The organism is Mesorhizobium sp. Root554 (assembly GCF_001427025.1).
Taxonomy (GTDB): domain Bacteria; phylum Pseudomonadota; class Alphaproteobacteria; order Rhizobiales; family Rhizobiaceae; genus Mesorhizobium.
On the sequence record NZ_LMGA01000001.1, the window covers coordinates 1,956,573 to 2,066,577 of the forward strand.

At 63.6% G+C, this 110,005-nt stretch carries 122 protein-coding genes, 2 tRNA genes and 1 pseudogene (2 of these 125 only partly in view); 51 read left to right on the forward strand and 74 right to left on the reverse strand.

Annotation, left to right across the window (positions count from 1 at the left end):
- Both ASD44_RS09465 and ASD44_RS09470 read right to left on the reverse strand, forming a co-directional pair.
- Positions 1-1,867, reverse strand: partial view of an ABC transporter ATP-binding protein gene (locus ASD44_RS09465; RefSeq protein WP_056110974.1) — the 5' portion only. It extends 17 nt beyond the left edge of the window; only the first 1,867 of its 1,884 coding nucleotides appear in the window; its start codon is at positions 1,865-1,867; its stop codon lies beyond the left edge, outside the window.
- Positions 1,864-3,750 carry an ABC transporter ATP-binding protein gene (locus ASD44_RS09470; protein WP_056110975.1) on the reverse strand — a complete coding sequence of 629 codons (1,887 nt, stop codon included), beginning with the start codon at positions 3,748-3,750 and terminating at the stop codon, positions 1,864-1,866. Before ASD44_RS09470 ends, ASD44_RS09465 begins: the two co-directional genes overlap by 4 nt.
- A 386-nt stretch (positions 3,751-4,136) precedes the next feature.
- Here ASD44_RS09470 and ASD44_RS09475 point away from each other — a divergent pair, with 386 nt between their 5' ends.
- Positions 4,137-4,595, forward strand: coding sequence for a tRNA (cytidine(34)-2'-O)-methyltransferase (locus tag ASD44_RS09475; protein ID WP_056110979.1), 459 nt, complete (start codon positions 4,137-4,139; stop codon positions 4,593-4,595).
- Between the two features lie 156 nt (positions 4,596-4,751).
- On the forward strand, positions 4,752-5,195 hold the full coding sequence (gene soxR, locus ASD44_RS09480; protein ID WP_056110981.1) for a redox-sensitive transcriptional activator SoxR: 444 nt from the start codon (positions 4,752-4,754) through the stop codon (positions 5,193-5,195).
- On the opposite strand, the gene ASD44_RS09485 is transcribed toward soxR, so the two are convergent.
- Positions 5,192-5,449 (reverse strand): hypothetical protein, encoded by a 258-nt coding sequence (locus ASD44_RS09485; RefSeq protein ID WP_056110982.1) that lies wholly within the window; start codon positions 5,447-5,449, stop codon positions 5,192-5,194. The genes soxR and ASD44_RS09485 overlap by 4 nt on opposite strands.
- A gap of 99 nt (positions 5,450-5,548) precedes the next feature.
- Here ASD44_RS09485 and hemF point away from each other — a divergent pair, with 99 nt between their 5' ends.
- The 3 genes from hemF to ASD44_RS09500 all read left to right on the forward strand — a co-directional run bounded on the left by hemF (position 5,549) and on the right by ASD44_RS09500 (position 7,377).
- A complete protein-coding gene (gene hemF, locus ASD44_RS09490) occupies positions 5,549-6,463 on the forward strand; it encodes an oxygen-dependent coproporphyrinogen oxidase (protein WP_056110984.1) in 915 nt (304 codons plus the stop codon).
- A 241-nt stretch (positions 6,464-6,704) separates the two neighbouring features.
- Entirely contained in the window at positions 6,705-6,965 is a 261-nt protein-coding gene (locus ASD44_RS09495) for a DUF1344 domain-containing protein (RefSeq protein ID WP_056110986.1), read from the forward strand.
- A 226-nt stretch (positions 6,966-7,191) separates the two neighbouring features.
- Complete coding sequence (locus tag ASD44_RS09500) at positions 7,192-7,377, forward strand: DUF1059 domain-containing protein (protein ID WP_056110988.1); 186 nt, start codon at positions 7,192-7,194, stop codon at positions 7,375-7,377.
- Here the strand turns inward: ASD44_RS09500 and ASD44_RS09505 are convergent.
- Genes ASD44_RS09505 through ASD44_RS09515 form a run of 3 tightly spaced genes read right to left on the reverse strand, consistent with a single transcriptional unit; the run spans position 7,374 to position 9,894 of the window.
- Positions 7,374-8,630, reverse strand: coding sequence for a CCA tRNA nucleotidyltransferase (locus tag ASD44_RS09505; protein ID WP_056110990.1), 1,257 nt, complete (start codon positions 8,628-8,630; stop codon positions 7,374-7,376). The genes ASD44_RS09500 and ASD44_RS09505 overlap by 4 nt on opposite strands.
- Entirely contained in the window at positions 8,627-9,265 is a 639-nt protein-coding gene (locus tag ASD44_RS09510) for a CoA pyrophosphatase (RefSeq protein ID WP_056110992.1), read from the reverse strand. The genes ASD44_RS09505 and ASD44_RS09510 overlap by 4 nt, the downstream gene beginning before the upstream one ends.
- Positions 9,265-9,894 carry a DUF1285 domain-containing protein gene (locus ASD44_RS09515; protein WP_056110994.1) on the reverse strand — a complete coding sequence of 210 codons (630 nt, stop codon included), beginning with the start codon at positions 9,892-9,894 and terminating at the stop codon, positions 9,265-9,267. The genes ASD44_RS09510 and ASD44_RS09515 overlap by 1 nt, the downstream gene beginning before the upstream one ends.
- Before the next feature lie 133 nt (positions 9,895-10,027).
- On the opposite strand from ASD44_RS09515, the gene ASD44_RS09520 reads away from it, so the two are divergent.
- Genes ASD44_RS09520 through ASD44_RS09535 form a run of 4 tightly spaced genes read left to right on the forward strand, consistent with a single transcriptional unit; the run spans position 10,028 to position 16,851 of the window.
- On the forward strand, positions 10,028-11,032 hold the full coding sequence (locus ASD44_RS09520; RefSeq protein WP_056110996.1) for a MoxR family ATPase: 1,005 nt from the start codon (positions 10,028-10,030) through the stop codon (positions 11,030-11,032).
- Positions 11,032-11,949 carry a DUF58 domain-containing protein gene (locus ASD44_RS09525; protein ID WP_056110997.1) on the forward strand — a complete coding sequence of 306 codons (918 nt, stop codon included), beginning with the start codon at positions 11,032-11,034 and terminating at the stop codon, positions 11,947-11,949. Before ASD44_RS09520 ends, ASD44_RS09525 begins: the two co-directional genes overlap by 1 nt.
- Positions 11,946-14,765, forward strand: coding sequence for a DUF4159 domain-containing protein (locus ASD44_RS09530; protein WP_056110998.1), 2,820 nt, complete (start codon positions 11,946-11,948; stop codon positions 14,763-14,765). The genes ASD44_RS09525 and ASD44_RS09530 overlap by 4 nt, the downstream gene beginning before the upstream one ends.
- A 1-nt stretch (position 14,766) precedes the next feature.
- Positions 14,767-16,851 (forward strand): hypothetical protein, encoded by a 2,085-nt coding sequence (locus tag ASD44_RS09535; RefSeq protein ID WP_056110999.1) that lies wholly within the window; start codon positions 14,767-14,769, stop codon positions 16,849-16,851.
- A gap of 3 nt (positions 16,852-16,854) precedes the next feature.
- Here ASD44_RS09535 and clpS read toward each other — a convergent pair whose 3' ends face one another.
- The 9 genes from clpS to ASD44_RS18740 form a co-directional block, all read right to left on the reverse strand.
- On the reverse strand, positions 16,855-17,190 hold the full coding sequence (gene clpS / locus ASD44_RS09540) for an ATP-dependent Clp protease adapter ClpS (protein ID WP_244478744.1): 336 nt from the start codon (positions 17,188-17,190) through the stop codon (positions 16,855-16,857).
- Positions 17,191-17,246: 56 nt separating this feature from the next.
- Positions 17,247-17,915: an alpha/beta family hydrolase gene (locus ASD44_RS09545; protein ID WP_056111001.1), complete on the reverse strand. Its 669-nt coding sequence runs from the start codon at positions 17,913-17,915 to the stop codon at positions 17,247-17,249.
- Positions 17,916-17,947: 32 nt separating this feature from the next.
- Positions 17,948-19,132, reverse strand: a complete 1,185-nt coding sequence (gene choV, locus ASD44_RS09550; RefSeq protein ID WP_056111003.1) for a choline ABC transporter ATP-binding protein — start codon at positions 19,130-19,132, stop codon at positions 17,948-17,950.
- A complete protein-coding gene (gene choW, locus ASD44_RS09555; protein ID WP_056115830.1) occupies positions 19,129-19,983 on the reverse strand; it encodes a choline ABC transporter permease subunit in 855 nt (284 codons plus the stop codon). Before choW ends, choV begins: the two co-directional genes overlap by 4 nt.
- 96 nt (positions 19,984-20,079) lie before the next feature.
- Positions 20,080-21,015, reverse strand: coding sequence for a choline ABC transporter substrate-binding protein (locus ASD44_RS09560; protein ID WP_056111006.1), 936 nt, complete (start codon positions 21,013-21,015; stop codon positions 20,080-20,082).
- Between the two features lie 212 nt (positions 21,016-21,227).
- Positions 21,228-21,794 carry a hypothetical protein gene (locus tag ASD44_RS09565; protein ID WP_056111009.1) on the reverse strand — a complete coding sequence of 189 codons (567 nt, stop codon included), beginning with the start codon at positions 21,792-21,794 and terminating at the stop codon, positions 21,228-21,230.
- A complete protein-coding gene (locus ASD44_RS18140; protein ID WP_320409848.1) occupies positions 21,791-22,150 on the reverse strand; it encodes a thermonuclease family protein in 360 nt (119 codons plus the stop codon). Before ASD44_RS18140 ends, ASD44_RS09565 begins: the two co-directional genes overlap by 4 nt.
- A gap of 33 nt (positions 22,151-22,183) precedes the next feature.
- On the reverse strand, positions 22,184-22,969 hold the full coding sequence (locus tag ASD44_RS09570) for a hypothetical protein (RefSeq protein ID WP_056111010.1): 786 nt from the start codon (positions 22,967-22,969) through the stop codon (positions 22,184-22,186).
- Positions 22,970-22,991: 22 nt separating this feature from the next.
- Entirely contained in the window at positions 22,992-23,420 is a 429-nt protein-coding gene (locus tag ASD44_RS18740; RefSeq protein WP_244480484.1) for a hypothetical protein, read from the reverse strand.
- A 283-nt stretch (positions 23,421-23,703) separates the two neighbouring features.
- On the opposite strand from ASD44_RS18740, the gene ASD44_RS18745 reads away from it, so the two are divergent.
- Positions 23,704-23,901, forward strand: a complete 198-nt coding sequence (locus tag ASD44_RS18745; RefSeq protein WP_056111014.1) for a hypothetical protein — start codon at positions 23,704-23,706, stop codon at positions 23,899-23,901.
- Positions 23,902-24,261: 360 nt separating this feature from the next.
- Here the strand turns inward: ASD44_RS18745 and ASD44_RS18870 are convergent, their stop codons facing one another.
- The 21 genes from ASD44_RS18870 to ASD44_RS09675 form a co-directional block, all read right to left on the reverse strand.
- A complete protein-coding gene (locus ASD44_RS18870; protein WP_056111017.1) occupies positions 24,262-25,497 on the reverse strand; it encodes a DUF2793 domain-containing protein in 1,236 nt (411 codons plus the stop codon).
- A 12-nt stretch (positions 25,498-25,509) separates the two neighbouring features.
- Entirely contained in the window at positions 25,510-26,148 is a 639-nt protein-coding gene (locus ASD44_RS09590) for a hypothetical protein (protein WP_056111019.1), read from the reverse strand.
- A complete protein-coding gene (locus ASD44_RS09595) occupies positions 26,148-30,092 on the reverse strand; it encodes a glycoside hydrolase/phage tail family protein (RefSeq protein WP_056111021.1) in 3,945 nt (1,314 codons plus the stop codon). Before ASD44_RS09595 ends, ASD44_RS09590 begins: the two co-directional genes overlap by 1 nt.
- Positions 30,092-30,547 (reverse strand): NlpC/P60 family protein, encoded by a 456-nt coding sequence (locus tag ASD44_RS09600; RefSeq protein ID WP_056111024.1) that lies wholly within the window; start codon positions 30,545-30,547, stop codon positions 30,092-30,094. Before ASD44_RS09600 ends, ASD44_RS09595 begins: the two co-directional genes overlap by 1 nt.
- Positions 30,540-31,439: a DUF2163 domain-containing protein gene (locus tag ASD44_RS09605; protein ID WP_056111025.1), complete on the reverse strand. Its 900-nt coding sequence runs from the start codon at positions 31,437-31,439 to the stop codon at positions 30,540-30,542. Before ASD44_RS09605 ends, ASD44_RS09600 begins: the two co-directional genes overlap by 8 nt.
- Entirely contained in the window at positions 31,436-32,071 is a 636-nt protein-coding gene (locus ASD44_RS09610) for a DUF2460 domain-containing protein (protein ID WP_056111027.1), read from the reverse strand. The genes ASD44_RS09605 and ASD44_RS09610 overlap by 4 nt, the downstream gene beginning before the upstream one ends.
- Positions 32,071-33,951, reverse strand: coding sequence for a hypothetical protein (locus tag ASD44_RS09615; protein ID WP_056111029.1), 1,881 nt, complete (start codon positions 33,949-33,951; stop codon positions 32,071-32,073). Before ASD44_RS09615 ends, ASD44_RS09610 begins: the two co-directional genes overlap by 1 nt.
- Before the next feature lie 31 nt (positions 33,952-33,982).
- On the reverse strand, positions 33,983-34,309 hold the full coding sequence (locus ASD44_RS18490; RefSeq protein WP_056111032.1) for a DUF1799 domain-containing protein: 327 nt from the start codon (positions 34,307-34,309) through the stop codon (positions 33,983-33,985).
- Between the two features lie 71 nt (positions 34,310-34,380).
- A complete protein-coding gene (locus ASD44_RS18495; protein ID WP_056111034.1) occupies positions 34,381-34,707 on the reverse strand; it encodes a hypothetical protein in 327 nt (108 codons plus the stop codon).
- Between the two features lie 102 nt (positions 34,708-34,809).
- Positions 34,810-35,751, reverse strand: a complete 942-nt coding sequence (locus ASD44_RS09630) for a hypothetical protein (protein ID WP_056111036.1) — start codon at positions 35,749-35,751, stop codon at positions 34,810-34,812.
- Complete coding sequence (locus ASD44_RS18365) at positions 35,741-35,899, reverse strand: hypothetical protein (protein WP_156459820.1); 159 nt, start codon at positions 35,897-35,899, stop codon at positions 35,741-35,743. Before ASD44_RS18365 ends, ASD44_RS09630 begins: the two co-directional genes overlap by 11 nt.
- Positions 35,896-36,336, reverse strand: a complete 441-nt coding sequence (locus ASD44_RS09635; RefSeq protein ID WP_056111037.1) for a hypothetical protein — start codon at positions 36,334-36,336, stop codon at positions 35,896-35,898. The genes ASD44_RS18365 and ASD44_RS09635 overlap by 4 nt, the downstream gene beginning before the upstream one ends.
- A complete protein-coding gene (locus ASD44_RS09640; protein ID WP_056111039.1) occupies positions 36,323-36,841 on the reverse strand; it encodes a phage virion morphogenesis protein in 519 nt (172 codons plus the stop codon). Before ASD44_RS09640 ends, ASD44_RS09635 begins: the two co-directional genes overlap by 14 nt.
- A complete protein-coding gene (locus tag ASD44_RS18370) occupies positions 36,838-36,996 on the reverse strand; it encodes a hypothetical protein (protein WP_156459821.1) in 159 nt (52 codons plus the stop codon). The genes ASD44_RS09640 and ASD44_RS18370 overlap by 4 nt, the downstream gene beginning before the upstream one ends.
- On the reverse strand, positions 36,996-37,424 hold the full coding sequence (locus ASD44_RS09645) for a DUF1320 domain-containing protein (RefSeq protein WP_056111041.1): 429 nt from the start codon (positions 37,422-37,424) through the stop codon (positions 36,996-36,998). The genes ASD44_RS18370 and ASD44_RS09645 overlap by 1 nt, the downstream gene beginning before the upstream one ends.
- Positions 37,425-37,449: 25 nt before the next feature.
- Positions 37,450-37,523: transfer RNA gene (locus ASD44_RS09650), tRNA-Met, on the reverse strand.
- 7 nt (positions 37,524-37,530) lie between these two features.
- Complete coding sequence (locus ASD44_RS09655) at positions 37,531-38,178, reverse strand: hypothetical protein (RefSeq protein WP_056206775.1); 648 nt, start codon at positions 38,176-38,178, stop codon at positions 37,531-37,533.
- A gap of 94 nt (positions 38,179-38,272) precedes the next feature.
- Complete coding sequence (locus ASD44_RS09660; RefSeq protein WP_056111045.1) at positions 38,273-39,175, reverse strand: Mu-like prophage major head subunit gpT family protein; 903 nt, start codon at positions 39,173-39,175, stop codon at positions 38,273-38,275.
- A gap of 29 nt (positions 39,176-39,204) precedes the next feature.
- Positions 39,205-39,657, reverse strand: coding sequence for a hypothetical protein (locus tag ASD44_RS09665; RefSeq protein WP_056111047.1), 453 nt, complete (start codon positions 39,655-39,657; stop codon positions 39,205-39,207).
- A gap of 47 nt (positions 39,658-39,704) precedes the next feature.
- A complete protein-coding gene (locus ASD44_RS09670; RefSeq protein WP_056111049.1) occupies positions 39,705-40,814 on the reverse strand; it encodes a phage protease in 1,110 nt (369 codons plus the stop codon).
- Positions 40,815-41,002: 188 nt separating this feature from the next.
- Positions 41,003-44,803: a hypothetical protein gene (locus tag ASD44_RS09675; RefSeq protein WP_156459822.1), complete on the reverse strand. Its 3,801-nt coding sequence runs from the start codon at positions 44,801-44,803 to the stop codon at positions 41,003-41,005.
- 219 nt (positions 44,804-45,022) lie between these two features.
- On the opposite strand from ASD44_RS09675, the gene ASD44_RS09680 reads away from it, so the two are divergent.
- Positions 45,023-45,217: a hypothetical protein gene (locus ASD44_RS09680; protein ID WP_056111053.1), complete on the forward strand. Its 195-nt coding sequence runs from the start codon at positions 45,023-45,025 to the stop codon at positions 45,215-45,217.
- Positions 45,218-45,223: 6 nt separating this feature from the next.
- Here the strand turns inward: ASD44_RS09680 and ASD44_RS09685 are convergent, their stop codons facing one another.
- A complete protein-coding gene (locus ASD44_RS09685) occupies positions 45,224-45,556 on the reverse strand; it encodes a hypothetical protein (protein WP_056111055.1) in 333 nt (110 codons plus the stop codon).
- A 79-nt stretch (positions 45,557-45,635) separates the two neighbouring features.
- Here ASD44_RS09685 and ASD44_RS09690 point away from each other — a divergent pair, with 79 nt between their 5' ends.
- The 5 genes from ASD44_RS09690 (at position 45,636) to ASD44_RS09710 (ending at position 48,556) form a co-directional block, all read left to right on the forward strand.
- Positions 45,636-46,004 (forward strand): hypothetical protein, encoded by a 369-nt coding sequence (locus ASD44_RS09690; RefSeq protein ID WP_056111057.1) that lies wholly within the window; start codon positions 45,636-45,638, stop codon positions 46,002-46,004.
- A 2-nt stretch (positions 46,005-46,006) separates the two neighbouring features.
- On the forward strand, positions 46,007-46,387 hold the full coding sequence (locus tag ASD44_RS09695) for a hypothetical protein (RefSeq protein WP_056206777.1): 381 nt from the start codon (positions 46,007-46,009) through the stop codon (positions 46,385-46,387).
- 128 nt (positions 46,388-46,515) lie between these two features.
- Positions 46,516-47,223 (forward strand): SOS response-associated peptidase, encoded by a 708-nt coding sequence (locus ASD44_RS09700; RefSeq protein ID WP_056111062.1) that lies wholly within the window; start codon positions 46,516-46,518, stop codon positions 47,221-47,223.
- Positions 47,224-47,319: 96 nt separating this feature from the next.
- The gene (locus tag ASD44_RS09705) at positions 47,320-47,604 is read left to right on the forward strand and encodes a hypothetical protein (protein WP_056111064.1); all 285 of its coding nucleotides are present in this window, start codon (positions 47,320-47,322) and stop codon (positions 47,602-47,604) included.
- Positions 47,605-47,722: 118 nt separating this feature from the next.
- Entirely contained in the window at positions 47,723-48,556 is an 834-nt protein-coding gene (locus ASD44_RS09710; protein ID WP_056111066.1) for a Ku protein, read from the forward strand.
- Positions 48,557-48,671: 115 nt separating this feature from the next.
- Here the strand turns inward: ASD44_RS09710 and ASD44_RS09715 are convergent, their stop codons facing one another.
- From ASD44_RS09715 to ASD44_RS18500, 29 genes are all read right to left on the reverse strand, one after another.
- Positions 48,672-49,358, reverse strand: a complete 687-nt coding sequence (locus tag ASD44_RS09715) for a phage minor head protein (RefSeq protein ID WP_056111068.1) — start codon at positions 49,356-49,358, stop codon at positions 48,672-48,674.
- Positions 49,345-50,922 (reverse strand): DUF935 domain-containing protein, encoded by a 1,578-nt coding sequence (locus tag ASD44_RS09720; RefSeq protein WP_056111070.1) that lies wholly within the window; start codon positions 50,920-50,922, stop codon positions 49,345-49,347. Before ASD44_RS09720 ends, ASD44_RS09715 begins: the two co-directional genes overlap by 14 nt.
- Positions 50,922-52,631 carry a terminase family protein gene (locus ASD44_RS09725; protein ID WP_056111072.1) on the reverse strand — a complete coding sequence of 570 codons (1,710 nt, stop codon included), beginning with the start codon at positions 52,629-52,631 and terminating at the stop codon, positions 50,922-50,924. The genes ASD44_RS09720 and ASD44_RS09725 overlap by 1 nt, the downstream gene beginning before the upstream one ends.
- Positions 52,628-52,810 (reverse strand): hypothetical protein, encoded by a 183-nt coding sequence (locus tag ASD44_RS09730; RefSeq protein ID WP_056111074.1) that lies wholly within the window; start codon positions 52,808-52,810, stop codon positions 52,628-52,630. The genes ASD44_RS09725 and ASD44_RS09730 overlap by 4 nt, the downstream gene beginning before the upstream one ends.
- A complete protein-coding gene (locus ASD44_RS09735) occupies positions 52,807-53,403 on the reverse strand; it encodes a DUF3486 family protein (protein WP_056111076.1) in 597 nt (198 codons plus the stop codon). Before ASD44_RS09735 ends, ASD44_RS09730 begins: the two co-directional genes overlap by 4 nt.
- Positions 53,404-53,405: 2 nt before the next feature.
- Positions 53,406-53,708 (reverse strand): hypothetical protein, encoded by a 303-nt coding sequence (locus ASD44_RS09740; protein WP_056111078.1) that lies wholly within the window; start codon positions 53,706-53,708, stop codon positions 53,406-53,408.
- Positions 53,705-54,091 (reverse strand): DUF2730 family protein, encoded by a 387-nt coding sequence (locus ASD44_RS09745; RefSeq protein ID WP_056111080.1) that lies wholly within the window; start codon positions 54,089-54,091, stop codon positions 53,705-53,707. Before ASD44_RS09745 ends, ASD44_RS09740 begins: the two co-directional genes overlap by 4 nt.
- Positions 54,091-54,330 carry a TraR/DksA C4-type zinc finger protein gene (locus tag ASD44_RS09750; protein ID WP_082542565.1) on the reverse strand — a complete coding sequence of 80 codons (240 nt, stop codon included), beginning with the start codon at positions 54,328-54,330 and terminating at the stop codon, positions 54,091-54,093. The genes ASD44_RS09745 and ASD44_RS09750 overlap by 1 nt, the downstream gene beginning before the upstream one ends.
- Complete coding sequence (locus ASD44_RS09755) at positions 54,327-54,866, reverse strand: 3TM-type holin (protein ID WP_056111084.1); 540 nt, start codon at positions 54,864-54,866, stop codon at positions 54,327-54,329. The genes ASD44_RS09750 and ASD44_RS09755 overlap by 4 nt, the downstream gene beginning before the upstream one ends.
- Entirely contained in the window at positions 54,863-55,060 is a 198-nt protein-coding gene (locus tag ASD44_RS09760) for a hypothetical protein (protein ID WP_056111085.1), read from the reverse strand. The genes ASD44_RS09755 and ASD44_RS09760 overlap by 4 nt, the downstream gene beginning before the upstream one ends.
- Entirely contained in the window at positions 55,060-55,512 is a 453-nt protein-coding gene (locus ASD44_RS09765; RefSeq protein ID WP_244478746.1) for a hypothetical protein, read from the reverse strand. Before ASD44_RS09765 ends, ASD44_RS09760 begins: the two co-directional genes overlap by 1 nt.
- Positions 55,512-56,492, reverse strand: coding sequence for a peptidoglycan-binding protein (locus ASD44_RS09770; RefSeq protein ID WP_056111087.1), 981 nt, complete (start codon positions 56,490-56,492; stop codon positions 55,512-55,514). The genes ASD44_RS09765 and ASD44_RS09770 overlap by 1 nt, the downstream gene beginning before the upstream one ends.
- A gap of 111 nt (positions 56,493-56,603) precedes the next feature.
- Positions 56,604-56,978 carry a hypothetical protein gene (locus ASD44_RS09775; RefSeq protein ID WP_244478747.1) on the reverse strand — a complete coding sequence of 125 codons (375 nt, stop codon included), beginning with the start codon at positions 56,976-56,978 and terminating at the stop codon, positions 56,604-56,606.
- Positions 56,975-57,199, reverse strand: coding sequence for a hypothetical protein (locus ASD44_RS09780; RefSeq protein ID WP_056111089.1), 225 nt, complete (start codon positions 57,197-57,199; stop codon positions 56,975-56,977). Before ASD44_RS09780 ends, ASD44_RS09775 begins: the two co-directional genes overlap by 4 nt.
- A complete protein-coding gene (locus ASD44_RS18160) occupies positions 57,199-58,119 on the reverse strand; it encodes an MT-A70 family methyltransferase (protein ID WP_082542430.1) in 921 nt (306 codons plus the stop codon). The genes ASD44_RS09780 and ASD44_RS18160 overlap by 1 nt, the downstream gene beginning before the upstream one ends.
- Positions 58,116-58,367: a hypothetical protein gene (locus ASD44_RS18375; RefSeq protein WP_162246408.1), complete on the reverse strand. Its 252-nt coding sequence runs from the start codon at positions 58,365-58,367 to the stop codon at positions 58,116-58,118. The genes ASD44_RS18160 and ASD44_RS18375 overlap by 4 nt, the downstream gene beginning before the upstream one ends.
- Positions 58,364-58,966: a regulatory protein GemA gene (locus tag ASD44_RS09795; RefSeq protein ID WP_244478749.1), complete on the reverse strand. Its 603-nt coding sequence runs from the start codon at positions 58,964-58,966 to the stop codon at positions 58,364-58,366. The genes ASD44_RS18375 and ASD44_RS09795 overlap by 4 nt, the downstream gene beginning before the upstream one ends.
- Entirely contained in the window at positions 58,963-59,295 is a 333-nt protein-coding gene (locus ASD44_RS09800) for a hypothetical protein (RefSeq protein WP_056111093.1), read from the reverse strand. The genes ASD44_RS09795 and ASD44_RS09800 overlap by 4 nt, the downstream gene beginning before the upstream one ends.
- A gap of 10 nt (positions 59,296-59,305) precedes the next feature.
- Positions 59,306-59,959: a DUF3164 family protein gene (locus ASD44_RS09805; protein WP_056111094.1), complete on the reverse strand. Its 654-nt coding sequence runs from the start codon at positions 59,957-59,959 to the stop codon at positions 59,306-59,308.
- Positions 59,940-60,266: a hypothetical protein gene (locus ASD44_RS09810; RefSeq protein WP_056111096.1), complete on the reverse strand. Its 327-nt coding sequence runs from the start codon at positions 60,264-60,266 to the stop codon at positions 59,940-59,942. The genes ASD44_RS09805 and ASD44_RS09810 overlap by 20 nt, the downstream gene beginning before the upstream one ends.
- Positions 60,259-60,564 (reverse strand): hypothetical protein, encoded by a 306-nt coding sequence (locus ASD44_RS09815; RefSeq protein ID WP_056206780.1) that lies wholly within the window; start codon positions 60,562-60,564, stop codon positions 60,259-60,261. The genes ASD44_RS09810 and ASD44_RS09815 overlap by 8 nt, the downstream gene beginning before the upstream one ends.
- Positions 60,564-60,977, reverse strand: a complete 414-nt coding sequence (locus ASD44_RS09820) for a hypothetical protein (RefSeq protein WP_056111101.1) — start codon at positions 60,975-60,977, stop codon at positions 60,564-60,566. Before ASD44_RS09820 ends, ASD44_RS09815 begins: the two co-directional genes overlap by 1 nt.
- The gene (locus ASD44_RS09825) at positions 60,974-61,597 is read right to left on the reverse strand and encodes a hypothetical protein (protein WP_056111103.1); all 624 of its coding nucleotides are present in this window, start codon (positions 61,595-61,597) and stop codon (positions 60,974-60,976) included. Before ASD44_RS09825 ends, ASD44_RS09820 begins: the two co-directional genes overlap by 4 nt.
- Complete coding sequence (locus ASD44_RS09830; protein ID WP_056111105.1) at positions 61,597-62,358, reverse strand: ATP-binding protein; 762 nt, start codon at positions 62,356-62,358, stop codon at positions 61,597-61,599. The genes ASD44_RS09825 and ASD44_RS09830 overlap by 1 nt, the downstream gene beginning before the upstream one ends.
- A 63-nt stretch (positions 62,359-62,421) precedes the next feature.
- Positions 62,422-64,572: a DDE-type integrase/transposase/recombinase gene (locus ASD44_RS09835; RefSeq protein ID WP_056111107.1), complete on the reverse strand. Its 2,151-nt coding sequence runs from the start codon at positions 64,570-64,572 to the stop codon at positions 62,422-62,424.
- The gene (locus ASD44_RS09840; RefSeq protein WP_056115837.1) at positions 64,569-65,018 is read right to left on the reverse strand and encodes a hypothetical protein; all 450 of its coding nucleotides are present in this window, start codon (positions 65,016-65,018) and stop codon (positions 64,569-64,571) included. Before ASD44_RS09840 ends, ASD44_RS09835 begins: the two co-directional genes overlap by 4 nt.
- Entirely contained in the window at positions 65,018-65,257 is a 240-nt protein-coding gene (locus ASD44_RS09845; protein ID WP_156459825.1) for a hypothetical protein, read from the reverse strand. The genes ASD44_RS09840 and ASD44_RS09845 overlap by 1 nt, the downstream gene beginning before the upstream one ends.
- Positions 65,257-66,099: a ParB N-terminal domain-containing protein gene (locus ASD44_RS09850; protein ID WP_056111112.1), complete on the reverse strand. Its 843-nt coding sequence runs from the start codon at positions 66,097-66,099 to the stop codon at positions 65,257-65,259. The genes ASD44_RS09845 and ASD44_RS09850 overlap by 1 nt, the downstream gene beginning before the upstream one ends.
- Positions 66,096-66,380 (reverse strand): hypothetical protein, encoded by a 285-nt coding sequence (locus ASD44_RS18500; protein ID WP_056111113.1) that lies wholly within the window; start codon positions 66,378-66,380, stop codon positions 66,096-66,098. The genes ASD44_RS09850 and ASD44_RS18500 overlap by 4 nt, the downstream gene beginning before the upstream one ends.
- A gap of 423 nt (positions 66,381-66,803) precedes the next feature.
- Here ASD44_RS18500 and ASD44_RS09865 point away from each other — a divergent pair, with 423 nt between their 5' ends.
- From ASD44_RS09865 to ASD44_RS09930, 14 genes and pseudogenes are all read left to right on the forward strand, one after another.
- Complete coding sequence (locus tag ASD44_RS09865; protein WP_162246423.1) at positions 66,804-67,412, forward strand: helix-turn-helix transcriptional regulator; 609 nt, start codon at positions 66,804-66,806, stop codon at positions 67,410-67,412.
- Positions 67,413-67,871: 459 nt separating this feature from the next.
- Positions 67,872-69,296: a cation:proton antiporter gene (locus ASD44_RS09870; protein ID WP_056111119.1), complete on the forward strand. Its 1,425-nt coding sequence runs from the start codon at positions 67,872-67,874 to the stop codon at positions 69,294-69,296.
- 148 nt (positions 69,297-69,444) lie between these two features.
- Complete coding sequence (gene rpsU, locus ASD44_RS09875; RefSeq protein ID WP_056111121.1) at positions 69,445-69,717, forward strand: 30S ribosomal protein S21; 273 nt, start codon at positions 69,445-69,447, stop codon at positions 69,715-69,717.
- Between the two features lie 280 nt (positions 69,718-69,997).
- A complete protein-coding gene (locus ASD44_RS09880; RefSeq protein ID WP_056111123.1) occupies positions 69,998-71,089 on the forward strand; it encodes a hypothetical protein in 1,092 nt (363 codons plus the stop codon).
- Positions 71,090-71,130: 41 nt separating this feature from the next.
- A complete protein-coding gene (locus ASD44_RS09885; protein WP_056111125.1) occupies positions 71,131-72,279 on the forward strand; it encodes a hypothetical protein in 1,149 nt (382 codons plus the stop codon).
- An 18-nt stretch (positions 72,280-72,297) separates the two neighbouring features.
- Positions 72,298-74,205 (forward strand): ATP-binding protein, encoded by a 1,908-nt coding sequence (locus ASD44_RS09890; RefSeq protein ID WP_056111127.1) that lies wholly within the window; start codon positions 72,298-72,300, stop codon positions 74,203-74,205.
- 59 nt (positions 74,206-74,264) lie between these two features.
- Positions 74,265-74,675 (forward strand): annotated as a pseudogene (locus ASD44_RS09895) (DUF559 domain-containing protein).
- Between the two features lie 64 nt (positions 74,676-74,739).
- Entirely contained in the window at positions 74,740-76,047 is a 1,308-nt protein-coding gene (locus ASD44_RS09900) for a DUF6638 family protein (RefSeq protein WP_162246443.1), read from the forward strand.
- A 19-nt stretch (positions 76,048-76,066) separates the two neighbouring features.
- Positions 76,067-77,188: a DUF2333 family protein gene (locus ASD44_RS09905; protein WP_056111131.1), complete on the forward strand. Its 1,122-nt coding sequence runs from the start codon at positions 76,067-76,069 to the stop codon at positions 77,186-77,188.
- 127 nt (positions 77,189-77,315) lie between these two features.
- A complete protein-coding gene (locus ASD44_RS09910) occupies positions 77,316-78,995 on the forward strand; it encodes a formate--tetrahydrofolate ligase (RefSeq protein WP_056115840.1) in 1,680 nt (559 codons plus the stop codon).
- A gap of 170 nt (positions 78,996-79,165) precedes the next feature.
- A complete protein-coding gene (locus tag ASD44_RS09915; RefSeq protein WP_056111133.1) occupies positions 79,166-79,627 on the forward strand; it encodes a hypothetical protein in 462 nt (153 codons plus the stop codon).
- The gene (locus ASD44_RS09920) at positions 79,624-81,000 is read left to right on the forward strand and encodes an FAD-containing oxidoreductase (protein ID WP_056111135.1); all 1,377 of its coding nucleotides are present in this window, start codon (positions 79,624-79,626) and stop codon (positions 80,998-81,000) included. The genes ASD44_RS09915 and ASD44_RS09920 overlap by 4 nt, the downstream gene beginning before the upstream one ends.
- A 242-nt stretch (positions 81,001-81,242) precedes the next feature.
- The gene (locus ASD44_RS09925; RefSeq protein WP_056115844.1) at positions 81,243-83,432 is read left to right on the forward strand and encodes an anthranilate synthase; all 2,190 of its coding nucleotides are present in this window, start codon (positions 81,243-81,245) and stop codon (positions 83,430-83,432) included.
- A gap of 31 nt (positions 83,433-83,463) precedes the next feature.
- Positions 83,464-84,375: a cation diffusion facilitator family transporter gene (locus ASD44_RS09930; RefSeq protein ID WP_056115847.1), complete on the forward strand. Its 912-nt coding sequence runs from the start codon at positions 83,464-83,466 to the stop codon at positions 84,373-84,375.
- Between the two features lie 26 nt (positions 84,376-84,401).
- Here ASD44_RS09930 and ASD44_RS09935 read toward each other — a convergent pair whose 3' ends face one another.
- On the reverse strand, positions 84,402-85,466 hold the full coding sequence (locus ASD44_RS09935) for a hypothetical protein (protein ID WP_056111137.1): 1,065 nt from the start codon (positions 85,464-85,466) through the stop codon (positions 84,402-84,404).
- 97 nt (positions 85,467-85,563) lie between these two features.
- Between ASD44_RS09935 and ASD44_RS09940 the strand changes: the two genes are divergently transcribed.
- The 6 genes from ASD44_RS09940 to ASD44_RS09965 all read left to right on the forward strand — a co-directional run bounded on the left by ASD44_RS09940 (position 85,564) and on the right by ASD44_RS09965 (position 91,259).
- Positions 85,564-85,998, forward strand: a complete 435-nt coding sequence (locus ASD44_RS09940; protein ID WP_082542435.1) for a DsrE family protein — start codon at positions 85,564-85,566, stop codon at positions 85,996-85,998.
- 79 nt (positions 85,999-86,077) lie between these two features.
- Positions 86,078-86,377, forward strand: a complete 300-nt coding sequence (locus ASD44_RS09945; protein ID WP_056111140.1) for a putative quinol monooxygenase — start codon at positions 86,078-86,080, stop codon at positions 86,375-86,377.
- A gap of 94 nt (positions 86,378-86,471) precedes the next feature.
- Positions 86,472-87,560 (forward strand): AbrB family transcriptional regulator, encoded by a 1,089-nt coding sequence (locus tag ASD44_RS09950; RefSeq protein ID WP_056111142.1) that lies wholly within the window; start codon positions 86,472-86,474, stop codon positions 87,558-87,560.
- A gap of 358 nt (positions 87,561-87,918) precedes the next feature.
- The gene (leuA, locus tag ASD44_RS09955) at positions 87,919-89,637 is read left to right on the forward strand and encodes a 2-isopropylmalate synthase (RefSeq protein WP_056111144.1); all 1,719 of its coding nucleotides are present in this window, start codon (positions 87,919-87,921) and stop codon (positions 89,635-89,637) included.
- Positions 89,638-89,750: 113 nt separating this feature from the next.
- On the forward strand, positions 89,751-90,575 hold the full coding sequence (locus ASD44_RS09960) for an alpha/beta fold hydrolase (protein ID WP_082542436.1): 825 nt from the start codon (positions 89,751-89,753) through the stop codon (positions 90,573-90,575).
- Positions 90,576-90,641: 66 nt separating this feature from the next.
- Positions 90,642-91,259, forward strand: a complete 618-nt coding sequence (locus tag ASD44_RS09965; protein WP_056111146.1) for a hypothetical protein — start codon at positions 90,642-90,644, stop codon at positions 91,257-91,259.
- Here the strand turns inward: ASD44_RS09965 and ASD44_RS09970 are convergent.
- On the reverse strand, positions 91,249-92,178 hold the full coding sequence (locus ASD44_RS09970) for a metallophosphoesterase (RefSeq protein WP_056111148.1): 930 nt from the start codon (positions 92,176-92,178) through the stop codon (positions 91,249-91,251). The two genes, ASD44_RS09965 and ASD44_RS09970, sit on opposite strands and share 11 nt — an antisense overlap.
- A gap of 53 nt (positions 92,179-92,231) precedes the next feature.
- Between ASD44_RS09970 and ASD44_RS09975 the strand changes: the two genes are divergently transcribed.
- Positions 92,232-92,732 carry an NUDIX domain-containing protein gene (locus ASD44_RS09975; protein ID WP_056111150.1) on the forward strand — a complete coding sequence of 167 codons (501 nt, stop codon included), beginning with the start codon at positions 92,232-92,234 and terminating at the stop codon, positions 92,730-92,732.
- Here ASD44_RS09975 and ASD44_RS09980 read toward each other — a convergent pair whose 3' ends face one another.
- The gene (locus ASD44_RS09980) at positions 92,733-93,722 is read right to left on the reverse strand and encodes a glutathione S-transferase family protein (protein WP_056111152.1); all 990 of its coding nucleotides are present in this window, start codon (positions 93,720-93,722) and stop codon (positions 92,733-92,735) included. It lies immediately after the preceding gene.
- Between the two features lie 262 nt (positions 93,723-93,984).
- On the opposite strand from ASD44_RS09980, the gene ASD44_RS09985 reads away from it, so the two are divergent.
- The 5 genes from ASD44_RS09985 (at position 93,985) to ASD44_RS10005 (ending at position 97,583) form a co-directional block, all read left to right on the forward strand.
- Positions 93,985-94,524, forward strand: a complete 540-nt coding sequence (locus ASD44_RS09985; protein WP_056111154.1) for an N-acetyltransferase — start codon at positions 93,985-93,987, stop codon at positions 94,522-94,524.
- Between the two features lie 133 nt (positions 94,525-94,657).
- Positions 94,658-95,419, forward strand: coding sequence for a 3-hydroxyacyl-CoA dehydrogenase (locus tag ASD44_RS09990; protein ID WP_056111156.1), 762 nt, complete (start codon positions 94,658-94,660; stop codon positions 95,417-95,419).
- 22 nt (positions 95,420-95,441) lie between these two features.
- Positions 95,442-96,209 carry a HugZ family protein gene (locus ASD44_RS09995; protein ID WP_056111158.1) on the forward strand — a complete coding sequence of 256 codons (768 nt, stop codon included), beginning with the start codon at positions 95,442-95,444 and terminating at the stop codon, positions 96,207-96,209.
- A 116-nt stretch (positions 96,210-96,325) separates the two neighbouring features.
- Positions 96,326-96,733 carry a metalloregulator ArsR/SmtB family transcription factor gene (locus ASD44_RS10000; protein WP_056115853.1) on the forward strand — a complete coding sequence of 136 codons (408 nt, stop codon included), beginning with the start codon at positions 96,326-96,328 and terminating at the stop codon, positions 96,731-96,733.
- 46 nt (positions 96,734-96,779) lie between these two features.
- Positions 96,780-97,583 (forward strand): RNA methyltransferase, encoded by an 804-nt coding sequence (locus ASD44_RS10005; protein ID WP_056111160.1) that lies wholly within the window; start codon positions 96,780-96,782, stop codon positions 97,581-97,583.
- A 7-nt stretch (positions 97,584-97,590) separates the two neighbouring features.
- On the opposite strand, the gene ASD44_RS10010 is transcribed toward ASD44_RS10005, so the two are convergent.
- Both ASD44_RS10010 and ASD44_RS10015 read right to left on the reverse strand, forming a co-directional pair.
- Entirely contained in the window at positions 97,591-98,751 is a 1,161-nt protein-coding gene (locus tag ASD44_RS10010; RefSeq protein ID WP_056111162.1) for a hypothetical protein, read from the reverse strand.
- A 114-nt stretch (positions 98,752-98,865) separates the two neighbouring features.
- On the reverse strand, positions 98,866-99,399 hold the full coding sequence (locus tag ASD44_RS10015; RefSeq protein ID WP_244478833.1) for an EipA family protein: 534 nt from the start codon (positions 99,397-99,399) through the stop codon (positions 98,866-98,868).
- Positions 99,400-99,585: 186 nt separating this feature from the next.
- Between ASD44_RS10015 and ASD44_RS18380 the strand changes: the two genes are divergently transcribed.
- From ASD44_RS18380 to ASD44_RS10025, 3 genes are all read left to right on the forward strand, one after another.
- Complete coding sequence (locus ASD44_RS18380) at positions 99,586-99,780, forward strand: hypothetical protein (protein ID WP_156459826.1); 195 nt, start codon at positions 99,586-99,588, stop codon at positions 99,778-99,780.
- Positions 99,773-100,402, forward strand: a complete 630-nt coding sequence (locus ASD44_RS10020; RefSeq protein ID WP_056111165.1) for a histidine phosphotransferase family protein — start codon at positions 99,773-99,775, stop codon at positions 100,400-100,402. Before ASD44_RS18380 ends, ASD44_RS10020 begins: the two co-directional genes overlap by 8 nt.
- Positions 100,403-100,621: 219 nt before the next feature.
- Positions 100,622-100,990 (forward strand): response regulator, encoded by a 369-nt coding sequence (locus tag ASD44_RS10025; RefSeq protein WP_056111168.1) that lies wholly within the window; start codon positions 100,622-100,624, stop codon positions 100,988-100,990.
- Between the two features lie 76 nt (positions 100,991-101,066).
- Here the strand turns inward: ASD44_RS10025 and ctrA are convergent, their stop codons facing one another.
- A complete protein-coding gene (gene ctrA / locus ASD44_RS10030; protein WP_056111170.1) occupies positions 101,067-101,762 on the reverse strand; it encodes a cell cycle two-component system response regulator CtrA in 696 nt (231 codons plus the stop codon).
- Between the two features lie 449 nt (positions 101,763-102,211).
- Here ctrA and ASD44_RS10035 point away from each other — a divergent pair, with 449 nt between their 5' ends.
- Complete coding sequence (locus tag ASD44_RS10035) at positions 102,212-102,589, forward strand: hypothetical protein (RefSeq protein ID WP_056111173.1); 378 nt, start codon at positions 102,212-102,214, stop codon at positions 102,587-102,589.
- Positions 102,590-102,886: 297 nt separating this feature from the next.
- On the opposite strand, the gene ASD44_RS10040 is transcribed toward ASD44_RS10035, so the two are convergent.
- Positions 102,887-103,162, reverse strand: coding sequence for a DUF1153 domain-containing protein (locus ASD44_RS10040; RefSeq protein WP_006203587.1), 276 nt, complete (start codon positions 103,160-103,162; stop codon positions 102,887-102,889).
- Between the two features lie 264 nt (positions 103,163-103,426).
- On the opposite strand from ASD44_RS10040, the gene mnmA reads away from it, so the two are divergent.
- Complete coding sequence (gene mnmA / locus ASD44_RS10045) at positions 103,427-104,617, forward strand: tRNA 2-thiouridine(34) synthase MnmA (protein ID WP_056111175.1); 1,191 nt, start codon at positions 103,427-103,429, stop codon at positions 104,615-104,617.
- 16 nt (positions 104,618-104,633) lie between these two features.
- Here the strand turns inward: mnmA and ASD44_RS10050 are convergent, their stop codons facing one another.
- Positions 104,634-105,605 carry a Gfo/Idh/MocA family oxidoreductase gene (locus ASD44_RS10050; protein ID WP_056111178.1) on the reverse strand — a complete coding sequence of 324 codons (972 nt, stop codon included), beginning with the start codon at positions 105,603-105,605 and terminating at the stop codon, positions 104,634-104,636.
- A 267-nt stretch (positions 105,606-105,872) separates the two neighbouring features.
- Here ASD44_RS10050 and ASD44_RS10055 point away from each other — a divergent pair.
- The 4 genes from ASD44_RS10055 to kdpB all read left to right on the forward strand — a co-directional run.
- A tRNA-Met gene (locus tag ASD44_RS10055) sits at positions 105,873-105,949 on the forward strand.
- A gap of 184 nt (positions 105,950-106,133) precedes the next feature.
- Complete coding sequence (locus ASD44_RS18755; RefSeq protein ID WP_244478750.1) at positions 106,134-106,271, forward strand: hypothetical protein; 138 nt, start codon at positions 106,134-106,136, stop codon at positions 106,269-106,271.
- Between the two features lie 118 nt (positions 106,272-106,389).
- Positions 106,390-108,099 (forward strand): potassium-transporting ATPase subunit KdpA, encoded by a 1,710-nt coding sequence (kdpA, locus tag ASD44_RS10065; protein ID WP_056111183.1) that lies wholly within the window; start codon positions 106,390-106,392, stop codon positions 108,097-108,099.
- 9 nt (positions 108,100-108,108) lie between these two features.
- Positions 108,109-110,005, forward strand: the 5' portion of a protein-coding gene (kdpB, locus tag ASD44_RS10070; protein ID WP_056111186.1) for a potassium-transporting ATPase subunit KdpB. It continues 152 nt past the right edge of the window; the window shows 1,897 of its 2,049 coding nt (coding positions 1-1,897); it begins with the start codon at positions 108,109-108,111; its stop codon lies beyond the right edge, outside the window.

Here is a 110,005-nt window from a genome sequence, read left to right on the forward strand (position 1 = left end):
TTTCCTCGAGCGGGCTTTCCTCGTTGAACAGGAAGCCGCCGGATTGGCGCTTCCAGAGCCGCGCGTAGAGACCGTCGAGCGCGACCAGTTCGTCGTGCGTACCTTCCTCGACGATTCTGCCCTGGTCCAGCACCACGAGCCGATCGAGGGCTGCGATGGTGGAGAGCCGGTGCGCGATGGCGATGACGGTCTTGCCTTCCATCAATTTGTGCAAATTGTCCTGGATGGCCGCCTCGATGTCGGAATCCAGCGCCGAGGTCGCCTCGTCCAGCACCAGGATGGGCGCGTTCTTCAGGAAGACGCGGGCGATCGCCACCCGCTGCCGCTGCCCGCCGGAAAGCTTCACGCCGCGCTCACCGACATAGGCGTCATAGCCGGCGCGACCGTTGTTGTCGCGCAGCGACAGGATGAACTCATGCGCCTCCGCCCGGCGCGCGGCCGCCATGATCTCGGTTTCCGTGGCATCCTGCATGCCGAGCCTGATGTTGTCGCGCAGCGAGCGGTGGAACAACGCCGTTTCCTGGCTGACCACGCCGATATTGGCGCGCAGCGAATTCTGCGTCACCTGAGCAATATCCTGTCCGTCGATGACGATCTCGCCGCCTTCGAGGTCGTAGAGCCGCAGGATCAGATTGGCGAGCGTCGTCTTGCCGGCGCCGGAGGGGCCGACCAGCCCGACCTTCTCGCCGGGGCGGACGACCAGATCGATGCCGTCCAGCACGCCGAAGCCCTTGCCGTAGTGGAAGGTGACGTCCTTGAACTCGATGCGCCCGCCGGCGACGTCGAGTTCCTTCGCGTCGGGCTTGTCGACGAGGCCGAGCGGCTGCGAGATCAGCGCCTTGGAATTTTCCAGCACGCCAAGGTTCCGCAAGATGCTGTTCAGTTGCATCATCAAGCGTCCGAGCAGCATGTTCAGCCGCAGCACCAGCGACAGGGTGAAGGCGACGGCGCCGACGGTGATCAGCCCCTCCACCCAGAGATAGACCGAGAAACAGGCAATGGCCGTGATCATCACGCCAGACAGGATCGTCAGCGCCGTGCGCACGCCGGTCAGCCGGCGCGTGAAGGGAAGCAGCGCCCCGAGATAGATGTCGAAGCCGCTGCGGATATAGCGGTCGTCGCCGTCGGCTGCGAAGAGCTTCAGCGTTTGAACATTGGAGTAGGAATCGATGATGCGTCCGGTGATCATCGAACCCGCTTCGGCGGTCGCCTCCGCGTGCTTGCGGATCGCCGGCAGATAGATTTTGGCCAGCACGGCGAACGCGACGATCCACACGACCACCAGGATAGCCAGACGGATATCCAATCCACCCACCAGCGCCAGTGTGGTGACCGTGTAGACGATCATGAACCAGATGACCTCGATGAAGCTTTCCATCAGGTCGCCGGTTGCTTGCCCCGCCTGCCAGACCTTGGTGGCGATACGACCGGCGAAATCGTTCTGGAAGAAGGTGTAGGACTGGCGCGAGACATGCCGATGCGCCTGCCAACGCACAAGATTGGAAAATCCGGGCGTGATCGTCTGCTGGTCGACAAGGGCCGACAAGGTCACCACGATGGTGCGCAGGACCAGCACCACCACGATCATGAAGACGATTTCCCAGCCGGCGGCATCCCACAAGGCGTCCCAGCTGCGCTCGGCGGGAAGCTGGTCGAGTATATCGACCAGACGCCCGACGAAGTAGAAAAGCCCGGCCTCTATCAGCGGCGCGATCCCGCCAATGACCAGCATCAGGAAGAACGCGCCCTTGGCCTGGCCGACATAGTGCCAGATGAAGCCTGCAACCGGAAAAGGCGGCCTCAGATTCGCGGGTTCCCGGAACGGATAGACCCAGTTCTCGAACCAGCGATAGATGCCGTTCATCATTCCGCGGCTTCTTCCCTCACATCCGCCGCCATGCGGGCGGCAGGCTCGTGCGGCTCGTCATGCAGCAGGAAACCGCCGGACTGGCGTTGCCACAGCTGCGCATAAAGTCCGCCGCGCTGGATGAGCGCGTCGTGCGTTCCTTCCTCCAGAACACGGCCCTGATCCATGACGATCAGCCTGTCCATTGCCGCGATCGTCGAGAGCCGGTGCGCGATGGCGATCACGGTCTTGCCTTGCATGAGCTTGTAGAGATTTTCCTGGATGGCCGCTTCGACTTCTGAATCTAGGGCGGAGGTTGCTTCGTCAAGGATCAGAATCGGCGCGTCCTTCAACATAACGCGAGCGATGGCGATGCGCTGCCGCTGCCCGCCGGAGAGCTTCACACCCCGTTCGCCGACATGGGCGTCGAAGCCCTTGCGGCCCTTCGCATCCGCCAGCCCGGCGATGAAATCGGTCGCTTCCGCCCGTCGCGCCGCTTCCAGCATCATCTCCTCGCTGGCATCCGGCCGGCCGTAGAGAATGTTCTCCCGCACCGAGCGATGCAGAAGCGACGTGTCCTGCGTGACCATCCCTATCGCGCCGCGCAGCGAATCCTGCGTGACGGCGGCGATGTCCTGCCCGTCGATGACGATGCGGCCGGATTCGATGTCGTAGAAGCGCAGCAGCAGGTTCACCAGCGTCGACTTGCCGGCACCGGAACGCCCGACAATGCCGACCTTCTCGCCCGGGCGCACCGACAGCGACAAATCCTCGATGACGCCCTTCTGCTTGCCATAGTGAAATCGGACATTCTCGAAGGCGATGCCGCCCTGCGCCACTTCGATATCCGGCGCGCCGGGCATGTCCTCGACCACGCGCGGCAGTGAGATCGAACCGATGCCGTCCTGCACGGTGCCAATGTTCTCGAACAGGCCGGAAACTTCCCACATGATCCACTGCGACATGCCGTAAAGACGCAGCACCAGGCCGATCACCACGGCGACCGCGCCGACCGTCACCGTTCCGTTCAGCCACAGGCCAATGGCCAGCGCACCAACGCTCAGCAGCAGCGCCGAGTTCAGCGCGTAGACGACGATGTAGAACTTGCTGATCAGCCGTCCTTGCGCGTAGGCCGTCTGCATGAATTCGGCCATGCCCTGCCGCGCATAGTCCGACTCGCGCCGGCCATGCGAGAAAAGCTTGACGGTCTGGATGTTGGTATAGCTGTCGACGATGCGCCCGGTCATGATCGAGCGGGCGTCGGCTTGCGCTTCGGACACCTTGCCAAGACGCGGGATGAAATAGCGCAAAGCGAACAGATAACCGACAAGCCACAAGGCCATCGGAGCCGCCAGCCGCCAGTCGGACGAGCCGACGATGATCAGGATGCCGAGGAAATAGACCACGACATAGTTCAGCACCTCGGCGAACTTGATGACGGTCTCGCGCACGGCGAGCGCGGTCTGCATCAGCTTGGTTGCGATGCGGCCAGCAAATTCATCCTGGTAAAAGATCATCGACTGCTTGAGCAGGTAGCGGTGCACCTGCCAGCGGATGCGCATCGGGTAATTTCCGAACAGCGTCTGATAGGTGTTGAGCGATGAGAAAACCACCAGCGTTGGCAGGAGGATGGCAATCACCGCCACCATGCCGGCCAGCTTCCACCATTCCGTCTGCAGGAATGTCTCGCGATTCTGCACCGACAGCCAGTCGACGATATGGCCGAGGAAGCCGAACATCCAGACCTCGATCATGGCGATCATTGCCATCAGGACCGCAGCCAGCAGCACGAATGGCCATGCCGGCTTGGTGAAATGCCAGCAAAAGCCGAGCAGCGTATTCGGCGGCTCTACCGGCTCCTCGAGCGGAAACGGATCGAGCCTTTTTTCGAACCAGCGGAACATCGTCTAGAACCTTGTGTCGGATGACGCCGCAGGGGCGCCTGAAATCGGGATTGCGGCGGGCGATTGAAATCGCCCGGTTTTGCACGAGACAGCGGCCATGCACCTTCGAAAAGCAAAGGCTTGGCGACCTGCCCGAATATGCTTCGCAATATGCTTATTGTGTCAGTTGAAGCGTCGAACCGGTTGCCGCGTTCAGGCAGCAAGCCATGGCGTGGGGCGTGAAATGTCTACGGTCATCATGAAATCCATATCCGCCTCCGTGGGTTCGAGTTGACAATGCCGGCCCTATACACGCATTCGAAACCAATCGCCACCCGGATATCGAGGAACCGCTTGAGCCAGGAACGTCGTGTGACCGATCCGCCACGCACGAAAAGCACGTGGAAATGAACGACCGTCTCCGCGTCGCCCTCTACCAGCCGGATATCGCCGGCAATACCGGAACAATCCTGCGCTTCGCCGCCTGCATGGGTCTGGCCGTCGATATCGTCGAACCGGCCGGCTTCGACCTGTCCGACCGCAACCTCCGGCGCGCCGGCATGGACTACCTCGAAATGGCGGCGCTCACCCGCCACCTCGACTGGAACGCCTTCGAGCAGCACCGCCACGCGGCGGGGCGCCGGCTGGTGCTTCTGTCCACCAAGGCCGTCCAGCCCTATACGGACTTCGCCTTCCGCCCTGGAGACACGCTGTTGTTCGGCCGCGAATCGGCCGGCGTGCCGCAGCCGGTCCATGATGCCGCCGATGTCGGCCTCGTCATTCCGATGCAAGGTTCCGCGCGCAGCCTCAACGTCGCGCTGTCCGTGGCCATGGTCGCGGGTGAAGCCATCCGGCAACTCGCCTAGCCGCAACGCTGCCGCGCCGGCTGTCCACGGCGCCTCCACGGCGTCCTGCCAACGGGCGAATCTTTCAAACATGCACATCGTCTTGTCCTGCCATTGCAAGGTTCGGACGCCTTCGCTACAACCTCAATATAAGTTGAGGTCAAGCGAGAAAGTCTGATGGTCGCTTCAAGGGAACTGACGGTAGGCGACGTAGCGATGCGCGCCGGCGTTGCCGTGTCGGCGCTGCATTTCTACGAAACACGCGGATTGATCCGATCGCACCGCACCTCCGGCAACCAGCGCCGTTATGACCGCGAGGTGCTGCGGCGCGTTGCCATCATCAAGGTCGCCCAGGATGTCGGCATTTCGCTTGCCGATATTGGCGCGGCTCTTGATTCTTTACCTGAAGGCCGCACCCCCACCAGGGAAGATTGGAATCGTCTTTCAACGGCTTGGCGCAAAGACCTCGACAACAGGATCACCCGGTTGAAGAAGCTGCGGGACGGCCTGGACGACTGCATCGGCTGTGGCTGCATGTCGATCGACCGCTGCCCTTTGCGGAACCGCGAAGACAGGCTGGCTTGCGATGGACCGGGGGCACGCCGGCTTGCGGCGGGCTAATCCGCCGCCGGCAACCGCCTGATCGTGAACTCGATGACGTCGCCCGGGCGCTCGAACCAGCTTTCGATTGTCGTCCAGTAGGCCTGCTTCGGCCAACGGTCGAACCATTCCTTGGCCTTCAGCCGTGCATCGGTGCGTGGCAGCACGAAGGTCTCGCGCAAAAATCCATCGCGCGGCATGCGCTCGCGTTCGGCGCGGCTGCGGTCCAGCCTTTTCTTCAAGCCATCCAGCGGCGGTCTTGCCGGCGTGCGCAAGAAAGAACTCCTTGACCCTTGCGCTATTGAGATTAGGGATCGCGCCCGTAAAAGACGAGTCATTTATCGGGCCGACCGCGCCCGCGCGGAGACCGCATCTTGGAACGACCCGAAATACCGGCCGGCCTGCCCGCCGACATCGAAGACAGGAAGGCCGCGGCCAGGGCATGGTTCGAGGATTTGCGCGACCGCATCTGCGCCGGCCTCGAAAAGCTGGAGGACGATCTTTCCGGCCCCCAGGCTTCGTGGTCGCCCGGCCGGTTCGAGCGCACGCCCTGGCTTCGCGACGAGGGCAATGGCGGCGGCGGCATCATGTCGATGATGCATGGCCGCGTGTTCGAGAAGGTCGGCGTCCACACCTCGACGGTGCATGGCGAGTTCTCGCCCGAGTTCCGCAAGCAGATGCCCGGCGGCGAGGAAGACCCGCGCTTCTGGGCCAGCGGCATTTCGCTGATCGCCCATCCGTGGAACCCCAACGTGCCCGCCGTCCACATGAATACGCGCATGGTCGTCACCTCGCGGCAGTGGTTCGGCGGCGGCGCCGATTTGACGCCGGTTCTGGACCGGCGGCGCACGCAGGACGACCCCGACACGCTGGCCTTCCACCGCGCCATGCGCTTCGCCTGCGAGAAGAACGCCGGCGTCGCAGACCATCAGAAGCTGAAGGACTGGTGCGACGAGTACTTCTTCCTGCCGCATCGCAAGGAAGCCCGCGGCGTTGGCGGCATCTTCTTCGACTGGCTGCATTCGGACGCCGAAAAGGGCGGCTGGGCGGCCGACTTCAACTTCGTGCAGGATGTCGGACGCGCCTTCCTGGTCGTCTACCAGCATCTCGTGCGGGCCAACTTCAATGACAACTGGACCGAAGGCGACCGTGAGGAGCAATTGATTCGGCGCGGGCGCTACGTCGAGTTCAACCTCCTCTACGACCGTGGCACGATCTTCGGTCTGAAGACCGGCGGCAACATCGCCTCGATCCTGTCCAGCCTGCCGCCGGAGGTGAGATGGCCGTAAAATTTCGGTGAGCGGGATTTGAACCCCAATTCGGTCCCAATTGCAGAATTTTGGCAAGCTTTATGGCCGAAGAGCCGCAGAAAATTTTCTTTTTCGTCTAATATCTCGGGGTTAAAACAGGAATATTTCTTTGGCCGGGCTGGGAAGCGCCGGCGGTTTTGGACCGCGACCCGACGCGACCGGACGGCCCATGACGAAAGAGGCGTTTCCGATGAAACGCCTCCCATCAGGAGAGCCTGCCATGCGCAAGCTTGTTTTCTCGGCTGCGGCCATTGCCACCCTCGCCACCGTTTCCATCGCCAGCGCGGCGGTGCACCACACCACCGGCAAGGTCAAAACCTACGACGCGACGGCGATGAGCCTCATGCTCGAGGACGGAACAACCTTCACGCTGCCCAAGACCTTTAAGAACCCCGGCCTGAACGCCGGTGAGAAGGTCCGCGTCTCATGGGACATGAGCGGCAAGAACAAGGTTGCCGAGACCGTGAAGCTCCTGAAGTAGCAGCGGCGCTCGGCTTGCCGGTCAAAGGCGGAGCCAGGTCGGCTCCGCCTTTTTGCATGAGACAGTTCGATAAAAATGCGAGACGGTCCTCCGTCCAAAATTGCGCCAAAACAACGGGATGGAGCGGATTTGCATTTCGGTGGAACGATGAACCCCACGAACCGGCAACCGAATCCGCATATCTGTGTTATTCTTGACCTCAATCAGACGGAGGAAGGAGGAAAGCATGAAGGAATTTCACTGTGGATCGCTGGTCCCTGGCTGCGAGTGGCACACCCGCGCCGAGGACGAAGCTGAAGTCATGCGCCGTGCTGTCGAGCATATGCGCGAAACGCACGGCGAAACCATCATTCGCGAGACGATGATCGAAGCGATCCGCTCGCGAATCGAGAAGGTCCGTGACGCGGCCTAATCCCTGAATCTGGCGGCGCGCTCGATCAGCGCGCCGCGATCGAGCGCGAACCCCGACTCGACCCATTCCTGTTCCAGCGCCTTCAGCGCCTTCCCAAGCCTCGGTCCTGCTTCCATGCCGACATCGACAGCCTTGAGCGGGAATATCGGCTTCTCCCACGCTGATGCATAGGCCAGCAGCCGCGAATAGCCGCCGGCCTCCATCATCGCCGCATCGTTTTCAGCCGCTCGTGCGCGCGCACCGGCAAGTGACAGACGCAGCCGATCCAGCACGCCCCGCCGATCTCCCAGATATAGTGTTTTCGCCAAAGCCGTTTCGGTCGATTTCGCTTCGACCGCCGGCGTCATGGCCCAGCGCTGCAGCCGTTGCGTCTCGTCCGTCGATAGCTTGAGACGCTCTCCCAGCGCCTTCATCCGCGCCGGATCGGGCGGCACCATGGCCTCGAGCCTCAGCAAGGCTTCTGCCGACCAACCGAAATCCGCCTCGGCCCTGACCAGACCATGGATGGCGTCGATCCCCCATTTCTCGCTTTCTGGCAGGATGCTGGTCAGCACGCCGGCCTGTCGCATCCACAGCAGCGCCCGCGACGGGTCCGGCGCCGAAAGCAGTTTTTTCAACTCCGACCAGACCCGCTCGGCCGAAAGCCTTCCCAGGCCCTCCTTCAGCCGCGCGCAGGCCTTGAGGCCTTCCGCGTCCGGGCGTCCGTCGCCGAACCAGGCAAAGAAGCGGAAAAAGCGCAATATGCGCAGGTAGTCCTCGCGGATACGCGTCTCGGCATCGCCGATGAAGCGCAGCCGCCGGGTTTCGAGATCGGCGATGCCGCCAACCAGATCCACGACCGTGCCGTCAGCCTCGGCATAAAGCGCGTTGATGGTGAAATCGCGCCGCTCTGCATCGGCCTGCCAGTCGCGCCCGAAGGAAACCTTGGCCCGGCGGCCGTCGGTCTCGATATCGGCGCGCAGCGTCGTCACCTCATACCCCTTGCCGTGTGCGACGACGGTGACGGTGCCATGTTCGATGCCGGTCGGGATCGCCTTGAAGCCTGCGGCTTCGGCGCGCCGCATCGTCTCGTTGGGCAGCGCCGTGGTGGCGATGTCGACATCGGCGACCGGTTCGCCCAACAGCGCATTGCGCACCGCGCCGCCCGCCACGCGCGCCTGCTCGCCATCCGCCGACAGGATCGTCAGCAGTTTCTGCAGGTCCGGCCCGTTCAGCCAGTCCGCCTTGCCGGCAAGGGTCACGGGAGCGCTCAAGCATAGAGCCTTTCATAAACGGTGCGGATGATGCCCGCCGTGACGCCCCAGATGCGCCGCCCTTCATAGGGCATGTCGTAGAAAAACCATTCCAGATCGTGAAAGACCCGGCTGTCGCGGCTGTGGTTGGCCGGGTCCATGAGAAACCGTAGCGGCACCTCGAACACGGATTCTACTTCGTCGCCATTCAGTTTGAGCACGAAGCCGGGCCGTATCACCGCCAGCACCGGCGCGATCCGGTAGCCCGAACCGGTCACATAGTCGGGCATCCGGCCGGCTATGTCGATGAAATCGGCCTCAAGCCCGATCTCCTCATGCGCCTCGCGCAGCGCGGCCGCCTCGGGCGACGCATCGGTGGCGTCGATGTGCCCGCCCGGAAATGCGATCTGGCCGGTGTGGCTGCGCAAGGTTTCGGCCCGCTTGGTCAGGATCACGCTGGCTTCGTCGCCGCTGTCGACCACGGGGATGAGAACGGCCGCGTCGCGCAGCGCACCCTCGCGCAGGAAGAGACGCGGATGCCCCGGATTGAACCGATGATCGCCATAAGGCTCAATGTCGTCGCCGAAATCGGCCTGGGCGGCGGCGCGCGCCCGGAAATCGGCGGCGGAAAATGGAATGACGGTCTTCTGGTCCATCAGTTGGCAAGCTTTTCCAATCGATCCGCCGGCATGATCGGGTAGACCTCGTTGTTCGAGCGCACGGCGAACATGCGCCGCCCGTCGACATCGACCTCTTCGCCGTGCTCGACCAGTTCGTACATGACCGGCCGCGACAGCAGCGCCTCCAGCCGACCACGCACCAGCACGTAGGGCTTAAGGCCGCCAGTTTCCGGCTCGTCGACGAACCGCAGCGGATGCTCCGCCCCGGCCTCGACCACATCGCCGACATTGGTGCGAAAGGTGATGATCTGGCCTCCACCCCGGCCTGAAATGTCCATCTCGACAGCGATGAACGGCGCGTCCTCGACGCGGATGCCGACCCGCTCGACCGGCGTGACGAGATAGGTCTTTCCGTCCGCATCCTTGCGCAGCACGGTCGAAAAGAGCTGCACCAGCGGCATCCGGCTGATCGGCGTGCCCATATAGAACCAGGTTCCGTCCCGGCGGATTTCCATGTCGATGTCGCCGCAGAATTTCGGGTCCCAGCGCTCGACCGGCGGCAAGCCCTTGCCGGCGCGCGCCGCACGCGAAATCAGCGCCTCCAGTCCGCGCGCATCGCCGGCCCCGGTAAGGCTGTCTTTGCTATGTCCGATGTCTTCCGCCATGGTCACGAAATAGTCACTGTTGACGCGCTTGTCAGCCGCAGTCTGTGATTTAAGTTTCTACAAGGTGCCGCCAGGTGCGAATCGCGGCGCGTTCGGCGCGGCCGGTATTTTCCAACACAGAGGATCGACCTGCATGAGCGTGATCGTCAAGGAAAGCCCGATCGACGAAAAGCAGATGATCGCGCAGGCTGAAAAAGCGCTGGCCGACATCTCCCTGGTTCGCGACGGCGTTGGCCGGGTCATCTTCGGACAGGAAAGCGTCGTCGAACGTACACTGGTGGCACTGCTGGCCGGCGGCCATGCGTTGCTGGTCGGCGTGCCCGGCCTGGCGAAGACGAAGCTGGTCGAGACGCTCGGCATCGTGCTCGGCCTCGACACCAGCCGCGTCCAGTTCACGCCCGACCTGATGCCGTCCGACATCCTGGGTTCCGAGGTGATGGAGCAGGATGAAAACGGCAAGCGTTCCTTCCGCTTCATCTCCGGACCTATCTTCACGCAACTGCTGATGGCCGACGAGATCAACCGCGCTTCGCCGCGCACCCAGTCGGCGCTGCTGCAGTCGATGCAGGAATATCACGTCACTGTCGCCGGCGCGCGCCACGACCTGCCGGCGCCCTTCCATGTGCTGGCAACGCAGAACCCGCTGGAGCAGGAAGGCACCTATCCATTACCGGAAGCGCAGCTCGACCGTTTCCTGATGCAGATCGACATTCTCTATCCCGAGCTCGAAGCCGAACGGCGCATCCTGCTGGAAACCACGGGCGTCGATGAGGCGCGGGCCGCCAACGTTCTCGACCCAGCCCGGCTGAAGGACATCCAGAATCTGATCCGCCGCATGCCGGTGCCGGAAAGCGTTGTCGAAGCCATTCTCAACCTTGTCCGCTCGGCCCGTCCGGGCCAGGGCAATGCCGACACCGACAAGCACGTGTCATGGGGTCCCGGCCCGCGCGCCAGCCAGGCGCTGATGCTTTGCTCCCGCGCCCGCGCGCTTTATGACGGACGGCTGGCGCCCTCGGTCGATGACGTGCGTGCGCTGGCCGAGCCGGTTCTACAGCATCGCATGGCTTTGACCTTCGCCGCTCGCGCCGAAGGCATGAGCGTTCGCGACGTCGTGGGCAAGCTCGTGAAGGGTATTTGATGGCGCATATCGGCGAGGCGCAGGCACCGGTCGGCACACGCGACGCGCTTGCCCGCGGCCGGCTCCGGGCTTCGCTGGTGCCAGACCTGCTGGTCGAGGCGCGCCGCATCGTCAACACCGTCATGGCTGGCTGGCACGGCCGTCGCAAGCGCGGCATCGGCGAGAATTTCTGGCAGTTCCGGCCCTACGTCGAAGGCGAGGCCATTGCCAACATCGACTGGCGGCGTTCGGCGCGCGACGACCACACCTATGTGCGCGACCGCGAATGGGAAGCCGCCCATACGGTCTGGCTGTGGGCCGACCCTTCGCCTTCGATGCTCTACAAATCCACCGGCGCGACCGTGTCGAAGCAATCGCGCGCGCTGGTCATCGTGCTTGCCATGGCCGAACTGCTGTCGCGCAGCGGCGAACGCATCGCTTGGCCCGGCGTCACCGACCCGTTCAGCGCCCGCAACGGCGCCGAGCGGATCGCCTCGCATCTTGCCCATGCCACCGCGCTGCCGGCCAAGCCGGACCTTTCCGCGATAAGGCGGTTTTCCGATATCGTCATCGCCAGCGACTTCCTCGATCCCGTCGGGGAAACCATGCAATGGCTGGATGTTCTCGCCCGCCACGGCGTGCGCGCCCATCTGGTCGAGATCGCGGATCCAGCCGAGGAAAGCTTCCCCTATTCCGGGCGCACCGAGTTCACCGACCCTGAAACCGGCGAAAAGCTGACGGCAGGACGCGCCGAAATGCTGGGCGATGAATATCGCAATCTTTACAGCGCCCGCCGCGCCGAACTGGCCGCATGGTGCAAACAGCTTGGCTGGAGCTATACCGTCAATCATACAGATCGGCTCGCCTCCGAGGCGCTGGTGCGACTCCATCTGGCTTTGACCGCCGAAGGCCCCAGCGGCAGAAGGACCGCCGCGTGAGCTGGCTGCCGCTCTCCTTCGGCGCGCCGATGGTCCTGTGGGGCCTGCTGGCGCTGCCCGTCATCTGGTGGCTGCTCAGGCTGACGCCGCCGAAGCCGCAGACGGAAGTATTCCCGCCGCTCAGGATCCTGGCGCGCGTGCTGAAGCGCGAGGAAACGCCGCAGCAAAGCCCATGGTGGCTGACGCTGCTGCGGCTGCTGATGGCGGCGCTCATCGTCGCCGCCCTTGCCGAACCGGTCTTCAACCCACGCGAAAAACTGTCGACCGAGGGCGAGGCGCTGGCGCTGGTCATCGACAATGACTGGGCGAGCGCGGACGATTGGGAGCGCCGTGTCGCCACCGCGTCACGGCTGATCGCCGATGCGGAACGCAATTCCGTACCGGTGCTGCTCGCCTTCACCGCGGAAAAGCCCAACCAGCAGATCGGCCCGTTCAGCGCCGCCGAGGCGCGCGACCGGCTGAACGCGGTCAAGCCGCGGCCGGTGCCGGCGGATCGCCGCGAAATCTACGCCCGCGTCGGCGAGGCTTTGCGCGACCTGCCGCCGGCGACCGTCGCCGTGCTGACCGACGGGCTTGCGGCTGACGGCGACGAGGCCGCCTTTTCTGCGATGATGACGAAGCCGCCGGCCAACTTCATCTGGGGCACGCCACAAAGGCTGGATACGATAGGACTGACCGCCGCGGACAACGGGTTCGACCGGCTGACGATTTCCGCCGTGCGCGCATCGTCGAACGCTACCGGCCCCGCCAGCATGAGCGCCGGCGCCTTTGACGACAAGGGCCGCCGCATCGGCGACGCCGCGATTGCCTTCCGTCCGGGCCAGACCATAGCCACTGGCGATTTTGTCGTTCCGTTCGAACTGCGCAACGATTTCGCTTCGATCGCGCTCGATGGCGTCGCCAGCGCCGGCGCCGTCCGCGTGCTGGACGAAAGCGCCAAGCGCCGCCGCATCGGCCTGCTTTCGGAAACGCCGGTGGACGAGGCGCGGCTTCTGCTCTCGCCGCTCTACTACATCCGCCGCGCCATGGAGCCCTTCGCCGACATTGTCGAGCCGACAAGCCCGGCCATAAGCGAGGCCATCCCGCAATTGCTGCAGCAAAAGCCGGCGGTGATCGTCATGGCCGATGTCGGGACCGTGCCGGAACCCGCCCGGACAGCGCTGGTCGAATGGATGGAAAATGGCGGCACGCTTTTGCGCTTCGCAGGCTCCCACCTGCTGAGTGCCGGCGACGACAGCGAGTTGCTGCCAGTCATCCTGCGTCGAAGCGAGCGCAGCCTTGGCGGCGCGCTTTCCTGGACCGAGCCGCAGCCTGTCGGCGAATTCCCGGCCAATGGCCCGTTTTCCAGCCTGCCTGCCCCAACCGACGTGACGGTGACGCGGCAGCTTCTGGCCGAGCCGACGCCCGATCTCATCGACCATACATGGGCGACCCTGGCCGACGGCACGCCGCTGGTGACCGGCGACAGGCGCGGCAAGGGCATGGTGGTGCTGTTCCACGTACCGCCCGAGGCGACATGGTCGAACCTGCCCATATCGGGCTCTTTCGTGGAGATGCTGCGCCGCATCGTACAGCTTTCGCGCAACCAGGGCGCGGTTGCGGCAGCGCCGCAGAGCCAGACTGCCTCGCTGGCGCCCTACCGCATGATTGATGCCAGTGGCGCAATCGTTCCACCCGGCCCCGATGCTCGCCCGCTCATGGCGGGGCAAGCAGCGGTGACGGTGGACAATCCGCCCGGCCTCTATGGCAGCGAGGAAGGCGTCGTGGCGCACAATCTGCTGGCGGCCGAACAGGCGCTGACCCCTATTGTCCGGCCGCAACTGACCATTCCTGTGGCCGACCTGCATTACTCGCTCGACGAAGCCCGCGACCTGAAGGGGCCGCTGGTCGCCGCCGCCATCCTCCTGATGGTGCTGGACACCCTTGCCGTGTTCTGGATCGGCGGACTGTTCTCGCGCTGGAGACGCCGGCCGCGCATGGCGGGAACGACAGCCGCCCTGCTCGTCATGGCCGCCATCTCGTTCGGACATGTGGATACGGCGCGCGCCAACGACGCCAAGCCAGGCGACGCCGAAGCCATCGACGCCATCAACCAGACGCGCATCGCCTATGTCATCACCGGCGAGCCGGGCGTCGATTCCATCAGCCGCGCCGGCTTGGAAGGCCTGCGGCGCTTCCTGATCGAGAAGACAGCGCTTGAACCGGGCGAACCGGCAGGCGTCGATATTTCAAGGGATGAGCTGTCCTTCTATCCGCTCATCTACTGGCCGATCGATCCCGCCGCGCCGGAGCCTGATACCGCCGCCATGGCGCGGGTCGAGGCCTATATGCAGCAGGGCGGTACGGTGCTGTTCGACACCCGCGACCAGTTCTCCACCGGTTTCGGCTCTGATTCCGCCAGCCCGGCGACGCAGCGGCTGCGCTCTCTTTTGTCGACGTTGAGCGTACCGCCACTTGAGCCGGTCCCGTCGGACCATGTGCTGACGAAGTCCTTCTTCATCCTCAATGAGTTTCCCGGACGCTTCAACGGCAGCCCCCTCTGGATCGAGGCCTCTCTCGACGCCAGCAACACCGACAATCGCCCCGTCCGCACCGGCGACGGCGTCAGCCCGATCATGATCACCGCCAACGACATGGCGGGCGCCTGGGCCATCGACGCCAATGGCGAGCCGCTTCTGCCAACCGTGCCGTCCGATCCGATGCAGCGTGTCTACGCGATGCGCGCCGGCGTCAACATTGTCATCTACATGCTGACCGGCAACTACAAGTCCGACCAGGTTCACGTGCCGGCCCTGCTGGAAAGGCTGGGGCAATAGGATGACCTGGTCGCTTTCCTTCGAACCGCTGCTGTCCCTGCCCTGGCTCGTCGCCGTGCTGGCGCCCCTGACGCTGCTGGCGCTGGCCGGCTTGTGGCTGCGCCAACGCGGCTCGGTATTCAGGTTCGCCGCCCTTGTGGCGCTGGCGGCGGCGCTGGCAAATCCCGTTTTCCTCAGCGAAGAGCGCGACCCGCTGAAAAGCGTCGTCGCGGTCGTCGTCGACCGCAGCCAGAGCCAGGAGATCGGCGAGCGCACGAAACAGACCGACGCCGCGCTGGCCGAACTGAAACAGCGGCTCGAGCGCGTCAAACAGTTTGACGTTCGCGTCGTCGAGGCGGGCAAGGCCGGCGCGGCCGAGGAGCGTACCGAAACACGGCTGTTTTCGGCGCTGGACGGCGCCTTGCATGACGTGCCGCCGTCACGCGTCGCCGGCGGCATCCTCATCACCGACGGGCAGGTCCACGACGTTCCCTCCGGAACCGGCGAGTTCAATGCGCCGCTGCATGCCCTCATCACCGGCAACGACCAGGAAAAGGACCGGCGCATCCAGTTCGTCAAGGCGCCGCGCTTCGGCCTTGTCGACAAGCCGCTGGACATGACCTTCCGCGTCATCTCCACCGACAATTCAGCCGACCCTGTCGACGTGCGCGTTTCGGTCAATGGCGAGCAGGTCGCGGTGGAGCGCGCCACCATCGGCCGCGAAATGCCGCTGCAGGTGACGCTTCCGACAGCCGGACGCAACATCGTCGAGTTGGCCATCGACAAGCAGGAAGGCGAACTGACCGACACCAACAACCGGGCCGTGGCGCTGATCGACGGCATCCGCGAGAATTTGCGCGTGCTGCTGGTCTCGGGTGAGCCGCATGCCGGCGAGCGGACATGGCGCAACCTGCTCAAGTCGGATGCCTCAGTGGACCTTGTCCACTTCACCATCCTGCGTCCGCCGGAAAAGCAGGACGGCACGCCGATCAACGAATTGTCGCTGATCGCCTTTCCGACGCGCGAGCTGTTCGTCGAGAAGATCAAGGATTTCGACCTGATCATCTTCGACCGCTACCAGCACAGCGACGTGATGCCGATCCTCTACTACGACTACATCGCCGAATATGTCGAAAAGGGCGGCGCGGTTCTGGTCGCCGCCGGACCGGAATATGCCAGCGAAAGAACGATTGCCCGCACCCCGTTGATGTCGGCGCTGCCGGCGATGCCCGATGGGAATGTGATCGACAAGGCCTTCTATCCGCGACTCACCGAACTCGGCCAGCGCCACCCCGTGACGCGCGGACTGGAAGGGTCCGGCACGGAGCCGCCGCACTGGAGCCGCTGGTTCCGCACCATCGGCGTCGAAAACCCGGAGGGCGAAGTGGTCATGAAGGGCGCCGACGACCGCCCACTCCTGGTCCTCGACCGCAAGGGCGAAGGCCGCGTCGGCATGCTTTTGTCCGACCAAGGCTGGCTGTGGGCGCGCGGCTACGAGGGCGGCGGCCCTCATGTGCAACTCTACCGCCGTGTCGCCCACTGGCTGATGAAGGAGCCCGAACTGGAAGAGGAGCGGCTGACGGCAGACGGTCGCGGCATGACGCTCGAAATCCGCCGCCAGACGATGAGCGACGATCCAGGATCGGCGCAGGTCATCACCCCTTCCGGCAAGGCGCTGACCGTGAAGCTCGCCAGGTCCGAGCCCGGCGTTTTCACCGGAGCTGTCGAAACAAAGGAGATCGGCCTCTACCAGGTCGGCAACGGCAATCTGACCGCACTGGCCCACGTCGGTCCGGTCAATTCGCCGGAATTCGCCGACGTGGTCTCGACGCCGAACAAATTAAGACCAGCAGCCGCCGCCACCGGCGGCAGTGTGCGGCGAGTCGCAAGCTCGACATTGGGTGGCCTCGGCGACGGCGTCTCGGTGCCGTCCATCGTTCCCATACGCGCCGGCGGCGAAGCGTCCGGCAACGACTGGATCGGCCTGCGCACCACCAACGACAGCGTGCTCAAATCCGTCTCGCGCGTGCCCTTGTTCGGCGGCTTCCTCGGCCTCGGCCTGCTGCTGCTGGCGATGGGCTCGATGTGGTACCGCGAAGGCCGTTAAAGCCTATTCCTCCGGTTCCGTCGTGAACATCAGCGGATAGCCCTTCGCCTTGGCCGCATCGATGGCGCGCGTGGCTTTGGTTTCAGCGACGTCGCGCGTGAACACGGCCACCACGCAGACACCCCTTCGATGCGCCGTAATCATCACCCGATTGGCCTGATCCTCGCTGAGGCGGAACTCGCCTTTCAACACGGTGACGACGAACTCGCGCGGCGTGAAATCGTCATTGACGAGGATGACCTTGTAGAGCTTTGGCCGCTCGGTCTTCGGTTTGACCCTGGTTCTCGGCTTGACGACATTGTCGCCGTTTCCGGCCATTCGCGGACCGCTATCGTTCATGACCAAATTCCGATTGTTCAAAACCGCCAGCATTTTCGATCACCGGCGCTTCCGTGTCAGATAGATTTTTGTGCGGCGATTGCCAGAGGGTGGCCCACCGCCCCGACCTTCGACCACGCCGCCGTACAAGAGGCAGCGAGCGACAAATTCTCATCGAGCGTCACCGGGTCGCCTGCTCTCGGCTTCAAACCGTGATCCCCTTCCAGCCAGTGCAGAGTGATTGCGGTGGACAGCGGGTAGGCTCCCGCCTCAACGCGCGAACCGAATGGATCGCGCGTTCCCTGAAACACAAGCGCCGGACAGCGCAGCGTATCCAGATGCGCGGTCCGCAGCCTTTCCGGTTTCCCGGGCGGATGGAAAGGATAGCCGAAGCAGACCAGACCATGGATGGTCCCGGCATCGAAAGCCTCGTCCGCAATCATACTGGCGACGCGCCCACCCAATGATTTACCGCCGATGAGGAGACGTCCCGCCGGCTTCAGCATTTCCAGCGCCGTTCGATACTCGTCCATGAGGGCTTCGGTGCGGGACGGCGGTGGCTTGCGGCCGTCCAGACGGCGCTGCGCCATGTAGGCGAATTCGAACCGGGCGACACTCAGTCCCGCTTCGGCCAGCCTCGCCGCCAAAGCACTCATCCAGTCGGAATCCATCGGCGAACCGGCGCCATGGGCAAGAAGCAGCGTGGTGTCCGCATCGGGCGGGCCGGAAAACAGGAAATCGGGCATTGCCCGCTTTTCCCATGGACGGGATGAAAAGGCTACCGCCTCAACACCGCGCTCAGCACATCCCGCACGCCGATCGAGCCGACGAAGCGCGACTGCTCGTCGAAAAGCGCCACCGGCGCGGTTTGCGAACGGTGCATGGCAAGCATCACGGTCTTCAGCGGGGTTCCCGGATTGGCCCAGAACACCTGCCCGGTTTCATCCGGCTGCGACTCGACTTCGGCGCATGAAACCCACACCGCCGGTTTGCCATCGCGTTCGGCCGCGGAAACCAGCCCGTCCTTGTCTATCTTGAAGCGGGTGGTTTCGCGGCGGTCGAGCCAGATCCAGCCCCCTGCCCCGGCGGATTCGAGATCGCGCTTGTCGCGCATGACGTTCCAGGCGGTCAGCACCGACAGCGGATTCACATTGGCGATGAAGTCGCGCACATAGGCGTTGGCCGGCTTGAGCACGATGTCTTCCGGCGCGCCGGTCTGGACGATGCGCCCGCCCTCCATGATGGTGATATGGGTGCCGATCTTGAGCGCTTCCTCGAGGTCGTGCGAAACGAAGATGATCGTCTTCTTCAGTTCCGCCTGAAGCTGCAGCAACTCGTCCTGCAGCTTGGTGCGGATGAGCGGATCGAGCGCCGAGAACGGCTCGTCCATCAAAAGGATTGGCGCTTCGGTGGCGAAGGCCCGCGCCAGGCCGACGCGCTGCTGCATGCCGCCGGAAAGCTCATGCGCGTATTTCTTGCCCCACTGGTCCAGATTGACCAGCTTGAGCTGCCGCTGCACCCGTTCCCTGCGCTCGGCCTCCGGCACGCCGGCAAGCTCCAATCCGAGGCCGACATTCTCCTCGACAGTGCGCCAGGGCAGCAGGCCGAATTGTTGGAACACCATCGCCACCTGCTTCTGGCGCAGACGCCTCAACGTCGCGGCGTTACAGGTCACCACGTCGACGGATTTGTCGCCGTCGCGCACCAGCACTTGCCCCCGGGTGACCACGTTCAGCCGGTTCACGGCGCGCAGCAGCGTCGATTTGCCGGAGCCCGACAGTCCCATGAGGACAGAGATTTCGCCCTCGTGAACCGTCAGGTTGGCGCCGGCGCAGCCAAGCACGTTGCCCGTCTTTTCCAGGATTTCGGCGCGGCTTGCGCCCTTGTCCACCATGGCCAGCGCTTCGCGCGTGTCTTCGCCGAACAGGATGTCGACGTTCTTGAAATCGACAGCGACGCTCATTTTTTGCCTCCCGCGCTGATGCGCGTCATCCGGTCGAGCACGATGGCCAGAACCACGATCGCCAGCCCGGCTTCAAGACCGAGATCGATCTTGCGCGAGCCGAGGGCGCGGTTGATTTCCGTGCCGAGGCCGCCGGCGCCGATCAGGGCCGCGAACACAACCATCGACAGCGACAGCATGATCGATTGCGTCAGCCCCGCCATGATGGTCGGAAGCGCCGAGGGAAACTCCACCTTCCACAGCAACTGCCGCTTTGTCGCGCCAAAAGCTTCACCCGCCTCGATGATCGACTTCGGCACCGAGATGATGCCGAGATGGGTGAGCCGCACCGCCGTTGGAATGACGAAGATGATGGTGACGATCAGGCCCGGCGCGTTGCCGAGACCGAACAACGTCAGCACCGGGATCAGATAGACGAAGGTCGGCAGCGTCTGCATAAGGTCGAGGATCGGCTGCATGATGCGGTAGACCTTCGGCTTGTGGCCGGCCCAGATGCCGAGCGGCACGCCGATCAGCATGGAGAAGAAAGTCGCCGCCACAACCAGCACCAGCGTTTGCACCGTCTGTTTCCAGAGACCCTGGTTGAGGATGAACAACAGGCCGAGGAACACCCCGAACGCCAGGCCTCTGGATTTCTGCAACCACCAGGCAAACAACGCGATCAGGGCGATGAGGGCAATGGGCGGGATCACCAGCAGCAGATCGACAACCCCGTCAAGCAACCCGTTCAGGCCGCCCGACAGGCCGCGGAAAAAGGCGTTGAAATTGTCGGTCAGGAAGGTGAAGAACTCTTTTCCCCACGCTCCGATCGGAATCTTCCAGGACGTGAAGAATTTCGAAATCGGATCCATTTCACCCCTCTGCGCCGCTTGCGGCGTCTGGTTCGCGGAATGCAAAAGGGCAGCCGCTTGCGGGGCTGCCCTCTGAAATCAAACCAAGCTCACCGCTCAGCTTCCAAGTGCGGTTTTGATGGCCGCCGCCGCGTCGCCGCCGTCGAAAGTTGTCACCCCGGCGATCCATGGCGTGACGGCGTCGGGATTCTTCTTCAGCCAATCGGTCGCCGCTTTATTGGCGTCGGTGCCCTTGAGGATCGCGTCCATCATCTCGCCTTCCATGTCGAGATTGAACTTCAGATTGGTGATGAACTTGCCGACATTCGGGCATTCGGTCGTGTAGCCCTTGCGCACATTGGTGTGCACGGTCGCGGCGCCAAAGCCGGAATCGCCCATGCCGTCGAGATAGGCGATCTTCATGGCGCCCATGACCGGATGCGGGGTCCAGCCGAGGAAGACGATCCACTGCTTGTCCTTCATCGCCTGCTCGGCCTGCGTCAGCATGCCGGCCTCCGACGACTCGACCAGTTCGAAGCCGTCGAGTTTGTTCTCCGGCTTGGTGAGCATGTCGAGGATGATGCGGTTGCCGTCATTGCCCGCCTCGATCCCGTAAATCTTGGAATCGAACTTGTCCTTGAACTTGCCGATGTCGGTCAGCGTCTTGACGCCACCTTCGGCCACGTAATCCGGCACGACAAGACCATAGCCGGCGCCCGAAAGGTTCTCGCTTACGGTCTCGACCGACCCTTCGGCGGTATAGTCCTTGATGTCGTTGGTCATCGACGGCATCCAGTTGCCGAGGAAAACATCGAGGTCCTTGTTCTTCAGCGACGCATAAGTCACCGGTACGGAAAGCTGGATCACCTGCGGTTCGTAGCCCATCGCCGTCAGCAGGACCGACGCAACGCCGGTGGTCGCCTGGATATCGGTCCAACCGACATCGGACAGGCGAACGGTCTTGCAGCTTTCAGGATCGGCGGCAAAGGCCGCGCCGGTGGAGAGAACGCTCGCCAGCCCGATGCCGGCAGCGATGAGTTTCATACGCGACATAGACGATCTCCCATTTGAACTTTTGGCGGACGATGATGTTATTTTTGCTATTTGCCAGCCAAACACCATTTTGATGTTGTTTCAAGCGGCGGCGCTATGCGGACGGCGGCGTGCGTTGGCCGATCAGCGACACGATTTGCGTGAATTCCTGCAGGCAAATCTGTAGCGCGCAAAATCGGTTGGCATGATCGCGCAAGTTCGGATGGCATCAATTAGACGCTCGACTTTAGCGTCAGCACGCTGTCTTCATCGGTGTCCAGGCTTCTCAAAACAACGCCGATTCTCCCCTGAACTGCCGACCCGGCGTCCATGGCAAGTGAAAAGTGTTGCCCGCCGGCTTCTTGCTCTCGCGATATGAGAAAGCCTGCTGACGCCATGCAATATTGGTCCACAAGCCGACGCAGCTCGTCGTCCATGGCACGCTCCTTCAAAACCGCCATTTGGCGCATTAATGTCGCCAGGTCGGTGTCAAGATCTGCGCCGAGCATCGATCGGCCCCAGACGCCGGATTTCCTATTTTCCAGCGTATGATGGTGATGTGCCCTGCCGACCAGCCTTGCGTAGTTGGCGGCAGACTCCTGTAAGGACAGGAGCGTGGACCGCTGGAACTCGATCCGACGCAGCTTGGTGCTTTCCATCCGTTGTTCGTGTCTTGAGGCGCGTTCGCGCGCTGAGCTGCGCTGGTCAGCGAGATAGTCGAAGAGCCCTTTCAGACCTATTCCGAGGATCAAAGTGACAACGGGAAACCAGACCGATGCATCAAGGCCCAAGATGTTCATTGCGTTCTCCCGCTACACCAATGTTCCTTTCGGCCGATCCATTGCCTGGCTAGGCCTGCATCGACCAACGTGGCTCCTACATCGCGTCCGTTGACCCACACGAGCGCCAGGGTTCGGCCGAAGCGGTCTTTACCTGTTCTCGTGATCTTGAACGGCTGTTGAAGCAAACGGATCAAGCCTTCGGTCGCGTGCTGGGCAAGCCGGCGTTCGAAAGCGCAGGGCGCGTCTTTCTCCGGCGCGTCGATATCGGCGATCCTGATCTTTTCGCCTTTCCACCAGAATGTATCGCCATCAACGATGCAGCTTTTCCTTAGGCCTGACGCGCACAGGTCAATTGCCTTTGCTTCGCCCGCAATCGAGAATACGGCTAAAACACGGCTAAAACGGCCTTAGTCATCGTCGCTCGTCAGCGTCTCGCCGTGCCGCAATAGATCGAAAAAGAACTCAACGTCTGCCGCAAGGCTAAGAAAATGGCCTTGCTGCAGCTCGGCTCGTGTCGAGCTGGAGGCCAACTCCTTTATGGCTTGAATTCGTAAAACCATGTGTCGCAGTTCGATAAAGTCGTCAGCATTAGCGTAACTCGCGACCCTGTTCGGATAACTTTCAAGAGCACTCTCCGCCTGCCGCCTGCGCCGATTAAATACTTCAACGATGGCCCTCAGGGTCCGCATCCCTCTCATGTCATCGAAGGGGGCTCGAATTTGCATTACATTGCCTTGATCGTCCCCAAACGTCATCGGACCCTTAAGCTTGTTGTCGGAGAAATCGAACAACCATCGTAATCGCGTCTGAATTTCCTTATCAACCTCCTGCGCCTGCATCATGGCCGTCTGCTCGCCGATGAATTTTGCCTGGCTGCGGGCCTCCGCGGCCTGCTCGGCCGCCACCTCCCGGGTCGCCTTCAGCTCCTGGCGCGTCAGCTCCAGTTCCTGCCGCTGCAGCGCCAGCTCCTGCGATTGCACCATGGTGGCGACGAAGAGCCAGAGAAAGGCGAGCGGGGCGAAGATGCCAGCGAGGAAATCGCCGGCCTCGTTCGGCGACATGGGGTCTTCCCAATGGATCAGGCTGGCCGGACCGTGCAGAAGCCCGGAAATGCCGAGGACCAGCAGATAGAGAGCCGTGAGGACGAATCCGAACACGCCCCAGCTCCAGCGTTTGCCGGATTTATCTTCCATCCCCGAACCCTCATGCCCGGCGTCATCTAAGCAGTTTTGCCGAAGGCGCGCCACATGCCGATTCAACGGTGATCGGCGGCATGGGCAGCCTTGAGAGTTCGCCACGCATACGCCGCAGCCAGGCTGACCACTCCGTTGCCGGCAGCGAGGGCGCGGTCCATCCGATCGGCCATCCCATCAGCCAGTCCGAGAAGTTCGGGTTGAAGATCAGGTCGCCGGGCGAGTACCGCGTCCCAGCGGTCAAACTCAAATGGAGCGGGAGCGAACAAGGGTAGTGCATCGCCGTGAAGCGGATCGCTCCGCAGGCCTTCATCAGCAGAAACAGCATGCTCCAGGCCTTGGCCACCTTGCCAAGCGCCACCTGGCTGCCGATCTCGGCCGGATCGTCGCGAAAGCGCAGACCGGCCTGTGACAGCTCGATCTGGACTCGGTTCGAATAGAGGGTCCGCATCGGCGTGGGCCAATATGAAGAGCCGACGCCGTAGGTGGGACGCGCCAACTTCGAGCGCCGAGAACAGGCCTGCTTTGACCGCAAAGCCCATACACCGAAGATCTTCGCAAACCTCGGCGGCGCCCAGATCGAGATGTCCTTCGACGTTTTCGAAGAAGCACCATTCAGGTTCGACCTCGCCGACGATCCTACGGATGGACGGCCATAGGTGCCGTGGGTCGGCCGCGCCTTGCCTGCGGCCGGAAAACGAGAACGGCTGGCACGGATATCCGCCAGAGACGAGATGAACCTTGCCACGCCACGGGCGGCCGTCGAAGGCGACAAGGTCGTCCCAGACAGGCGCGCGATCCATGGCCTCGTCTTCCATCCGGGCCACGAGGGTGGCCGCAGCATAGGCTTCCCGCTCGACGAAACAGACAGTGCGGTAGCCGGGTTCTGCGATATGGAGGCCGAGCTCCAGGCCGCCAACGCCGGCGCATAGGGCGATGCCGGTGAGTTCGTCATTTCCGGGGGAATATAGAGCCACACGATTGATCCCTTTCCTGACGCTCCTGGCGTTCGGATTGGGGCTCGTTCGGCCTCAAATGATTGATCACGCCGCAACGGCGGCACTTGATCTCGATTGCGCTCGTAGCGCCGCTGGCGCGAAAGAGCAAGGCCCGGCATTTGCCACATCTGATATCCTTCATTCCGACTTAACCGCAGGTCAGCCACACTCAGCCCGCCCTGCAGGGCAACGGGTGCGGCGGTTATCTCTGGTCATCGTCGGGCGGGGTTGGTTTGGCGATCGACCCGCCGCCGGTGCTCCTCCTTGGCGGGAGGCGCACCGGCCATCCGTCAGCTAGAAATAGGTGATGACGACCACCTGGCCGGGGCCTCCCGCTCCACCGTTACCGCCATTGCCGGATTGGGACGCACCGCCGCCGCCGCCGCCCTGGCCGGGCGAGACGCCGGCGCCTCCAGCACCGCCATTGCCGGACACATTCGAGCCGCCGCCACCGCCATCCGTGCCGCTGCCGCCCGAGGCCGCGCCGCCGCCGCTGCCGCCCGTGGTGAAGTCGGTTAACGTACCACCGCCGACCAAAGCAGTGTTGACCGTAGAAAAGCCGCCGCCGGCGCCACCACCGGCACCACCTTCGAATGCTCCGCCGCCGAAGCCCGCAGCCCCTGTCGTAGGGTGACCGGAACCGCCGCTGCTACCGCCAATGTTGTTGTTCTGGTGACCCCCGGTCGATCCGCCGCTAGCACCGACAATGCCGCCGCCGACACCGGCTGCGCCGGCCGTTGCGCCGTTCGCGTTGCCGCCAAACTGGTTGCGCCCCGAACCGCCGCCGCCGCCGCTGGCGCGTCCGGCGCCGCCACCCCCGCCGCCGCCGCCGCCTCGACCGGCCGCCCAGGCCGCCGCCAGGCTCGATCCGAAGTAGCTGTCGCCTCCCGGCCCGCTGCCGTTGGCGCCGTCGCCAAGCGATGTCGCGCCGGCGCCTCCGGCACCGCCCGTGCCAATGACAACCGGGACCGTGGATGGCAGCGCCGCCGCCGGAACAGTCAATCTGGCGCACGATCCGCCACCGCCACCGCCGCCGCCTGAGGCAGCGGTCGATGCCGCCACTTTCGAGCCGCCGCCGCCGCCACCACCGCCGCCAATCGCCATGATCTCGACGACTTTTGCGCCGGCAGGCTTGTTCCAGGTGTCATTGGCGTTGAAGGTCTGGACATCGGCGCTCTTGGCGATGCCGGTCACGGCGGCGAACACCGCCCAGGCCGCGCCGTCCCAGCCGAGCAGCACCGCCTCATCGGCGACGAAAGCGACCATGCCCTTGAACGGCGGATAAAAGCGCCAGTCGCCATCGACACAGACTGCCACGCTGCCATCATGGCCGATCCAGTCGCCGGTCGCGCCTGAGGCGACGACATAGGCGTCGCCATCCGCAGGGCCGCCGGGCGGCGCGGTCAGGTCGCGATCCAGTATCCAGCAATTGAGCAGCGAATCGAGCTGCAAGAGGCCCTCATTGTGGGTCGCGTGCTTCTGCGCCTGGTCGGCGGCGATGTAAGGCAGGATCATGCGTGGCGTCGGCATCGAATTCCCTCGTCAGCTTGCGGAAATGGTGGCGCCGAGCGCGATGCGGCGCCAGGTCGAGCCGTCCGAGACGGCCAGGCATTTCGCCCCGGCGTCGCCATCCCAGACCAGCATCAGGAAGCCGTCACGGCCGGCGGCCGAAGGCATGTCGGCGACGTTGCGCGCCTGTGGCCGGACCGCGCCGGTGGCGGCGTCGATCACCAGCCCCTCATGGAAGGTCGAACCGTCCAGCGAGACCTTGAAATGGAAATCGTCGTCGCCGGTGAGGCCAATCTCGGCGCGGCCGGAAAAGCCGGTCTGGAACAGGAAGGACGCGGTGTTCCCGGCAGCCTGCTTGTTGACGATGGCGCGGATGTCGTCGGTCTCGCGGTTGAACAGCACCGCCGGCGTCGTCACCGCCAGCCGGTTGGTATCGTCGGCCGCGGCGCCGCCGACGCCGAGATTGCCGGTGATTGTCCCGCCGGCGACCGGCAGCTTGGCATCCAAAGCCTCGGGCAGACCGGACACCTCGTCGATCGCGTGGGTATGCTCGGCGGCGGCATAACCCGCGGCTTCCTGCAGCGGCCGGTACTTGACGCCGTCCCAGAAGGCGATTTTCTCGGTCGCCTGGTCATAGCCGAGCCAGGAGGTGGTGAGCTGGGTGACCGCCATCAGGGATACTCCGCCATGACGCCGCGGCCGAAGCTGGCGCTGACCTGGCAGACGCGGAAGGCGATGGCCGCAATGGGCGCGCCGAAATCGGCGGTCTGGTCGGCCAGCTGATAGAGCCAGGCTGGCGCGCCGAGGCCGGTGACGGTGCGCACCACCGTCGCGCCGTCGAGGATCTCGACCTCGTAGCGCTCCTCCGTCTCGCCGAGCGGCACCTCGACCTGTTCCCAGCTGTCGCCGCCGATGCGGCTGCGCCGTGTCCAAGAGAGATGGATGTCGCCATCCGGCTCGAAGGCGGCAGCGAGATGCACCGGCGCGAACGGCCGGCGCGCCTTGGCGGCCAGCGTGACGGTCTGGGCGATGTAGGCGCTCGAAGCGGCCAGGCGGTCGGCCGGGCCGCAGCGCCATGCGAGCGGCAGCCCCACCAGCGGCGCCGGCAGGCCGGTCTGCTGCACGGCCTCGTCCAGCAGCACGAAACGGGCGCCGGTAGCCAGTGGCGCGCGCATGGCGTGCTCGGTGCCGCGCAGGCCGCGCAGCAGGCCGGTCAGCGTGAAGGTGCGCGTGCCGGTCGGCGTCGCGGTGGCGAACTGCAGCACCTCCCATTCGCCGTCGGCATTCTGGACGGCGGCGGCGTTGGCGCCGTTGAGCACCGCCGTCTCCTCGGCCGAGGACAGGTCGCCGCGCGTCAACCGCACCGACAGTGCATTGACCCTGTCCCAGCGCCAGACCGGGCCGGAATAGAAGTCGGCCGTCGTCACGCCCATGGTTGCCGGCGACGCCAGCACGGAATCGGTGGTGAAGGCCGAAAGCTCGGCGCCGGCCGAGGCGTTGCGCAACAGCACGATGCCCTGGCCGAAGGGCAGCATGGTGCCGGCGGCATAGGCTGCGTGGTCGGAATCGTCATCCTGCAGCAGCGGCCCGTCGATGAAGGCGACATCGGCGTCGGCGTAGAGCCGGCGCGCTGTGCGGCCGCTGGCGGCGGACGGCAGCCGCACCGGCGCCAGCGCCAGCGGATCGACGCGGCCGGCCGAGACGGTGCGGGCGCCGCGCTCGGCAATGTCGTCAATGCCGAGCAGCTGGCCGGTCGGCCGGAATCGGATCACGTCGCCGGCGTCGAGCGCCAGCATCGAGGGCGGCAGAGCGAACTCGGCGCGCTCCCGCCCGGTCCAGGCGGCGTGGAGCGTGCGCTCGGCCGCAAGTGCTGCCATGTTGGACGAAACCAGAACCGGCACCGACAGCTCGGCGATGCGGCGGCTGCCGCCGGCCGAGCGCCGGGCTTCGACGGCGCCCGGCTGGTCGTCGCTGGCCGGGTCGCCGAAACTGAGCTTGACCGCGTCCGGCAGGTCGGTTTCCTGGGCGCGCGTCTGGCGCCATACCGGCCCGCCGCCGTCCGGCGCGACCAGATCGGCAGCTTCGATCGTCGCCACCGGCGCCCGGCCGGCGCGGGCGATGAACTTGATGACGCCGTCCGATTCCACCGCGTCGAACTGGTAGAGCGGCTGCAGCGCCTCCAGCATGGCGCGCGCCGAGGTCAGCGCGCCGGTGGTGACGCCGTCGACGATGGCCGGCAGCGGCTCGATGGCGAAATCGGCGAAGCCGGCCTCCTGGAGGATCGTTCGCACCGTCTCGGCCGCCGGCGCTCCACCCAGCCGGCCGGACAGCCAGTGACCCTGTTCCCAGGCGTCGGCGTCGCCCCAGCGGCGGTCTAGTGGGAAGGACGGCCACGGCCGCGCGTCCCAGCACCAGACGGTCGAGCGGCCGAGATCGACCATCGGCCCGCCATAAGCCGCCGAGACCGGGTTGTTGTCAGTCCAGTAGCCGAGCATCGCCTCCAGCCAGGCGCGCTGCATGGCGTCGTCACGGGCGCGGGTGGAATAATGCGGCCAGCCGCTCTCGGTGCTTTTCGGATCGACGAACAGATTGGGCTGGTTGGCGCCCTTGTCGACGGCGGCGCAGCCGAGCTCGACGAAGCGGATCGGCTTCGATTGCGGCGTCCAGGCCGTGGCAGCAACCGCCTCAACGCCGCCCGACCGGTTCTTGTGCGGCTGGCTCCACCAGCCGCGCAGATCCTTCTGCCGGTAGACCCATGGCTTGGCATAGGCGCCGTCGGTGATCGGCAGTCGCGCTTGCGCGTCGCGGCTGGCTTGGTCGGCATAGTACCAGTCGAAATATTCGCCGCCCTCGACGTTGGCCCGCAGATAGTCCTGGTCGTAGATCGAGGTCGGCCCGGCCGGATCGTAATCGAGGTGCTCGTCGCCGTCCCGCCAGTCGGCCAGCGGGAAATAATTGTCGATGCCGACGAAGTCGATCGCCGCGTCGCTCCACAGCGGATCGAGATGGAAATTGACATCGCCGCTGCCGTCGGCCGGACGGTGCGAATGGTATTCCGACCAGTCGGCCGCATAGCCGATTTCGACATTTGGGCCGACGATGCTGCGCACGTCGGCCGCCAGCGTCTTAAGCGCGGAAACGAACGGATAGGCCGAGGCCGATGAGCGAACGGCCGTCAGCGCCACCATTTCCGAGCCGATCAGGAAGGAATCGACGCCGCCGGCGATGGCCGCCAGCTTGGCGTAGTGCAGGAAAAAGCGGCGATAGCGCCATTCGGCCGGCCCGGAATAGGTGACCGTCTCACCCGACCCGCCGAAATCGCCGGGCGCTGCCGTGCCCATGAAGGCGGTGACCTGCGTCGCGGCGGTGGCCGTTTTATCGACTGTCCCGGCAAAGCCGGGCGCCGGCGAACAGGTGATGCGGCCGCGCCAGGGGTAGGCCGACTGGCCGGCTGTCGCCGCGTTGGCCGAATAGGGATTGGGCAGCACATTGTCGGCGGCGATGTCCATCATCATGAACGGCAGCAGCGTCACCTTCAGCCCGGCTTCCGTCAGGTAGCGGATGGCGCGGATGACGCTGGCGTCGTTGGGCGAGCCGCCGAACGCCGGCATGCCGTCGGACTGGCTGACCTCCTCGGCCGAGCCGCGCGAAAGCTCGCCTATCAGCCATGAGAAGGGCTGCGTCTGCTTCTCGGCGGAGTCCACTTTCGGCCGGATGGTGCAATTTCCGCAGCGCAGATCGTCGCCGAACCAGGGCAACACCAGCATGACCGTAGAGACGTTCGGGGCCAGCGCCTTCAGCCTGGCGATCGACAGCGTGAAATCGGTGTCCGGATCGCCGCTTTCGCCGCCGTCGCCGCCCTGCACCAGAAGCGACAACAGGGAGGAGACGTTGATCGTCTCGCCGCCGGTCTCGGCCCGCTCGCGCACCGACAGCGGATCGAAGCCGAATTCATTGCCGGAAATGATGGCGACACCTGGCAGCATCGCTTCGAGATCTCCGGTCGGCCGGAACACCTCGACGGCGATCTGCGGCAGCCGGTTGCCCCAACTCTCCAGCGCCAGGTTCTCGAAGACGATATAGGCGGTGCCGCGATAGGCCGGCGCGTTGTCGGTGCCCTCCTTGGCTTCGATGAGCGGGTCCGGCTCCTGGCTTTCCGTGCCCGGATGAAAGCGGATTTCGTGCTGGGTCTGGTCGAGCAGCGCACCGTCCGCCCAGATGCGACCGATGGCGGCGACCGGTCCTTCGCACAGGCCAACGGCGAAATTGCCATAATAGGAATAGGTCGTCGTCTCGACCTTCGGCCCTCCCAGGCCCTTGCCGCCGGACTTGTCCTTGCGCACCACCTCCTCGAACCGCGTCGTCCAGATGACCTGGCCGGAAATGCGCGCCCGGCCGTAGACGCGGTCGATCGGGGCGCCCTCGGTCGAAGCCTGGATGTTGGTGGTGGTCAGCCGCGGTCCGCGCTGGCGGATGGTCGGCGTCAGCGCATTGACGATGGCGCGGTCAGCCAGCGAACCGGCGATCGAGCCGACCGCCTGCCCGATGATGGCGGCGGTGGCCCCGAACGCCCCGCCGATCGCGCCGCCGACGACGCCGAGCAGAACGGTCGCCATTAGGGTCTGTCCTCGTTCGCGGTCGGTTCCGGGAAGGCGAAGACGCCGGCGATGCGGCGGCGCCATTGTGGCGCCAGGCTGCATTCGGCGACCTTGCCGGCGGCGTCGTAGGCATGCACCAAGCGGCCGGGCGCGACGAGGATGCCGCAATGCCGCGCTGGCAGGCCTCTGTCCCAGCGGAACACCAGAAGGTCGCCCGCCTGCATCTCGCCAGCCGGCACCGCCAGCATGTGCCTTGAAGCGGCGTTCAACAGCGTTTCAGCCGGATCGGCGATGCGCCAGGCTGCTGGATAGGCCGGCGGCGTCTCGGCCTCCGTGCTGTAAAGCGCGCGCCAGACGCCGCGCACCAGGCCGAGGCAATCGCAGCCGCTGGCACGGTCCGATCCCTGGTGGCGATAGACCGTGCCGATCCAGCCGCGCGTCTCGGCGACGATAGCCTGCCGAAACTCAATCATTAAACAGGCTCCCGCCATCATTCTCGCCACCCTTCTTGGCGACCGAGAGCGCGACATCGTTGCCGGGCATGTGCGGAAAGCCGCGAAAATTGACGCCGTTGGCGAACTTCTGCTGGCAGATGGCGAAGGTCTTGCCGCAGCCGGCGGTGATCGTGAAGGCGTCGCCGGTCTCCACTGGCCGCTCTGCGCGGCGCCAGAGCTGCAGCCGCACGGAATTGCTGGCCTGGACGAGGTGACCCGCGACCTCGACCCTGGCGCCGGAATTGTCGCCGGACGTCCAGGCAAGCAGCCCCTGCGCGAACCAGCCGTCCTCGAAGGCATCGAGACCGGAGACCAGCAGGATGCGGTCGTCGATCGCCGTCTCGACCGCGCCGGCGCCAGCGAAATCCGGATCGGCGAGCGATACGCCGCAACGCGCATCGCCGACGACCGCGTCGCACAGCTTCTGGAAGGTGCGGCCGCGCTCCTGGTTGAGCTCATGGGCAAGGCCGCGCATCTCGGCCTGGAAGGCGATCTCGCCGCGGCCGATCTCGCCGATCGACCCTTTGCGCAGGATGACCCGGTCCGCGACATCCGACCAGTCTACACGCCAGATCTCGATCCTGGCATTGTCCCACAGGCCAAGAGCAATATCCGCCTCTGTGATCGCCTCGGAAGACAGCGCCCCCTCGACCTCCATCGTATCGACGGCGAGGCCGAGCGAGACGGCCACGTCCGAGGCGGTGAAACCGCTCGCGGGCTCGTAGGTCAGACCGGCGAAGGTCAGCGGCCGGTCATGATCGGTGAAGCCGAACAGCGCGCCGTCGAGGCGCTCGACGCGCCAGCAGGTGCAGAGCGTGGTGACGCCGGAGGCGAGCGTCGCGCCCAGCGAAGGTGGCAGCGACTTCTTCATTCGCGCAGCTCCCTCAAAAGGATCGACGGAATGTCGCCGATCGCAGCGGTGCGCAGCGATATCTGGTCGAGCCGGCAATCGAAGCGCACCGGCACATGGAAGGTGCCGCCCCAGGTGAGCGTCGCACCGTTGGCCGGGGCGTTGGTGAAGGTGACGGTGCCGGTCGTTGCATCGAGCGTCCAGCCGGCCGGCGTCGCCACGCCGTTTACGCCGATGAGCAGTGTGCCGTAAGGCCGGGTGATGGTCCGGTCGAAGGTTTCGCCGCCACTGGCATAGCGTTTGACCAGCGGCCAGATCTTGCGCGCGCCGTCGCCGGTGCCGAGCGCCTGGTCGGTGGCGGTCGGCCCCGCATTGGGCGCGCCGGAACGGTAATCGGTCCAGTCGAGGAAGCGGAAGCCGCGCAGCCGGCCGCGGGCAACGTGATAGAGCGACAACACCTCGTAGAGCTCGGCCGGCGTGCGCACGCCATATTTGGCGTCGTAATAGCGCAATGGCGACGACCAGGCGGTGTTCCGCTCCTCGCGGCCTGAGGACAATTCGACGATTTCGGCCGGCCAGTCGGGCCCTCCCGGCGATCCAGCCGAAACGTGGATCGGGAAGACGATGGCGTCCATGAACGGGGTCAGCGCCATCAGCTGTATCGCCCCAATCGTCCAGTGAAGCGCGCCGCGGCCCGCGCCGCCGTCGCCTTCGATTCCGCGAAGGCGCGCGGCGTCGGCGTCGACACGTTGAAGTTGTTGTTGACGATCGTCGTCTGGCCGCCGCCATATTTGCGCGCCAGCTGATCGGGCCAGCCGATCTCCTCGCCGTCCATGGCGATCACCGGACGCTCGCCGGGTTTCAGCCAACCGCCGCCATGCAGCCGCGGAGCGCCGATAAAGACCGAGGACGGCACAGACCTGGTCATCGTCGGCATGGAGCCGACATCGCCACCGCCATGATAGAGCCCGACGCCGATGCCGGGCGCCGCCGGAAAGGCGTTCAGTCCGGAGCCCAGTCCGAACAGGTTTCCCAACCAGCCGAAACCGCCGCCGGCTCCGCCGCCGAACGCCAGCTGGTCAAGCTTGTTGAACACCGAGTTCAGGAAGCGGTCGGAGACCGTCTGGATGACACCGCCCAGTGCCTGGAGCAAGTCGCGGGAACGAACCAACTCACCGAGAAAACCTGACAGCGAACCGCGCAGCATGGCGAAGTCGCGGGCAAGGTCGCTGACCCCGTCCTCGACATTGGCCGATGCGGACACGAAGCGGCCGTCCGGCCCGCGCAGTCGTGTGCCGTAGCCGCCGACATAGCCGCCGGCGGCGTAGCCCGGCACACCGGCGTTGATGGCCTCCAGCAGCGGCCGGTGTCGCGCGGTGGCGCGGGCGTTGACAACGAACTCGCGGCCATGGACCACACCGGCGACCTGATCCGTGCCGACGTCTCCGGTCCAGCCGCCGGCGGCGAACCCGCCCTGAGTCGTCTGCGAAAGGCCGGGCGAGGCCGTCGCCGCGACGGCCGGGGTACCGGCGATCGATTTCAGCAGCGCATCATATTCGCGCAGCATCGGCAGCGCGCTGCCGGCGGCCTCGCCGTTGAGGGTGAATTTCTCGGCCGAGCCGCCCAATGCCGTCGCCGCGGCATCCGCATCGCCAGTCAGGCCCTTGTAGAGGTCGATGGAGCGCTGCAGCTCTTCCTGCAATGTCGCCGATTTCTCGGTGGCCTGAATCACCTGCTCGGCATAGGCGCGCCAGGGCGAATCCTCCTCCAGGCCAGCCGCCTGCTCCGAAATGCGGCGCCGGAACTCGATGATGTTGGCGAGTCCGTCCTTCAGATCATTGTTAAAGGACGCGATTGTGTCGCCGAAGGGCGAACTGCCGCGCAGCGGGTTCTCGGCCGAGCTGATGGGAGCTAGGCTGCCCTGGAAATCGCGTTGCAGGCGGGCGATGTCCTGCTGGGTGTTGAAGGTCAACACCTCGCGCGACTTGTTGCCATAGGAGGACGCGGCGCCCTCGGCCTCGGCATATGCACCCTTGATCTGCTTTATCAGGTCGCGGTGCGAGGCGATGTCGCGGTTGATGCGCGGTGTGTCATCGACGATTTCGCGCACATAGGAGACGAAGGAACCCAAAGCCGCTTCGATCAGCCCGCCGATCGCCGCCGTGGCCAGGCCGGCCGCGATGCCGCCGATGGCGCCCAGCGCCGCGGCCTTGAGGCTGCCGAACTTGCCGCCCGCCTCGCCGGCTGCGTTGCCGACATTGACGATCCCGGCGGCCGCGCCCGGAGCGGCCGCATTGACCTCGTCCAGCGCATCGGCGGCCGGGCCGGCCTTCTTGCCAAGTTCCTCCAGCTCCTTCGACAGCGGCGCGAAGGAATTGTCGCGCTTGTTCTCGCGGATGGTGATCTTGTTGAGCTTGTCGCCGGCGCCGTCGGCCTTCCTGCCGAGCTCCTCGACCGCGCGCGAGGTTTTCGCCAGCGCGTCGCCGGCGCCCTTGGCGTCGCCATCGATGACAAGGGCGAGGCGAAGCGTCACCGGCCCAGCTCCTTATGTATTTTCATGCATGTCATGCATCGGCCCCGTTCATCGCGTCCCGCGCCGCCATTTCCATCACCTGGATGCCCGCCATCAGGGCGGGCGTGAGAGATATCCCGCGCGCATCGAGCGCCACCTTGACCCCGGCATAGTCGAGCCCGATCCACAGCATCGCCAGCCGGCCGTCCGCCTCCGTCACCCCGGTGCGCCACTGGCTGGCGACGATGAGGAAGGCGTTGACCGAGGTCGCGTTCTGTGGCCAGACGCCGGCGAAGCCGCTCGCCCGACCGCCGCGCAGGAGCTGCGCCAGCGCCGCGATCTCTGCCTCCGGCAATCCCCACAGCCGGGCGTCGGTCACCGCTTCCGGCTCGACGCTCGGGGCGCTGTCTTGATCGAGACCGCCGGTCGCCCAGGCCCGCGCGGCCGCCCTCAGTTTCCCGATTGCGCCTCGCGGAACGCGCCGACATAGGCGCGCACCAGCCCCATGCGCACATGCGGCGTGCGGATCAGGCTGTCGCGCAGCGCCGTGTCGAAGGGCAACGGCCTGCCTGCCGAATCCGCGACATCGTCGGCGTCCTGCAGAACGTCCTCCAGGAAGGCGCGCGCCTCGTCCGGCGATGCCAGATCGTAAGCGCCGAATTCCTCGGTGCTGAGCGCCCGGAAGCGGGCGCGGAACGTCTCGGCGGCGCCATTCTCGCCAGGCGGGCGAACCTTGACGGTTTCCCAGAAGGACGGGTTCGGGTCGTGACTGTACATGGGTCTCTCCTTGTCTTGTTGGCCGCCGACTGGCGGCCGCGAACCGTTTCGCGCGCCCGCGCAGGGCCAGCCGCTTGGCGGCTGTGCGGCCCGTGAGCGAAATCAGGTGAGCGTGAGCGTCCACTGGTCGTTGCCCGAGGTCGGCAGCGGCACCAGGCGCAGCGGCCACTCCTTGATGTTCTGCTGGTTCTCCAGCCCCTGCAGGCGCTGCACCTGGGCGCCGGCGGCGGCGAGCGTTGCCTTGCGGCCAGCGACGGTGCCATGGATCAGATTGATCGCGACGGCGGTCTGCGCCGACGCCTTGGCGAACGGGTCCCAGGAGCCGCCGCCGGACAACGGCAGGGCCTCGACTTGCGTGGTCATCAGGTCGGCGCGATCGACGATCAGCACGTTCTCGGCGCCGACCAGGAAGCGCGGCTGCACATCGTTGCCGAGGTCGAGCGCGAAGGAGCGCATCACCATGGCGACGGCGTCGACGGTGAAGGTCGGCGTGTTGGCGCTGGTGACCAGATCGGGCTTGAGGAAGGCCGACAGCGTCGGCGTGGCCCGCGCCTGCTCGGTCGGCAGCGAGAAAAGGCCGGTGAAGGAGAATTCCAGATAGGCGATGCCCTGCGCGGTGAAGCGCAGCACGCAGCTGCCGCGCGTGCCCTTCATGACGTAGCGCGTCAGTCCGACCCAGAAATAGAAGGTCGCGCTTTCGTGGCTGTCGGTGACGGGATTGTAGACGACCGAGGTGGAGGCGTTGACGGTCTGGGCGACGCCGCAGGCGCGCAGCAGCGGTCCCCAGGCCGGCGCGGTGCCGGCGGCGCCGGACGGCACCAGCTCGACGCGGAACGTCATGCGCACATGCAGGCCGGCCGGGATGGTCGCCTGCGCCGCCAGCCAGGGCAGCTCCAGCTCGCGCGACACGTCCTGGCCTTCCATCGGCTGCAGCACGATGTTGGTGGCGAGGATGGCATTGGCCGCGCCTGTCGGCACCGGATCGACGCCATAAGTGGTCTCGATCTTGGCCAGCAGGATCTTCGACTTCCATTTAATCGGCATCGGATGCCTCCCCGGTAATCGGCTCGACTTCCCGCACGACGCTGCCATCCGGCTGGCGTATCCAGGAGCCGCCTTCCTGTGGCAGCGGCAACGCCGCCTCGGTTTCGGCCGTGGCAGCCGGTTCGGTCGCTGGCTTCGGCTTCTTCATGCGATGATCCTCACCTGTTGCTGGAGGGCGAAATCGAGCTGGTAGATGACGGCGCCGGCCTCGGCGGACAGGAGCTGGCCGCGGCGCAGCTGGAAGACGCCGATCGCCTCGTCCGGTCCCCAGCCGCAGACGGCGCCGATGACGGCCCAGACCAGCGCGTCGATCGCTGGCAGCGCCTTGCCGCCGGTGATGTCGCCCGAGGCGCGGACGAACAGGACGACAGCGAAGACTTCGTCCACCATCTGGGTGAAGACACCGGTGCCGGAATCGCCTTCGGCCCGGGCCACCAGGCCGGTCGGCAGCACGAAGGCGAAGGGCGAGGCCTGCGGCAGCGCCTTGCGCCGCACCAGCTCGGCGAGCTCGGCCGCGCCCTCGACGCGCCTGGCCAGCGACGGCACGGTTGCATCCAGGCGCTCGACCAGCTCAGCGACGAGCATCCGCGCCTCCCTTGTCGTCCGCCGCGCCCAGCCAGTCGGCGCACAGCGCGCGGATTTCGCTCTCGTCCTCGTCGTCCAGCCCAAGGAAGGCGCGCCGCGGCATCTCGACCGACTGCTTCGTCACCCAGCCGCCATTGCCCGGCCCGCGAAAGCGCAGGCCCTTCGAGGTCTTGGCCTTGATGACGCCGCCGGTCTGGTGGATGGCGGCGTAGATCACGTTGGTTCCGACAGCGACACCCTCGGCGGTCGCCTCGTGGGTGATCGACTGCACCAGGCGCGCCGTGTCGGTCAGCGTTCGGCCGCCCTCGGTCAGCGCCCTGAGCGATGCCGGCCAGGGATTGCCCTCCGGGTCAGTCTCGGTTTCGAAACGATGCTGGGTCGACACAGCGAGGCTGGCGCCGATCGCGTCGAACAGGCCGCGCTTGTCCTCGGTCTTGCCGATCGTCTCGGCGAGGTCAGCGAGCACCGCCTCCTTGCCCTTCAGCTCCATGCGGGCGCCGGTCATGGCCGGACGCCCCCCGGCCAGATCAGCCACAGCGTGCAGCACGGCAGGAGATTGACGCAGAGGCGGCGGTTGCGCCTGCTCCAGTGCAAGCCGATCCACAGGCTGCCCGGGCGGAACAGCACGCCGGCGGCGATGGGAAGAAGCGCGCGGGACATCAAATGTAGCCCTTCATCGTCGCGGCCGACAAAGGCCGCTCCGGCTCGTTGGTACGCACTTCCGAAGCGCCGGAGGCCGCTGGCTCGACGCCCTCGATGTCAAGGCGGATCATGCCGGTGGAGATGTCGCGCAGCGTCCTCAGCGCCGCCTCGTAGTCGGCCTTGATCTTGTCGGCCGCGACATGGGCGTGGGCGTAGTAGATGGAGATGCGCAGCGACAGGTCGGTGACCAGGCGCGGCACGCTGGCCAGCGGCAGGGCGTAGCGGACCTTCAGGTAACCGTCGATGAGCGCATCGGCGTCGGCGATGGCGCGATCGATGAGCGCCACATCGACCGCCTCGACCGGGGCATCGCCACGGTCGGAAATGTCGAGCAGCATGCGCTCCGAGTAGCGGTCGGTGAGCTGCGCCAGCGTGCAGTAAGCCACGTCGTCTCCAACATCCAATTTCCGGTTGCGGGGGAAGGATTTGAACCTCCGACATCGCGGTTATGAGCCGCCTGTTCTACCGGGCTGAACTACCCCGCCGAATTCCTCAGGCCGGCGAAACGGAAAGGTCCGCGTCGGCCAGGATCAATTCCAGTTCGTCCCTGGTCGGCTCGATCGTCACCGCCTGAGCGCCAAATTCGTAGCCCGCGCGCCGACGCCCTTTGGCCGGGCCGAGGACCTTGACCGGGCGCACATTGCCCTTGCCGTCCAGGAATGCCTCGACCGGCAGCCGCTCGGCCGGCGCGCCGGGTTCGAGCGCAACATCCATCAGCGCGCCCGGCGTCACCGCGAGATCCGCGTCGGCTTCGATCAGCCCCAGCTCCTCGGCCGTCACCGAGACGGTCACGGGTGCGGCGCCGAACTGGTAGCCGGCGCGCCGGCGGCCCTTGGCCGGCCCGATGACCGTGACGACGACGCGCTCGCCGGCCGGCGCTTGCCGCGCCATCACCTCGGCGATTGTGCCGCTGCCGGCGATCTCCGTCGCCAGCGCCAGTTGGCGGCCGACCTCAGCCGAGGCCGCATCGAACTCGGCCTGGGCGGCCTGCCGTTCCTCGTCGCTCGCCGCCGCGTCCGGCCGCACTCGTGCCGCGGCGACCACGGCGTTCCCCTGGTCGATCCTGTCCTGCGCGGCTGCCTGCAACTCGGCCTTCAGGCGCGAGCCGTTGGAGCGGGTCTTCTGTGTGGTCTTGGCCATCATCGTCTCCGGGTCTTGCGGCAGGGTCGGTCAGGCCGGCCCTCTCGAAAGACCCGCCGGCGCAACTGCCGGCGGGACGCACTCGCACGCGGACTTACGCCTCCGACGCCAGCCAGGGGCAGACGAGCAGTTCGGCGGAGTTCGCCCATTTGTTCGTCTCGCCGCCATTGATGAGCTGGCTTTGCAGGAGCGTTCGGCCGGCGCCTTCGAGCGTCGGCGGAACAAGCAACAGATTGGGCATCAGACCGAGCGGATTGCCGTGATCGCCGGTCATGCCGGTCAGCGCCGCGCGGGCCGTTTCGTAGTGCGCGGCGTCGAGGGTCTGTTTCGAGCCCCAGGCCTGCTGCCAGAAGCCGAAGCCGACATTCATGCGGGCGTCGGTGCCGTAGACGAATTCGTTGTTGTCGAAGACGTTGTCGTCGGTCAGCTTGTCCTTGGCGACGAACTGGAAATCCTTGCGCACCTGGAGGATCAGCGGCTTGAGCGGCCGGTTGGTGGAAAGGAGAAACCATGGCGTGCCGGAGCCGCCATCGGTGTTGGCCTTCGACTGGACGACGCCGTTCTTGTCGATCACCGGATGGTCGGTGTCGAAGAAATACTGGCCGTCGTAGCAGGTGGTCGTAAAGCCGGCGAGAAGCAGGGCGAAAATGAGCTGGTCGGGGAACGCACCGGCCTGCGAGCCGAGCGTCTCGAACAAGTTCGGATAGATGCCGAGGTTGTCGGTCTCGATGTCGTCGCGATCGACGCTGACCGTGTCTTCCCACTTCTTTTCCTTGATGGCGTAGTCGTGCTGCATCAGGTTCTGCACGGCGCGCGGGCCGATCCATTCCCGCACCCGCGGGAACTTGCCGAGCCAGCCATACTTCTGTTCCTTCAGCGTGGAAGCGACGCGGGTGGCGACCTTCTGCCACTGCGATGGAGCCTGGCCGAGGCCACCCTGGAAAGAGGTCTTGTAGCCGACGCGCAAGGCGTCGAGATTGGCGGAATTGATCAGCATGGATGCGGGTTCCTGTTGGCGGAAAACGGTTAGGCCGGGTTGGCGAGGCCGGCGAGATAGGCCTGCGCCGCGACCTCGTCGAAGCGCACCCAGACGCCGAGCGTATCGACGCCCTCGACGAAGCCGGCCAGCGAGCGGGTGCCGGTGCCGTCCGTTTTGGCGACGGTCTGGTCGTCGACCACGTAGCAGGGCTTGCCGATCTCGGTGATGCCGATGAGGTCGGTGGAGGCCGAGTTGGCGTAACGGTAAATGCCCGGCCGGTAGCCAAGGGTCACGTCGCCGGCGCCAGCGCCGCCTGTCTTGCGCTCCTCGGCGCGGCCGGCGCCGACGTTGCCGGTGGCGGTTGCCCCCTTGGTCAAATAGCCGGCGGCGTTGCGCATGACGAGCGCGCCGGCATAGACCAGCACGGAGGCGGCCATGCCGCCCTGGCGGAGTTCGCCCTCCAGGCGGACAGTGTTGCGGTCGGCGGTCAAGGCGGTCATCGGTCAGTCTCCGGTTGCAGGCTGCCGGCAGCGCCGGCGGTTTGATGTCAGAGCGCGGTCTCGCGCTCCGCCTTCAGCGTTTCGGCCATCGCCTTTTCATCGATGCCGAGCAGCTTGGCGGCCTGCCTCTGTTCGGCATTGAGCGAGACCTCGCCATTGGCGTTCGGCGCCACCGGCATGGTGATCTGGCCGCCGCCCAGGATCGGCATGGCGCCGATCAGCGCTTCGGCATTGGCGGCATCGGCCATGTGCATGGCGACATAGCGTTCCCGCTGCGGCTTGACGCCGACGCGGCCGGCCTTGATGGCGGCGTCGACGAAAGCCTCGGCCTTCTCGCGCTTGCCGGTCTCGACCAGCGTGTTGAGCCTGGTGGTGACGAGGGTCAGTTCCTGCTGCAGTCCATCGACCACCTGGCCGTCGGCGCTCTTGCCGGCAGCTGTCGCGGCGACCCCCTGGACGCCGAGCAGCACTGCGGCGGCATCGGCGCCGGCCTGCAGGCCGATGGTCTTGGCGATCGGGTCAAGCGCCGACTGCAGCGCGGTCGAACCCGCGGCCTTTTCGGCATGCAGCGTGGTGACCGCGGCGATCGCCGCCTCCTCGGTGGTCGCCGCGTCGAGGCCCAGCGCCTTCAACAGCTTTTCAAGCAGGTTCATTTCGTTCTCCTGGTGGTGAAGCGCGGCCAGGCCGCGCAGATTGGGACGGTTGACCAGCGAGGCGCGTAGCAGCGCGGTGACGGTGCCGTCCGCCAGATGCTGGATGACCGGCGAGACGCCGCGATAGGCCTTGCTGCGCACCAGGCGCGTGCCTTCCTCGGTCCATTCGACCCGACCCCAAACGCCATCGGCGCGGCCCTGCAGCTCGACGATCCAGCCGCGCGCCGGCGCTGCCTCGCCGCGCGGTGCGGCAAGATCGGTCGAGTGGTTCTCGTCGAGGACAAGCTTGTCGCCGGCGGCGAGGCTGGCGGCCATCAGCGCCGGCACGTCGGCGATGCGGTAGGGACCGCGCCCGTCGCCGGTCCGGATCGTTCCGGCCGGCAAGAGATGCACCCATTCAGGCGCGCCGTCGCTATCGGCGAGCGCCATCGCGGCGCACAGCGAAACCTCGCCGGTGGAGCCGGCGGCATGCAGGGAAACGGGTTCGGCGAGGTGACGAAACATGGCGGGCAGATTGGCTGCGCCGCCAATGCGAAACCATGCCCGCCAGCGCGGGCATCAGGTCAGGTGAGAGAGAGGAGCCGGCGGGCAGGCATGGCCGGCGCGGCGGGCGTCAGGCTGTCATGGGAAGGGGGGAAGGTCAACGGGAGCTGAGCACATGCGCTTAGAGCTTGTGTTGGAGGTCGGTTTGGCTATTCAAACCGCTCGTCTCGTTCTCTATCCCATTCGGTCTCCGTTTGACGCGCGATAGCAATGTCTTGCTGTAATCGCTTTTTCGCCTCGCGAATGTAGAGAACCAGCTCCTCTGGAGTCGGGCCTTCTAGATTGTCGAGTAGCCGGGCATTTTCCTCAAGGATCGCAGCGAACGACCCACTCCAACTGGTCGGCCGAAAACGCGCTACAAATACTTTCATCACGGCTACCGGGTCAGGCGCATATTCTAAGAGAAGGCGTGCTTGCTGGGACCATACAAGTGGTTCGCGCGAACTGGCCGAGTACTTATACGTGACGACCCAGGCAGCCGGAGCGAAACGCATGCCGGGGTCCGCGTTGCACCACGTCAACAGTATGTCGGAGGAGACCACGTCCATCGGGTTAGGGCGGTAGTTATCCAAGTGGTTAAAGACCTCGATGCCAGACCGCACCTGTTGTTCATCGCCATCGAACAGGGCGTCCAAAATTGCAATCGGCTGAGCGCGCAGGGCGGCTTTCAGCAAGTCGTCGTTGTCGAAAGCATAGGTCTTATGCTCGGCCACAGCCTGTCGCAATTGCGTTGCTACACTCGCGGCGGTCGACACTGCCTCCGGCCCCAGCAGACAATTACTGGCCACCGTAGCCAAATGGAAATCGTCGCTTTGACCTCCCTTGCGAAAAACTATGTTCTGTAAGAGCTCGCGTCCGGCCTCGATGAGATCAGGTTCATTTGGGGCCTTTTCTGAAGCTAGCGAGTAGAAGCGCATCGAGAGTATCTCCAAGGCTACCTCAAAGCCACCATGCTTCGACAAGATCAATCGTAGGAGGTCCCTTAGATCGCTTGCCTCCAATGAGGAGGCGGACCCGCCGACAGCAAGAAAACGGAACTGTTCGACGGGAACAATATCGGAATCCAATAGGCGTTTGAGGCGGATAAGACCTTTGTCGTCGATCGGCAGTGCCGATTGGAGAAACGGCAAAAACTGCGCCATCTGCTCGTGGTTTTGGGCGACCTCATCGAGCAGATCCTGAGCCACTTGTGGATCGGTTTCCCACAACGCGGACAAATACCCTTTCAAGACCACGAGACTGAATGTTCCGGGAGGTGTTTGCCTAATCGGGGCTACGAGTTTTGCCCAGGTTTCACGGCGGGCTCCAGTTGCTTCTGCAAGTCCGCGTCCGAATGAGAACACCCGACTGCCGCCACGAAGGAGATCAGGTATTAACTCCGACAGCAACGCGTCGTCACTAGCCACCTCTTGCCCTAGCTCTCTAGCGGTATTCTCGATCCTGCTTAGCTGCCCCACAACGTCGTCGTCGAAATTGCCTTCGGCGACGGCGTCGAGTGCATCAAGGCTGTCTAATCTCTCTCCAAGAACAATAGCCCTGATGCGGCTAGCAAGATCGTTTGGCCTTAACTCGGCTTCTAAAGCTATCAATCTGGAACGCCCGGTCGGCGATAGCTGAGTTCGGTCAAAGCGCAAAGTTTGACGGCAGGATGCCCATCCTTCTCGCCAAAAACCCCATGAGCTAAATGTCCGGCTAAGGCATTCCAACTCATTGAACATCTTCGCCACGCTCCACAAATCACGGAAGCACCTGGCCACCAGACTCTGTAGTTCCTGCTTCAGGATGCCTTGCCTAACAGCTAAGGTATCAACGAGGGAGAGGCCCGCCGAAAACCAGCGGCGCAACTCGCTGCTGGATTTCGGCTGATAGCCATAATCTCTCGACCTCGATCCAAAATCGAACTGATAGACTGAGCTAAAGTGCGACGCCTTGAGAACTTCCTCCAGAGCTGCCAAGCCTAGCTCAATTCGTTTCCGATTATCAGACCGGAGCAGCTTTTCAATGACTTTTAGACGCTGTTCGATGGTGGCTTGAGTTCCGGACAAATAGACGGGAAAGAGAGAAACAAAGACGTCTGACACGTCTTTGGCTACATGCTCCTCCGAAGCGTTTATGGCCGCATGGATGAGCAATCCGCTCGCTCTTTCGAACAACGCAGGATCGTATGCCAATGAACGCAGCAGGAAAGTGCTTCTTCGATAAACGAGTGTGGCGATGCCTGGGTCACTTACCCGTTCCAACACATCGAGTGCCTTGTCTGGCAATATTGACGCTGCATTCGCGAACATTGCTGCACCGGTCTCGCTAAGAGAAGCTGGGTCACCGAGTAGCCCGCCTTCCGCGAACCATTTAGTGGCAATCGAAACAGCTGTCGGGTGTGCAGGCAAAAATGCTAGGCGTCGCGAAAATGAACGTGCCGTTCGGTCTGTGCCTCCAGAAACAAGTTGCTGATCGATAAGGCTGTAAGGAATGTTTTCCAAGGCATGAGCCGCGAGACGGCTAGCTATTGCGTGCGGAAGGACAGCACGCCAGGCTCCCCGTTTCTGCACCATATCTCGTCGATATAACTCCCCGACATGCCGGTAAAGCTCTTGCCCGCTTTGCTCTGCCAACAATGCCAGACGCGGCAATTCGGCTTCGCTTCCATGTGTGTCTTCACCCTGAAAGGAATACAATAAGGAGCACACATGAGCTGCCCTGAGGAGAGCGCCGTCAGGATCATTCCGCTGCTTGAAAAGGCGTTGAAAAAGCTCCTCGTCTGAAAGACCAGCAACTGTTTCGGTTTGGCCGATGGTGCTAGCCAACGCGATTGCTATGCGGGCATTGCCACCGGCGGCCTCGGCAATCGTCCGCGCGTCAACTCCCGAAATCGTTGGAAAGCGACGAGTGATGAGTTTCTCGATGAGCTCCGGAGAGGACGTATCAAGACTTACGACCTGCGTTCCCTCTTTCTGATCGTCGCGGACATCATATTCGACAGTAAGTACGCTGACTTGGCTGTCGCTTGCCGAACAAAGTTCCGACAGCCGACCGTGAAGTTCCGGCGTACAGTTGTCGACGATCAAAATGGCACGGGTACGGTTTGCGATGAGGTCTGATGCCAAGCCTATGGGTTGCGGATCGGGATCGTCGTTCATATTGGTATATACAGCCAACGACGGAGCCAAAGGACGCGATCCGACGCGAGCATCGAACAATGCCTGGACCAGGCGGGTTTTGCCCACACCGGAAAGTCCAATCAGACGCACCATTCTAGCGGACTGCGCGAGTTCGTCTCGCAACAGATCGATTCCATCTGCAATCGACGTACTCGACACATCCCGACTTTTGAACTGCAGGCGCAACTTATCGTCCAGCAGATATTCCGATTCAGGTTGGTCTGCTGGTCCCGCCCATGGACCATAAGGGCGCCAACCAGTTTGAGCGCGTCCGATTTTTTCTTTGACGAATATACTAAGGCCGGCATGACGGCGAACCCACGTAGCCAGACGTGTGCGATCATAAAAGTCGACAATCAGTTGATCGGAATTTTTGGCTCCAGCCAGAGCGGACCGCATGGCATCTCGACGGTCCCTGAGTGCGGTGTCGGCAGTGGACCCGTGCGAACTCACGATGATGTAGGCGCCGTTTTCGTCGGCCAACGCCTGAATTACATCCCGTACGACGCCCTTTGGCCGCATTTCCCTGATGATCGCCGCCCTGCCCATATCCGGGGTCTTGACCTGAAATCCTGTAGAATTGCGAGGCACGAAACCGTCGACTGCAGTGCTGCTTGGCACCGCAACCCTAACATCGAGGCCTCCATCTGGTGCGGTCTGATTTCCTCCCCAGGTTACAGCCGCTGGAGAGATACCACGATCTGAAAGCTCGGCTTCGCAAAGGCGGCCAACGAGCTCCCTCAAATCACGGTCGTTCAGTAGGTTGATATCATCAGCGGTTACGTCAAACATGCTTGGTTAACGCCGGGATGCTGGGGTTGAAGACTCATTGAGCTAGCAGATATGTTGTGCCGCTTCAGCTTGCGCTCTTCAAGGCTGCTTTTTCCATTTTACGTCAGCCATTAAACGGGTTTTGAACGCCGCCAGCCATTCTCCCGCCCTTTGCCGCGCCGCTGGCCCATCCGAACCCCTCCAACGCCCTTCTGTGGCCTCTCTGGCGCTGCGCCGGCAATGGTTTATGCTGCCGGCATGGGCTGGCGATCGGAAAAGGCCTACGAAGACGCTGAGCGCGAGGAGTGGCGCCGCTTCCTGGCGGCTCAACCGCCGCTGCGCCGGCTCTATATTAGGTCCCGTCGAGTCGTCATGTTCGGGCTGTTGCTGGCCGGTCTGGTGGTCCTGCCGATCCTGCTGCTGGCCATCAATTAGGCGTCGCTACGGCACCGTCTCGTCGCTCCAGATCGGAATCTTCTTGTACCGGACCTCCACCAGGCGCCGGAACACCGTGTGCTGACGCTCGGCCGCCGAGATCGGGTTGAACCGGCATTCAATGTTGAGGTCGCCGCAATTGGTGCAGCGCCAGCGGTGCATGTCGGTCACGTCGTCGCATTCGATGTCGCCCAGCAGCCGGATCAGATCCTCGATCAGGTAAATCCGCTTCACCTTGCAGTAGCGGCAGCGGATATGCGCGAAGCAACGGTTCTCCAGCGCCTTGGAGAGCTTGTAGGGTTCGCCCTTTCGCTTTTTCGGCCAATACGGTTCCGGCATGAGAACGAACTAGGAACAAAATCCTTGACCGCGTCAAGGCGGATCGGCACAATGGCTTCATCAAAACATGGAGAGAGAAATGACGGCGCATGCCCATGCACCGGCCGGCGAAGCTTTTGCCGATGCCTCGATACCGCTTACGCTCAGATGGCAGGCAACCTGGGAAGGCCAGGAGGCTGATTATTCCGCGTTTGCCAATGTCTACCCCGGCGCCGTCGGCCGCATCTTCCGATACGAAGCCGGCACTTCCCAGGGCCAGTGGTTCTGGTCGATGACGGCCGATGGCTACGACATCTCGCGCAATTTCGGCGACTCGTCCGGCTATGAACCTTCGGCCCGCCGCGCCGCCAAATGCGTCGAGGACGCCTGGCGCGCCGCCATCAAGGGTTCGTCGTTGGACCGGGCCGAACAGCGCAACGCCTATGCGATGGCCAAGGCCGGGGAATAGCGATGCCCGGATCTCGCACAACGGTCTTCGGCCTCAGGAAGTTCAATCAGGCGAGACCACATCAAATCGCGCTTCCCGATGATCTGTGCTGTATGCACAACCTGACGCGGATCACGGCCTTTCTGCAGGAAATGCGTCTGGATTGCCTCACAACGCAGGTCCAGGCGATATGGCCCTGCGGGAAATATGAGCAGATGCGGCTGCACTGCTTTCCCGATGCGGAATCGGCCCGGGTGTTCCAAAAGCGTTTTGGCGGCGAGTTCTTCGATCCGAAGAAGGACCGAGAAGGCGGCCGGACTCAAGGTGCGTGGCGGCGGGAAGGCGAATATCGCCGCATTCTCGACCTGGGTGATTTGCATGTGCCAGAGCTTTTGAGGAACTGAGCGATGGATTATCGGAGCTTGTGGATGCCGAAGGGCCAGCCGGCGTCGGCGCAAGACCGTCGACAGATGACGGAGCAATTTTCGTAGTCTGGTGTTGTTCCAACGAACTGAGACTGTAGGATTGCGTCATGTGCGGACGCTACACCCGATATCTCTCCTGGTCCGAGATCCATCGGCTCTACCGGCTGACGGCGCCGGCGGAAGGCGAAGGGCGAAACACCGAAGCTCGCTACAACATCGCGCCAACTCAGTCGGTGGACTTCATAACCTGGGACGACGACGGCGACCACAAGCTCCGTGAAGGCCGATGGTGGCTGGTGCCATGGTGGGCGAAGGAGATGCCCAAGGCGGCGATGTTCAACGCCAGGATCGAAACGGTCGCAACGTCGGGCGCTTTCAAGGATGCCCTCAAGTCCAAGCGGTGCCTGATCCCCGCCGATGGCTTTTACGAGTGGACCATCAGCCCTGCCGACAAGGGCCGCGATCCCTGGCACATCTTCCGGCCCGGCCACGCGCCATTCTCATTCGCCGGCCTCTGGGCGTATAATGCCACGCTCGACGTCACCAGTTGCACCATCATCACCGAGCCGGCCGGCGCCACCATGAAGCAGCTGCACGACCGCCAGCCGGTCATCCTAGACCCGGCCTGTTACGATGCCTGGCTGAACCCGCAAACGCCGGCGGCCGAGCTCATGGACGTGCTGTCGCACGACATTGACGACGAGCTGCAATTTCACCGGGTTTCACGAGACGTGAATGCATCGGTGAAGGACAAGCAGCGCAACGATGCGCCGCACTTCATCGAGCCGGTCGAGCTGTTTTCGAACCCATTGTGACAGTACGGAGCGATCACTTTTTGCGTTCGTGACGTTTTCCTCGGAACAGACCGCAAGTCCGTGGGTTGGGCATATCTAACCCAAGAGGAGACCACGATGGACCACACCAACCATGTACGCCTTACGCCGGCTGAGCTGACTCCAGACCTCCTCGAAGGCGCGACCATCTACGGGCCGGACGACGAAAAAGTCGGCTCGGTTGACCATGTTCATGGCAGCCAGGTCGTCATCGATGTGGGCGGCTTCCTCGGGATCGGCGCGAAGCCTGTTGCCGTTGCGGCCAGCGAGCTCGATTTCATGCGCGACGAGGACGGCGATGTTCATGCCGTGACGACCTGGACGAAAGACCAGCTCAAGGACATGCCAGAACACACCGAATAAGGCAGCATCAACGCATCGATATTGGCCTGCTCCGCGCAAATACGGGCATGCCGAGTGCGTTTCGTTCCGGAACGATTCTCGTGATTGGCCGTTCGTTCGCTCAGAAGGAGCAACGATCATGGCGTCAGCACCGCGCGCAGCCTGGAAGGGCTTTCTCAGGATCGGGTCGGTCACCTGCGGAGTCAAAATCGTCGGCGTCGTCAGCGAAGCCGAAAAAATCCGATTTTCCATCCTCAACCGCAAGACCGGCAACAAGGTCCGCAGCGTCTATGTAGACGAAGAGACCAATGACGAGGTGCCGACGGAGGAGCAAGTCAAGGGATATGAAGCCGACCAGGGCGACTTTATCGAGATCGAGCCCGACCAGATCAAGGCGTTAAAACTGACCTCCGACCATACGCTCGACGTGGAAGAATTCGTTCCGATCAAGGACATCGACAGCCGCTATCTGGAAAAGCCCTATTACATGATCCCTGCCGATCGCGCCGCGACGGAATCCTTTGCAGTTCTGCGCGATGCCATGGCAAAGACCGGCATGGCGGCAAGGTCCTGCGTGGTCATGTACCAGCACGGCCACGAGGTTGTCATCCAGCCCTACGGCAAGGGCATGTTGCTGACTTGGCTGCGCAACAATAACACCATGGTCGCCGAGAAATCGGTGTTCGACGGCATCCCGACCGGCAAACAGGACAAGGATCTGATGGAAATCGCTGGCCTGCTCATCGACAAGAAGCTGACCAAGTTCGATCCGTCGCATTTCGAAGACACCTACGAGGCAGCGCTGGCCGACATGATCGACGCCAAGCGCAAGGGCAAGAAGGTGCCGACCAAGGCCCCGGCGCGTCCGAAGGAGAACGTCGTCAATCTCTTCGAGACGCTGAAGAAGAGCCTGAAGGAAGAAGGCATCGACAGCTCGGCCAAAAAAACAAAGCGAAAGGCCAAGGCAGCCTAATTTCGCTACTTGTCGGTAATCCGATTGGCCGCTTCCTGCGCCTCCTGGAGGTCGAAGGAAATTGCATGCGACTTGTTTGCGATAAATTCCAAAGCCTCGGCGATCAGCCGCGCCATCACGCCGCCAACTTCAGCCCCACCATGCCCCAGTTGACGGCGAAGCCCGGATCGATGCCGGCCGGCGTCTCGACGGCGCGCCCACGCACCCATTTGATGACGGTGCGTTCGGCCGGCGCCTCCGCGTCCACCTGCCAGCCATAGCGCGCGAGATCTCGCTCGGAGAGCGACTGGACGTAGCAGCGGCAGTTCCAGCCGTTCGGTGGGTAGTGCGTCAGCCACCATTCGTGATCGACCGGCAGCACCGTGCCGTGCCAGTGCGCATGCTCCGGCCGCGAGCTGGGTTGCAGCAGCTCGGGATCGACATGCACATAGCGCAGATAGGGCCGCACCCGCTTCAGCCGCTGGATTTGCTGCCAACGCCCGGCGGCATAGGCCTGAGCCGTCATGATGCGGAACGCGAGCTCGGCGCGGCGTCCGCCGCTTTCATCGGTCCAACCGTGCCGGCCGGTGATGTCATCCCAGCCCTCAAGGAACCCCGGCAGGCCGCTGCCGTCCTCGATGGCGGCCAGCACCTCGGCGATTATGTCCTGGACAAGCGCGTCGCTCATGCCGGCAGAGCGGTCGCGCGCCGCCGCATCCACCTCCCGCATGAGCTCCAGCCAGCGGGCCTGCGGCAGCGCCAGGCGCCGGCGCAGGAAGTCGATCGCCTCCTCGAAACGGACGCCTGTCTCAGGCGTCGCCACGATCCGCCTCCACCGCTTCGCCCGACAGCCAGGCGAGCAGCATCGCCTGTCTCATGACGGCGATGAGGTCGGCCGGCGTCTCCTGCGCGGCCGCAGCCCGCCGCAGCGCAGCCTCGGCGGCGTCGAGGCTACCGGCGCGCGCCACCAGGCCGCGCACTCGTTCGACCAGCGCGCCGATCGCCGGCCCCGCGAGATCCAGCGCAGCGGCGCCGATCAGTTCGTCCGGCAAGCGCGCACCTGCCGGGCGCTGATGGTGCATCGTCTCTCGCCGGTCCTTGGCAGCCGGCTTGCCGGGCTTCGGGTCGGTTTCCTCGTCGGTCTCGTCCTTGGCCGCGCCGAGCAGTTCGTCCCCCTCGGCCGGTTTGCCGATGCCGACGATCTCGCGCATCTGGTCCTTGCCCACCTGAAGCCCGAGCGGCACCAGCCGCACGACGGAGTCGACCGTCAGCTTCACATCAGTTTCTTCGGCCCGGCCGATCTTCAGCCGCGGATAGGCCTTTTGCGGCCCGAATTCGAGGTCGATCCACGGACGAACCAAATCTGCGTTAATGATCGCCGACAGCGCCTTGGCATCGGCACGCTCGATATCCTCCTGCACCTCGCGGTGTTCCTGCCCGACGGCGTGCCCGCCGGCGATCGCGTCGGTCGTCGCCGTTTGTCCCAGCACCAGCTTGGAAAGCTGCCGGTCGAGCCAGTCGGAGCGCTTCTCGTACAGGTCGCTCGACGTGCCAATCGACTTCGATTCGATGAATTCGATCAGCATGCCGTCCGGGATGATGGCGGCGCAGTCGCCGGCGATGTTCGCCACCGCGCGGTAAAGCGTGTCCCGATCCTCCTTGGTGGCGCTCGCACCGTATTTGCCGACGCGGATCGGTTGGCCGTAAGTCTGGGTGAAGATTGCCCAGTCGCGCGCCGTGAAAGCCTTGAACATCCAGGCCCAGGTAGCGACACGCGCCAGGCCGGAGCGGATTGGCAGGCCGGATTTCGCCTTCATCACCGCGCGGATGAACTTGAAGGGCGCAAGCTCCAGCTCCTCGCCGCCTTCGCCGATCAGCACCGGCGTGGTGAGATCGTTGCGCCGGAAGCGGAACCAACGCGGGTCGCGCCATTCCAGCCGCTTCGGCTGCCACTGCCCGGAGGAAGTGTCCCACAGGATCTCGGTGAAGGAATAGCCCTTGCCGACGGCGTCCAGCATGTCGAAGAGTTCGCCCTGCAGCTCGTCGCGCTTCAGCCATTCCCGCACCGTCTCGGAATGCGCCTCGGGCGCCTTGTCAGCCTCGACGGTCATTTCCAGCTGCGAGACCGAGCGCTTGCGGGTGCCGAGAATGCCGAGATAGTGCGGATCTCGCTCCTCGATCGTCTCGGCCAGTTCCAGGTAGCGCAGCGGGTCGCCCTGGTCGGCCTCGCGCAGGATCATGGCCAGCCGCTGCGGATTGAGCCCGTCGCCCGGATAGCCTGTCATCGGCGAGCGCACGCCGGTCAGCGTCGGCCCGGCGACTTCTGTGGTCAGCACCGAACGCTGGATCGGCCGTCCATACTGATCGAGGATCTGCGCATTCGCCATCACGAAGTCCCTCCGCGGATGCCTGCGCCGAGCGGCGGCCGGTATGGATCGCGCGCGCTGGTGTCGCGGTCGGCTTCGTCCGCATTCCAGAAATCGCGGCCGCCAGCGGCCTGTTGAAGCCCCGTTGAAACGGGCGTGTAGCCGTATTCACGCCATTGCAGCCGCCCCGCAGCAAAGGCGAGCGCGAGCGCGATGGCGAAGTCGCCGTGGCGCTTCTTGCCTTCTTCGCCGACACGCTCCGGTGGTATCGACGGCACACCGCGGATGACCTTGACGAGGCGCAGATCGACAAGATGCTCGGCGTCCTTCACCAGGGCGATGGCACCGTCCTCGAAGGCCGCCTTCACTGGCGGCATGTGCTCGTTATACCAGGGCGTCGAGAGATTCACTTGCCAGACCAAGCCATGGATGACCTTCGTCGGATCATCGTTGGGAATATAGAAGCCGAATTCCCGGCCTAGATCCTCGGCGAGGTTCATGCCCATTCCAGTGGCATCTATCGCAGTGCCGACCAGACGCGGCGCAGCCTGGATGATCTGCCGCGCGATCGCCTTTTGCTCGGCGAAGGGCACATTGCGCATCTCGACGGTCAGAGCTGCCCGGCGCTGGAGCAGGCCATCAATCGCCAGCAGCAAGATCACGGCCGGGTCGTTGCGCCTGGCTGGATCGTAGCCTAACGCATGCATCCATCTCGGATTGAGCAACTTCAGCGCATCGTCGAGCCCGTCGAGTTGTGCCTTTAGCAGGTGACTGCGCTCGAGGCCCGGCCGCTGAAGATAATCTGGCGGCAACGACACGCGCTGGATTGGGGCCTGCTCAGGCAACAGCTTCATGCGCCCCTCGATCAGCGGCGCGCTAAGCCAGGCTCCGGAACCCATGGCCGGAATACAAAAAAGCTCCTCGTCGGCCAGTTCGCCGTAATCGTCGATGATCTCCTGGCGCCAGGCGGCCTCGTATTCTGGCGTCCATTCGTCCCCGTTGACCAGGCAGATGCGCTTGAACAGCCCATCGAGCAGCGCCTGGTCGAAATCGACCTTCAGCCATTTGTATTTCGAACGGCCCCCCAGGATGTCCTGGATATAGACGTTGAATTCGTTCTCAGCGCCGTTGTGCGTCGAGCAGACGAAGATCTTGCCGCCCCACATGCGCATGGCCAGCGCGGCCTTCATCAATTCCTTCAGGCTATCGACGAAGGCGGCCTCGTCGATGATCACGTCGCCCTGGTGGCCGCGCAACGTGCGCGGCGCCGACGACAGCGCGATGATCTCGAAGCCCGAGGCGAAACGGATGCGGTAGGCCTGGATCTTGCGGGTGTCGGCCGGGTTTGCGGGATCCACATCGTCGAACAGGAATTCGCCGGCTTCAGCCGCGGCGACGGCGAAGGCACGCGCCCACATGCCGCACGTGTCGATGAACTCCTTGGCGATCTCCTGCTTGTAGGAGATGTAGAGCACGTCCATGCCCTTCGCCTGGCGCGAGCGACCGGCGCGCAGCACGGCATAGGAGGCAATGGCCCATGTCTCGCCGATCCGGCGGCTCTTTTCGACGAACAGCACGCGAACGGCGGTGCTGTCCATCAATTCGACGGTTCGCGCCTGGTAGCCCAGCAACACGTTGGGCAAGCCGACCGAAGCGATGACGTGGTCGAGGTTCGCCTCGCTGTCGCGCCGCAGCTTCTCCCAGTCGGCCTGGCTGATCGGGGCGGTCATCTTTCAAAGGCCTTGTCTACGGCTTCACGGCAGGCATCGAGCTGGCGGAGATACTCCTGCGCATCGATGTCGAGCACGCAATCGACCCTTCGCCGGCGCTCGACGCTCTCAATTTCGCGCCGTATGGCATTGCTCAGGCAGCCTGCGTCTCGGTCGGTGAGTTCGATAAAGACGCTCATGTCCTCACCCCCAGGATCTGCGCCTTGATCTGGTTGGACACCTCTTGCGACATGCCGGTGGCCTTGCGCACCGTTTCCAGCGCCTCACCGACCTTCTCGCCGAATTCCTTTTCCACCTTGGCGCGTCGGATGGTCGAAACGCCCTGGGCCTGCGTCGCCTTGAACAGCGCGCCGGCGAGATTGAGCGCACCCTTCGGGTCGATCCGCGCTTCGCCGGCGGCTGTGATGATCTCGAAAACCAGTGTCTTGATCGCCTCGGCCGCGATGATGGTCAGGTCGTCGGATGCCTTGGCGTCGAACTTCTCCGCCAGCATGCCGGTGATGGCGCGCGTTTCGTCGAGCCGGCGCGACAGCGTCGCCAGCTTAATTGAATGCCGGTTAAAGGCCTGGAAGGACGGGATGGTGAAGTCCAGCTCGCCGCGGTGTTCTTTTTGCAGAGCCTCCAGCCTCAGGTAGAATTCCTTGTAAATGTCGGTCTGGGTCCGCGCTCCTTCGCCGGTCTGGCGCAGTTCATCGTTGGCCCACGCGATGATTGGCGATGCCTCCGCAGGAAGTTGTGCGATGCCGGAGAGCCGGCCGCGGCCGCGCACCATTTTCACGCCACCGGATCAGTGGTGCGCTTGACGCCGGCGAGGAACCGCTGGTGCGCCAGGTGCTCGCGGCCGCGCGGCATCAGCGAGGCGATCTTGACCGAGCCCGCCGGCGTGATCCTCACCGCGCCCATCTCCTTCAGCCAGTCGAGCTCCTGCTCGACCCATTCCCGCTCGCGCACAATCGCGAACATCTCGGCGAGGAGATCGCGCAAAGCGCTCGACGTCGCCGCCTCGTTCGGCTGCAGCGCCAGCTCACGCAGGATGATGAGCCGCGTCTCTTCGCGGATGATGCGGTCCAGGCTCATTTCGCCCTCTCGAATTCGAGGTCCTGTAGCCGGGCGGCAATGGCCGACACCGGCTTCAGGCGCTCGTCCATCGTCGCCAGGGCGCCGCTCAGCCGCTCTACCGCCAATTCGATGCGATGAACCTGCTCCCGCTCCGGCAAATGCTGGAAGTCGCTTTCCAGCTTGATCAGACGTGCCTCAACAAGCTGGAATCGGGCGATCACGGCTGCGTCGCCGGTCTTCTTGTCGCGCGCCAGCTCCTCGGCATCCTCGCCGAGATCTTCCTTGAGCTCGTCCAGTTCCTTCAGTGCCTTGCTCGACCCCGATGTCAGCCAGCTGTAGATGATCGTGCCGATCGAGATCAGAACCGCGATCAGCCCGAGATATTCCCTCACTTGGTCCATCAGGCGCGCCTCCTGCGCAGTCGTTCCTCGAATGTCGCGCAGTCGATGCACAGCCGCGTCCCTGGCACCGCGGCGCGCCGGGCCGCAGCGATCGGTTCGCCGCAATCGCAGATCATCGGGCTTTGACCGCTGGTCGAATGCTGGCCCCGGATTGCCGCCTGGATGCGGGCAATTCCGGCGACGCGCTCTTCCTCGGCGCGCCGGTCGGCAAGGTCGAGAGCCCGGTTCGATGCGCTCATGGCTTCGCCGCCCATTTTGCCATGGCGTCTTTCACCGTATGGCCGCCCATGTAGAGTCCGAGATAGGTGACGAACAGCGTGGCGAAGACCGAGACATCGACCACCAGGCCGAGCCGTTCGTCGGCGCCGGCGAGGCCCAGCACGACGTTGACCAGCGGGATCATGGCGACGTACCAGGCGACCAGCCCGAGAAAGAGCCACATGCCGGCCGGCCGCCACGCCCAGGTCCATGTCGGCCCGCCCTTGTCCATCTCGGCGCGCATCAGGTCGATCGCCTGCTTCTGCTGGACGTTCCACTGCACCAGCAGTTCCGGCGTCTCGGCTTCGGTTGCGGCCACTGCGGCTTCGATCCGGTCGGATGATAATCCGGGCAATTCGTCGGCCGGGACGCCGGCATGGCCGGCGATCGTGTCGATGATCATGCCGCCGATCTCGCCGGCGGCGCCGCCGACATATTTTTCCAGCAGGCTTTTGACCACCGGCGCACCGACCTTCGCCGCCGCATCGATCAGGATGGAAGTGACCAGCGCGCTCAAAACAGCACCGCCACCAGCCCGGCGATGAACGCCAACACCAGGCAGATCAGGCTGGCGCAGATACAAAAGATCGTCGGCGGGACATAGCCTGATTGGGATGGAGCCGGATGCATCGCCAGCGCGCCCCAAAGGAGCATGCCCAGAAAACCCGACCCAAGCCCGGCGACGAGAAGCAGAACGGACAAGGCCAACATCAAAAGCTCCTCGGCGGCACAAACAGGCAGATGGTCTTGCCGGCGTCGAGGCCGGCCTGGTGGGCGCACCAGTGGAACGCGCCGTCGGGGCTGTCCTTCACGCGCCGGTCCGTCATCGGCACGACTTCCCCCGACGGAACGTGAAAGCCGTCCTGGCGTTCGGTCACCTCGCCGGCCTTCGTTTCGCGGCAGTCGTAGGAGGCGCAGCAGGACAGCGGATATGTCCAGCCCGTCGGCGCTTCATGCGCAAAAGCGCGACCGCCGAGCATCAGCAGGCAGACGACGACAATTGCCGTGACCATGACCGCAACGGCGATCTTGAGCACACCGCCGGCTTTTTCTGAACCGGGCGGTCCGATGGCTTGCGTCAGCAACTCGACGAGGAGGATTCCGACGCCGACGCTCAACAGCATGACGGCCAGCATCCAGCCAAGGATCAGCGCGGCCAGCATCAGAAACTCCTCAGCCAGGTGGCAGTTTTGGGAAGACGCTTGGCCATGCGAGCGGCGATGATGTCGCGGTAGTGCCAGGCCAGGTAGGCCAGCCAGAGGGACCCAACGACCAACGCCACGATGCCGATCCAGCCGGCGAGGCTCAGCGCATGGTCGGAGAGGGTCGAGGGTTCGACGGCCGGCAAGTCGACCGAAGGCGGCGCTGGCGGCGGCGTGATCACGTCCGCGCCGGTCGTTACCGCCGTGCCGGTTGCCGCGGTGCCGGCCGCCGTCTTGGTCTTGGATCGGGCGTCCAGCTCACGCTGCAGCGTCGATAAGGTCGCCTTGCCGATCTTGCCATCCACGGTGAGGCCGTGATCGGCCTGGAACTTGTCGACGGCGGACCGCAGCACCTTGGTGGCCGCGTCGCCGGGTTCGTAGCCCGTCTTGCGGAAGCCGTCGCGGATCGCGACGATCTCTTCCGCCGTCACCGACACGACAAATTCAGCATAGTAGCCGGGCTCGACGCTCGCCTGCGCGATGCGCAAATCGGCCGGCCATTTGTCGGCCAGGATGATGTCGGCCTCTTCGGCGCGGCGTCGCTTCAGCCCAGGCAGCACCTTGCCCCCGGCCTTGTTCCAGGCGCCCAGGCTGGCGCGCACCGACGCCGCCGATGCCCCGGTCACCCACTGCTTGACCCAGGTCGCGCGGTCGATCGCGCCGGTGTTGAAATCGAAGCTCAAGCCGCCGTCGAATTCGTTTTGCTTCGCGCCCGGCATCGCCTTGGTCACGCGCGGCTCGTAATTCTTCGCCAGCGCCTGGCGCAACAGGGACGTTGCCTGCGCGCGAGTGATGGTCATGCCGAGCTTGGGCTTGATGACACCGCTGGATGCCGTCAGTCCGGCACCGATGGTCAACACGCCGGCGCTGTCCCGGTAGGTTTTCAGCACGACGCCTTCGCGGCTTTCCAGATAGGCTTCGCCTTTGTCGCTGACCTGCATTCGATCCCCGCTCCGGTGCAAAAAATGGCCGGGCTTGCGCCGGCCGAGATTGCACGCAGCATGGTCGCGGGTGTGAGCGTGAGCCATGCCCGCTGAGGCGGGCATAGGGGATCAGTTGGAGAAAAGGTCGCTCTGGCGCGGATCGCGCGAACCCTTGACGGGCTTGCTTGGCATGGCGTTGAAAAGCCGGTCGATGCCGCTTTCGCTCATGCCCAGCCGCCGCGCGATTTCCGCATTCGAGGCGCCGGCGGCGCGATAGTGCCTTGCCCGCAATTCGCGCGCAAGCGGCACCCGGATGTAGAAGCCGGCGTAGCGATCGGCGAGCAACCGTGCTGCTTCGGAACCGATCTCGCGCGCCAGGCTGCTGCCCTCGCCGGACGGCACATAGAGCCGCGTCCCGCCCCTTTTTTCCGCCAGGCGGATCAGGCCGGCCGGGCCCAGCACCCACAACAGCATTTCAGCCAGGCGGATGTCCTTTTCGCTCACGCGCGCCCCCGCAACTCGCATTCGAGGCGGATCTGGCGTGAACGCAAACCACGCAATCGCGCCTCCAGTTCGATACGGTAGTGGCTGTGCGGCCTGAGACTTGCGATACGCGTCTTCAACGCCTGGCATTCATCCTCCAGATGGTCGAGCTCCGACTGCTCGCGCCAGACCAGCAAGGGCGGCGGGAGCTTGGCGGAGTCGGCACGGCTGGCCATGGCCATCAGGGCTCCCGACCGCTATTCTGGACATCATGCGCGCCGTTTTCGCCCTTGTGCTGGTTCTTGTCGCCTTGCCGGCCGATGCCGGTGAAGCCAGCTACCCGACGATCGACGCCGAAACGCGCGAGGTCGTTCTGAACAGCCTCGGTGCCCTCTCGATCGCGCCGCAGATATGCAATCTCGCGATCGACCGCGTCGCCCTCGACAAGGCTGGGCGCATGCTCTTGCCCGAAGAGCCCGAGCTGGCCGTCGAGATTTTTCGCGTCAACAACCTCTTGGCCCGCGAGCATTCCAACTGGACGGTCGAGCAGCGCCGCACCTTCTGCGAGGGGACTGCCAAAGTCGCCGCCGAGCTCGGCCTGCTGCCCTGAAAATTTAGCCGCCTCCAGGCCCCAGACCTTCTGGCCCGCCCAGGGTTCGCGCGCGAACAGCTCGATGGCGAATGCCCTTGGCAGGAGCTTCTCCACCATCTCCCGCGCCTCCAGCGGCTTGCGGCTGTGCTCTCGACGCTTGGCATCGATATGGTTGCGCACCGATTTCGAACTGACGGTCGGCTCGCCGATGGTTCCGACCAGAAACGGCTCGGTGGTCGATCTCAGGATGTAGCCCGTGCCGAAAGCGAGTCCACCTTTGGAACCGCGCTTGGTCCAGGAACCGCCTGTCTTGTAGGAAAAGCCCCATGCCGCCATGACTCGCTGCGCCACCGGCAGATGCGGCCAGGTCGACCAGAGGAACAGCAGACAGTCGCGGCCGGCCAGATGCCCGACCGGCAGTGCCGCGATCTCGGCTTCCGGCATGGTGTCGTAGTGCACCTCGGGCGACTTCCCGTAGCCCTTGTCCGACCGCATGTCGTACTGCCAGGGCGGATCGGCGATGATAGCGCCGAACGAGAGGGGCCGGAGCTCGCCGAAAGGCCAGGTCATTCCAGCCCCTCGTTTCGGCGGACAATGTCGGCCAGCACATCGAAATGCGGCACAGTCCTGCCGTTCAAGACGGTGACGACATAACGGCCCCGCACCAGATAGCGCGCCACCTTGGTCCGCACGCACGGCGCACCCTGGGACCGGGCGCAGGTCGCGGCGATCTCCGATCGCAGGGAATCGATATCGAGCCCGACGACCCGTTCCAGGTAGCGCAACACTGCATGGTCGCTGACGTGGATGTCGCTCACGGCACCATTTTCCTGATCCGCTCGCCGAGCGTGTTCATGACGCCCGCCCATTCGCGCGCCGTCATTTGATTGATCGGGTTGAAGGCGTGATCCTCGACAAAGGTCTTGAAGGACGCGAAGTCGAAGCCACCATTGAGCAGCGTCCACTGTGCCCGCGCGATCTTGCCTCCCGGGCCCCGCAGCCACGCGGTCATGTGCTCGCCGTCGCTCCAGTCGACGCCGGCGCGCGCGGTCCAGGATTTCAACGCTTCGATCGCCTTGCGAGCATCGGCCGCGTTTCGCAGGAACCGTGTGTGCTCGATGCCGGTCACCCTGGCGACGAAGGCAAGCATGGCGCTGTCGCGCCGATCGCGCACGAGCCCGAGGTTCCAGCCGGCGATCCAGAGCGCCTGCAGCTTCTTCGCGAACGGACCGTCAAGTGCGACTTTGGCGGGCTTGAAACCGTGTTCACGGAACGCACCGAGGACCTGCTGGCGCTCTGCCTCAGTCATGTCGCCGGCGGACGTCTTGCCGGTCACGCGGACAAGCACGGCACGGTAGGTGTCCTCGTCGAGGCCAAGCTGTTTCCTGGCGACGTGGATGGCGGCGAGCGCGGTCAAGATTGCAGCGCCTCCAACGCGGCGCGGCTGACCGCAGCCAACTTGTCGGCCATGGCGATCTCTTCGGCCGTTGACGCCTTGATCGCTGCGACCTCGGCATCCAGTCGCTGCATGTCCTCGGAATGAACCTGCTTCAGGCGCCGGCGCTCGTCCTCCAATTCCGCCACCGCTGCCCTGCAGGCCTTGCGGGCGTCTGCCGAGCGCTTGATGTAGCCGGTCATGCCCCGGCGGTGCAGATCGGCCATCCGTTCAAGTTCCTCGGCCGGGCTTGACGGCAGGGTGAATTCGATAGCCAGATCGGCGGCGAGACGTTCATCCAGTGTGTTCATCGTCGCCCCCTCAAGCCTTGGCGAGATCGATGGTGATGGCGCGCCATTCATCGTTGGGCGTCGCGCGCACATGACAGCGGACATAGGTCTTGGAGCCGACGACGCGCATGGCGGCACGGATAGCGTCCATGGCGCGTCGCCAGCGTTCATCGTCGATGTCGAGGCGCAGCAGCATGAAAATCTCTGTGCGGTTGATTTGCCCGCCCTTGTCGACATTGAAGGCGCGGTTGATGATGGCGCGGATCTCGGTGCGGCTGTCTGCGGCCCATTCGGTCAGGCACTCGTCGATGAGTCCCTTGGCCGTCTGCAGTTGCACACCGAAGTCGATCAGGTCGGCCACCTGCACCTGCACCTTCATCAGTCCGTCGAAGGTCATGAAAGTTTTGTTGCCTTTGGCGCCGCCCTTGGTCGCGCCATACTCCTGCGCGATCAGCGCCTCGAATGCACCCAGATCGTCGAATGTATGGCCCTTGAAACGCGCCACCTGCGCAGAGAGCTCGACGGCGTGACCGATGATCTTGCGCACGGTCTCGTCTTCCAGCTTGTCGGTAGGCTTGATCGCCTCGACCGGCACCAGGCTGCCTTTGGCGTCCGGCATGTAGGGTTTGCCGTTCACCATCACGATCCCGGTGTCGGGCCGCTCCTCAAGAATGACTGCTTCCATTGCCCTTCTCCTCATTTGGTTCGCCGCGAAGCGCGGTCATGAGCTGGGTGACGCGAACGGCCTGGTGCCGGATCGCGAAATTTCGCGTGCTTGCGTTTTCGTCGGTGCCTATGACGGGAAACTCCAGGGCTCGAACCAGCAGTTCCGCCTCGATGCAGATTTCCCAGAAGCGTTCGGTCGCCATGGCAAGGGCCAGCACGACGGCGACCGGAGCGGCCGTGGCATTGCGCCGTGGGTTGGCAAGGATGACACCGGCGGCATCCATCACGTCGATTTCGGCGGCCGCCGCAAAAAGTTTGTCAGACATCGGCAAGCCCTCGTTTCCGCAAACGGGTCCGGAGGCGGCGCGCCGCGCGCTCAAGCTTCATGCGCGCCGCCACCTCGCGGCCGCCGGCATATTTAGCCTGGTCCAGTTCGTTGACCGCCAAAGCCACCAGGACAGACGCCTGGATCAGATCGCGGTCGGCATAGACAGCAACATGCCGCACGACGATGCGCGGCGGCGTCGCTTCCAGTTCGGCATCGACCAACGGCGCCAGCGTGTCGGCAAGCATTGCCGCCAGTCGACGGCGCCGATCGCTGTCATGTAGGTGTTCGGCGCGCATCAGCAGCTCTCCCCCTGGCTGGCTTTCAGGGAGGAGTGCCGGCAGCCGGCGCGGCAGGCGCGATAGACCGCCGCCCGGATCGAAGATGTCGCCGCGAATGGCTTCTTCTGCCAGTCGAGGCAGGCGTCGCGACCGATCTCCCCCAGCGCCGGGCAGGTCACAGTGGCGCCCATAAGCGCGCCGCGAACCTTTTCTTCTACCCGGGCGACATCGCCCGGGTAGCGGTTGTTGATGACGGTCGAGAGCGCCGAGGCCGAATAGCCGACGCGCTTTTCGGCGCCGCGCAGCCCCTCCCTGTCGGCACAGGCGGCCAGCTCCGCCACCCAGTCCGGCACCGTGCACCATGCGGCGGCGGCCTTGTCGCTCATCGTCCGCTCGGCGCGAACGGTGCCCGGTGCTGGGCCGCGGTTCATTGTCCGGCCTCGCGCGCTACGATGTCCCCAAACACCATGTTTCGATTGCGGTCGAAGACGACTTGGGATTCGAGCGCCGCCGGCGGCAAAGGGCCAGTGTTCATCGACGGCTTCAGGCGCCACTGCTTCGGCCGACCGCCCAGATCGACGAGATATCCGCCCTGCTTCAGGCCCCTTACGAAACTGCGTGCCGCCGCAAGGGTAACGGCAACCTCGGAGGTCGTTGCATAAACGGTCAGATCGGCCAGGGTGAAGCCCTGGCGCGACATCGGGCCTCGCATAAAATTCCACGCCTGTTGGCGCGACTTTCCGGCATCGCTCAGCCCTCCGGTCCGGGTGACGATAGGGCGGCGGGCGGGCGACTGCATGAGCAGCCAGAGCTTTCGATTGACGCCTTTAGGCCCCACTGTTTCCCCGGCCGGCCGAACGAACCCGGCTAGGCTGAGACGGCGTAAAAATTCGCTGATGGTGCCGCGCGAGTCGTTGCTGGCCCTGCACACATCGCAGGCCGAGAAGGTTGCGCCGTCTTTGCCAAGGCGCCGTATGACCGCCCAGGTGTGATCGAGGCCCCTGTTGACCACGGTGGTCGACCCAACCGTTAGTTTGAGGATGATGCCCATCACGCGGCCCTCCGCGCCGACGCGAAGCGCTTCGGCGTCTCGCCGGTGAAAACACGCCCGCGGTAGTTGGCGACAGTGAGTTCCCCCAGGCCATGATTGGCGGCGAAAGCGGCTGCGCTGTTCAGAGTCGTCGCGATCTTGCGCGCCTTCCCCCCGGTCTGGTGGCGGATGAGGTCGAGCAGCTCGTCGCCGATATTCAGCTTGGGGTAGAGAAAGCTGGCCAGAGTGCGGGCATCGTCGAGGTCGCATGGTTGTGCCAGGACCCATTCCAGCACGCGGTTGTGGACCCGCTCATACTGCTCCAGCTTCTGCGGCAGCAGTTCCTCGCCCACCAGCAGCACCGGCACCTGCGCCGCCTTGTTGATGTCGCGCACCAGCTCGATCATCCCCTTGTCGACCAACTTGTCGGCCTCGTCGATGATGACCGGTCGGGCCGGGTCGTCGCCCAGCCGCGAGATGATTTCGTCCATCATGTCGCCGATCGTGCCGCGCGTACGGACGACGCCCAGCTCGGCAAGCAGGGCCTGGCAGAATTTCTTGCGTGTCCAGAAATCGAATACCTCGACGAAGATGGCGCCTTTCCGGTTCCAGCAATATTGCGCCGCCATCGTCTTGCCGTAGCCGGAGAACCCGCTGAAAACGCCGATATTCGGCAGGTGCGACGGCCGGTGGATGAGTGTGTCGATCAACGCGAGACAGGAAGCGACGTTTTTCAGCGGGGCTACCGAGCCCGGCCGTGAAGTCTGGGTGTTGCCGTTCATTGTTTGGTCCCTTTAAGGCCGCGCCCGCGGCCTGGTTTGTTGCATCCGCTGCCTTGCCGGCGCTCACGCCAGACGCATGGCCTCGGCTCCGAACTCGTCGTACATCTGACGCATTGCCCGGTACTCCGACCCCTCGCGGTAGCCGCCGAGCCACAACAAATCCTCATCGCGAAGCCGTTCGCCGGCGGCGCGCCGGTCTTCCAGGTCGAGCGCGCGCCGGAAACGCTGTTCCCGCGTCTCGGGCAGGACGGCGACCGCCTCGGGGCGAGGCTTCATGACTGCCGTTTCACGCTGCAATGCCGCGTGGATTTCGGCCGCCACGGCCGGCATCTCAGCCGGCTTCGACTGGTCGGCGGCCTTGGCGGCGGCGCCCAGAGCAGGAGTCGAATGCGGTTCCGAGCGCTGAGGAAAGGCGATGAGATTGCCGAGGCGCTTCTCGCCCTCCCGGCGCATGGCGTCGGCGATCGCGCGCGGGCCGATCCGGCGCATTTCGCGCCTGATATCCTTGATGCGGCCATCCACATGCGCCTTCTGCGCCGCCTTGACCCTCGCGATCGTCTCGACCGGATCGAGGCCCGAGAGTTCCGGGCAGATCGCGTCCCCAAGGAACTGCTCGCCATTGGGCTCGAACAGTAGCAGGCGGCCGAGATCGGCCGGGTCCATCCGGCAGAACACGGTTTCGCCCGGCATGACCGAACCGGTCAGATAGCGCGCGCCTTCGAGGCTAACGCCGGTCTTGGTGACTTTGCGAAGACCGTTCTGTCCGGCAACAGGCGCCAGCAGGATGTCGAGCGCAGCCAGATTGTCGATGCGCCGGACCGAGCCCGCATAAGCGGCGGCGGCCTGGAAAGGCGTGCGCCGGCCGAGCGCCTCGTGCGGGGTCGAAGCGTAGATCGTATCCGACCAGTCGTCGCACCAGGCCTGGAACTCGGCTAGGTCCATGTCGACCTCGAACAGCTCGGCAGGGTCTGCGCCGAGTCGTTTGGCAAATGATTTGCGGTTCTCGATCCGCTTCCGATCAGCGACGGAATGGCCGATGAAGCCGGGCAGGCCGGCCAGGCCGCGTTGGAAGGTGCCGATTGCGCGCTCCACCATGCCCTTGGATTTCGGCTGGTACGGCGCTGACAGTTCGACCTCGATACCGAGTGAGGCGAAAAGACGTTGCGTCCATCTGGCAGTGAAATCCGAGCCATTGTCGGTCTTGATCGTCTCCGGAACGCCCCAGGCGGCCAGGCATTTGCGTACAAGCAGGCCGACGCCGGCCGCCCGGGCCGTCGGCGTCGCCAGCACCTTGATGCGGCGCGCATAAGCGTCGATGGCGAGATAGATGGAGTGGCGACCGCTCAACAGCATGACGTCCGCCGGCGACGCATCGATCTGCCAGATCTGGTTCAGCCGCTCCGCCTGCGTGGCCTTGACGGCGGAGAACTCGACCTTGCTGCGGTAGCCATCCGGATCGGTGAGCAGCATGAGCTCGTTGCGGTATTCGTGCCGCCACGCCTTCAGCGTCTGCTGGAACGTGCGCAGCGGCGGAACGGTCATCTCGCTGCCAAAAGTGTCGGCGACGAAATCCCGCACTTGCGCTGCCGACAGGAACGGCTTTTTGGCTATGGCAGCCAGCACAGCCGTCTTGACCCGGCCCCCGCAGGCTCGGTCAAGCTGGCCGGTGCCCTTTCGGGCCGCCGCTGGGTCGTGGCCGAGGGCGTCGGCCCCCATAACCTCCCGGGCGGACCGCCACCGCGCCAACGTGCGGGCGCTGGTCTGTGCCACCTGCGCGCAAACCCATGCGGGAACGTCTATTGAACGGGCGTTGAAAAGCCCCGCAAAGAGCGTGTCGGCCGCGACGGTCGAAAGGCCCTGGTCGCGCCGGAAACGGTCGGCGAGATTGAGCAGGACCAGCCGGGCGTCCCGCTCTGCCCTGGCGCGTGGGCTCAGCCTGTCCGCCTCGGTCAGCGGTGGCCAAAGATCCTCGGGCACGACGTGGAAGTGCCGTGCGGCGTAGAGGAGGCGGGTCGATAAAGGCAGCAGATCGATATGGAATTCCTCGCCGCCACCGCCCTTGCGGCCTGCGCGAGGCCGGCAAAGGCCGATCTGTCTGACCCAGCCTTCACGCGCGATCAGGAGATTCATGCCGCGCTTGGTCGTTGGCAGGCCCGGGAATGTTCCGGCGAGCGCGTGTTCGGCGAATTCCGAAGCGGTGAACCAGCACTTCATCGACCGGCCCTCAGCTTGGCAGCGAGCGTTTCCTTGTGCCGGGCGAGTTTCTTTTCCTGCTCCTCGACCAGATGAAGTTCGATGATGGCAACATATTTGCTCGGCACGACGAGGAGTCCGAAGAGGCCAGCCACGAAGCCCAGCAGATCCATGCATTCGGTTGCCGTCACGAGCGCAACGAAGCGCTCAAGCGTAATGCGGTGCGACTCCTTGGCTTCGGAGGCGTAGGCATCGAGCATGTCGACGCTGACTGCATAGCCGAGCTCGTCGGACATGCGGGCGGCCACCTCCGTGCGCGACTTGCCGCACGTCTTTAGCGCCAGGGCGACGGCGCGGCTGATCTTGGAACCCAGCCGGTTGCCGGCGATCTCGCCGGCGTCGAAGCCGACAGCGACCTTCGGCGGCTCCCAGGCGAACAGATCCCCGGTCCCGTGGTCGCGCCGCATCATCGCGCGCCTCGCGGTGTCAGTGCCGACCGGGCTATTTCCCGCTTGGCTTCAATGATGTTCAGCAGTGAAAAATAGGCTTCGCCCTCTTCGACGCCGGTCCCCGCGATCAGCGCGAGCGCTTCCCGCATCCGGTCCGGTTCGCTGCGGTTTTCATTGCCGGCGTCGTGGTGGCGCGGCCAGTTCATCGGCGCCAGACCCTTGATGTCGCTGTGGCCGCGGAAGCCCCAATCGCTCATCAGAACCATCCCCGCTTCTTGGCGTGTGCACGGATGGCCTGTTCCTGGGTGTCGAGAAATTCACCCCTTTGCCGGTCGGTGAAGCGCGCCCAGTTTCCCAGTGTTGACGCAAACATCTTCTCGGCGGACGTGAGCAAGCGCAGTCCGGCGGCCAGCGCCAGGGCGTCGGAAACGCTCGCCGCCTCGGGCGGTGTCGAAAAAAGCATGTCGAGGACCCTGTCCTGCAACGCCGGCGGCTGTTCCGACAGCAGCTTCAGTCCGGCCTGGTGATCTTCGAGCCAGGTTCCGCGCAACCGCATCTTGGTTCGGACGGTCAGCTCGGTAACGATCTGGACCGCGACCTCGATGGCGCGGCGGGACAAGCCGGTGATTTCGGCGGCTTCTTGGCTAAACGCAAAAATTTCGCTTTGGCGGGCCTTGCCGCCAGTATGCTGGTTGCCGCGCCGCCCGCCTTGTTTCGCCTCGGGGTAGAGCCGCTCGTGCGCCTCCTTCAGCGCCGCCAGATATTCTGCACGCTCAAGCTTCGTCAGGTCCTGGCGATCGAGGTTTTCGACGATCTCGATTAGCCGCCGACTGTCGGCATTGAGGGTGTCGGCCGGTATAACACGGGCGTCGATCTCGTCTTCGCCGGCGAGATCGAGAGCCGCCAGCCGCTTGGCGCCGGCGATCAGCCTGAAGCGACCGTCCGGCTGGGCCTCGACATTGATCGGTTGCAGCTGCCCGACCGCCTTCGACGTCTTTCCGATCGTTTCGATGCGCGCCGGCCGCACGGCCGACAGGCGGTCTTCCGGCACGACGACGAGCTTGATAGCAATGCGCCGGTACGACGCGCTCGCGCTCATGGCCGCGCCCGCCCGGCGAGGATCACCACGATTAGGACCAGGGGAAATGCAAACAGCGCCGGCCAGCGGAGAACAGTGAGGAGCGCCGCGGCAACGTAAGCAAGAAGGGCCCCGCCCAGCAGCAGATTGCAGCCCACCAGAACTGAAACCAGGATCGACGCGACGAGGATAGTTGTGAGCGCGGCGGCCGAGATTACGCTCGGCACGGGCAAAGGCGCCGCCGGGTCGGGCCAGAAAGGGTTTCTGTCGGCATCGCGCCGCTTTGCGGACCGGATGGGCATTAACTGCGCTCCTCATTGTCCGCCGGTGCATAAGCGTTTTGACTCGCGTCCCGACCGGGCGTTCTGCTAGGAAATGAGCGCCGTCTGCCGTTCGGCCAATAGCGGTCGGGCCACAGGTCCCGTGCCGGTATGCCGAGTGCGGTCGCAATCGCCTTCTCCGCTTTCGGGTAGGAGGAACCGAGCGCGACTGAGATATCAGAGGCGGAGACGGGCGTGCGGTCGGCGAATGCTTTCAGCGAGCCGTGCCGACGCTTGATCTCCGCGAGTATCGCGTGGCGGTCCCATTTGGTCGCGTGCTGCTTTTGCACCGGCTCGTCCTTGACTTGAGCGGGAAGGCCGAAGGGCTGCCCCGGTCGCAAATCAGTTTGGTTTCCCAAATGGTCCCATTCGGGACTGAAAGTCAACCCGTTTGGGACATAAGGAGTGCCTGCTGTGGATAATGATGGAGGCGACGAGGAATGGCGCCGTCGGCTCAAGCAGGTGGTGGGCGATCATGGCGGCGCGGCAACCGTGGCGCGCCTTGCGGAGATCCCGCCGCAGACACTTAAGAACCACCTGAACGGCCGAACCAAGAAAGCGCCTTTGGAGGACTTGAAGCGCATTGCCGAAGCCTGCGGAGTCTCCTCGATTTGGCTGGCGGCACTCGTTGCGGAAGCCCCTGTGCCCGCCGGGCTGTCGGAAGGGGATGTCGCGCCTTATCGGGGACCCGATCCGAAGCTTGAAGCCCCACATGGCGTCAACAGCATCAGGCGCGTTGTGACGAGCCGGGCATTGGACTTGGCTGGCTATCTACCTGGCGACATCGTCGACTTCCGGATGGACAGGAAGCCGAAGCCGGGGCGGCCGGTACTCGCGCAGGTTTACGACGAGGTGGGCGGCGCCGAAACGGTTCTGCGCATCTACCGCCCGCCTTTTCTCCTTGTGCACTCCAGCGACCCCGCGATCGACCCACGCCCGATACCGCTCGACCCGAGCGACACGGTCGTCAAGATCATGGGCGTATTTGTACAGATGATCCGCGTCGCCGGTTAGCATCGCCAAGGACGGTCGGCTGTTCCCTCCTTGAGCTTTTGCCGTCCTGTGTCCGGACGTTTGAACACTTGAATTCGTGCGGCCTTACGCGTGGAGGGAACCGACGCGTGCCAGTCTTCAGCAAATTCCCACCTTTGACGCGGAGCTGCCAGCATTTCCATGGCTTCCGCGTCCATACCGATCTCTGCTAGTGCCCCTCGGACACGACGCGCAACTTTGGTTGGCAGATTGGCCCCCGCCTAGACAGGCCGTCTGCTCTCTTGAAAGTCCCAGATCTCCGGCCGATTTTCGTGGTTTCCCGGCTATTCCCGCCTAATCCCGGCAAAGCCCTAGATATGCCATCCGTTCTTGCGCGTTACAAAATCTCCACAATTCACACCTTTTCAGCGCAAACGTCTAAATTTTTATACGGCTTAAAAAAATCTTGCTGCCATATCTCGATTGACACATAGTGACTCGATGAAGCGAGCTCTTGCCTATTTCTTCGTCGTTCTGGTTTCCATTGCCGCGATTATCGTAGTCCTGCGCGTCGGCGCTACAATGTTGCCGCCTGAGCCAAATGCGCCTGTTGGCATTGCCACGACCACATCTCTGTGGGACGCCCTGCATCAGGCGATCGGGGTTAATCTCGGCACCCCTCTGGCGCATCTTTTCGTCCAGTTGCTGGTGATCATCGTAGCGGTCCAGTTTTTTGGACGCGTATTTACGCAACTCGGCTTTCCGTCTGTCATCGGCGAGATGATGGCCGGTGTTTTCCTCGGACCATCGCTTTTCGGCCTCCTCGCGCCCGGCGCTTTCGCATTCGTGTTTCCACCGCAGTCCCTGCCTACGCTGCAAATGTTAGCCCAGATCGGCGTCTGTCTCTTCATGTTCGTGATCGGCATGGAGGTGAACATGACCCATCTGCGCAGCAAGGCAAGCTCCGCCGTGGCGGTTAGCCATGCAAGCATCGTCGTCCCGTTCCTGATGGGCGTGACCCTTGCGATCTTCCTTTATGCCGAGACGGCAGGACCGAAGGCCACTTTTACCAGCTACGCGTTGTTCATGGGCATATCCATGAGCATTACCGCGTTTCCCGTGCTGGCGCGCATTCTCCAGGACCGCGGGATAACCAACACACCACTGGGCAGCCTGGCGCTGACCTGCGCCGCCGTCGACGACGTCAGCGCATGGACCATCATGGCGTTCGTGGTAGCCATTTCCAGCGCCGGCGGTCTCGGCGGGGTCGTGATGACTATCGTGCTGGTCGGCATCTTCGTCGTCATCATGATTTTCGGCGTTCGCCATTTGCTGCCACGCCTCATCGACAAGCAGGAACTCTCGGGAGGAGAGGTGTCGCACGGCACATTGGCCCTGGTTCTATGGGTTATTGTCGCCTCTGCTTTCTTTACCGAGAGCATCGGCATCCACGCGCTGTTCGGGGCCTTCCTTGCCGGCACAATAATGCCGTCCTCCGTCTCGTTTCGAAAGCATGTCAATCATCGCCTTGAGAAGTTCAGCTCGGTTCTGCTGCTGCCGCTTTTCTTCGTGTTCACCGGCCTGAGGACCAGGGTCGACCTGCTCAACGACTGGTCGAGCGTGTTGTGGTGTCTGGTCATCATAACCGTGGCCACAGCCGGGAAACTCGGCGCCAGCACGATCGCTGCGAAACTGACGGGAAATGGCTGGCGTGAGTCCCTGCAGATCGGCGCGCTGATGAACACGCGGGGCCTTGTCGAGCTGATTGCGCTCAATATCGGCTACGACATGGGAATCCTGTCGCCACGCATCTTCACCATGCTTGTCATCATGGCGCTTACGACAACCATCATGACCGGCCCGCTCCTGACACTGTTCGGCGAAACATCCCACCGCAAATTGGGCCAGGCGCAACCGTCACGCTAGCGGCGCGCCGAGAGGGCCGGACCGGTCTTCTTCCCGATGATGAGCCGTCCTGCCCTGTCAATGCCGGGCAAGAGAGCCTATATAGGGGAAATGGGCCGCTTCGGGCCGCCCTCTCGCCCCAAATATCAACAAAAACAAAGGAAGACCATTGCAGGTATTGGTACGTGACAACAACGTCGAACAGGCCATCAGGGTCCTGAAAAAGAAATTGCAGCGCGAAGGCGTCTTTCGGGAAATGAAGGCCCGGCGCGCTTACGAAAAGCCCTCCGAGCGGCGTGGCCGCGAAAAGGCAGAGGCGGTGCGCAGAACGCGCAAGGCAGCGCGCAAGCTGGCAATTCGCGAAGGCCTCATCGCCGCGCCGGTCAAGAAGCCGCGCCCGGCTTCGCCGCGCAGTGCCGCAGGCACCGGCCAGGCAAGTTGATTTTTTCAAGAATTTGACTGCTTGAAGCGCCGCCCGCCAACGGGTTGTTCCAATGGTGGACGGCGCGCCTGGGATATGTGCTCCTTCTCACAGGGCACATCTTCGCTCATCTGATGACGGGGATGCCACGCGATTCCGCACGTCGCCAGGCCATGGCAGGAACCCGATCGTTTCCTTTTCCTTCCATCCCGTTTCTTCCGTCTTTCATTCCCCAGATGCGCCTCTTATATTCGCGGCTGCTCGCGACACGCGATCGCATGCCGAAGCAGGAGGGCTCCCTATGGCGACATTGCAGAATTTCGATGCCGAAATTGCCAGAACGAAGCAGGTCGTCGAGGAGATGCGCTCCAAGATCGAACAGTCTGGAACCGTGCTGGACACGCTGGCCCAGGCCGACAAGAAGATCGGCGACGCCAATTTCGATATCGAGAATGCCCGCATCGACGACGTGCTCAAGCAGCAGAAGGTGATGGAAGGCAATATCGCCGATCTCATCATCGGGCTGGAAGACGCCACCAACGTCTTCGGCGCCGAATTCGAAAGCATGAAGAACTATACGGGCTGGGAAAACTTCATTGGCATGTTTTCCAAACAGCGGCAGCAGCGCATGCGCACCGACCGCGTCCGCAACATGTCGCTTGCCGGCAATCTGCAGGAGCTGCTGACCAAGTCCGACACCATCGTCGGCATCCTGAAGGCGCAGAAGGATGTACTCGACCAGCGCTACAAGACCTCCGAGGCGAGCCTTTCGCAGGTGATCGAGCGTCGCAAGACGACGATGGCCAATCTGGAAACGGTGCAGAAGCGCATCGTCGAGCTCAACCCCCTGCTGCTCGACATCGAGAACAAGATCGCCTCATCGACCAACCAGAAGGAGCGCACCCAGCTTGAGGGCGAGCGCACCAAGATGGCGACCGAGTACAACGAGAAGCAGGCCAAGGAGCAGGAGCTGCTGGCCGAAAGCCAGACGCTGGAGCGCTACACCTCCATGTTCCAGACCTTCGTGGATTCGCTCAACAACCAGATCGCCGCGCAGGCGACACTGATCAACAAGCTGACCATCGATACCGAGCAGCGCATCGTGCTCTACAAGGCGCTGGAAGACTCGCTGAAGACGGCGGCGCAGCAGGATGTCGCCCACAAGATCAACACGCTTGGCAGCCAGGTCGACAACACGGCGGAGGAAACCATGGCCGGCATCGGCGCGGCGGCGCAGAAGCACATCGGCGACCTGCTTGAAATGCACGAGAAGAACATGGTTGCCACCGCCGACATCCAGCGCCGCAAGAAGCTGGCCGACGACGCTTTCGCCCGGCGCTTCGACGACGTGCTGAAGAAGCACAACTCCGCCAACTACGTGCAGCCGTCGTAAGCTGATGCAGGGCACGCTCGCGTGTTGCGAGGTGGGATCGCATGACCGCTGAGACCGATGCGGCCGACCGCTACTTCGCCGCCATCTCGTCCGCCTTGAGCGGACTTGAAGTGTTCATGCGCGACGACCGTTCGCCGCTCTACAGGCATGGCATCGTCGCCCGGATCGTCGCCGAATACATCGCCCGCTTGGAGACGTCCTTTTCCTGCTGGCGCAACCGTCTCGGCTTCACGGATGCGTTCCGGATTTCGCGGGCGGAATCCGGCTTTCCGGTCTTCCAGACCCTGCTCGAACTCGAAAACGACCGCCGCCAGGCGGATGCCCGGCTGACCAACATCCCGCTGCCGGGCGAACTGCGGGAGGAAATGGCCGACTTCATCCTGCGCCACAAGGAGTTTCCGCGCGCGCTGCAGAAGTCGATGGCCGAACGGCTCTATCTGGAGGACGTCAAGGGCGAGCAGACTTTCGGCCCTTTCACCCTGGCGCAGACCGCCAAGGTGTCCGTCAATCCGAAGACCGGCCGGCCTTATTATCTCGTTCACTGGGCGAGCTTCGATGGCACGGCAAACCTGCCGCTGGTCTATATGGTGACGGTGGAGGATTCCAGCGAAGCCATGATCGCCCAGCTCGTCGATGGCGATACAGGTAAACTCAGGGAACACATCGACATTCCCCTCCCCGTCGATGGGCTGCTGAACCCGGAACTGGCCCACCGCTTCGACGATTTCACCGAGAAGAACTCCGCCTATTCGCTGGCGCCGATGACCATTGCCGTCAATCTCGACCGCGATTTCGAAACACTGCATCCCAAGCAGTTGCGACGCGTGGTGCTGGGGCCTTTCTACACCGCCGGCATCACCGACAACAATTCGACGGTCACGGAAATCCTGGCCAAGGTGCGCAAGCCGGAGAATGCCTGGCTGCTGACCTGGACCATCCAGGAGGTCTATTCCAAGGGCGAAAAGCCCGGCCGGCGCGGCCTGTTTTCCAGCGAGAAAACCACGCAGGAATTCTACATCAACACCGACGACCTCGAAGCCACCCGCCAGGGCGTGTCGAGCTATGAGAACCATGCCCTGGTGCCGCACGAGGCCTACCAGGCGCTCTACGCCGCCGGCGAAGTGCAGAAGATTTTCGCGGGCTACAAGGTGCATATCCTGTCGAACGGACAGGTAATCAGCGATGTGTGAGATCAGCGAGGGCAATAGATGGACACCGGCCTGACCACCATTTCCGAAGCGGCGATCGAAAAGCATCGCGCCACCGCGCAGAGCTTCGTCACCCGCGTCGTCGTGATGGAAGACCCGACGCGGGAATCCGGTACGGCGCTCGCCGGCACCAACCGCCGCTTCGTCTCCACCGTTTCCGTTGGCTCGGTCCGCCGCACCCGCGAGGTCGAACTGGCCAAGACGGTGCAGGCCGTCCATCCGGACGACCAGTTGCTGACCATTCCGCAACACACGCTGCTCTATCGCGCCCGTCGCGGCGCGCAGATCGCGCTGGCCATCGCCGATACCTTCGCCGAAGGCACCGATCTCGAAAGCCTGCAGGCGAAAAACGCCCGCGCTCCGCTTGAAGGCGACGAAGCGGCCGCGTTCAAGAAACTCCTGTCCGCTTCGGCCTATGTCGCGGCGTTTTCCTTCGCCTCCTACCTGTTCCAACTCATCGATTCCGACGGTGAGGCACCCAATGATGTCGCCGAACCGGACTTCCTGTTCGATACGCCGCAGGACGCTGTGAAATCGCTGGTCGCCGGCCTCGACACTGCGCTCGCCGGCGCCAGGGACGACGCCGACCTGATGTTGCGGTCCCGCGCCTTCGCCCGCGTTGCCGTCGATGGCCTGCTGCAGCGCAGGGGCCGCTTCGACGGACTGGGCAGTTTCGAGAACACCCACATCCGCATCGACGCGGACGATTTCACCCTCGACGGTTTCGACGTTGCGCCGGGCAAGAAATCGAAGCCGCTGGTGATGACCTTCAAGAAGCCCGAAGAGGTCGTCGGCAACCACATCGCCAAGTACCAGTCGGTCAAGCTCGCCAAGATGCTGATGGCCTACGATTTCGACAAGCAGTTGAACCCGTTCGTGGAACTGGGCGGCTTCCTGTTCACCTTCATCGGCGACGGCGCGCCGGGTACCGGCAAGACGACGCTGATCCAGATGATCGCCGGACTGCTCGACAATTACTGCAAGGTCGCCGGCTACCAGTTCGTCTACGAGAATTTCGGCGTCGACCAGATTTCATCCTATCAGGGCAAGTCCGGTCAGAACTGCCGGCAATTCATCACCGATGTGCTCAACCCGCGCGCCATCGGTTTCGGCACCATCGACGACATCGACCAAGTGGCCGCCAAGCGTTCCGATGACCGCGCATCCGCTGGCCAGCAGGAAATCACCGGCGTGCTGATGGACGCCTTCGCCGGCGCTTCCACCGTGGTGCGCGGCAATTGCTCCTTCGGCATGTTTTCGAACTATCCCGAAAACGTCGACGATGCGTTGCGCCAGCGCGCCGGAGCGCGATGGCTGGTCGACGGGCCGCAGACGCGCGACGACTACATCGACATCTTCGTCCTGCTTGCCGGCAAGAACCACAAGATCCCGCTTGGCCAACATCAGCTCTATGCGGCGCAGGAAATCCAGCGCGCCATCGCCGAGGCTTACGAGGAGCACGAGAAGCCGCAGGAAGACGGGCTGATGAACGTCTACGACCGGTTCATGAAGGAAAGCGGCGAGCCGAAGACGCTGGCCGATGTCGGCACCTACCTGCACATGATCAAGGAGGCGGAGCCGCGCTTCACCGGCCGCGCCATCAAGAACGTCACCGACGCCATCAAGATGCGCGCCATGGACATCGAGCTTCCCGACGAATGGTTCGAAAAGCCGGAAGCCTTCATGCACAAGAGCTACGACGAGAAGAAAGCGATGGTCGAGGAACTGCGCAGGCCGTTCTCGATGGACATGGTCATGCAGGAAATCAACCGCTACGCCGACAGCGAATTCCGCTACTCCGACAAGTCCGACGACTCCGCCGTCGAGAAGCTGCTGCGCGACGCCCGCCTGCGCGAACGCGCGGCAAGGGAGATGGCGGAATTGCAGAAGAAGGGGCTGTGGAGTTGATCTTCCTTCTCCCCGTTTACGGGGAGAAGGTGCCCGAAGGGCGGATGAGGGGCGGCGGTATGCGTGGCGGCAACGAACAGAAGGTGACGAGAGCCCGCGAACTGCGCCATGTCGAGAACGAGGCAGAAGAAAAACTTTGGCATGAGCTACGGGGTAGATGACTCAACGGGTACAAATTCGTGCGACAGCTCCGCATCGGGCCATATTTTGCTGACTTTGCCTGCAGAGAAAAGAATCTGGTCGTTGAGGTTGATGGAAGCCAGCACGCCGAGAGAAGGTCTGATTTGTATCGTGACGAAACGATGAACCGTAATGGCTGGTCTGTGCTAAGGATCTGGCACGCAGATGTGCTGAAACATCGACGGGAGGTGCTCGATACGATTCTTGCGGCACTTGACGGAAAACTGGCAGAAAAGATGATTGCGCCAGATGTCAAATTCTTACCTTCAACGATTTTGGAGGAAAGATGATGAATGTAAGTACCGCCCCTCATCCGCCCTTCGGGCACATTCTCCCCGTAAACGGGGAGAAGGAATAGTGAGCCCCGCCCACAAACCCGACCTCCTGCGCGACAACGAGCTCATCTACGGCCGCCTGCTGCCGGTGGACGAGCCGCATCTGGTCGAGCGCTACAACAAGGCGCTGGCCGCATTCGGCCTCAAGCCGACGAAGCTCAAGAGCTTCGACATCGACCGCACCGGCTTCTCGCCGCAGGTGGCGGAGGAATGCGGCGACTACGACTACCTCGACCCCAATGGCGTCAACCGCCGCTTCATCATCCTGACCCCGTCGCAGATCGACCTGCCGGTGGTCCACACCGCCTTTTCGAACACCTCCCAGTTGATGTTCGAGTTCATGACGAAGAACCAGCGCGCCATCAACGCGCTGACGATCAAGGACGTGATCTACGGCGAGATCGAGGATTCGGTCTCTGAGGTGAACGACATCGAGGATCTGCTTTCGATCAACCAGGTCGAGTTCAAGGTCCTGTCGGCCGAGGACGTGCTCGGCAAGGCCGCCGAACTCGGCAAGCTGGTAGACCGGCTGAAGCAGGAGCCGGACGCCTGGCGCAACGACGCCATGCTCAATCGCATGGTCGAGCTTGCCAAGGTCTGCGGCGATATCCGCGAAAACGCTCTCGTGCCGGATCAGGTCATCTTCCGCCACAACGCCTTCTGGACCAGCCACTTCGGCGGGCTCTATGTTTTCATCGATCCCGACGTCACCACCGTCATCAGCGACCCGTCAGCGCCGGGTTTTCGCCGCTCACGGCCATGGCAGGTGAGCTATCTGTCGATCCGCGACGCCGAAAGCGTCTTCAAATTCCTCGCCAGCACCGGCAGGATCGAACTGCCGCGCGCCTCCTGGGTCGAAACGTCCGGATATCTCGAGCATCGCGCCGAGATGGTCATACGCGACCTGATCCGGAAATCGGAACCGGACCGCAACCTGACCGAGGTCGACAAGGTCTGGCTGCAGACCTGGATCCACGGTCATGCCGAGTTGATCAACAAGGACGGCGCCTTCCCCTTCCTCAATGCCGCCAAGCGCGAGATCAAGCAGTTCGGTCAGATCAGGATCGACGAGGTGTTCCCGCAGCAGCGTTTTCTGCTGGTGCGCGCCCGTCCCGACCACCCGGATGCCTGGCTCACCAACCGGCTGATTTCCGATTTCGTTCCCTCGGACTTCATCTCCCGCTATGTCTTCAACAAGCAGGGTTTTTATCAGGACTACGAGGGCTACAGCGAAGCCTGGCGATCGCATGTTGTGGACATGCTGAAAACCACATATCTCAAGGACAAGATTGCGCTGCGGTCCCGCCTGTATGGCCTGACCGACTGAACGAGGGGATGACACGGCCATGCTCGATCCGATCGTGAATTTCTTCACCCGGATTTTCCAGTGGATCGGCCGCGGCATCGGCCTCGTCATTGGCGTCATCCTGTGGCCATTCCTATGGGCTGGTCGCTGGTACACGCAACGCGGCTGGATCTTGAAGGCGGTGGTCGGCGTGGCCCTGCTGCTGCTGGTCGGCTTCTATATCCGCTTCTTCTACATGACGCAGGTCTGGAACGGCTTCGATCCCAACTATGTCGAGAGCTATCAGTTCGAAAACCGCAACGTCTCCGCCGGCGAGCAGGTGGCCGCCGGCGCGGGAACGGATACGGCAAGGACCTGCGGCCGCTCGGCCATCGCCCAGGTGACCGCCGACCTGACCGATCTCAACGTCAACCAGAACGCCTGGATATCCTCTACCCTGCTCTACAAGCTCGGCCTGTTCGGCATCGACTGGGACCACACGCCGTTCATGGACAACAAGGCCTCGTTCCAGCGCGGCATCAATCAGGCGGTGCGCCGCACCTCGACCGAACTGGCCGACAATATGGGCCGCGTGCGCACCACCTCGCAGATCGACGGCGACCTGCAGGACGCACGCGGCAATCTGCAGTTCGACGAGGAAACCTGGTATTTCGGCCTGCGCCCGTTCGGACCGAAGACCCCAACGCCGAGCTACTACCGCTCGGCGGTGACGAAGCTGCGCGCCTTCAACAGCCGGCTGGAAACCTGCCAGGCGGTGTTCGACGCCCGCGCCGACAACCTCAAGCAATATGTCGATCGCATCGCTTCCGACATCGGCTCGACTTCGGCCATCCTGAAGGATCGCGCCGAGAACTACGACTACGGATTCTTCGACCCGCGCGCCGACGACCGCTTCTGGTTCGCCTATGGCCAGCTCTATGCCTATTACGGGCTGATGAAGGCCGCGCAGGCCGACTTCGAGGAAGTCATCAAGCAGAAGAATTTGAAGAGCCTGTGGGACACGATGGACGATCAGTTCGTCTCGGCGCTGCGCATCCAGCCGTGGCTGATCGCCAACAGCTCGGAGACCGGCATCTTCGCCACGCACCTGACGACGATGGGCTTCTACGTGCTGCGCGTCCGCTCCAATATGGTCGAAATCTCGAACGTGCTGGCGCAGTAGATAGACGTAGGCACTCCGGCGCCCCTGTCGCTTTTCGCGTATTGCGCGGCTGTTTTGGGACGGCGGAAGCGGCGTCTGTCGCGCTTCTATGCGCCTCGCTCAGGCATCGAAGCAATGGGAGTGCGGCATGGCTGAATTCAAGTCCGATATCGAGATTGCGCGCGCGGCGAAGAAGAAGCCGATCCAGGAGATCGGCGCCAGGATCGGCATTCCGTCCGAGCATCTGCTGCCTTATGGCCACGACAAGGCGAAGGTCTCGGCCGATTTCATCAAGTCGGTGAAGAGCAAGAAGGACGGCAAGCTCATCCTCGTCACCGCCATCAACCCGACCCCCGCCGGTGAAGGCAAGACCACCACCACTGTGGGTCTCGGCGACGGACTGAACCGGATCGGCAAGAAGGCAATCGTTTGTATCCGCGAGGCCTCGCTCGGGCCGAACTTCGGCGTCAAGGGCGGCGCTGCCGGCGGCGGCTACGCCCAGGTCGTGCCGATGGAGGACATGAACCTCCATTTCACCGGCGATTTCCACGCCATCACCACCGCGCACAATCTGCTCTCGGCATTGATCGACAACCACATCTACTGGGGAAACGACCTCGGCATCGACACCCGCCGCGTCGTCTGGCGTCGCGTCATGGACATGAACGACCGCGCCCTGCGCGAGATTATCTGTTCGCTCGGCGGCGTCGCCAACGGCTACCCGCGCGAGGCCGGCTTCGACATCACAGTCGCCTCGGAAGTGATGGCGATCCTGTGTCTTTCCACCGACCTGAAGGACCTGGAAAAGCGCCTCGGCGACATCATCGTCGCCTACCGCCGCGACAAGAGCCCGGTCTACGCCCGCGACCTCAAGGCCGATGGCGCGATGGCTGTCCTGTTGAAGGACGCCATGCAGCCGAACCTGGTGCAGACGCTGGAGAACAACCCGGCCTTCGTGCATGGCGGCCCGTTCGCCAACATCGCGCATGGCTGCAATTCAGTGGTCGCCACCACGACGGCGCTCAAGCTCGCCGACTACGTCGTCACCGAAGCCGGTTTCGGCGCCGACCTCGGGGCCGAAAAATTCTTCGACATCAAATGCCGCAAGGCCGGCTTGAAACCGGCCGCCGCCGTTGTCGTCGCCACTGTCCGCGCCATGAAGATGAATGGCGGCGTCAAGAAGGAAGACCTCGGCGGCGAGAATATCGAGGCGGTGAAGAAGGGTTGCCTCAACCTTGGCCGCCACATCGAGAACGTCAAGCAGTTCGGCGTGCCTGCCGTCGTCGCCATCAACCATTTCACCACCGATACGGATGCCGAGATAGCGGCCATGAAGGCCTTCGTGGAAGCGCAGGGCGCCGAGGCGGTCCTGTGCAAGCACTGGGCGCAAGGGTCGGCCGGCATCGAGGAACTGGCGAGGAAAGTGGTCGAAATGGCCGAGAGCGGAACCTCGCAATTCTCGCCGCTCTATCCCGACGACATGAAACTGTTCGACAAGGTCAACACCATCGTCAAGCGCATCTATCGCGGCGACGAGGCGATTGCCGACAAGTCGGTGCGCGACCAGCTCCACGCATGGGAGCAGGCCGGTTACGGCCATCTGCCGGTGTGCATGGCCAAGACGCAGTATTCGTTCTCGACCGATCCCAACCTGCGCGGCGCGCCAACCGGGCACACCGTGCCGGTGCGCGAGGTGCGTCTCGCCGCCGGCGCTGGCTTCGTCGTCATCATCTGCGGCGAGGTGATGACCATGCCCGGATTGCCGAAGACGCCCTCCTCGGAAAAGATATTCCTCAACGAGCAGGGCCAGATCGAGGGATTGTTCTAAGGCTCCGCCCCTTCAGGCTTTTCCACTTTGATCATGGCAACGCCACGCTCGCATGCTCATGCCCGTTGCATCCGCGCGCCGCCCTTTCGCGGCTGGCACCTGTTCAAAGCACTGCGCTGTGATAGCCTGCCCCCGACAGCCTTTGCTGTCCGATCTTGAGGGGGATCAACATGCTTTATCTGCTTGCACTTCTGATCGGCGTCATCGCCGGCCTGCGGGCGATGACCGCGCCCGCTGCTGTCGCCTGGGGCGCCTGGCTTGGCTGGCTGCCGATTGCCGGCACCTGGGCGAGCTTCATGGGTCATTGGGCGACGGTTGGCATTTTCACAGTCCTTGCCCTCGCCGAACTCGTGACTGACCAGCTCCCTTCGACGCCGAGCCGCAAGGTGCCGCAGCAGTTCGTTGCGCGCATCCTTCTTGGCGCCCTCTGCGGCGCAGTCATTGGCGCGGCTGGCGGCTTGACGCTGGGCGGACTGGCGAGCGGCGTCGTCGGCGCCATTATCGGCACGCTGGGCGGCGCTGAAATTCGCAGCCGGCTTGCAGCAGCGTTCGGACGGGATTTGCCCGCCGCGCTTGTCGAGGATGCCGTCGCCGTCTTCGGCGCGCTGCTGATTGTCGCGGCCGTCGCATGACGGCGCGAAAGTTCGACGCCATCGTCATCGGTTGCGGCCAGGCCGGCCCGCCGCTGGCGGGACGGCTCAGCGCCGCCGGCATGAAGGTGGCGCTGATTGAGCGCAAGCTGGTCGGCGGCACCTGCGTCAACACCGGCTGCATGCCGACCAAGACGATGGTCGCCAGCGCCTATGCCGCCCACCTCGCCCGCCGCGCCGCTGAATACGGAGTGACGCTTTCCGGCCCGGTCGGCATCGACATGAGGGCGGTGAAGGCGCGCAAGGACAAGGTCTCCAACGACGCCCGCGCCGGCCTGGAAGGCTGGATCGTCGGCATGACGGGCTGCACGCTGTTTCGCGGCCATGCCCGCTTCGAGAACGCGAACACGGTCCGGGTCGGCGACGATCTTCTGACCGCTGAAAAGATTTTCATCAATGTCGGTGGCCGCGCATCCGTGCCGGACCTGCCGGGCGTCCAGGACATCGACTATCTGACCAATTCCTCGATGATGGACCTCGACGTGCTGCCGCGCCATCTGGTCGTGGTCGGCGGCAGCTACATTTCGCTCGAATTCGCGCAGATGTTCCGCCGCTTCGGCTCGGAGGTGACCGTCATCGAAAAGTCCCCTCGCCTGATCGGCCGCGAGGACGAGGATGTATCCGCCGCAATCCTCTCCATCCTCGAAAACGAAGGGATAAAAATTCATCTCGGCGCGGATGACATACGCTTCGCCAAGGAGGGTAACGACATCGCCGTGACGTTTTCCGCCGGTGAGTCGCCGGCTGTCGGCTCGCATGTGCTGCTGGCGCTTGGGCGCGTGCCCAACACCGAGGATCTCGGACTGGAAAAAGCCGGTGTCGAAACCGACAAGCGGGGTTTCATAGCCGTCGATGACGAATTGCGCACCAGTTTGCCCGGCATCTGGGCGCTGGGCGATTGCAACGGCAAGGGCGCCTTCACCCACACCTCCTACAACGATTACGAGATCGTCGCCGCCAACCTGCTGGATGGCGGCACGCGCAGGGTGAGCGACCGCATCGAAGCCTACGCGCTCTATATCGACCCGCCGCTGGGACGCTGCGGCATGACCGAGACGGCGGCGCGCAAATCCGGCCGTAACGTGCTGGTCGGGCAGCGGCCTATGACCCGCGTCGGCCGCGCTATTGAAAAGGGCGAGACGCAGGGCTTCATGAAGATACTGGCCGATGCCGACACAAGCGAGATTCTCGGCTGCTCCGTTCTTGGTCCCGGAGGCGACGAGGCCGTACACTGCGTGCTCGACCTGATGTACGCCAGGGCGCCGGTGACGACGCTGCGGCGCGCCGTGCACATCCATCCTAACGTGGCTGAACTTCTGCCGACGATCGCACAGGAAATGAAGCCGCTGGCCTGACGGGTGGTTGCCCGGGCTGCCGGTCAGCCTTCGTGCAAATCCGGTTGCGCGGCATCGCAATCGTCGCTAAAGGTTTCGCCATGAACATGCTTTCGATCAAGACCGTTTGGTGGTGGGCCAGCGAATAGCGGCCCCTCGAAACGCGTGTGCGTAGAAATCAGAGAGTGGCCGCAGGAGAAGTCCGGCGGCCTTTTGTTTTCCAGAAGTGCCCCAGCCTCCGAGCGGCGAACAAGGAGATGGCAATGACGGTGGAGATTCTGGAGAACGGAGCCGAACGCTTCGTCACGGCGGGTGGCATTTCCATCACGCGCGAGCGCCACGACAAACCCTATGACGGCGCCATCGAAGCTTATATCGACGGCCTGAACTCCCGCCGCGGCGCGGTGTTCTCCTCCAATTACGAATACCCAGGCCGCTACACGCGTTGGGATACCGCCATCATCGATCCGCCTCTGGTCATCTCGGCGCGCGGCCGCGCCATGCGCATCGAGGCGCTGAACCAGCGCGGCGAAGCCATGCTGCCGGCCATCGCCCGCATGCTGCTGGCCGTCGATGAGGTGACGCTCACCCAGACGACCAGGCGCCGTCTGGCGCTGACGGTCGCCGAACCGGGGCGCGTCTTCACCGAGGAAGAGCGCTCGCGCGTTCCCTCGGTTTTCACCGTGCTTCGCGCCATCACCGCGCTGTTCAAGACGAGCGACGACGCCAACATCGGCCTTTACGGCGCTTTCGGCTACGACCTTGCCTTTCAGTTCGATCCGGTCGACCACAAACTCGAGCGCAGCCAGAGCCAGCGCGACCTGGTCCTGTACCTGCCCGACGAGATCCTTGTCGTCGATCACTATTCGGCCAAGGCCTGGACCGATCGTTACGACTTTTCCGGCGACGGCTTTTCCACCGAGGGCCTGCCGCGTGAAACCGAGGCTGAGCCATTCAAGCCTGCCGACCGCATCCCGCCGCGGGGCGACCACGAACCCGGCGAATACGCCAAGATCGTCGAAAAGGCCAAGGAGAGCTTCAAGCGCGGCGACCTCTTCGAGGTCGTGCCCGGCCAGATGTTCTATGAACGCTGCGAGACGGCGCCGTCCGAGATTTCGCGCAAGCTGAAGTCCATAAACCCCTCGCCCTACTCCTTCTTCATCAACCTTGGCGAAGGCGAATTCCTCGTCGGCGCATCGCCGGAGATGTTCGTGCGGGTCAACGGCCGCCGCGTCGAGACGTGCCCGATTTCCGGCACCATCAAGCGCGGTGACGACGCCATTTCCGACTCCGAGCAGATCCTCAAGCTGCTCAATTCCAAGAAGGACGAGTCCGAACTCACCATGTGCTCGGACGTCGACCGCAACGACAAGTCGCGCGTTTGCGAGCCGGGCTCCGTTCGCGTCATCGGCCGCCGCCAGATCGAGATGTATTCGCGGCTGATCCATACCGTCGATCACATCGAAGGCCGGCTGCGCGAAGGCATGGATGCGTTCGACGCGTTCCTGTCCCATGCCTGGGCCGTCACCGTCACCGGCGCGCCGAAGCTGTGGGCCATGCGCTTCATCGAGCAGAACGAGAAATCGCCGCGCGCCTGGTATGGCGGCGCCATCGGCATGGTCAATTTCAACGGCGACCTGAACACCGGGCTGACGCTTCGGACCATCCGCATCAAGGACGGTATCGCCGAAGTGCGCGCCGGCGCGACGCTGCTGTTCGATTCCGTGCCCGAGGAAGAGGAAGCCGAAACCGAACTGAAGGCATCCGCCATGCTCTCCGCCATCCGCGACGCCAAGACTGGAAACTCCGCCACCGTCGAACGCGCTACCGCCCGCGTCGGCGAGGGCGTGAACATCCTGCTGGTCGACCACGAGGACAGTTTCGTCCACACGCTGGCGAATTATTTCCGCCAGACCGGCGCAAATGTCTCGACCGTGCGCTCGCCGGTCCCGGAAGAGATATTCGACCGCCTGAAGCCGGACCTCGTCGTGCTTTCGCCGGGACCGGGCACGCCCAAGGATTTCGACTGCGCCGCCACCATCAAGAATGCGCGGCAGCGCGACCTGCCGATCTTTGGCGTCTGTCTCGGCCTGCAGGCGCTGGCGGAAGCTTATGGCGGCGAGTTGCGCCAGTTGCACGTGCCGATGCATGGCAAGCCTTCGCGCATCCGCGTCTCCAAGCCCGGCGTGATCTTCTCCGGCCTGCCGAAGGAAGTAACGGTTGGCCGCTATCATTCGATCTTCGCCGACCCGGTGCGGCTGCCCGACGACTTCATCGTCACGGCCGAAACGGAAGATGGCGTCATCATGGCCTTCGAACATCGCAAGGAGCCCATTGCCGCCGTGCAATTCCATCCGGAATCGATCATGACGCTTGGCCACAACGCCGGCATGCGGATCATCGAAAACATCGTTGCGCATCTGCCGCGCAAGGCGAAGGACAAGGCGGCTTAGCGAGGCTGTGGCAACTACGATCCAACCGAAAATTTCGACCTCGAAGCGCCGTGTTACAACGCTCGCGCTGTGGACCATCTTTATCGCGTTCGCGGTGCTCGGCCTAAAGGCGGTTGCCTGGATGATGACCGGGTCGGTCGCTCTCTATTCCGACGCGCTGGAATCGACCGTCAACGTCATCGCCGCCTTTGCCGCCTTCTGGGCGATCCGCGTCAGCCACAAGCCGGCCGACGACGACCACCCCTTCGGTCACCACAAGGCGGAATACTTCTCCGCTGTGCTGGAAGGCGTGCTGATCGTGCTGGCCGCGCTGCTGATCATCGCCGAAGTCTGGCGCTCCTGGCAGGCTCCTGTTCCGATCGAACAGCCTTGGCAGGGAATCGCCGTCAACGGCGTCGCCTCGCTCATCAATGCCGCATGGGCGTTCACCCTGATCCGCGCCGGCCGCGCGGAAAAATCGCCAGCCCTCGTCGCCGACGGCAAGCACATCATGACCGACGTCGTGACCTCGGTCGGCGTCATTATCGGCCTGGTCGGGGCCGTGTTGACAGGATGGCAGATACTCGATCCGCTGCTGGCGGTTCTGGTGGCGCTGAACATCCTCTGGCAGGGCTGGCATGTCATCGGGTCGTCCATGAACGGACTGATGGACCGCGCCGTGGACATCCACGAACACGTCCGCATCCGCGACATCATCTCCGCCAATTGCAAGGGTGCGATGGAGGTCCACGACCTCAAGACGCGCATTGCCGGGCGCGCCACCTTCATCGAGTTTCACATGGTGGTGGATGCCGACATGACGGTGGGCGAAAGCCACGTCATCTGCGACCGGATCGAAGACGCGCTGAGGGCGGAAATCCCCTCCGTGCGCGTCACCATCCATGTCGAGCCCGACGACGAGGCGAAGCTGCCAAAGGGCACCACCGCTGTCCCGTTTGCCTGAGGACTAAGTCCAGGCTCAACTCTGAATCACGGTGCGCAGGCGGATTGCGGCATCGGTTCGAGCCGGTAGACCGCATCGTCGGATGCGGTCTTGCCTTCCGCCGCTGCCGAGCAAAGATCGACGATCGGCAGGCTGCTGTTCGGATTGGCCAGCATCATCGTGCCATTCGCGCCGCGGCGCAGGAATATCTCCTTCTGAGACATATCGCAGGAGGAGCCACCCTTGCCGCCCGTGGCCGAGCAGCGCCACTGGTCGCCCTCACCCTGACAGGAATAGGTCTGCGTGGCCTTGGCCGCATTCTGCTTGGTCGTGACCGTGACGGACACGTCGGCATCGTTCGGCCAATATTGCGGATTTCCGGACGACGCAAAGGAAGCGAGTTCCGTCTGCCCGCGGAAAACGCGGATGGTCTGCGTCATCTGGTCGGCATGCGACTTCATGTGGGCGTCGTCATAGTCGCGGCCGTAGCAGAAAGGCTGGTCAGGCTTCAGCCTTTCGCGCAGCGGCTCCCCCAACGACGGATCGACGGGGTCTATCCTGGCGAATTCCGCCACACAGCTCTGCGCCGGCATCCGCTCCAGCCTGAAACCGTTATCATCGCTTCCAAGCGCCCGTTTCTCATACTCGGCGGCGCCAAGCTCATCTTCAGCGCCGATATCCAGGTAGAGATCGCGTGAAAGATCGTTGACGATGATGTGGTCCTTGCCGTCGAGCTTGAGCGAGGCCATGGTCCGATCGCATTCCATGCCGCAGCGGACCTCGCCGTCGCTGTTTTCGGCAAAGCTGCCGCACCATCCACTAACCCACTCCGGCTTTGCCGAACCGCGAACCGTCGTCGTCATGAAGCCGTTATAACCTGCATCGGCATCGCTGTTCACAGGCTCTTCGTTCGGCCGGCTGACCGGGTCCTTGCCGGAATAAAAGAAAATGCGCGCCACCTTCTGGTCCGGGTGGGATTGCAGGTGCGACTGGCTGTAGACGCGGCCGTAGCAAGCCTCGGCATCGGCTGGCTTGCCGCTCTCCTGCGCCGACGCCATCCCGGCGACAGCCGCCAAGCCGAGTCCCAAAGTAATGACTTTGAAAAGTGCCATACGCCCTCTCCCGCACGGGACCTGCCTGTATGGAATTTATGCTAAGAATGCCGAATGCGCCACGTCAATTGGCGATGACCCGAAACAGGAGGGAGCGGTGCTGCGTCGAGACATGTTTCGTGGACTTTTTGCCGGAGGAAGCGCGCTGTTGGGTCTGGGCGCTGCGCGGGCGGCGACCGCGCCAGCGAGGCAGAAAGTAGCCTACCATCTCAACGAGGTCGCCAAGGTCGGTTTCGTACTGGGCAATATCAAGAACCACTATGAGGGCACTGGCGGCAATGTCGACATCGTGCTCGTCGTGCACGGACCGGCGCTGTCGGCGTTCAGGCGCAACGGCGCTTCAGCCGCCATTTCCAGCCGTTTCGCCGGGCTGAGGAAGCAGGGGCTTGCCGTTCAGGCCTGCGCCAATACCATGAATGGCATGTCGCTCGGCCTGCCGGATCTTTTCGAGGGTTTCGCCAGCGCCGAGGCCGGCGGCGTGGTGCGGCTGGCCGAATTGCAGGCGCAGGGCTACGCCTATCTCCGGCCCTAGGCGCATTCGCGACTTGAACAGCGCGCCTGGAACGGCCAAGTTTGTCGTCAGGCGGCGGGACCGGCAGAGGAGGTTTTGAATGTACGGCCTGATCGGAAAGATGCGGGCGCTGCCCGGCAAACGCGACGAGCTGATCGACCTTCTGCTGGATACCACCGGTGCGCTGCCGGGTTGCCTGAGCTATCTCATCGCGCGCGACCCCGCCGATACGACAGCCATCTGGGTCACCGAGGTCTGGACCGATCGGGAAAGCCACAAGGCGTCGCTGTCCATGCCGCAAGTACAGGATGCGATCACCCGGGCGCGGCCGATGATCGCCGGTTTCGAGTTCCAGATCGAAACCGAACCGGTCGGCGGCTTCGGCCTGCCCGCTGCCTAGCGGGCACGCCGTCTGGGACGCAAAAAACGACGACATATCGGTTTTTTCGTCCGGCAGGGTTCGCTTTTTACCGCTTCGGGTCTAACAGGCGGCGATGGATAGTATGCCGGAACCGTCCCGCGTCGAGCCATTGGCCCGTCTTGCGCCCGCAATTCAATGGCTTTTGATCCTTGTCGTCTCGCTGCTTTTCTCCGGCGCGCTTGAATTCGCTGAACTTCCCGCCGCCTTGCTGCTCGGTCCCATGTTCGCGGCTATCGTCGCCGGCACCAATGGCGCCACCGTCCGCGTTCCACGCCTTGCCTTCGCCGCAGCTCAGTCCGTGGTCGGCTGCCTGATCGCGAGTTCCATATCTCCCGGCATTTTTTCCGTTTTCTATGCCGACTGGCCGCTTTTCGCGGCTACCGTCTTCGCCACCATCGCCGCATCGAGCCTTCTCGGCTGGCTGATCAGTCGCTGGCGCATTCTGCCCGGCACGACCGCCGTATGGGGGTCGGCGCCCGGCGCCGCCACCGCCATGGTGCTGATGGCCGGCGCCTTCGGGGCCGACCAGCGCCTTGTCGCCTTCATGCAATATCTGCGTGTCATCTTCGTCTCCATGGCGGCGGCCCTCATCGCCCGCATGTGGGTCGACACCACCGGCCTCGAACCCCCCGCCATTGTCTGGTTTCCACCCCTCGATCTGCCCGTATTTGCCGGCACCCTTGCCATCATCGCGGGCGGCGGCGTCGCCGGCCACCTGCTCCGGCTCCCCTCGCCCTATCTGCTCGGCACGATGATCCTGGGCACTGCGCTCCATCTCGGCGCCGGCGTGCCTTTTCAGTTGCCGCAATGGCTGCTCGCCCTCAGCTATGCGCTGGTCGGCTGGTCGATCGGCCTGAACTTCACCCGAGCGATCCTGCTGCACGCCGCCCGCGCCCTGCCACAGGTCGTCGGCTCGATCCTCGCCCTCATCGCCTTCTGCGGCGGCATGGCTTGGCTGATCAGCCATCTGCTCGGCATCGATCCGCTGACTGCCTATCTGGCGACCAGTCCGGGCGGCATGGATTCCATCGCCATCATCGCCGCCGCATCGCAGAACGTCGACATCTCCTTCATCATGGCGCTGCAGACAGTGCGCTTCATGATCGTGCTGCTGCTCGGCCCCAGCCTGGCCAAGCTGGTTGCGCGGGCTGTCAAGGAATGAAGCTGCCGGCCAAGAGCTTGAAGCGCGAGGCCCGGCAAGAGCGCGAGGCCCCGCAAGACGGACTTGCCACGTCTCGGCGCCTCCTGTAAGAAAGCCGCCATGAAAATGCGCCCGTCCTCGACCGCACATACTGCGTCCGGCATTGCCGGCGAGACGTTGCGCGCGCTTGCCTCGACCCTTCTTCTTCTCGGCCTTATCGGCGATCGCCGGGCCCGCTGAAGGAGCGCCCGGCGATCGATATCGCCGGCTGGCACCCTGCTCCTTGGCAAAACACATTCTGGAAACGACAATCGGATAGAGGCGCCGCCTGGCGCGTGATCGCTCGACGCGGTCCGCCGGGGCGCCCGGAGAAGAGACGATGAACGCAAGAACAGACGTACGATCCGCCGCGGCCAAGGGCATGCCGGACGCGCCGCGCAAATATGCGCCCTACCCCACGGTCGGACTGTCCGACCGCACATGGCCCTCCCGGAGGATCGAGAAAGCGCCGGTCTGGTGCTCGGTCGACCTGCGCGACGGCAACCAGGCGCTGGTCGACCCGATGGGCCACGACCGCAAGGCCCGCATGTTCCAGCTCCTGCTCGACATGGGTTTTCGGGAAATCGAGGTCGGTTTCCCGTCCGCCTCGCAGACCGACTTCGATTTCACCCGCTGGTGCATCGAGGAAGGCAACATTTCTGACAACGTCGATCTGCAGGTGCTGGTGCAGTGCCGCCCTGAATTGATCGCGCGCACCTTCGAGTCGCTCGATGGAGCGAAGACGCCGATCGTGCATTTCTACAATTCCACCAGCGAATTGCAGCGCCGCGTCGTGTTCGACAAGGACGTCGCCGGCATCAAGCGCATCGCCACCGACGCCGCCAAGATGATCACCGACATGGCGGCCAAGGCCGGCGGCGGATACCGCTTCCAGTATTCGCCGGAAAGCTTCACCGGCACGGAACTGGAAGTTGCGCTGGAGATCTGCAACGCGGTGGCCGAGATCGTCCGGCCGACGCCTGACAACAAGCTCATTGTCAACCTGCCGTCCACGGTGGAGATGGCGACGCCCAACACGTATGCCGACCGCATCGAATGGATGTGCCGCAACCTCGACAACCGCGAGAACCTGATCGTCTCCCTGCATCCGCACAATGATCGCGGCACCGCCGTGGCGACGACCGAACTCGGCCTGATGGCCGGCGCCGACCGGGTCGAAGGCACGCTGTTCGGCAATGGCGAGCGCACCGGCAATGTCGATATCGTCACGCTGGCGCTCAACATGTACACGCAGGGCGTCGACCCGTTACTCGACTGCTCGGACATCTCGCGCATGAAGGATGTCTACGAATATTCGAACCAGCTGCGCATTCCCGAGCGCCATCCCTATGTCGGCGAACTCGTCTATACGGCGTTCTCCGGTTCCCATCAGGATGCCATCAACAAGGGCATGAAGGCGCTGAAGAAGGCCAACACCGAACTCTGGGAAGTGCCGTACCTGCCCATCGACCCGCAGGATGTCGGACGCAGCTACGAGGCGATCATCCGCATCAACTCGCAATCCGGCAAGGGCGGCATCGCCTATGTACTGCAGGCGGACTACGGGCTGAACCTGCCGCGCAACCTGCAAGTCGAGTTCAGCCAGGAAATCCAGTCGATCACCGACGCCGAAGGCAAGGAAGTGCCGGTCAAGCGCATCCATGACCGTTTCGTCGAGGTCTATGTCGACCAGCCGGGCGGGCGCTTCAAGTTCCTCGACCATCACACCTATCCCGACACCGGGGTGAAGGGCCGCCGCATTGTCGAGGCGATCATCCTCGACAACGGCAAGGAGATCACCATCAGCGGCAGCGGGACCGGCCCGATCGACGGCTTCGTCGATGCGCTCTCCCGTCATCTCGGCATCGACATGTCGGTGCTCGACTATTCCGAGCATTCCCTCCAGCGCGGCTCCAATGCCTCAGCGATCTCCTATGTCGAGATGGAGTACCCCGGCGGCAAACTGTTCGGCGCCGGCATCAACACCAACATTGTCGCCGCTTCGCTCGAGGCGGTCGTGTCCGCCGCCAACCGCATAGCCGCAAAGGCTGGCAGCTGAACGCAATGCTTGCCCGGCTTGATCAATCCGATCAGCCGGGCACCCAAGCTTTGCATTCGCAGTGACCCGATGATTGCCTTCCAAGAAAGACCGAAGCACAGTGGCGGTCGCAAATGACTGACACTCCTTCGACAACCAATTCCGGGCTTTTTGCCGCCGAGCAGGACGGCAGTGGCCGAACTGGCGACAGGCAGACCGACAAACCACCAGTCGTTCTGCTGCACGGATTCGGCGGCTGCCATGCCATATGGCGCGATATCATTCGCAGTTTGGCCAACTCTGCGCGCGTGCTGGCTTACGATCTGCCGGGTCACGGCCAATCATTGACGGGGCCCGGCGCAGGCTCCGCCCGACGCACCGCCGCCGCCATTCTGGCCGACCTCGCGTCCCGCGATATTCAGCACGTTCATCTGGTCGGTCATTCCATGGGCGGCGCCATCGCCACCCTCATGGCCGTGGCCGAACCTGAACGCGTTGCGTCGCTGACCTTGCTGGCCCCCGGCGGCGTGGGTGAGGAAATCAACGGCGCTCTGTTGCGCCGTTACGCCGCTGCGGTCGATGACGACGAAATCCGGCAGTGCCTCGCCGCGATGTCGGGACCGCAAGCGCAAATCGCGGATGCCGCGCTCCACCCCTACCGAGAGATGCGGCGGCAACCCGGCCAGACCGCCATCCTGCTGGACATCGTCGGCATGATCGCGCGCGACGGGCGGCAGGGCGTCATCCCCGGCGAAATGCTGGCGGCGCTTCTCATGCCGGTCACGGTCGCCTGGGGCGACGCAGACCCTGTGCTGCCTTTCAAGCAAACCGAAAACCTGCCGCGGCACTTTAAGATCAGGCGACTTCCCGGTGTCGGACACATGCTTGTCTCGGAAGCCCCCAAGACCGTGACGGAGCTTATCCTCGCCGGCATCCGACCCGCATGCCCCTTGCCCTGACAAGGCCGGATGCATTCTGCTTCCGTTTATGTTAACCGGGTATTTACCATAATTGGGGCGCCTCCGATGAAGGAAGCCAACGATACGACAGCTCTGCCTGACACGTCGCGGAAGCTGACCGACGCCATAAGGGACGTGAAGAACGCGCTGGCCGACCGCGACGACGTCGTCGTCGACATGCGCGAGGCGCATCGCATGCGGCTGGACCTGCTGGCGGCTGAGCTGGCGCCGGTCTTCGCCGACGTGTCCGCGGACATCGACAGTTTCGATTTCGTCGTATCGTCCGGTTTGCAGCCCCGCCTGTGGATCGATGCCGTCAGCCATGTCGCCATGGGCCGTGACCGGCGTACCTATCGCTTCCTGAAGGACACTCGCATCGGCCGCGTCGTGCTGGCGGAATCGACGGACATGAAGCCGGTGGTCGATCAGGTCACCAAATACGTCGCCGAGCGCATCGTCGAACGCCAGCGGATGATGGAAGGCGGTGTCGAGCCCGCCATTGTCGATTTGAAACGCCCGGCCGTCCAGGAAGCCGAGCCGCCGTTAAAGGCTGTCTCGCGGCCGGACCGCTGGTCTGCCTTCTTCTCGGTGCTCGGACTGATCACCGCCGGCGCGCTCGCGGGGCTAGCGGTCTCGGCGATCCTCTTCTGGGACCGCATTTCGGCGATCAGGATCAGTTTCTAACCAGCGCCGACGCTGTATCCGACCGCAATTCGACCGTTTCGATGTCCGACGGCGGCATGGCCGCGCCTGTCAGGCCGCGGCGCGTCAGCCGCACCTGCCAACGCTCAGGCTCGCCTTCGATCTCGATGAGATTGTACTGCGACGGAGGATGCTTTCCGCCCGGCGCCTGGCCCGCTGCCGCGACGCCCACGACCGGTATCTTCGCCTTGCCGCTGCCGATCGAATAGAGCGACGGCAGGTGCGAATGGCCGTGCAACACCAGTTCAGCGCCGTGCGTACCAACTGTCTTGTGGAACCGCCCGATGCCGAACAGGCGCTTGTGCTGCGGCACCGCGCCCCGCACCGGCGGATGGTGGATCATGACGACGCGGAACAGGCCGCGCCTGCCGGTTTCCTCCAGAATCCTGGCCATGCGCGTCGCCTGCCCGTCCTCGAAGAAGCCGTTGGCCATGAATGGCGCGGTCGCGCGCGCGGTGGAAACGCCGATCAGCGCCACATTGCCGCGCACCCGCAGATAGGGGAAGGAATGGCGGCCGACCGTCGCGTTGGCGCCGTCGCCCGCCATCCAGGCTGCCCACGACCGGCAGATCTTGTCGAAGGCGCCCGGCACATAGGCGTCGTGATTGCCCGGCACCACCGATACATCGTGCGGCGGCCCCAGCGTTTCCAGCCAAAGGCGCGCCATCTCGATTTCACCGTCGAGCGCCAGATTGACCAGATCGCCGGTCACCGCCAGATGATCAGGCGCGTTGGCCTGAATGTCCGCGACAAGCGTATCGATCACCACATCATGCATGTGCCGGCGGCGGTTGCGCTGCCAGTTCACGTAGCCGACGACGCGCTTGGAGGCGAGATCGCGATAGGATACATCGGGCAGAGGCCCCAGATGGATGTCGGAGATATGCGCAAGCCTGAACATGTTTTCTTCTTACGGGAGGATTGCGCGGCTTTCCACTCACGCTTTGGCGCGCCATGAGCATTGCCGACCCGGACAGGCAGTTTCGCCAGACCGGCTGGGCCGGTTTGCGGGCGAAGCTCTTCCATCTTTTCTTTGTGATCAAACGGCCGATGACGCTGGGCGTGCGCGGTCTCGTCCATGATCGCGAGGCCAATGCCGTCTTCCTCATCCGCCATACCTATGTGCCCGGCTGGCAGCTTCCCGGCGGCGGCGTCGAGACCGGCGAAACCCTCGGCGAGGCACTGGAGCGCGAGCTTGCCGAGGAAGGCAACATCGTCTTTACCGCGCCGCCCCTGTTGAAATCCGTACATTTCAACCGCGGCACCAGCCGGCGCGACCATGTCGGCTTCTATCTGATCGAGGCCTTCCGCCAGAGCGGCCCGAAGCTGGCGGACCATGAGATCGCCGAGGCGGGATTTTTCCCGCTCGATGCCTTGCCTGATGGGCTCACCCCCGGGACACGCCGGCGTCTTGCCGAAGTCTTCGACGGCGCGGTTCCCTCGCCTTACTGGTAACTACGCAGCCTTCGCCAGACGCGCGCGATCGTGGGGGGCGGCGTACTCGATCTCCGGCCCAACCGGGATGATCCCGGTCGGGTTGATGGTCGCGTGGCTCCCGTAATAATGCGCCTTGATATGGTGCAGATTGACCGTGCCGGCCACGCCCGGCACCTGGTAGAGTTCGCGCAGATAATTCGACAGGTTCGGATAGTCGGCGATACGGCGCAGATTGCACTTGAAGTGGCCGACATAGACCGGGTCGAAACGCACCAGCGTGGTGAACAAGCGCCAGTCCGCCTCCGTTATGACGTCGCCGGCAAGGTAGCGTTGCCGCGACAGGCGTGCGTCCAGAGTGTCCAGCGCCGCGAACAACTCGCCGAACGCTTCCTCGTAGGCCGCTTGTGTCGTCGCGAAGCCGGCGCGGTAGACACCGTTGTTGACCGCCGGATAGACCAGCGCGTTCACCGCATCGATTTCCTCGCGCAGCGCGGTCGGATAGAAATCGACGTGGGCGTCGCCCCATGCGTCAAAGGCCGAATTCAGCATTCGGATGATTTCGGCAGACTCGTTCGAGACGATGGTCTGTTCCTGCTTGTCCCACAGCACCGGCACCGTCACCCGGCCCGAATAGTTGGAGTCGGCCTTGATATAGATCTGGTGCAGGAACTGCAGGCCATAGAGCGTGTCGCCGGTGGCGCCATCCTCGGCGAGGAACGTCCAGCCATCCTTGCCCATGAAATGATGGACAACGGAAACGGAAATGACGTCTTCCAGCCGCTTCAGCGCCCGGAAGATCAGCGTGCGATGCGCCCACGGGCAGGCAAGCGAGACGTAGAGATGGTAGCGGCCGGGTTCGGCCTTGAACCCGCGCTGGCGGCCCTCAGCTGGCTGGCCATCGACGGTGACCCAGTCGCGCCACTGTGATTCCGCCCGCACGAACTTGCCGCCGCTTTCCTTGGTGTCGTACCAGCGGTCCTGCCATTTTCCGTCGACAAGCAAACCCATCGTACAGTCCCCGTTTCTACTGGCTCTATGTAGGCGGAAATCTTCGCGTGCAAAGCTTTTGCGATGAACGCATCGTCAACAGATCGAAATGCGCGGAAGAACGATTGCCGGGGTCCGAATTTGATGCTAGCGGAACGCGCATGATGGATTTCCTGGCAAATGTCCGGTTCGACCGACGACGAAAGGCCGCCCGCGCTTGAAGCGCTGACTGGCGAACGCTGCCGTTTGCAGCACCTTTCTTCTTATCCGGAACGCTAAGACCATGAGCCTTGCCGACGTTAAATACCTGCCGGAAAGCCCGGCCCACGATCCCGAAATCGACATCATCAACGAAGAAGCCTTCGGGCCGGGACGCTTCGCGCGTGCCGCCTACAAGATCAGGGAAGGCGGTCCGCATGAGCGGAACCTTTCCTTCGTCGCGGTCGATGGCGGCGCCGTCATCGCTTCCGTACGCATGACGCGCATCACCGCCGGCAAGGGCCGCGCCTTGCTGCTCGGACCGTTGGCGGTGCGCCCCGCCTTCAAGAACCTCGGCATCGGACGTCATCTTGTCGCCATGTGCCTGGAAGCCGCCGCCAAGGCCGGCTGGCCCGCCGTGGTTCTGGTAGGCGACGAGCCATACTACGGCCCGCTCGGGTTCCAGCGGATACCGGCCGGCCGGGTTTCCATGCCGCGCCCGGTGGATTTCAACCGTCTGCTGGCGCATGAGATCATGCCGGGCGCGGTCGCAAAACTAGCGGGCGAGATCGCTCATGCGGGCGGGACGGAAGCTATCGCATCCGGCGACACAAAGGCGGCTTGACGCTCGCGGAAGTTGCGGCCTATTGCGGGCCGGAGCGCAAATACGCTCTCTATATTTGTCGGGCGACATTTGTGCTGTGGGGCGTCTTTATCCTGCGACAGGTCGCTTCAATTGCAGCAGGAGGAGGGAACGCATGAATCCGAACGGCCAGATTGCAATCGTCACCGGCGGTGGCTCGGGTCTCGGCGAGGCGACGGCGCGCGCGCTTGCCGCCAAGGGCGTCAAGGTCGCCATCCTCGATCTCGGCATCGATCGCGCCGCCAAGGTGGCCGAGGAGATCGGCGGCGTGGCGGTCAAATGCGATGTGAGCAGCGCCGAAAGCGGCGCCGCGGCAGTCGCAGAGACTGCTTCGAACCTCGGCCCGGCCCGCATATTGGTGAATTGCGCCGGTATCGCCATCGGATCGAAGACCGTGGGCAAGGAAGGCCCCCACCCGCTGGACCAGTTCCGCAAGGTTGTTGAGATCAACTTGATCGGCACCTTCAACATGATCCGGCTTTTCGCCGACGCCGCTTCGAAACTTGAAGCCCTCGATGGCGGCGAGCGTGGCGTCATCGTCAACACCGCCTCCGTCGCCGCGTTCGACGGCCAGATCGGCCAGGCGGCCTATTCCGCATCCAAGGGCGGCGTCGTCGGCATGACGCTTCCCGTCGCGCGCGACCTCTCCCGCTCCGGCATCCGCGTCTGCACCATCGCGCCCGGCATCTTCAAGACACCGATGATGGCCGGCATGCCGCAGGAGGTGCAGGATTCGCTCGGCGCGGCGGTGCCCTTCCCGCCCCGGCTGGGCGAACCTTCGGAATATGCGGCGCTGGCGCTCCATATCATCGAAAACCAGATGCTCAACGGCGAAACCATCCGCCTCGACGGAGCCATCCGCATGGCGCCGAAGTGATTGCCGGCTGGGCCTTGCAACGATGACCGAACCGGCAGACGGCAAGAAAGACGTCATCCGCCAGACGGACGCCGTGGCGATCCGGCTGGCCAGGACGCTCGTTCGCAGCGCCCGCTTCGGCGCGCTGGCGGTGCTGGAGCCGGAAACCGGTGCGCCGTTCGTCAGCCGCGTCGGCGTCGCCACCGATATGGATGGCGCGCCGCTCATCCTGGTGTCCGGGCTGTCGGCTCACACCAGGGCGCTCATGGCGGATGCCCGCTGCTCGCTTCTGCTTGGCGAGCCAGGCAAAGGCGACCCGCTGGCCCACCCGCGCCTCAGCCTGATCTGCGCCGCCAACCGCCTGGACCAAGACACGCCGGACCATCAGCGGGCCGAACGACGCTATCTGAACCGCAATCCCAAGGCGAAGCTCTACGTCGGGCTCGGCGACTTCAGCTTTTTCCGGTTGGAGCCGCGGCGCGCCAGCCTGAACGGCGGTTTCGGCAAGGCCTACCTGCTCGATCACGCCGACCTTCTGATAGAAGGTGATATCAACGCGCAACTCGCGGCCGCGGAACAGCCCGCGCTCGAGCATATGAACGCCGATCATCTCGAAGCGATCGCCATCTATGCCAGCCACTACGCCAAGGTGGAAGGCAATGGCTGGGTGCTCACCGGCTTCGACGCCGAAGGCATGGACCTCGCCAGCGGCGACCGAATCGGTCGGGTGTTTTTCCCGCAACCGCTCTCGGCAGCGCAGGACCTCAGGACGGTTCTGGTCGCCATGGCGAAGGCCGGACGCGCGGCATAAGTGCCAATAAACCAACCGTCTGCAACTGGAAGTAAGTCTGTCCTTGATATTTGGAAAAGATGTTCTAAGATTTTTTACGCACCCGTAGGTACGATGCAGATATAAAAATGCACCCAATGGCCCCTATAGCGTCCGAACCGGGAGGGGTAGCCCTTGCTTCGACAAGGCTTATTGCGGGTGTTGGCTTGGCAGCTGAATTTCTGGCGGTGATGGGCAATGAAAAGCGGCTCGTCATCATGACCTATCTGGTCGATCACGAGCTGTCCGTCGGTACGATTGCAAAGATGGTATCGCTCAGCCAGTCGGCGTTATCGCAGCATCTGGCCAAGCTGCGGGCCGTTGGCCTTGTCCAGACTAGGCGCGAACGCCAGACGATTTACTATTCCTGTAGTTGCGCGGCCGTTTCCGACCTTTTGAATGTGCTGAGGTCGATCTATGGCGAGCGCCCTCGGGGGAAGGCAGACGGAAACGCAGCGTCGCCGACCGAGCATCGTGTCCGGCTGGAATGCGAAAAAAACAAATAAATAGGGCCCCTTGACGCCCCTGTGGCGGGTGCCTTTAAGCAAGTGCATGAACCTCATCCGCATCGAAGATCCCGCAGATCCGCGGGTGGCGTCTTTCCTCGACATCCGCGAACGAGATCTGGTCGGGCGCCGCGACAGGTTCGTTGCCGAGGGCAAGGTTGTGCTCGGCGCCCTGCTGAAATCGGCGCGCTTCAGGGCAGAATCGGTGCTCGTGCTGGAGAACCGCCTTGCCGGTCTCGAAGAAACCTTGCGCGACGCAGCGTCCGACCTCCCGGTCCATGTCGTGACCAGCGCGGTCATGGACCGGATCGCCGGCTTCCATATGCACCGCGGCATTCTCGCAATTGGATGCAAGGGCGAAATGCCGGATACGGCAGCCCTGCTCGACACGCTGCCGGAATCGGCTCTTGTGGTCGTACCGATCGGCATCGCCAATCACGACAATATGGGAGCGATCTTTCGCAACGCAGCCGCGTTCGCGGCCGACGCCGTGTTTCTGGATGGAACCTGCTGCGATCCGCTTTATCGCAAGGCGATCCGGGTTTCGGTCGGCGCGGCGCTACGCCTGCCATTCAGTGTGTTCGACGACGCCGCCGATTTCATCGCCCGCCTGGACGCCAGAGGCTTCTCCCAGTTCGCGCTGTCGCCCGCCGGCGCCCTCAACATCCGTGACGTCCGGCGCGATGGCAACACGGCGCTCTATCTGGGGACTGAGGGAGAAGGCTTGCCGGCAGAGCTGATGAGCCGGATGCAGACCCTGCGCATCGACATGTCTGCCGGCTTCGACAGCCTCAATGTCGCCGCCGCCTCGGCCATAGCGCTTCATCGCTTCGCCGATTTTAAGCGCTAGTACGGCGTCATCCGGCTGCGCCGTCGCGCAGCGCCCTGATCCGGTCGGCTAGGCTCGGGGACCCATCGACGCCACTCTTGGCCGGACCGCCGACCACCTTGGCTGCCGGCGATTCCGGGCCTTCGAGTCGGATGGTCAGGTTCACGATCTCGGCAGCGAGTTCGCTTATCTGCTCGCGCAATTCCGCGTCACCCGCCAGCGTCCCGCGCTGCCCCTCTCCCGCCAATTCGCTTCTGAGCCGCTTGTTCTCGCGCGCCAGCACCGTCAGGCGTTGCTCCAGCCGCCGGCGGTCCGCCTCAACTTTGGCCTGCGCCGGATCGGCGTCGTTCGCTGGCGTAACAACGCCTGCGAAATCGTCAGCAGTCGATACAGGCTCTCCGCCGTCGTTCGTCATGATATTTGCACCCGGGGTCCGTTCACGCAGCCGCTGCAAATCTTTCTCGCGGCGCTCGAGCTTGTCGTCCCGATCGGCCAGAGTCGCCAGCAGCCGCTCCAGTTTCTTGTCCAGTTCGCCGCTTTTCGTCTTCTCGGCCTTCAGCTCTTCCTGTGCCCTGCGGGTTTCCTCCAGCGCCAGCTGGTAGCGTCGGTCAGCCTCCTTGCGCTGGCTGCGCAATTGGGAAACGTCGCCGGAAATCTTGTCGATCTGGGATTCGCGCGCCACCAGTTCGATCTGCCGGTTGCTTGATGAGAAACTGGCCTCGTCGTAGAGCTTTTCCAGTTCCCCTAACGCGGTTTCGCGCTGCTTGAGCGCCTGCTCGGCCTTGGCCAGCTTCTCGGAGCCGAGTTGTATCTGTTCCTCGCGGCGGCCCAGTTCCGCTTCCAGTGCCGCGATCCGGGCCTCGAGCTGGGAAGCGGCCTCTTCCCTGGCTGTCAGCGACGCCTTTGATGCCTTGAGGTCTTCATGGCCGCGGGCGATCTCGACCGTCTGGGTGGCGGCCTTCTCCTGCAGCGCCTTGTTGGTGACCTCCAGCCGGCGGACAGCCATGGCGTGGTCGGCTCTTGCGCGATCCTTGTCGGCCTGGATTTCGGCAAGCGTCATGGGCAGCGAGGCCTCGACCCGTCGCTGAGTCAGCCGCACCGCCCGCCGCCAGATGGCGGGCCCCAAGAGCACGGCCAGAAAGCCCGCGCACAGGAAACCGAGGATGAAGAACAGAGCCGACTGAACCAAGAATACCTACCCAAGCAGGCCGACATGCGCCTGATCGGCATCAGCCTATACGGCGCATGACGGAAATCCAACGCGCCGGCAAGGGGGACGCACGGCGTCGGGTTGTGAACCGGATCAGAACGGATTCCAGGTCGCCTGCTGCGTCAGTTTCAGATAGCCGAGATTGACGCCAAGCCGCGCACCGACACCCGTGCGTATCGGAACAAGCAGCATATTGCCGTTCTTGAGCACGTTGAACCCGGCCCCGGCCACGACATAGGCCGAACCGGCGACACCGCCGAACCGGGTGTAGAGACCGCTGACGTCATCGAGATTGTAGACGAGCATCATCACGCGCGAGCCCTGGCCACCAAAATCCCAGCCAAGCGACGGCCCCTGCCAGAACACCTTATGATCGCCCGCATTCTTGGTGTAAAGCGTGCCCTCGCCATAGGTCAGGCCGCCGACCAAGGCTCCGGAGCCCTCTTCGCCCAGCAGATAGCCATTCGGCAGACCGTAGGATGCGAAGACTTTCTCCACCACTGTCGCAAGACCTCCGGAGGTCGAGCCGAAAAACCGGTGTCCGGAATCGACGATCTCCTGCGCCGTATATTCCTCAGCCTGCGAAGCAGAGGCTGAAAATGCGATTGTGCCGGCGAGAGCCGCCATCATGGCGATGACACGGAACAAAGTCCGGTCGAAAAATCGGGAAAACATGCTTCCAATCTCCGTCACGGAGCACTTTCGCCGACGCCTCGCACCTCACGGCTCTTGGCGGCCGCATCCGATGCTTCGGGCAAACTATGCCCTAATCCTTTTCCTACTCTTAAGCTCGCGCGCCAAGATGGCGGATCGATGACCGATCCAGCCATCAAAAGCATATTATTTGAGCTCCCAACCCTGCTGATTTGCAATGAAAACAATCGCGGGTTTGTTGCCGCAGCTTTATGCGCTGTGTATCCAGAATCCGGCAATAAACTGTCTGATTCGCACGGTTGCGATATGTCGTTGATTTTATCGAGGCTTTTACAGGAATCCGTCGATGGCTGATCTCTTCACCCTTTCCGCCACGGATCTTGCGGCGCTTTTGTGCAGCCGCGTTTGCCACGACATCATTTCGCCGGTCGGCGCCATCAACAACGGCCTCGAGCTGCTCGATGAGGGCGGCGCCGACGAGGACGCCATGAACCTCATCCGCCAGAGCGCACGCAACGCGTCCGCCCGGCTGCAATTTGCGCGCATCGCCTTTGGCGCTGCCGGCTCGGCCGGAATGCTGATCGACACCGGCGATGCCGAACAGGTGGCGATCGCCTTTTTCAAGAACGAAAAGCCCGAGCTGACCTGGAACGGCACGCGCGCCCTGCTGCCCAAGAACAAGGTGAAGCTGCTGCTGAACCTCATACTGGTCGCGGGCGCCGCAATTCCGCGCGGCGGAAAGCTGCTGATCACGCTCATCGACCTGGAAACGCAGCCGCGCTTCACATTTTCAGCGAGCGGCCCGATGCTGCGGGTGCCACCCAAATTCCTCGAACTTCATTCCGGCAACAAGCCGGAGGAGCCAATCGACGCCCATTCGGTTCAGCCCTACTACACGCTGTTGCTGGCCCGGGAAGCCGGGATGACCATTTCCATCCACGCCACCGCCGAAGAGATCGTGCTGACAGCTGCCTGAAACGTCGAAACGGGCTGTCTATTGGGAAATACTTTCCCTCATTCTCTTTTCTCTGATGCCCGCTATGGTTGCATAGTTCATTTTAGAGATGAACTCGCCGAAAAACTGTATTTCCGAAAATTTTACCTAACGGCTTTTCGGCTTTTTTACCGGTTCGGCATAAGGTCTGCTCAATTATGACATCGTGAGTTGGGCCGGTGGCGGTCAGGGGAAGCGGTAATGAAGCGCTGCATGTTCGTTGACCATTCGAACGTCATCTGTACGGTGGCCAAGCGGATTCTCGGCGGCTCCGACATGCTGGTCATAGATGCCGCAAGCGGCGCCGACGCGCTTGCCATGTGCGCCGCCGAAATGCCGGACATCATCGTGGTCGATATCGCGCTTCCCGACATGCAGCCGGTGGACTTCATCCGCGAAGTGCTGGCCATTCCCAGCGTCGTGAAGCCATGCGTCCTGATTTCCGTCATCGAAGTCGATATCGGCGCCATCATGCGGGCCAAGCGAGCCGGCGCGCAGGGTTATCTCCTCAAGCCGTTCAATCGTCCGCAACTGCTGGAGCGGTTTCGCAGCCTCGACGTCGCCGCCTGACGCTCGCCCGAATTGCTCGTCCGAAAAGAAAAAACCCGGCGCAAGGCCGGGTTTTTGTTTCCTGGATGAAGCAGGATCAGGCGCTTTCGCGGATCTCTTCCGGCTCGCGCAGCACATAGCCGCGGCCCCAGACGGTTTCGATATAATTCTGCCCGCCGGAAGCCGCATCGAGCTTCTTGCGCAACTTGCAGATGAAAACGTCGATGATTTTCAGTTCCGGCTCGTCCATGCCGCCATAAAGGTGGTTCAGGAACATTTCCTTGGTCAGCGTGGTGCCCTTGCGCAGTGAAAGCAGTTCCAGCATCTGATATTCCTTGCCGGTCAGGTGCACGCGCTGGCCGCCGACCTCCACCGTCTTGGCGTCGAGATTGACGATCAGGTCGCCGGTGGCGATGACCGACTGCGCATGGCCCTTCGAGCGGCGGACGATGGCATGAATACGGGCGACGAGCTCGTCCTTGTGGAACGGCTTGGTCATATAATCGTCGGCGCCGAAGCCCAGGCCGCGCACCTTGTCCTCGATGCCGGCCATGCCGGACAGGATCAGGATCGGCGTCTTCACCTTGGACAGGCGCAATGTCCTCAGCACCTCGTAGCCGGACATGTCCGGCAGGTTCAGGTCGAGGAGAATGATGTCGTAGTCGTAAAGCTTGCCCAGATCGACACCCTCTTCACCGAGGTCGGTCGTATAGACGTTGAAGCTTTCCGATTTCAGCATCAATTCGATGCTTTGTGCGGTTGCACTGTCGTCTTCTATCAGCAGAACGCGCATCTCATTCCCCTTTTCTGCTGCCGGTCCGCCTCAAAAGCCATCCGGGACCGGAGCAGTGAATTGCCTGAACCAAAGCTGCCACTTAATGGTTAACAAAACCTAATTCCGCCAACGAAGCGATACCAGATTTTTTAACCCCTTTCTACACAGACTTGAATCCAATGATGAATCATCAGCCTCCATTCCTAATGCATCACATTAGGAATTTGAACTAACCGACTCATGGGACTCGCCGACCGCCGCTTCGACCGAAGCCGAAATTTTTACCGGGCCTTAAGTCCTCGCCTGTATGATTAACAATGCCCGTAAACGAATGGTTACCGGGCGCGAAAAACTTTAGGATTTTGTTTCCCATAAACGGGACAAAGCCCGGGGAATACGGGCAGGAATGCGCCGCAAGGACCGTTGGGACGATATGTGCGAGTGTGTGTTTGCAGGAGTACCGAATCATGAAGTCACGTGAAAACCTGGTTCGGCTGAAGCAGTTTCAGGTGAACGAGAAGCGTCGGCAACTGCTGCAGCTCGACATGATGATCGCCGAATTCGAACGGATGGCGGGCGAACTGGAACATCAGATCGTCGCCGAAGAGAAGAAGGCCGGCATCACCGATTTGAATCATTTCGCCTATCCGACCTTTGCCAAAGCAGCCCGCCTGCGCCGCGACAACATCAGGAATTCCCAAACCGATCTCGCCCAGCAGCGAAGCGCAGCCGAATCATTACTCGCCGAAGCTGAAGCGGAGCTTTCCAAGGCGGAAATGCTGGAATCGCGCGATACCAAGGTGCGCGAGCCTGAAATCGTCAACCGCAGCGCCATGATCGGCTGATCGGGAACCCTCCCGCCACTCCGTCGCCATGTGCGATCGGTAGGCTTCATCATCCTGGCTTGACCAGAAGATCTGCCCGGCCCCGAAGAATGAACGACAGACGTTCCGGCATCTGGCGGCATCGCGCAGCAACATCACACGCAACATCTTTTGATCGGTAGGACGATAGGCGGCGAATGGCTTCCAACCGCCGACAGGCGAACCTTATCCCCCGCCCCATCAAGAAAAGGGCGCCAAAGGCGCCCTTTAAATGCTTTGCGATAGGAATGCCGGCTTGAATTGAATGCCGGAAACCGATCAGTGCCGGTATTGCTGGATGCGCGTGGTGCGCAGGCCGGCCAGGCCATATTCGTCGATCGAGGCCTGCCAGGACAGAAACTCCTCGGTGGTGAGTTTGTAGCGCTGGCACGCCTCCTCAAGACTGAGAAGTCCGCCACGCACGGCAGCAACCACTTCCGCCTTGCGCCGGATGACCCAGCGTCGGGTGTTCGTTGGCGGCAGGTCGGCAATCGTAAGCGGGCTGCCGTCAGGCCCGATAACATACTTGACTCGCGGTCTAACCAGATCGGTCATTGTACTCTCTACTAAAAACTCACAGACCTAATCCCCGCCACAGTACCGCCACAGCTTTAAAAATTGCCTAAGCAGTCCCTAATGGGTAGGTAAGGTTCGTGAATGTCGCGTTAGGTTTTTCGTCGGCATTTGAAACAGGCGCGCACGGGCCGGACGACGGCAGGAATGGCCGCTCATGCTGGTGCGACCGCAAACCTTGACCTATATTGTCCAAAATTGGCATCAAGTCCTGACTTGATGCCGTCACGATTTCGGAATGAGCAAATGAACAGCCTGGACCTTCCCGGACGTCCGGAAGACACCCGCATCGTCGTCGCCATGTCGGGCGGCGTCGATTCCTCCGTCGTCGCGGGCATTCTGAAGCGCGAAGGCTACGACGTCGTTGGCGTGACCTTGCAGCTTTACGATCATGGCGCGGCCACCCATCGCGCCGGTTCCTGCTGTGCCGGCCAGGATATTGACGATGCCCGCCGGGTTTCCGAAACGCTCGGCATTCCCCACTATGTGCTCGATTACGAGGAGCGCTTCCGCAAGGCGGTGATCGATCCGTTCGCCGAAAGCTATGTCGCTGGCGAAACACCCATTCCCTGCGTCTCCTGCAACCAGACGGTCAAGTTCGCCGACCTGCTCGCCACGGCGCAGGAACTGGGCGCCGATGCGCTCGCCACCGGGCACTACATCCGCTCGCGGGCCAACGGCGCCCACCGCGCGCTCTACCGGCCGGTCGATGCCGACCGCGACCAGAGCTATTTCCTCTTCGCCACGACGCAGGCGCAGATCGACTATCTGCGCTTTCCGCTCGGCGGCCTCTCCAAGCCGGAGGTCCGGGCGATCGCCGAGGAGATGGGGCTTGTCGTCGCCGCCAAGCAGGACAGTCAGGACATCTGCTTCGTTCCGCAGGGCAAATATTCCGACATCATCGCCAAGCTGAAGCCGGCCGCCGCCAATCCGGGCGACATCGTCCATATCGACGGCCGCGTGCTCGGACGGCACGAGGGCATCCTGCATTACACGATCGGCCAGCGCCGCGGCATCGGCATCGCATCGGGCGAGCCGCTCTACGTCGTGCATCTGGACGCCGAGCGCTCGCGCGTCGTCGTCGGCCCGCGCGAAGCGCTGGAAACCCACAAGATCTATCTGCGCGACATGAACTGGCTGGGCGACGGCGCTCTGGGCGATCTCGCGGCGGCCGGCATGGAGCTTTTCGCCAAGGTGCGCTCGACGCGTCCGCCGCGCCCCGCCGTCCTGCATCATCGTAACGGTTCGACCTGGGTCGAACTGGCCGACGGCGAATCCGGCATCGCGCCCGGCCAGGCCTGCGTACTCTATTCCGGCAGCGACAATGAAGCCCGCGTCTTCGGCGGCGGCTTCATCGAGCGGTCGGAGCGCGGCGCCGAAGCCGAAGCCATGCTTTCGCGGCTTGCCGGTCGTGCGCCGCAGGTTCCTGCGGAATAATTCTATAGGATAAGCGCTACTCGCCCTGCCGGAAACGGTCGTGGGTTACGGTGCCGGCGGTCAGGATGCGCAGCACCCGGATCGCCTCCTCGCCATCGGTCCGCGGTTCGGCGCGGGTTTCGATGCACTGGATGAAATGCTCCAGTTCGCGCGTCAGCGGCATGCCGTTGCTGACCGGCACATAGGCCGGCTCGTTGGCGGTGAACGCCCAGTGGCCGCTGTCCTGCCACACCGCGTGACGGTAGACGGCGAGCTTGCGTTCCCATGGCTCGACATCGTCGAACACGGCCATGGCCTTTTCGCCGACCACCGTCAAACGCCGCTCCCGATAGGGATTGAGCCGTGACGCGAACAGATGGCCGCGCAGACCGTTGGGAAAGCGCATATGCAGATGCGCGAAATCGCTGAGATGGTCGAGCAGCGCCGCGCCTTCGCCGCGCACCTCGACCGGCTCGGTGCCGGTAATGGCCAGGATCATCGAGAGATCGTGCGGCGCCAGGTCCCACAGCGCGTCGTTTTCGGTGTGGAACTTGCCGAGGCCCAGCCGGTGCGAATGGATGTAGCGGACGGTGCCGAGTTCGCCCTCGTCGACCAGCGACTTCAGCTTTTCGAACGCCGGATGGAAGCGCAGCACGTGCCCGACCATGAAGACGCGGCCATTGTCCTTCGCCGCCTGTACTGCCCGCTCAGCGTCCGGAACCGTCAGGGCGATAGGCTTTTCGACCAGCACGTCCTTGCCGTTGGTCACTGCCCGCACCGCCATGTCGGCGTGGAATTGCGGCGGCAGCGCCATGACAATGGCATCGATGTCGTCGCGCGCGAAAAGCTGTTCCGGCTCGATGGCCAGGCAGTCCTGCTCGCTGGCAAAGCCTTCGGCACGGGCGAAATTGACATCGGAAACCGCATGAAGGGCGCCGAGCCCCTTGAGGGTGCGAATGTGGTTGGAGCCCCAGTAACCGCACCCCAGAACTGCAATACGCGGTTTCATCTATTGTAAACTCGAGAATTTTTGTGGCTGAGACATAGCGGCGCGCCTGCTCGAACTCAACCCCGATGACGGAATGGATGTTCAAGGCGGAGATTGTCGAAGAACCTGCGTCGATCGGGTTTGCCGGCCGTAGGGCGGCAGCGGAACGAAAGAGACATGGCCTCTCCCGACGCGCTTGACAGGCCCGGCCCGTCAACCTTATATCCGCGCGACCTTGGCGAAGCCGTCGATCCACCACCTATGTGGGCTGCAGGTTTTCGTCTCCCTGGCGGGATAGCTCAGTTGGTTAGAGCACGGGAATCATAATCCTGGGGTCGGTGGTTCGAGTCCACTTCCCGCTACCATCTCTCTCACTGATCCCCGCGTGATCAGGCCGCGAAGATTGTGACGGCGACCGCCAGCCGCCGCCGAACCTGTTCAGCAAGAGTGTCATGGAAGCGAGGAAGCGGCGCCCGTCCAGCTTTGGGCGCTTTGCACCACATTCTTTACGGTTTCTTGATCTCCCCGCACGGCTTTCGCAATCGTAATTTGACGCCGTCCGAACCTATCTTCCGAAGCTCAATCCACTTCGGAGACAAATCCATGTCTGACCTCATCTATCTCGCCATCGGCATCGGCACGCTCGGCCTGCTTGCGCTCTACGCGCGGGCGCTGAGCCGCATCTGAGGCGCTCGGCCATGATCGAACCCCTCATCGGCCTCGCCGTGGCGCTCGCGCTTGGCGTCTATCTCGTCATCACGCTGATCAGGCCCGAGCGGTTCTGATCCACGCTGGAGCAATTCCCATGACACTTGTCGGCTGGCTGCAGATCGGCCTCCTGTTTTTGATCGTTGCGGCTCTGGTCAAACCGCTCGGCCTGTATATGGCGTCGGTTTTTTCCGAACGCCGCACCCTCCTGTCTCCCGTGCTCGAACCCGTCGAGCGCGGCTTTTACCGTGCCGCCGGCGTCGACGCCAAAAGCGAACAGAGCTGGCCGGCCTACGCCCTGTCCATGCTGGCCTTTTCGATAGCGGGTTTCATCGCGCTCTACGCGATCCTGCGCCTGCAATCCTATCTCCCGCTGAACCCGCAGGGCTTCGCCGGCATGACGCCGGACCTCGCCTTCAACACGGCGGTCAGCTTCGTCACCAACACCAACTGGCAGTCCTACGGCGGCGAAACAACGCTCAGCCATTTCAGCCAGATGGCCGGGCTGACGGTGCAGAATTTCGTGTCGGCGGCAGCCGGCATCGCCATGGCGCTCGCCGTGACCCGCGCCTTTGCCCGTTCCGGCGCGAGGACTGTCGGCAATTTCTGGGTCGATCTGACCCGCGCCACGCTCTATGTGCTGCTACCCCTGGCGATCGTGGTCGCTGTCGCCTTCGTGGCGATGGGCCTGCCGCAGACGCTGGACGCATCGGTTACCGCGACAACCATGGAAGGTGCGCAGCAGACCATCGCGCTGGGTCCCGTCGCCAGCCAGGAAGCCATCAAGCAGCTCGGCACCAATGGCGGCGGCTTCTTCAACGTCAATGCCGCGCACCCGTTCGAGAATGCCACCGCGCTGTCGAATTATCTAAACATCGTAGCCATGCTGGGTGTGTCGGCCGCGCTCGTCTACGCCTTCGGCCAGATGGTCGGCGACCGCCGCCAGGGCTGGGCGTTTCTCGCCGTAACCGCAATTTTGCTGCTCGCCGGCACAGCCACCATCTACTGGGCCGAGAGTTACGGAAACCCCATCATCCATGCGCTTGGCGTCGATCCGGCGCTCGGCAACATGGAAGGCAAGGAGGTCCGTTTCGGCCAGGCCATGACCGCGGCCTACGCCGCTGTGACCACCGGCCTCTCCGACGGCGGCGTCAACGGCATGCATGGCTCGTTCACCGGGCTTGGCGGACTGGTTCCGATGTTCCTCATCCAGCTCGGAGAGGTCCTGCCCGGCGGCGTCGGCTCGGGCCTCTACGGCATGGTCGTCTTCGCCATCCTGACCGTCTTCGTTGCCGGCCTGATGGTTGGCCGCACGCCGGAACTGCTCGGCAAGAAGATCGAAAGCCGCGAGATGAAATTCGCCATGCTGGCTGTGCTCATCCTGCCGCTGGCCATCCTGGGCTTCACCGCGATCGCGGCCATGCTACCCGTGGCCGTCGCAAGCATCGGAACCGGCGGACCGCACGGGCTTTCGGAAATTCTCTATGCCTACACGTCCGCGGCCGGCAACAACGGCTCGGCCTTTGGCGGCCTCTCGGCCAACACCGCCTGGTACAATTCCACGCTGGGTATCGCCATGTTGCTGGGACGCTTCGCCTACGTCGTGCCGGTGCTGGCGATTGCCGGCTCACTGGCGGCCAAGACGCGCGTCCCCGCTTCCGCCGGCACCTTCCCCACCCACACGCCGCTGTTTGTCGGCCTGCTCATCGGCATCATCCTGATCCTGGGCGGCCTGCAGTTCTTCCCGGCCCTGGCCCTTGGTCCCATCGTCGAGCATTTCGCGATGCTGGCCGGCCAGACGTTCTGAGGTCTCATCATGTCCAAGTCACCCGCAATGGCCCACAGCCTTTTCGACCCGGCGATCCTGTTGCCGGCGGTCCGTCAGGCCTTCCTCAAGCTCGACCCGCGTCAGCTCATGCGCAACCCGGTGATCTTCGTCACTGAAGCCGTGGCGGCGTTGGTGACGCTGTTCTTCCTGCGCGATGTGCTGATCCGCGACAGCGAAGCCTTCTTCTCCGGCCAGATCGCGGTCTGGCTCTGGTTCACAGTCCTGTTCGCCACCTTCGCGGAAGCCGTGGCGGAGGGACGCGGCAAGGCCCAGGCCGAAAGCCTGCGCCGCGCCAAGTCGCAACTGATGGCGCGCAAGCTTCTCAAGCCGGACGGCATCGAAGCCGTCGAGGTCGATGCGACCGCCTTGAAGATCGGCGATATGGTCATCGTCGAGGCCGGAGAACTGATCCCCGGCGACGGCGAAGTCGTCGAAGGCGTGGCCTCGGTCAACGAAAGCGCCATCACCGGCGAGTCGGCGCCGGTGATCCGCGAATCCGGCGGCGACCGCTCGGCCGTCACCGGCGGCACGCAGGTGCTGTCCGACTGGCTGAAGATCCGCATCACCGTGGCGCCGGGCTCGAGCTTCGTCGACCGCATGATCGCCCTCATCGAGGGCGCCGAGCGGCAGAAGACGCCGAACGAGATCGCGCTGTCCATTCTCCTGTCGGGACTGACGCTTATCTTCCTGATCGCCGTTGTCACGCTGTGGGGACTGGCCGGCTATTCCGGCACGGTGCTGACCGTCGTGGTGCTGGCGGCCCTCCTGGTCACGCTGATCCCCACCACCATCGGCGGTCTTCTCTCGGCCATCGGCATCGCCGGCATGGACCGGCTGGTGCGCTTCAACGTCATCGCAACATCCGGCCGCGCCGTGGAAGCGGCGGGCGACGTCGACACGCTGCTGCTCGACAAGACCGGCACCATCACCTTCGGCAACCGCATGGCCAGCGACTTCCTGCCGGTCGACGGCGTCTCGCCGTCCGATCTTGCCGAGACGGCTCTGCTCGCCAGCATGGGTGACGATACGCCGGAGGGGCGTTCCATCGTGGCGCTGGCGACCGGGGATTTCGGCTGCAAGGCACCAGAGCAGAGCAGCATCGAGACGGTCGTGCCTTTCGCTGCGGAGACAAGGCTATCGGGCGTTGACCTGAATGGCCGGCGCATCCGCAAGGGCGCGGTCGACGCGGCGCTGAAATTCGCTGGCATTGCCGGCGGCGACGCACCGGACGAATTCCGGCGCGCGGTCGATCAGGTGGCCCGCACCGGCGGCACGCCGCTGGCTGTCGTGGACGGCAGCCGCCTGCTCGGCGTCATCCACCTGAAGGATATCGTCAAACCGGACATCAAGGAACGCTTCGCCGCGCTGCGCGCCATGGGCATCCGCACCGTCATGGTCACCGGCGACAACCCGGTGACCGCCGCGGCCATCGCTTCGGAAGCCGGCGTGGACGATTTCCTCGCCGAGGCCAAGCCGGAGCAGAAGCTCGCTTATATCCGCAAGGAGCAGGAAGGCGGCCGCCTGATCGCCATGTGCGGCGACGGCACCAACGATGCGCCGGCCCTTGCCCAGGCCGATGTTGGCGTCGCCATGCAATCCGGCACGCAGGCCGCGCGCGAGGCTGCCAACATGGTCGACCTCGACTCCAGCCCGACCAAGCTGATCGAGATCGTCGAGATCGGCAAGCAGCTCCTGATGACGCGCGGCTCGCTGACGACCTTCTCCATCGCCAACGACGTGGCGAAATATTTCGCCATCATCCCGGCGCTGTTCGTCACCACCTATCCGGCGCTCGCTGCGCTCAACATCATGGGCCTCGCCTCGCCGCAATCCGCGATCCTGTCGGCGGTCATCTTCAACGCGCTGATCATCATCGCGCTGATTC

Bases quoted from the DNA above. Each gene is read 5' to 3' on its own strand.
- ASD44_RS09470 (WP_056110975.1), bottom strand. From the start codon at position 3,750: ATGTTCCGCTGGTTCGAAAAAAGGCTCGATCCGTTTCCGCTCGAGGAG.
- ASD44_RS09475 (WP_056110979.1), top strand. From the start codon at position 4,137: ATGAACGACCGTCTCCGCGTCGCCCTCTACCAGCCGGATATCGCCGGC.
- soxR (WP_056110981.1), top strand. From the start codon at position 4,752: ATGGTCGCTTCAAGGGAACTGACGGTAGGCGACGTAGCGATGCGCGCC.
- ASD44_RS09495 (WP_056110986.1), top strand. From the start codon at position 6,705: ATGCGCAAGCTTGTTTTCTCGGCTGCGGCCATTGCCACCCTCGCCACC.
- ASD44_RS09500 (WP_056110988.1), top strand. From the start codon at position 7,192: ATGAAGGAATTTCACTGTGGATCGCTGGTCCCTGGCTGCGAGTGGCAC.
- ASD44_RS09510 (WP_056110992.1), bottom strand. From the start codon at position 9,265: ATGGACCAGAAGACCGTCATTCCATTTTCCGCCGCCGATTTCCGGGCG.
- ASD44_RS09515 (WP_056110994.1), bottom strand. From the start codon at position 9,894: ATGGCGGAAGACATCGGACATAGCAAAGACAGCCTTACCGGGGCCGGC.
- ASD44_RS09520 (WP_056110996.1), top strand. From the start codon at position 10,028: ATGAGCGTGATCGTCAAGGAAAGCCCGATCGACGAAAAGCAGATGATC.
- ASD44_RS09525 (WP_056110997.1), top strand. From the start codon at position 11,032: ATGGCGCATATCGGCGAGGCGCAGGCACCGGTCGGCACACGCGACGCG.
- ASD44_RS09535 (WP_056110999.1), top strand. From the start codon at position 14,767: ATGACCTGGTCGCTTTCCTTCGAACCGCTGCTGTCCCTGCCCTGGCTC.
- clpS (WP_244478744.1), bottom strand. From the start codon at position 17,190: ATGAACGATAGCGGTCCGCGAATGGCCGGAAACGGCGACAATGTCGTC.
- ASD44_RS09545 (WP_056111001.1), bottom strand. From the start codon at position 17,915: ATGCCCGATTTCCTGTTTTCCGGCCCGCCCGATGCGGACACCACGCTG.
- choV (WP_056111003.1), bottom strand. From the start codon at position 19,132: ATGAGCGTCGCTGTCGATTTCAAGAACGTCGACATCCTGTTCGGCGAA.
- choW (WP_056115830.1), bottom strand. From the start codon at position 19,983: ATGGATCCGATTTCGAAATTCTTCACGTCCTGGAAGATTCCGATCGGA.
- ASD44_RS09560 (WP_056111006.1), bottom strand. From the start codon at position 21,015: ATGTCGCGTATGAAACTCATCGCTGCCGGCATCGGGCTGGCGAGCGTT.
- ASD44_RS09565 (WP_056111009.1), bottom strand. From the start codon at position 21,794: ATGAACATCTTGGGCCTTGATGCATCGGTCTGGTTTCCCGTTGTCACT.
- ASD44_RS09570 (WP_056111010.1), bottom strand. From the start codon at position 22,969: ATGGAAGATAAATCCGGCAAACGCTGGAGCTGGGGCGTGTTCGGATTC.
- ASD44_RS18740 (WP_244480484.1), bottom strand. From the start codon at position 23,420: ATGCGGACCCTCTATTCGAACCGAGTCCAGATCGAGCTGTCACAGGCC.
- ASD44_RS18745 (WP_056111014.1), top strand. From the start codon at position 23,704: ATGAACCTTGCCACGCCACGGGCGGCCGTCGAAGGCGACAAGGTCGTC.
- ASD44_RS18870 (WP_056111017.1), bottom strand. From the start codon at position 25,497: ATGCCGACGCCACGCATGATCCTGCCTTACATCGCCGCCGACCAGGCG.
- ASD44_RS09590 (WP_056111019.1), bottom strand. From the start codon at position 26,148: ATGGCGGTCACCCAGCTCACCACCTCCTGGCTCGGCTATGACCAGGCG.
- ASD44_RS09595 (WP_056111021.1), bottom strand. From the start codon at position 30,092: ATGGCGACCGTTCTGCTCGGCGTCGTCGGCGGCGCGATCGGCGGGGCG.
- ASD44_RS09600 (WP_056111024.1), bottom strand. From the start codon at position 30,547: ATGATTGAGTTTCGGCAGGCTATCGTCGCCGAGACGCGCGGCTGGATC.
- ASD44_RS09605 (WP_056111025.1), bottom strand. From the start codon at position 31,439: ATGAAGAAGTCGCTGCCACCTTCGCTGGGCGCGACGCTCGCCTCCGGC.
- ASD44_RS09610 (WP_056111027.1), bottom strand. From the start codon at position 32,071: ATGGCGCTGACCCCGTTCATGGACGCCATCGTCTTCCCGATCCACGTT.
- ASD44_RS18495 (WP_056111034.1), bottom strand. From the start codon at position 34,707: ATGTACAGTCACGACCCGAACCCGTCCTTCTGGGAAACCGTCAAGGTT.
- ASD44_RS09630 (WP_056111036.1), bottom strand. From the start codon at position 35,751: ATGCCGATTAAATGGAAGTCGAAGATCCTGCTGGCCAAGATCGAGACC.
- ASD44_RS18365 (WP_156459820.1), bottom strand. From the start codon at position 35,899: ATGAAGAAGCCGAAGCCAGCGACCGAACCGGCTGCCACGGCCGAAACC.
- ASD44_RS09635 (WP_056111037.1), bottom strand. From the start codon at position 36,336: ATGCTCGTCGCTGAGCTGGTCGAGCGCCTGGATGCAACCGTGCCGTCG.
- ASD44_RS09640 (WP_056111039.1), bottom strand. From the start codon at position 36,841: ATGACCGGCGCCCGCATGGAGCTGAAGGGCAAGGAGGCGGTGCTCGCT.
- ASD44_RS18370 (WP_156459821.1), bottom strand. From the start codon at position 36,996: ATGTCCCGCGCGCTTCTTCCCATCGCCGCCGGCGTGCTGTTCCGCCCG.
- ASD44_RS09655 (WP_056206775.1), bottom strand. From the start codon at position 38,178: ATGGCCAAGACCACACAGAAGACCCGCTCCAACGGCTCGCGCCTGAAG.
- ASD44_RS09660 (WP_056111045.1), bottom strand. From the start codon at position 39,175: ATGCTGATCAATTCCGCCAATCTCGACGCCTTGCGCGTCGGCTACAAG.
- ASD44_RS09665 (WP_056111047.1), bottom strand. From the start codon at position 39,657: ATGACCGCCTTGACCGCCGACCGCAACACTGTCCGCCTGGAGGGCGAA.
- ASD44_RS09670 (WP_056111049.1), bottom strand. From the start codon at position 40,814: ATGTTTCGTCACCTCGCCGAACCCGTTTCCCTGCATGCCGCCGGCTCC.
- ASD44_RS09675 (WP_156459822.1), bottom strand. From the start codon at position 44,803: ATGTTTGACGTAACCGCTGATGATATCAACCTACTGAACGACCGTGAT.
- ASD44_RS09680 (WP_056111053.1), top strand. From the start codon at position 45,023: ATGGTTTATGCTGCCGGCATGGGCTGGCGATCGGAAAAGGCCTACGAA.
- ASD44_RS09685 (WP_056111055.1), bottom strand. From the start codon at position 45,556: ATGCCGGAACCGTATTGGCCGAAAAAGCGAAAGGGCGAACCCTACAAG.
- ASD44_RS09690 (WP_056111057.1), top strand. From the start codon at position 45,636: ATGACGGCGCATGCCCATGCACCGGCCGGCGAAGCTTTTGCCGATGCC.
- ASD44_RS09695 (WP_056206777.1), top strand. From the start codon at position 46,007: ATGCCCGGATCTCGCACAACGGTCTTCGGCCTCAGGAAGTTCAATCAG.
- ASD44_RS09700 (WP_056111062.1), top strand. From the start codon at position 46,516: ATGTGCGGACGCTACACCCGATATCTCTCCTGGTCCGAGATCCATCGG.
- ASD44_RS09705 (WP_056111064.1), top strand. From the start codon at position 47,320: ATGGACCACACCAACCATGTACGCCTTACGCCGGCTGAGCTGACTCCA.
- ASD44_RS09710 (WP_056111066.1), top strand. From the start codon at position 47,723: ATGGCGTCAGCACCGCGCGCAGCCTGGAAGGGCTTTCTCAGGATCGGG.
- ASD44_RS09720 (WP_056111070.1), bottom strand. From the start codon at position 50,922: ATGGCGAATGCGCAGATCCTCGATCAGTATGGACGGCCGATCCAGCGT.
- ASD44_RS09725 (WP_056111072.1), bottom strand. From the start codon at position 52,631: ATGACCGCCCCGATCAGCCAGGCCGACTGGGAGAAGCTGCGGCGCGAC.
- ASD44_RS09730 (WP_056111074.1), bottom strand. From the start codon at position 52,810: ATGAGCGTCTTTATCGAACTCACCGACCGAGACGCAGGCTGCCTGAGC.
- ASD44_RS09735 (WP_056111076.1), bottom strand. From the start codon at position 53,403: ATGGTGCGCGGCCGCGGCCGGCTCTCCGGCATCGCACAACTTCCTGCG.
- ASD44_RS09740 (WP_056111078.1), bottom strand. From the start codon at position 53,708: ATGAGCCTGGACCGCATCATCCGCGAAGAGACGCGGCTCATCATCCTG.
- ASD44_RS09745 (WP_056111080.1), bottom strand. From the start codon at position 54,091: ATGGACCAAGTGAGGGAATATCTCGGGCTGATCGCGGTTCTGATCTCG.
- ASD44_RS09750 (WP_082542565.1), bottom strand. From the start codon at position 54,330: ATGAGCGCATCGAACCGGGCTCTCGACCTTGCCGACCGGCGCGCCGAG.
- ASD44_RS09760 (WP_056111085.1), bottom strand. From the start codon at position 55,060: ATGTTGGCCTTGTCCGTTCTGCTTCTCGTCGCCGGGCTTGGGTCGGGT.
- ASD44_RS09765 (WP_244478746.1), bottom strand. From the start codon at position 55,512: ATGCTGGCCGCGCTGATCCTTGGCTGGATGCTGGCCGTCATGCTGTTG.
- ASD44_RS09770 (WP_056111087.1), bottom strand. From the start codon at position 56,492: ATGCAGGTCAGCGACAAAGGCGAAGCCTATCTGGAAAGCCGCGAAGGC.
- ASD44_RS09780 (WP_056111089.1), bottom strand. From the start codon at position 57,199: ATGGCCATGGCCAGCCGTGCCGACTCCGCCAAGCTCCCGCCGCCCTTG.
- ASD44_RS18160 (WP_082542430.1), bottom strand. From the start codon at position 58,119: ATGACCTGGCCTTTCGGCGAGCTCCGGCCCCTCTCGTTCGGCGCTATC.
- ASD44_RS09800 (WP_056111093.1), bottom strand. From the start codon at position 59,295: ATGAACACACTGGATGAACGTCTCGCCGCCGATCTGGCTATCGAATTC.
- ASD44_RS09805 (WP_056111094.1), bottom strand. From the start codon at position 59,959: ATGGAAGCAGTCATTCTTGAGGAGCGGCCCGACACCGGGATCGTGATG.
- ASD44_RS09810 (WP_056111096.1), bottom strand. From the start codon at position 60,266: ATGTCTGACAAACTTTTTGCGGCGGCCGCCGAAATCGACGTGATGGAT.
- ASD44_RS09815 (WP_056206780.1), bottom strand. From the start codon at position 60,564: ATGCGCGCCGAACACCTACATGACAGCGATCGGCGCCGTCGACTGGCG.
- ASD44_RS09820 (WP_056111101.1), bottom strand. From the start codon at position 60,977: ATGAACCGCGGCCCAGCACCGGGCACCGTTCGCGCCGAGCGGACGATG.
- ASD44_RS09825 (WP_056111103.1), bottom strand. From the start codon at position 61,597: ATGGGCATCATCCTCAAACTAACGGTTGGGTCGACCACCGTGGTCAAC.
- ASD44_RS09830 (WP_056111105.1), bottom strand. From the start codon at position 62,358: ATGAACGGCAACACCCAGACTTCACGGCCGGGCTCGGTAGCCCCGCTG.
- ASD44_RS09835 (WP_056111107.1), bottom strand. From the start codon at position 64,572: ATGAAGTGCTGGTTCACCGCTTCGGAATTCGCCGAACACGCGCTCGCC.
- ASD44_RS09840 (WP_056115837.1), bottom strand. From the start codon at position 65,018: ATGCGGCGCGACCACGGGACCGGGGATCTGTTCGCCTGGGAGCCGCCG.
- ASD44_RS09845 (WP_156459825.1), bottom strand. From the start codon at position 65,257: ATGAGCGATTGGGGCTTCCGCGGCCACAGCGACATCAAGGGTCTGGCG.
- ASD44_RS09850 (WP_056111112.1), bottom strand. From the start codon at position 66,099: ATGAGCGCGAGCGCGTCGTACCGGCGCATTGCTATCAAGCTCGTCGTC.
- ASD44_RS18500 (WP_056111113.1), bottom strand. From the start codon at position 66,380: ATGCCCATCCGGTCCGCAAAGCGGCGCGATGCCGACAGAAACCCTTTC.
- ASD44_RS09870 (WP_056111119.1), top strand. From the start codon at position 67,872: ATGAAGCGAGCTCTTGCCTATTTCTTCGTCGTTCTGGTTTCCATTGCC.
- ASD44_RS09880 (WP_056111123.1), top strand. From the start codon at position 69,998: ATGGCGACATTGCAGAATTTCGATGCCGAAATTGCCAGAACGAAGCAG.
- ASD44_RS09885 (WP_056111125.1), top strand. From the start codon at position 71,131: ATGACCGCTGAGACCGATGCGGCCGACCGCTACTTCGCCGCCATCTCG.
- ASD44_RS09890 (WP_056111127.1), top strand. From the start codon at position 72,298: ATGGACACCGGCCTGACCACCATTTCCGAAGCGGCGATCGAAAAGCAT.
- ASD44_RS09905 (WP_056111131.1), top strand. From the start codon at position 76,067: ATGCTCGATCCGATCGTGAATTTCTTCACCCGGATTTTCCAGTGGATC.
- ASD44_RS09910 (WP_056115840.1), top strand. From the start codon at position 77,316: ATGGCTGAATTCAAGTCCGATATCGAGATTGCGCGCGCGGCGAAGAAG.
- ASD44_RS09915 (WP_056111133.1), top strand. From the start codon at position 79,166: ATGCTTTATCTGCTTGCACTTCTGATCGGCGTCATCGCCGGCCTGCGG.
- ASD44_RS09920 (WP_056111135.1), top strand. From the start codon at position 79,624: ATGACGGCGCGAAAGTTCGACGCCATCGTCATCGGTTGCGGCCAGGCC.
- ASD44_RS09925 (WP_056115844.1), top strand. From the start codon at position 81,243: ATGACGGTGGAGATTCTGGAGAACGGAGCCGAACGCTTCGTCACGGCG.
- ASD44_RS09935 (WP_056111137.1), bottom strand. From the start codon at position 85,466: ATGGCACTTTTCAAAGTCATTACTTTGGGACTCGGCTTGGCGGCTGTC.
- ASD44_RS09945 (WP_056111140.1), top strand. From the start codon at position 86,078: ATGTACGGCCTGATCGGAAAGATGCGGGCGCTGCCCGGCAAACGCGAC.
- ASD44_RS09950 (WP_056111142.1), top strand. From the start codon at position 86,472: ATGGATAGTATGCCGGAACCGTCCCGCGTCGAGCCATTGGCCCGTCTT.
- leuA (WP_056111144.1), top strand. From the start codon at position 87,919: ATGAACGCAAGAACAGACGTACGATCCGCCGCGGCCAAGGGCATGCCG.
- ASD44_RS09960 (WP_082542436.1), top strand. From the start codon at position 89,751: ATGACTGACACTCCTTCGACAACCAATTCCGGGCTTTTTGCCGCCGAG.
- ASD44_RS09965 (WP_056111146.1), top strand. From the start codon at position 90,642: ATGAAGGAAGCCAACGATACGACAGCTCTGCCTGACACGTCGCGGAAG.
- ASD44_RS09970 (WP_056111148.1), bottom strand. From the start codon at position 92,178: ATGTTCAGGCTTGCGCATATCTCCGACATCCATCTGGGGCCTCTGCCC.
- ASD44_RS09975 (WP_056111150.1), top strand. From the start codon at position 92,232: ATGAGCATTGCCGACCCGGACAGGCAGTTTCGCCAGACCGGCTGGGCC.
- ASD44_RS09980 (WP_056111152.1), bottom strand. From the start codon at position 93,722: ATGGGTTTGCTTGTCGACGGAAAATGGCAGGACCGCTGGTACGACACC.
- ASD44_RS09985 (WP_056111154.1), top strand. From the start codon at position 93,985: ATGAGCCTTGCCGACGTTAAATACCTGCCGGAAAGCCCGGCCCACGAT.
- ASD44_RS09990 (WP_056111156.1), top strand. From the start codon at position 94,658: ATGAATCCGAACGGCCAGATTGCAATCGTCACCGGCGGTGGCTCGGGT.
- ASD44_RS09995 (WP_056111158.1), top strand. From the start codon at position 95,442: ATGACCGAACCGGCAGACGGCAAGAAAGACGTCATCCGCCAGACGGAC.
- ASD44_RS10000 (WP_056115853.1), top strand. From the start codon at position 96,326: ATGGCCCCTATAGCGTCCGAACCGGGAGGGGTAGCCCTTGCTTCGACA.
- ASD44_RS10005 (WP_056111160.1), top strand. From the start codon at position 96,780: ATGAACCTCATCCGCATCGAAGATCCCGCAGATCCGCGGGTGGCGTCT.
- ASD44_RS10015 (WP_244478833.1), bottom strand. From the start codon at position 99,399: ATGGCGGCTCTCGCCGGCACAATCGCATTTTCAGCCTCTGCTTCGCAG.
- ASD44_RS18380 (WP_156459826.1), top strand. From the start codon at position 99,586: ATGACCGATCCAGCCATCAAAAGCATATTATTTGAGCTCCCAACCCTG.
- ASD44_RS10020 (WP_056111165.1), top strand. From the start codon at position 99,773: ATGGCTGATCTCTTCACCCTTTCCGCCACGGATCTTGCGGCGCTTTTG.
- ASD44_RS10025 (WP_056111168.1), top strand. From the start codon at position 100,622: ATGAAGCGCTGCATGTTCGTTGACCATTCGAACGTCATCTGTACGGTG.
- ctrA (WP_056111170.1), bottom strand. From the start codon at position 101,762: ATGCGCGTTCTGCTGATAGAAGACGACAGTGCAACCGCACAAAGCATC.
- ASD44_RS10035 (WP_056111173.1), top strand. From the start codon at position 102,212: ATGAAGTCACGTGAAAACCTGGTTCGGCTGAAGCAGTTTCAGGTGAAC.
- ASD44_RS10040 (WP_006203587.1), bottom strand. From the start codon at position 103,162: ATGACCGATCTGGTTAGACCGCGAGTCAAGTATGTTATCGGGCCTGAC.
- mnmA (WP_056111175.1), top strand. From the start codon at position 103,427: ATGAACAGCCTGGACCTTCCCGGACGTCCGGAAGACACCCGCATCGTC.
- ASD44_RS10050 (WP_056111178.1), bottom strand. From the start codon at position 105,605: ATGAAACCGCGTATTGCAGTTCTGGGGTGCGGTTACTGGGGCTCCAAC.
- kdpA (WP_056111183.1), top strand. From the start codon at position 106,390: ATGACACTTGTCGGCTGGCTGCAGATCGGCCTCCTGTTTTTGATCGTT.